Origin of the sequence: Kribbella sp. NPDC050241, from assembly GCF_044459685.1 — a bacterium.
Taxonomy (GTDB): domain Bacteria; phylum Actinomycetota; class Actinomycetes; order Propionibacteriales; family Kribbellaceae; genus Kribbella.
Window position 1 is genome coordinate 893,171 of record NZ_JBITJE010000003.1, and the last position, 111,233, is coordinate 1,004,403.

A 111,233-nucleotide genomic window follows, 5' to 3' on the forward strand; every position below is an offset into this window, starting at 1 on the left:
CGAAGGCGTACGCCGTCAGCACCGCGTTCGTCACCTTGAGCAGGGTGCCGAGCACCGTCGTGATCGTCGAGTTCAGGAAGAACCGGTCGAACGGCGCCGCTTCCCAGGCCAGCTTGAAGTTCTCCCAGGTGAAGTGGTCCGGCCACCACGACGGCGGCCACTGGTAGATCTCAGTCGGCTGCTTCACTGTCGTACTGATCAGCCAGTAGAGCGGGCCGAGGAACACGGCTGCCACCCCGATCAGTACGACGTACTGGATCGCACGTGCCTTCATCGGTAGTGCACCCGCCTCTCCATCACCCGGGCCTGCACGGTGGTCACGACCAGCAGGATGACGAACATGATGATCGACAGCGTCGCCGCGCGGCCCGCGTTGAACGCCCGGAAGCCTTCGTTGTAGATCGACCAGCTCAGCGTCGTGGTGGCATCACCAGGGCCACCGCCGGTCATCACCGCGATCACGTCGAACGCCTGGAAGGTGCCGATCACCGTGGTGATCAGCAGGAAGAAGGTGATCGGGGCAAGCAACGGCAGCTTGATCGCCCAGAACCTCGTCCAGGTACTCGCGCCGTCGATCGCCGCCGCCTCGTCCAGGTCCTTCGGCAGGCCCTGCAGGCCGGCCAGGTAGATCAGCGCGGCGAAGCCGACGTTCTTCCACAGGTAGACGATGACGAGTCCCGGAAGCGCCCAGTCGGAGCTGTTCATCCAGTCCGGCGGCTCGGCGCCGAGCGGTTCGATCAGTGCTCGCAGCAGGCCGTAGCCGGGGTCGAACATGAACGCCCAGATGGTGGCGACCGCAGCGCCGGACAGCACGTGCGGCGCGAACGCCATCGTCCGGACCGCGCCCCGGCCCTTCAGCGGCAGGTTGAACAGGAACGCCAGCGCGAGGCCGATCACCAGGCTGCCGACCACGATCAGTCCGGTGAACACGAGCGTGATCCACAGCGTCTTGTGGAACGCCGGATCGGACAGCGTACGGGCGTAGTTGGCCAGGCCAACGAACGTCGGCCGGGCCGCGATCATGTTCCAGTCGGTCAGGCTGAGGAACGCGTTGTAGATGATCGGCCAGTACGCGAAGACCGCGATCACGATCAGGTTCGGCGCCACCAGCAGCGCGAACAGGCCGTACTCGCGGCGGCGTCTGCGGCGCCGGTGGTTGTCGGCGTCGCCGGTCAGAACGCGTTCGTCCGGATGGGTCCGGACCGGCAGGTCCAGTGCGGTCACACCGGCCTCCTCGGGGTTGACGGGGCTAACAGTTCGACCAGCGCGGCCGCCAGGGAGGGCTCGGCCGCGAGGATGCCATGCGGTAGTGCGGTCCCGGGTCCGCCGATCGTCTGTGCACCCGCTTCGCGGGCGATCAGGGCGCCGGCGGCGATGTCCCAGGGCTGAATGAGGTGCTCGTAGTAGGCGTCCGCCGTACCGTCGGCGACCGAGCAGAGGTCGAGAGCGGCCGATCCGCCGCGGCGCACATCCCGTACGGCGGGCAGCACGCGCAGCAGGTGGTCGGCCTGTTCGGCGCGACGCTCGGGCAGATACGAGAAGCCGGTGCTCACCAGGGCCGACGCGAGTACAACGTCCCGCGGTGGGCCGAGCGGGACCACGTCGCGTGGTGCGCACACGCGGAAGTCGTCGCGCCATGCACCCTGGCCGCGGAGCGCGGACCAGGTGATGCCCGTGCGCGGCTGGTGAACCACGCCGACCAGTGCACCAGCCTCGTCCTCGACCGCGATGGAGACACACCAGTCGAGACGGCCGTAGAGGTAGTTCACCGTCCCGTCCAGCGGGTCGATCACCCAGGTCAGACCGGTCTCAGAGGCCCGCGCCGTACCCTCCTCGCCGAGCAGACCGTCACCGGGCCGCGCCGCGCTGAGGCCACCGGTGATCAGCTTCTCGGAGGCGCGGTCCGCGGCGCTGACCGGGTCGCTGGCCGAGGATTTGGTCTCGACACCGACGGCGTCAATGGATAGACCTGGTTGACGCGCCAGCAACTCCTCGCCGGCCGCAGCGGCCAGCCGCAAGGCCAGGGTCTGCAGCTCAGTGAGGGGCGGAGTGTTAAGCACGCCGCGAAATTATCATCGTTCTATGGTGACGTATAGAGAATCTATGTGATTTTCTCACTGACTTCACAACGATCAGGCAACTCAGTCGTCGACGTCTTCCCGCAGGCGGACGCCGGTGACGCCGTCGAGGTCGTCCAGGGCCAGCACCAGATTCTGCAACGGCGGTCGGCCGGTGAACCGCATCGACGCCCGGACCTGCGGCCGGCCGGCCTCCCTGTGCACGTCGGTTCCGAGCACCGACGCCTCGAAACCCATCGATGTCGCGGTCGCCAGGATCGCTCGCAGTACGCCGTAACCGTCCTCGTAGCGAACGGTCACGATGCGCCGGCGGTCCGGCGACGGCAGGAAGCGGCCGAGCCGGCCGAACGGGCCGACCGCGACAAGATGCAGCAGGGTCGCGGCCACGGCCAGCACCGGCATCCCCGCACCACAGGCCATTCCGATCGCAGCCGTCATCCAGATCGTCGCCGCGGTGGTCAGTCCGCGGACCACGTCGCGGCGCATGAAGATCACCCCGGCGCCGAGGAACCCGACGCCGGAGACGACCTGCGCCGCGATCCTCGACGGATCGAGGTTGACCTCGGTCCCCAGGACGGCGTCGAAGCCGAAGCCGGAGACCAGAGTGAACAGAGCAGCCCCGGTGCCGACCAGGGTATGCGTCCGCATCCCCGCACTCTTCTGCTGCAACTGCCGCTCGATGCCGATGACCATCGACAACACGAACGCGACCAGCAGCAACACGAGCTCGGTCCAGGTGGTGGATGTTACGAGTTCCATAGAGTTCCCAGTTCCCTATCAGTCACCGCCTCACGCTGAGACCAGTCCTACGGGGTCGTTCCCGGCGAGGTACGCCGCTACGGCTTCGGCGGCGATCGAGCCGGCGCGGAGGGCGGTCTGCTTGGTCGCACCGGCGAGGTGTGGCGTCATGACTACGTTCGGTGCTGTCAGCAGGCGTGCACCTGCCGGTACCGGCTCAACCGGGAAGACGTCGAAGGCGGCCGCACCGAGCTGCCCGGACTCCAGCGCGTCCACCGTCGCGTCGTAGTCGAGCAACCCACCACGCGCCGTGTTCACGAGTACGGCGCCTCGTGGCATCAGGGCAATCTGCTCGGCACCGATCATGCCGCGGGTCTGGTCGGTCAGCCGCGCATGCAGGCTGACCACGTCCGACCGCCGCAGCAGGTCGTCCAACTCGACCACCGCGACGCCGGCCGGCACCTCGGCCGGATCGATCGCCGGGTCGACCACGAGAACTTCGGCGCCGAAGGCAAGCATCACCCGGGCGACGCGCTGCCCGATCGCGCCGTACCCGACCAGGCCGACCGTGGCCCCGTCCAGCTCCAGGCCACACTCGTCGTACGCATAGAGGTCGCTGCGCCACTCGCCCTGCTCAAGCGTCCGTTGCAGCCGCGGAAGGTTGCGCAAGGCACCCATCATCATCGCGACCGCATGCTCGGCCGCGGCGACAGCGTTGCGGCCCGGGGTGGAGGCGACGATGATGCCGCGCTTGGTGGCCGCGGGCACATTCACGTTCACCGGGCCGCCGCGGCAGACGACCAGCAAGCGCAGGTCCGGTGCGGCGTCCAGTACCCGTTCGGTGAACGGGCCCATCTGGGTGACCGCGATCTCGACCCCGGGCAACGCCGCGATCAGTTGATCCTCGGCGTCGCTCGCCTCGTCCACCTCGGCCACCCGCCCGTACGGCGTCAGCGGCCAGGGCAGCGTGACCTCGCGGAAGTCGAACGTGACGTTCTGGACGGAGGACAATGCTGTGGCGAGCAGATCGTTGCGCACGAAGTGGTCGCCGGCAAGCAATGTCTTGATGGTTCTCATCGAACTCCTGAGGTGAAGGTTGGTGCTGGGTCAGACCAGCGCGGGCGGGCTGCCTCGATCCGGCGCAGGTAGTGGGCGTACCCCTCGGCGTAGAACGCGGCGCGGGCGGGATCGGGATCGACCTGACGGGTCTCGGCGATCCAGCCGTCGGCGCTGGCCGCGTCGACCGCGCGGCGGGCGCAGATCACGGCACCCCGGGCCGCGACCTGCTCGGCCTCGGCCGTGTGCAGCGGCGCGTTCAGCACGTCGGCCAGGATCTGTGTCCATTCGGTACTGCGGGCGCCACCACCGCACACCGTGACGCGGCCCCTCCATCCGGCTGCCTCGAGACAGTGCCGTGCGGCGTACGCGATGCCTTCGCAGGTTGCGCGCACGAGGTCCGCCGTTGTCGTGGACAGCGAGATCCCGTCGATCGTGCCTCGCGCGCGGGTGTCGACGAACGGCGCGCGCTCGCCGGCCTCGGACAGGTAAGGCAGCACGGTGACGCCTTGGGCGCCGACCGGGCTCTCGGCGAGCAGCTCGGGCAGTCGGTCTGTGCCCGCACCGACGAGTGCGAGGACTCGGTCGAGTGCGGCGGTGCCAACCATCGCGGGCATCGCGCGCAACCAGACGCCGGGGGTCCAGGTGCCGAGGAACAAACCCGCCGGTTCGCCGTCCACGGGAAGCTCTCGCGTCACGACCTGGCAGGCGAGCGTCGTACCGACAGTAAGTAGGGCATCGCCGGGGTCCTGGACGCCGGCGCCGGCTGCTGCAGCTGGGAGGTCGTAGGGGCCGGCGGAGACCCTCGTGCCGCGGGCCATGCCGGTGGAGTTGTCGCGTAGTTCGCCGACGGGTCCGGCGGGCTCGACCGGCGCGAGCAAGCGGCTCAGCTCCGAGAGGCCCGTCGCCTTCAGGGCTTCTTCGTCGTACTGGTTCGTGCGGGGGTCGAGGAAAGGTGCGGAGGCATCCGACACGTCGGTCGCACGGACGCCGGTGAGTTGCTGCATCACGACGTCCTTGCAGTACGCCGCTGTACCGGCGCGCTCGATGACGTCGGGCTCCTCGGCGCGGACCGCGGCCAGCAGCGGACCGGAAGCGCCCGGGAACATCCGGTTGCCGGAGCGGCGGAAGACGCGTTCGGCCACGCCGTCGTCGGTCCAGCGCGCGAGGATCGCGCTGCTGCGGGCATCCAGCCAGGAGATCGCCGGGCGGACCGCCGTACCGTCCGCGTCGACGAGCCAGAGGCCGTCACCTTGGGCGGTGATCGCCAGGACGCCGGGGCGATCGCCCACCGTGCCGGCCAACTCACCGACCACCTCGTTGACCGAGGCAACTATCTCGGCCGTCTCGTGCTCGAACCGCCCGATCGCCGGCCGGACCAGCCTGGTCGGCCGGAAGGCCTCGGCTACCGGCCGTCCGTCGTCGTCGAACGCGACAGCCTTGGTGACAGTGGTGCCAACGTCGACTCCGACGTCCATACGCTCCCCTCCTAGAGTTTGGCGACCTCCACGGTCGCGCCGTTGTCGCGCAGTGGCTGGATCAGGTCGTCCGGGGTCTTCTCGTCGACGACCACGACGTCGAAGTCGGTGAGTGGCGCGAGCCGGTGCAGGGCGGTGCGCTGGAGCTTGCCGTGGTCGACCAGCAGGACCTTGGTCCTGGCCGACCGCAGCATCGCTCGCTTCACCAGGACGATCTCCTCCTCCTGGTGGAACGCGTGCGTCGGCGACACCGCCGACACCGAGCAGAACAGCAGGTCTGTGTGCAGCGCCTCGACCGCCTCCGCGCACGGCATCCCGCCGAACGAGTCGTGGGTCGCGGAGTACAGGCCGCCGAGAGCGAGCAGGGTGACGTCGCGCAGCTCGGTCAGCCTGCTGATCGCGGGCAGGAAGTTCGTTGCCACGGTCAACGGAGTGATGTCCTCGAACAGCTCGACCAGGGCGAGCGCGCTGGTCGAGTCGTCGAGCATCACCGACATACCGGGCTCGATCATCGCGCGGGCGTGCCGGGCCAGCGCGGCCTTCTCGGCGGTCGCGGTGTTCAGCCGGTATGCGACGTTGCTCTCGAAGACGCTGGTCGGCTGCGCGCTGACGCCGCCGCGGTACTTGCGCACGACGCCCTGCCGCTCGAGCTCGTCCAGGTCGCGGTGCACCGTCATCACGCTCACCCCGAACGCCTCGACCAGGTCGTTGGCCGAGACCGAGCCGTGCTTCACGACGTACGCCGCGATCTCGGCCTGCCGGCGGGCGGGCCGGCTCAGTTCGGTGGTGTCACCGTCGACATCGGATGTCATGCCAGGGTCTCCATTCGGACAGCAGGAACGTTGTACGCCTCGAGACCCACTGTGCCGTCCTGCCAGCGGAAACGCACCAGCGCCGCGGGACCGAGCGCAGGTAGCAGTCTGCGGTACTCGCTCAACGGCAGTCCGAGCACCCGGCACACCAGCAACCGGATGAGCGTGTTGTGCGCCAGCACCAGCACCTTGCGGCCTTCGTGCTGCTTACCGATCTGATGGAAAACCTCGTGCACCCGGTCCGCCGCCTCGGCCGGATCCTCGCCGCCGGGGAAGTGATCCTTGACCGGGTCCAGCTCGAACGCCTTGGCGACGACCGGCGGAAGTTCGCTGAGCATCTTGCCCTCGGCCGACCCGAAGTCGACCTCGCGCAGCCGGGCGTCCACGGTCGGCTCGAGACCGAGAGCCTCGGCGATCGGCGCGATCGTCTGCCGGGCGCGCAGCATCGGGGACGACCACAGAGCGTCCGGCGCGTAGTCGGACGCCCACTCCTTGAGCAACCGCGCCTGCTGAACGCCGACCTCGTCGATCGGCAGGTCCGTCGACCCGGTATAGCGGTTGCCGTGGTGCCATTCGGTCCGGCCGTGCCGGGCCAGAACGATCGTGGTCCTCATCCGCGGTACCCCCGCCAGTCCAGCTCGGCGACGAACTCGCCGTACAACGTGTCGAGGGGTTGCGGTCGCGGCTCGAGGACGCGCTCGACCCGGACCATCCGGCCGGCCGTTTCGGTCAGCGAGCCGCCGGCCGAGGCCGCGAGGACCGCCATCCCGTACGCCGGGTCCGGGGCCGCCGGGAGTTCGACGGGTACGCCGAGGACGTCGGCACGAAGCTGGTTCCAGTAGCCGCTGCGGATGGCGCCGCCGGTGAGAGAGACGGAACGAACAGGCTCGGCGCCGAGGCCGACCAGGTGCTCGAAGGCGAGTCGTTCGATGAAGGCCACGCCCTGGAGGACGGCGGCGTACGTCCGCAGCTTGCCAGAGACGTCGCCGAGGGTGAACCGCTCGGCCTGCGGCGCTACGAACGGGAACCGCTCACCGGTCTTGGTCAGCGGGTAGATGACCGCATCGATCGGGCCCAGCTCACGCGCGGCCTGGTCGAAGGCGTCGAGATCCTCGCCGGGCAGCAGTTCGGTCAAGACGCCCGCGCCGGTGCTCGATGCGCCACCGGGGAGCCAGCCGCCGTCCGGGTGGCGGTGGCTGTAGACCGCGCCGGTCGGGTCGTCGAGGAGGTCCTTGCTGACGCCCTTGAGGACGAGCGTCGTACCGAGGACCGAGTTCCAGGCGCCGGGGGCGAGTGCGCCGGCGGCGATCTGGGCCGCGCAGCCGTCGGTCATGCCGGCGTAGACGGGGACGCCGGCCGAAGTGCGGCCGAGTTCGGCGCCCGGGAGCACGACCTCGGGGAAGGCGGACAGGGGCAGGCCGAGTTTGTCGAAGGCCGCGGCCGGCCAGGTGCCGGCGACCAGGTCATAACCGGTCTTGAGGGCATGGCTCGTGTCGGTGGCGACCGGGTGACCGACCAGGTGTGCTGCCACGAAGTCGGCGCTGTGGACGATGCGGTGGTCGGCGAGGTCGTAACCGTCAGCGACCAGCGAGAGGATCTTGGGGAGCGCCCAGGTGGGCTGCATCGAGGTAGCCCAGCGCTCCGGGTCCGCGTCCACGATCTGGACCCGACGGTCGGCCGCGCGGGCGTCGTCGTACATCAGAGCAGGCGTCACCGGGCGGCCGGAACGGTCGGTCAGGAGGACAGTGCCGGAGGTGGAACAGATCGCGATGCCGGCCAAATGGTCCGCGTGCGGAGCGACTTCGGCGATGCTGGAGTCGACGGCGTCGAGCCAGCTCTGCGGGTCCTGCTCGTGCCGGACACCGTCGCGATGGCTGGTCAGCGGCCGGGCCGCGCGGGCCAGGACAGTACCGTCGGAGTCGGCCAGTACTGCGCGCACGCTCTGCGTGCCGAGGTCGACGCCGATCCAGGCCGGTCCTGCCACGTGCCGCCTCCCGACTGAGTGTTATTTACGCTGATAACATAACATCAGAAGACGATAAGAGAACGCCAGCCCTCCGTCCGATCCCGGCCACACCTGCCCGGAACGCACCGCGGCTCCCGCATCTGGGAAGCATGCGGGAGCCGGTCCTCCAGTCGGCTGCGCCTGGCCAGGAGGAGGTAGCTGTCAGGAGTGCATCAGGACGAGGGCCGGGTCGACAGTGGCCAGCTCGAGGCGGCCGGCGTCGATGGCTCCGTAGGCGCCGATCGGACCGCGGGACGGACGGCCGCTGCGGTTGAGCCAGAAGCCCCAGCCGGCCGGCGCGTCCGGCCACTCCGGGTCGGGCTCCCAGCCCGGCGGCGGACGCCAGGTGTCACTCGGCGGCTCGGGCCACTCAGGTGGCGGATTGAATCGGTGCACGGGCGGTCCTTCCCAGTTCCCCAGCGCGATGGACCCCAGCGATCCCTTGCTCACAAACTGTCTGACTGATCAACGACCTGGCGCGCCGGTGGTTACGACTAAGTTTTTGTAAAGTTTCGGCGCACAGCCACCCATGAGATCACCGCTGCGGAGCAGCAGGCAACCGTCCGCTCACCAGCCGGACTGCACGTGCATCAGCACCGGCGATCGTTGCCTTGTCCACAGCACACCCCTGGTTATCCACAAGCAACGCGGCGTGATCACTCGCACGCGACGCCATCGTGATCCCGGTCGAGATGCGACGCATAGCCGGGATCCCCGGTGTACAAGGGCGCTTTGCCCGCGGCCCGGACCTCCGAGCAGTTCGCGTAGTACACGTCGGCGGGTGGTGCTGTCGTCCGCTTCGGCTTGGCGGTCTGGGTCGACCGCACCAACGGCGCCGGAGCACTGACCGTTGCCTGCGGCGCCTTCACCGTCACGGTCCTGGCCGGCAGCGGCGGCAGCGTGACCGTTGCCGTCGGCCCGGGAACGGTCTGCTGCACGGTGACAGTCGCCGTCGCGGTCGGCCCGGCCACGGTCGCCGTCACGGTCGTGCGGGGCGCCGGCGGAGCAGCCGGGCGGTGGTTGCCAGTCGGGTGCCGGTGGTGCCGGCCACCCCGGCGGTGAATTGAATGTTGACATGGTGAGTTCCCCCTCGGGGGTTACATCCAGTCACAGTGACGGAGTGTTACAGGTCGTCGAGGCGGTCGCGGACCCGGTGGTGGTCGGTCAGGGATTGGGTCAGGGCGTAGCCGAGCGCCCGGTAGGCCTCGAAGTCCCATTCGTCGTAGAACTGGTCGTTGGTGGTCCGCCGCGGGAAGTCGGCGTGCTCGACGGCGTACTGCTCGACGTCCCAGTCCAGCGCCCCGGCCAGGAGCGCCTTCACGAAGAAGATCTCGGTCTTGTACGGCGACTGCTCGCCGTCCTTCACCGGGTGCGTCGCGATGCCGTAGGCCCAGGCCCGGTCGGCCCGCGGCTTCGACCCGCGGATCATCGGCGACGGATCGATGTCGATCCGGATCCCGTGGTCCATCCGCGCGGTCGCGATCGCCTCGGCCAGCGCGGTGAACCGGTCCTCGGCGTCGTTCGACGCGTCGATCACGATCACCTGGGCCGGCTCGCGGCGCAGCGCCTCGACCAGGCCGAGGTTGTCGTAGTGGCCGCCGTCGGTGACGTAGATCCGCCGGTCGTACATCGACGGCGACCCGATCGCCTCCCGCAGCAGCCGGTACGGTCCGGGCTTGTCGATCACGCTGCCGACGTACCGCCGTACCTTCGGGACGATGCCGTGAACCTCGGGGAATGCGGGTTCCGACCCGTTGTTCCAGTACGGGTTCGGCAGCCATACGCCCAGACGCGCGTTGAGGACGGCGAGCAGCAGCCGGACCGGCCTGGTCCGCGCGTTCACGCGGCCGGTGAGCGGGCTCAGCGCGGCACCACTGATCGCCATCGCGGCCGGGACCGTCACCTCCCGCGTCAGTACGTCGGCCTCCCGCTCGTAGTCCGCGGTCTGCCGCCGGCCGCCGTCCGGCAGCGACCGGTCCCCGATGATCCCGATCTGCTCGGGATCGAACACGAACGGCACGCAGTCGCGCTGGGTCGGTACGAAGTCCGCATCGTCGACGTTCGCCACGCCCGCGATGACCAGCTGCGGCCCGCCGTTCGGCGGCGTCGCCCAGTCGGAGAACCGCAACCTCATGTGGTAGTCGAGCGCGACCGCGGCGCCGTTGTCCTGCCGCTTCACCAGGAACGCGCGCGACAACCGCTCCCGGTAGAAGGAGTGCAGCGAGGTCCGGTTCGCGTCGGTGAGCACCTTGATCGCGACCGCGATCGCGGCCAGGATCAGCGCGACGCTCCAGTCGGACTGGTAGGAGCTGTCGATCGCGTAACCACCGGTCCAGCGCAGCAGCACGATGATCGCGGACACCACGATGATGGCGCTGGCCAACCACGGCGCGAGCTTGGTCCGCGCGAACGCGAGCAGCCGTGCGCGCATCCCGGTCGCCGCCTTTGCATCGACCGCGAGCCCGTTCCACACCGACTTGCCGAGCCCGATCAGGACGAGGACCAACGCAGTGAACGACGCCACACCTTGTTTCGTGGGGTCGACCAACGACAGCAGGGCGGACGGCAGGCTCGAGTCGCCGGGGAGTTTCCCCAGCAGATAAAGGCCTCCCGGTACGCCGAGCAGTAGTACGGCGACCGGGACGCCGTACCAGAGGGTGACGTTGCCGATTGTGGTCAGCACCCGCCGGATCACGTCGGGCATCCTGGCCCAGCGGTCCCAGACCTTCTCCACCACGAACATCGCGGCGCTGATCGCCAGCAGGGCGACCGAGAGCCCGATGAAATGCCAGGAGCCGTGCGGGCGCAGGTCGACGTGGATCTCGGTATATCCGGCCACGACCACTTGCTGGTCGGCCAGGAACCAGCCGAGCACCCAGGCGATCGCGCGCAGCGTGATCCCGATCAGCAGCAGGTTGACGACGAGTCCGAACAGCACCGAAAGCGCGGCCCGGAACATCGCGCGACCGCCCTGCAGGAGATAGCGGGTCTGCCGGCGCAGCCGGGCGAGCTCGGGCGAGCTCGGCGAGAAGGGATCGGTGCAGAACTTGCGGAGGATGTGGAACGCGGCCGCCATGTAGCCGCCACCGCTGACCCCGATCACGGTCGACGCCTTGTCGTACAACCCCTTCTCCCGCAGGAGTTGCAGCGCGCCGAGGCAGAACGACGCCGACCGGATGCCGCCGCCCGAGCAGGTGATCACGAGCCGGCCCGCGTCCTTGCTTTCCTCCTTGATCGCCTTGAACGTCACCGGTGGTTCGAGCTGGACGCCGTACAGCTTCCGTTGCCCGAAGCGACTGGTCGCGAAGTAGCAGACGGCGAGGACGAGCGCCCCGGCCAGGCCGACCGCCCGCATCAGCCAGGTCAGCCAGCCCGTCGACAGATCCACGCAGGGGCTCGTCGGACCGAACTCGGTCCACAGCCGGATGTCCTCGACGACGTCCAGCGCCGCCGCACCGAAGACGAGCCACGAACCGATGGCCGCGATCTGCTTCCAGGACTGGCGATCGAGGAACTTGACGTACGTGTAGGCCTGGAACGCCGCGTAGGCGTAGGCCATGATGAACGTCGCATCGACCAGCAACGACAGCCGGGCCGGGATCTCACAGCCGAGCGGCGAGCCGGCCGCGTCGTGGACGGCGTCGCGCATCGGCCACTGGACCACGGCGAGCACGACCGCCAGTTGCAGGGTTCCGGTGAAGGTCCGGCGCCGGCCGATCTGCTCGATCGTGGCGTCGCCTTTGGTGCCTGCCGATTCCCCGAGCATCGCCCCATGATGCCGTGCCGTCACCCGCCCGGCCAGAGCTGCGGCCGAGTAGTCGCGAGCCTTTTGACCTCATGCCCTAGGCGGCTGCTGTTCGGGACCGGGTCTCGCTGATGCGGCGCGGGAGCGTGCCTGCGGCAACCGCTTGGTCGAGGACCGCGAGCTGGGCGCACGCGGCCGTGATCGCCTCCGCCTGAGTGCGGCAGCCGTCGGCGTACCAGAACGGGTCGTCCGGCTGCCGGTCGTCGGCGTCGTCGATGTCGGCGTACCAGCAGTCGCGGCCCTGACATCGGTAGTGCACGACCCGAACCTTCAGCTTCATGCCGGGTACGACGCCCGCCCCGTGCGGCCGGTTCCGGTGGGTGGTATTCGATGGTGGTGGGAAGGGTTTACAACGTTGGTAAAGACGGCATAGAACTACCGACAGGTCCACTTGGAAGAGGTGTGACATGAGGTTCCTCCGCCCCGTCCTCTGCACCATGCTCGCCGTCCTGCTGACCGGCGGCCTGGCCACCACCGCTCCAGCCGCCGAACGACAGGAGAGCGTGGTGGCGTCACAGAACTTCCGGAATCCGGTGAACCCGTCGGCGGATCCGTCGCTGATGTTCTACAACGGCAAGTACTACGTCGCGACCACGCGCGGCGACCGGATCGGGATCTGGTCGTCACCGAGCCTGGCGACGCTGCTGGTCCAGCCGGAGCAGGTGGTGTGGCGGGACACCGACACCAGCCGCAACACGCAGATGTGGGCGCCGGCGTTCCGGCATGTCGGCGGGCGCTGGTACATCTACTACACCGCGTCCGACGGGGTCGACACGAACCACCGGATGTACGTGCTCGAGTCCACCGGTGACGATCCGCTCGGGCCGTACAACTTCAAGGCGAAGATCGCGGACTTCGGCGAGTACGCGATCGACGGCGAGCCGATCACGGTGAACGGGCAGCAGTACTTCGTCTGGACCGGGCCCGGCCGCGGGCAGGGTGGGCCGGCGCAGCTCTACATCGTCCGGATGAGCAACCCGTGGACGTCTACCGGCGCGCGAGTGGCGATCCCGGCGGACGGCGGGTGCAGCGAGGTCCGAGAGGGGCCGACTCCGCTGTACGGCGCCGCGCGGACCTTCCTCACGTACTCGACCTGCGACACCGGCAAGCCGGACTACCAACTGTGGATGAAGAGCATCGCGAACGGCGCCGACCCGATGGTCGCGTCGAACTGGGTGCAGCACGCCGGGCCGATCTTCTCCCGCAACGACCAGACCGGGGTCTGGGGTCCGGGTCATCACTCGTTCTTCACGTCGCCCGACGGTACGCAGGACTGGATTGCGTACCACGGTAAGAACACCAGCACCTACACGTATTCCTTCCGGACCACGCGCGTACAGAAGATCAGCTGGAACACCGACGGCACGCCGAACCTCGGGCAGCCGCTGGCTGCTGGTGCGACTCAGACCTTGCCGTCGGGTGATCCGGGCTCGTCGAACTACTGGATCAACGACTTCGACACCGGGACCGGGCTCAACCAGGTCGAGTACGCCGGTAACTGGAACTCTGGCTCCGGGTGCGGCAACCAATGCTTCTGGGGCAACGACCATTGGAGCGGCGAACGAGACGCGTCCGCCACCATCCGCTTCACCGGCACCAAAGCCGCCCTCCTCAGCGTCGTCGACACCGGCAACGGGATCGCCGGCATCTCCGTCGACGGAGGTCCGGAACAACGGATCGACTACTACAGCTCGATCCGCGTCGGCGAACAACTCATCTACACCACGCCGACCCTCCCGGCCGGCCCGCACACCCTGAAGGTCCGGGTCACCGGCGACAAGAACCCAGCCTCCGGCAGCACCGTCATCAGCCTCGACCGCATCGAGGTGTACTAGTAGCCGGTGGTGCCGTCGATCAGTTCTCGGAGGGCGTCCAGATGGCCTAGGTGGCGGGCGGTTTCTTCGAGGAGATGGGTGATGATCCAGCGCAAAGAGACGAGATCCAGGCCTTCGGGCGCCCAGGCTTCCAGCTCGTCGAACTCGTGACCGGCGACGATCTCGCGGGACCGGGCGCACTGCTCGTCGTACTCGTCCAGCAGTTCATCGAGTGAGGCGTCGGGCGGTTGCGGGAGCTCGAGAGGGTCTTGGACAGCCAACTCACGCGCACCCAGGAAGCTGGTCTCGAACCAGGACAGCTCCACCCAGCGCAGGTGCGCGACCAGCGTCTTCACAGTCATCCGGGGCGACGACGGCAGTACGGCGAGTCGAGCCTGCTCGTCCGTCAGGCCGGCGCACTTCAGCCTGACCGTGGCACGCTGCACATCCAGCCAGCCGGTCAGCATCGTGCGTTCGTCAGCCGCGGCGGGCGGGAATCGGCGAGTCACCGGGTCAGCGTAGCCACGCTGTGATCTCTCCCAGGACTAGGTTGGTTGAGAGCCGCTACCAACCAGGAGGCGCATGATGCCGGAAGAGTTCGTCACCGAGAGGTTCGAGTACGACGGTGGTCGGCAGGCCACGGCGTACGTCCCGTCCGAAACGCCCCAGGCGGTCGTGTACGCCGGCGACGGTCAGCTGATCTCTCAGTGGGGCGCGTTCCTCAACGAGGCGGCCGACGTACCGCCGACGATGATCGTCGCCGCACACCGCCTGGACGACGAGATGGAGCGGCTCTACGAGTACTCACCGGGTTTTGACGCGCAACGGTTCGCGGCTCACGAGGCGTTCTTCGTCGAGGACCTCCGCGACTGGGCGAAGTCACGCTTCGGCGTCGCCCTGCCCGCCGAACGTACGGCGGTCTTCGGTGTCTCGGCCAGCGGCGAACTGGCACTCGCCATCGGACTTCGCCATCCCGACATCTACGGCGCGATCTTCAGCGCGTCGCCCGGCGGCGGCTACAAGCCGCCCGGCGACATGCAGACCTCACTGCCACGCACGTACCTCGTCGCCGGGACGGAAGAGCCGTTCTTCCAGGAGAACGCGGCCCGCTGGGCGGACGCGCTGCGCGATGCAAAGGCTGACGTCGTCATGACCGAGCGGGCCGGAGGGCACGGTGACCCGTTCTGGCGGGACGAGTTCCCGCTGATGGCGGCCTGGGCGTTCGGACAGTGAGGCCTTAACGCCCCAACCGGATCACTGCGTCCTGGAGGAATGCGTCGCGGCGGTGAGTCGGGGCTCCGTCCAGCTCGGTGGGGGTGTTGAGGGCGGCCACGGCGTCCCAGTAGGCGACGTCGCTCGCCTTGGTGCCGGTTGCGCGTTGCCAGCCGTCGAGGACGTGATCGGACGCAGCTGGTCCGAAGGTGATCGCGACCTGCTTGCGGAGCTCGCACAGGTCGACGCCCGGTGAGCCGACGCCTGCGGTCTTCCAATCGATGAGTGCCGCGACCTCATCACCGGACCAAATCAGGTTGCCGGGCCAGACGTCGCCGTGGAGAAACACGTTCTCCTCTGGCGGGCTGTCGATCGCCGTGACCAGTTCGTCGGCCGCCTTCAGGAGCGGTGTCGTCGGCATCCGGCCCCAGCGGCGGTCACTGGCGAAGTCGTCCACAGCAATCGGCCGCGGGCGGAACGGCAGGTCGTCGCTTGGAGGCATCTCGAAGGTATGCACGCGAGCGAGCGCGGCACCGGCGGCACGCAGCCGTTCAACGGACGGAGTCGGCCATGCCGTCGTACCTGGGACGAGGGTCTCGAGCGTCGTCGGTGCGTCGCCCTGGAGGTCGGCGCCAACCAGGCGCGGCGCAGGGAGCCCATGCCGTTCGGCCACCTCCAGCGCAGCGGCTGCGGTGGCAACCATCGCGGCGTCGATCCGCGGAGTCGGTGCCCGCAGTACGAAGTCCGCCGTACGACCGCGGTGGTCGATGCTCAGCCGCCACGGCCCCTGGCCATCGTGGAGAGCCCGTACGTCGACGATCCTGGCACCTGAGCCGACCGCTGCGGCCGCCCAGTCCAGCATGCGAGTGTCACTTTCCCTCATGCCGGAGTCTACCGTCGGCCGCGTGAGAGAGTGGAGCTCATGCGCGAGCCGTCAAGACTCACGGGCGAGCAGATGGTGGCCGACACGTTGATCGTTGCCTATGGCATGCAGCCGGCCCAGATCACCAGGATCGCTGCTGGGACGGCGACGTTGAACTTCCACATCACCGATCACGAGGGTGATCAGTGGTTCGCCAAGGTCTACCGCGACCGCGCGGCCCTGCAGAACGAACGGGCTGCGGTGGAACTGGCCGAGTTCGCCCGAGCCGGAGGCGTTCCGGTGCCGGGCGTACGTCGTACCCGTGCCGGCGAACTGATCGAAGACGCGGGTCCGTTGCCGATGTCCCTCTGGGAGTACGTCGCCGATGCCGAGACTGCCGAAGGCGGCCTCACCGGCGGGCGGTGGCAGGCGGTCGGCGCCGTACTCGGCCGGCTTCACCGCCGCCTCGCCGAGCACCCGGCGGCCGCGCCCACGGTGCGCCCTGCGGCCGGGCTGAAGGACGCGGATCGGTCCCGGGCGCGGTTCGACTGGCTGATCACGGAGTACAGCCGACGCGGAACACTCAGCCCCTTCGAGGAGTGGGCGTTGGATGCCGCGAAGCAGCGGCGGGGACTACTGCACAAGGTCGATGCGATCCTGGCGCGCCTGCCCAAGCTCACCGAGCAGGTCGTCCACGGCGACCTCGCCTCACCGAACCTGATGCTGCGCGGCGACGACGTAGCAGCCGTGATCGACTTCATGCCGCCGACTCCCCGCTACGTCTCCTGGGAGGTCGCCCGCATCGGCTGCGACCCCCGGACCATCCTCCTCGGCGACCAATGGATCACCGGCCTGCCCGACCTCCTCGCGGCCTACCGAGACGAACACCCTGCCGCCCGCGCAGAGGACCTGACCTCCACAGTCGCCGTCGGCTGCGCCTACACCCTCGCCTCGACCTACCCGCTGGCCGAACCCCTGGACGACCCAACCGCAGTCACCCCCTCCCTGAAGACCTACGCCCAAGCCCGCCACCAAGCAGCCCTAACCCTCCTGTCCCACCTCACCGACACCCAAGACCTCCTCCACGACCAGACCTAGCCGAAACCCGCTGGCAACCCAGCCGGTCCGCTGCCAGGCGCAGTAGGTCGTGTCGCATTTCTGGGCGTTCGTTCGTCAGGGGGGTGAGAGACGACTGTCTGGAGGTTGTGATGCAGTACGCCCTGATTGTTTACAACGAGGCTGAGTACGACGCGGCGCCGCCGGACGAGGTGCATGCGGAGTACTCCGAACTGGCCCATGACTCCCGTTTCGTCGACATGGCGCAGTTGGCGCCGGCAGCGACGGCGACGAGTGTGCGGGTGGCCGGTGGGCGGACGCTCACGACCGACGGCCCGTTCGCGGACACCAAGGAGGTGCTCGGCGGATTCTGCGTGATCGAGGCGGCCAACCTGGACGACGCGATCGAGCTCGCGGCCCGGATCCCCGCCGCCCGGCTCGGCGGTGGCGTGGAGATCAGGCCGGTGGTACGCCGTTGAGCACGCTCGAGGACGTGTTCCGCGAGCAGTGGAGCCGGGTGCTGGCCTCGCTGGTCGGGTTCCTCGGTGACTTCGACAAGGCCGAGGAGGCCGTCCAGGAGGCGTTCGTCATCGCGGCGCACCGCTGGCCGACGGAAGGTACGCCGTCCAGCCCGGCGGCGTGGCTGACGACCACGGCGCGCAACCGCGCGATCGACCGGATCCGCCGGGAACGCACCCTGGCCGAGAAGATCCACCGGCTACCAGTACCCGAGGCCGTCATGGACGAGTTCGACGACACCGTGATCAAGGACGAACGGCTCGAGCTGATCTTCACCTGCTGCCATCCGGCTCTTCCGCTCGAAGGCCAGGTGGCGCTCACGTTGCGTGCCCTCGGCGGCCTGCAGACCGCCGAGATCGCCCGGGCGTTCCTGGTCTCCGAGGAGACCATGAAGCGCCGCCTGACCCGAGCCAAGAACAAGATCAAGGCGGCCGGCATCCCGTTCGCGGTCCCCGCCGCACACCTGCTGCCGGACCGCCTCGATGCTGTGCTGGCCGTCATCTACCTGATCTACAACGAGGGCTACAGCGGCCGCGTCGACCTCGGCGCCGAGGCCATCAGCCTGGGGCAGGTGCTCACCGCGCTGATGCCGGATGAGCCGGAGGCACACGGGCTGCTCGCGCTGATGATGATCCACCACGCCCGGCGCCGAGCCCGCTTCTCCGGTGAGGATCTCGTACTGCTCGACGACCAGGACCGCTCACTCTGGGACAGGCCTCAACTCGCAGCGGGCCGCGCCCTGCTCGACCGGGCGATCGCGTTGGGCGGCCGCGGTCCGTACGTCGTACAGGCCGCGATCGCATCCCTCCAGACGCGGGAGCAGATCGACTGGCCCCAGGTCGCCAAGTTGTATCGGCGCCTGGTCGAACTCACCAGTTCCCTCGTGGTCGAGCTGAACTACGCCGTTGCGGTCGCGCAGGCCGGTGACCCGGCCAAGGCGCTGCGCACGGTCGACCGCCTCGAGTTGGACGGCTACCTCTACTTCCACTCGACCCGTGGCGAGTTGCTTCGGCGTCTCCACCGCGACGCCGAGGCCAGAGCGTCGTACCGGCGCGCGCTCGATCTGGCCACCACGACACCGGAACGACGGTTCCTGGCCCGGCAGCTCGAACGACTCTGATCCGAGCTGTCCCCAGGGCGATCGTTCGTTCGTCACCTGGGTATGAGCGACCAACTTTCCAACCTTGCCCACGAACTGATCCCGGGGTATCTGCCCGGCACCTGGACAGCCGACCCGGCACATTCCGAGATCGCCTTCTCCGCCCGCCACCTGATGGTCACCAAGGTCCGCGGCCGGTTCACGACGTACGACGTCACGATCGTCACCGGCGAGGATCCGCGGGACTCGTCGGTCACCGCGACGATCGACCTCGCGTCCCTGGAGACCGGCTACGAACCGCGGGACAACCACCTCCGGACCGCGGACTACCTCGAGGTCGAGAAGTACCCGACGATGACGTACCGCTCCACCGGCGTCCGTCCGTCCGACGACGGCTGGATCATCGACGGTGAGCTGACGGTGCACGACGTCACCCGTCCCGTACCGCTCGCCGTGGAGGTGAACGGGTTCACCGCGGACCCGTTCGGCGGACAGCGGGCCGGCTTCTCGGCGACCACGCAGATCAACCGGCGCGACTTCGGCATGACCAACACCATCCCGATGGACGGCGGCGGCGTCGTGGTCGGCGACAAGGTGTCGATCACCCTCGAGATCCAGGCAGTCCTGCAGAAATGACCATCCAGGAGAACCCCATGTCAGCAACCACGGAAACCACCAAGGCAGTCTTCGCCCGCCTGCACGAAGCGATGAACAGCGCCGATCCCGACTTCGTCGCGAAGACCATCGACGAACTCTTCGACCCGGACGTCGAGCTCGGCACTCCCCTGCCGATCGAAACCACCGGCGTCGAGGCCGTGAAGCACGTCTGGTCCCTGCTCCTGCACGCCTTCCCCGACCTCGACGTTCACGTCGAGGACGTGATCGCAGAAGGCGACAAGCTCGTCTGCCGCAATACCGTCACCGGCACTCACGAGGGCGAGTTCATGGGCATCGCCCCCACCGGAAAACGCATCACCTACAAGGAAATCATGATCATCCGCGTCACCGGCGGCCGAATCTCCAAAACCTGGGGCGTAGTAGACACGCTCTCCCAGCTACGCCAACTGGGCGCCATCCCCACCCCCTGACCAGGCGGCCCGCAAGCCGCGGCTCGCCGCCCGGCTTGCGGGCGCACGCCCGCGTCCTGCGCGATGGTGATCCACAACGGGAGCACCGCAGGCATCTACTGGGTGGCAACCACCCCCACCAACCGCAACCGGGGCCTCGGCACCCTCGTCACCACCGCAGTCGCCCGCCTGGCTTGGAGTACGGCGCCAAAGCCGTCGTACTCCAAGCCACCGACTCAGGCACCCCCGTCCACCGCCGAATGGGCTTCTCCCCCTTCACCACCTACCACCGCTTCCTCCTCCCAGCTCCGGTCTAGCTGGTGGTTAGGGTTATTGGGCCGTGGAGGCCGGAGGATTTTTGGGTGGGGAAGATGAAGTGGGTGGGGCTGGTGGCGTTCAGGTGGGGGGCGAGGGTGTTGAAGACTTCGATCGTGAGGGTGTGGGAGCCGGCGGTGGCGGGCAGGTTGTAGGTGTAGGGGGTGCAGAAGCGGGTGCCTACGGAGACGCCGTCGAGGAGGACCTCGGCGGTGCCGCGGACACGGCCTAGGTCGAGCTGGAGATCGCGGGTTTCGGGGATGTGCAGTTCGCGGGTGTAGCGGACGCCGCCGGAGTACTCCGACAGGCCCTGGTCTTCCCAGTTGCCGAGGGACATGCGGCCGGGTCCGACGTGGGCTCGGATGGGTCCGGCGAGGGCGGCGCCGGCTTCGAAGCCGGGTTGGGTGAGGACAGAGAGCCAGCCGACGCGCGATCCGGCAGGTACGGCGACGTCCAGGTGATCGGTGCCTGCAGGTGCGGCGACGTCCAGGTCGCCGGTGCCGGTGGGGTCGGTGGCGGACGGCTGGCCGGTGGGGTCGGTGGCGGACGGTTGGCCGGTGGTGGTGAGTTCGGTGCCGTCGACCATGAGGACTGCTTCGCCGACCACGTCGAGCTCGAGCCGGAGCGTGCCTGGTGGGAGATCGAAGCGCAGGTGTTCGATGCGCTCCGAAGCCGACCGCGGTACGGCGAACGTCACGGGCACGACCGCGCACGACTCGAGAGCAGCCGTCGGGGTGCCGTCGAGCCAGGAAGCGGCGGGCAACGGGTGCGGTCGGCGGGTCAGGTAGAGGTCGGCCAGAGCACGGTGTTGCGGCCGGCGCCGGACGGTTGGTACGACGGCATCCGCGACCTCAGCCTTCCAATCGTGGTCGCTGATGGCCAGGCCGTCGACGAGGATCGGGGTCGGCTGAGTGACCTCGACGGCGATCGTATTGGCCCCCGGGTGCAGCGCCGACGAAACGTCGTACCGGCGGACTCGCGGCGTTGTGCGTTCGTACGGCATGAACCCGCCCTGCCGCCCGACCTCCGCACCATTGACGAAGAGCTTCGCTGAACCCCATGCGGTCAGGGTCAGCTCGGAGCACTCTCCCGGTACGACGGTTGTGGTGTAGCGGATCGCGGTGCCGGGTTCCGACGGCTCGGCGACGGCGATCCAATCCGGGCGGCGGTACGACGTGATGTCGCGGACGAAGGCGACATTCGCGCGGAGGTGGAGATCCACCTCGGGAGTCAGCCGGAGCTCGAGGTGATGTGGACCGGCGGCGAGGCTGACGGCGCCCGACGCGAAGTGACCGCCGAAGTCGGTGATCGGTACGAGACTGCCGTCGATCAGGAGCTCCTTGGCCGCGGCGGCGCCGACGACGATCGTGGTCTCGAGGGCGTCCACCGCGAACGTGGCGGTGAAGGTCACGGTGTCGCACGCGGACACGGTGCCGAAGTCGAGGAAGTCCTCGGGGACGTGGCCTTTCGGACCGAGCGCGTGATGGTGGATCGGGTCCTTGTGGATGCCGAGCCTCTCGGAGTACTCGATCGGCCGGCCGTCGATCAGGCCGTGCGGCCCGAACGTCGCGTGGGCCGGGCGCCAGTCGTCGGAGCCCTCGACACGGTGCTCGAGTGCCCACCACTCGACCACGGAACCCGAGGACGGCGAGGCCGGCCAGGCGAAGTCGCCCCACCTGTTGTCGAGCGTCGGGATCAGCGCCACGTCCCAATCACCCTCCAAGGTCTCTACCTCCCGCACCACCGGGACCTCGAGAGACGGCGATGCGTTGCCTGCGGCAAACACCAGCAGGGCCGCGGGACCGGCGTCGAATGGTACGACGACCTCGGTCAGGTCGCCGACAGACTTGTAGGCAAGGGCTCGAGGCTCACCACCAAACGGATCCACAAGCAGCGGTGGTCCCGGTACGTCGCGAACCTGTACGACGACCTCGCTGCGATAGCGTTCAGGATCGAACGTGTAGCCGACACTGGCCCATTCATGACTGATCCCGCGCCCGACCGGCGGTCCCGCGATCTCCGTCGCACTCCATTCCGTCGGCGTGACGAACACGACCAACGAGCCGTCGACCTCGCGAGCCAGAACCGGTACGTCGGCCTCGACCCGTCGCTGCAACCTCCCAAGCTCCTCGGGGACCTCGGCGGCCGCGGAGACGAGCACGACGCCCTCCGGCAAGCCGGGCGGAACGGTGCCGACAGCAACCACCAACCCACCGGCAAGGACGAACTCGGAGAGTCGTCCCGCCACTTCGCCCTCGAGCACAGTTGCCGCAGGCAACACCACTGCAGCGTAGGACTCGTCGGCAACGCACAACCGCGGATGGGCAGCGCCGCGTACCTCTGCGCCTGCCAACGATTCGTCGTCGATCACGTCGGCGTCGATCCGCGCCCGGTCGAGCACGCCGGGCACCGGCGAGAACCAGGTGGCGTCACCGATCAGCTCGCGATAGGTCTCCTGCGCACGCAGAGCAGCTGGCCCAGGGCCGCTCAACGAGGTGTCGGATTGAGCGGTTGTTGTGGGGAAGAGCACAGCGACATCGCACACATGCCGCCCCAGCGACAGCGCGGCGCACAACCGCGTCACCGCGTCGGCGAAGGACTTGTGATGGCGCCAGTACGGCTGGCGCCAATCCGTTGCCGGCGGCGCCCATTCCCACCACCCGGCGCGCGTCGTGTAGTAGACGGCGTGCGGGTTGTAGAGCGTCGCCCCGGTCCGCAACCACGGCAGCAACCAGTCGAACGTCTCCTCCAGCGTTCCGCCCCACCCGGTGGAGTGGAACGCCTCGATCCACGTCCGCGGCCGGTCGTACAGATGCGCCAACGACGAGTGGATCCGCGCATCCCCGTGATGATCGGACCCCGGCGCGCTGAACCACCGGTGCGTCCGCGCATAGTCGGCGTACAACTCCACGCCCTCGACCGGACGCCCGGCCCGCGCCGGATCCTGCTGGTCGCACCCGACGATCAGCCCGTGCTTCTCGTGCCACTCGTGCAGCGGCCGGAAGAACGCCTCCTCCGCGAGCGAAGCCCGCAACGCGTGATAGTCCCGCCGTACGCGAGCACCATCCGGTACGTCGAGATCCCACACAGCGGCCAGATGGTCGCGAACGTCGTACCCGTAGCGCGCGACGAACCGTTCGGCGAAGTCGGCAGACCAGGTCGGCACGGATGGCAGTTCGTCCTGGAACGAGCCCACGACCACCTGGCCGAGGCGATCCCCCAACCGTCGTTCGAATTCCCCGTGCACCTGGTCGAGCAACGCGGCACACGCGGAAGGACTGAGGTAGTCGAATCCGTGATCCGTCTCGTAGAACAAGGACAGGCGTGACTCGGAAGAAGCCTCGCACTCGACACCGCCATCGACGACTGGCACAGACTCCGAGCCGAGCACAGCCGCCAGAACGCGACCCCCGGCGGGGCAACGGAGTACCAACCGACCAGTGCCAGTCACGGTCAGCCGGTGCAGACGGCGACCCGCGAAGGCAGGCTGCCGAGCTACCAGTCGCGCCTGGATGTCCGCGCCGGAGAAGCCCAGCTGGTCGTAGAACCACAACGACACCCCGAGCTCCGAAGCGTCGTCGCAGACGCCGAGGAAGATCTCCCACCACCGCTCGGAGAAGAACGGCGGGTCGTCGGCGTCGCACCCGTGGTCGGTCCCGGCCGGCGCCAGATTCATGACGACGAGCTGGTGCACGCCGCCTTCGACGAACCGCTCCAGCTGCCAGCGCAGCCGCGCCGGGTCGAGCGGTTCGCCGCTCCACCACCACAGCGGCGCAGGTGAGAAGGCCCTGGGCGGATCGGTGAGGATCGACGCCAGGCGCTCGGGGAGAGCCACAGTTATCCCTTCAGGCCACTGGAGAAGCCACGGATGACGTACCGCTGGAGGATCAGGAAGACGACCAGGATCGGCAGCGCCGCGAGAACGAGACCGGCCGCGACGAGCCCGTAGTCGGAGGTGTATTCGTTGACGAAGGCAAAGACCCGGACAGGGACGGTCTCCCGGCCCGAGCCGCCCAGATACAGCAGCGGGGTGAAGAAGTCGTTCCAGATGTGTACGGCGTTCAGGATCAGCACGGTCCCGGTGATCGGCCGAAGCAGCGGGAAGATCACATGCGCGAACGCCTGCAGATGCGAGGCCCCGTCGATCAACGCCGCGTTGGTGTAGTCGGCCGGCAGCGAGCGGATGAACCCGGTGTACAGGAACACCGTGAACGGCAACTGGATGCCCGTGTAGAACAGGATCATGCCCTGGTACGTTCCGAGCAGACCCATGTCGTTGACCAGCTGATACAGCGGGATCATCCCGAGCTGGAACGGCAGGATGATGCCGACCAGGAACAGGATGTAGAGGCTGTAGCTGAGCCGCGTGACGGTCCGGGCCAGGAAGTACGCCGCCAGCGACCCGAGAACGATCAGCACGATCACACTGGCAACAGTGATCAGCGTGCTGTGCAACAACGCCGATCCGAGCGACGCGGACTGCCATGCCTCACCGAAACTGCCGACCGACGGCGGCGAAGGCAGTGACAACGGCTTGTTCGCGATCTGCTGCGGATCCTTGAACGCCAGCGTCACCAGCGCGTAGACGGGGAACAGGAACGCGATCGCAACCGCGACCATGACGATCTCGAGCACGAACGTGCGGGGACGATAGCCGGTCCTCATGCCGCCGTCTCCCTCGATCGTAGGTACCCGATCTGGATGAACGACACCGCCGCGACGAAGATCGCCAGGACCAGCGCGACGGCCGTGCTGTAGCCGAACTTCCCGTACACGAAGGCCTGCTTGTACAGAACGGTCGACAACGTGTCCGTCGCGTACCCGGGCCCGCCGTTCGTCATCGCGATGATCTGGGTGAACAACGTCAGCCCACCCACCGTCGACAGCATCACGTTGATCGTCACCGCCGGCGCCAGCAGCGGCCAGGTGATGTGCCGGAACCGCGCGACCGTGCCGGCACCATCCACCATCGCGGACTCGTGCAACTCCTGCGGTACACCTTCCAGCCCGGCCAGGAAGATCACCATCGAGTACCCCGCGCATTGCCAGATCACCGTGAACGCGACCGACCAGATCGCGAGCGACGGGTTCCCGAGCCAGTCCTGCCGCAGGGCACCGAGCCCGATCGCGTTCAGGGCCGCATTGAGGCCCGCGTCCGGCGCCGGGTTGTAGACGTACTTCCACAGGAACGACACCATCACCGGGCTGACCACGACCGGCGCGAAGAAGATCACCCGCAACGCCATCCGGCTCTTGATGTTCGTGTGTACGCCGAGGGCGAGCAGCAGGCCGATCCCGTTCTGTACGACGACGATCGCGATGGTCAGCAACAACGTGTTCCGCAACGCCCCCAGCGCCTGGTCGTCGTGCACCAACTGCTTGAAGTTGTCCACGCCCACGAACGACCGTGCCTCGCCGACGCCGGACCAGTCGGTGAACGCCGATCCCGCGCCGACGATGCTCGGGTAGAGCATCACCAGCGCGTAGACGACCAGTGCCGGCGCTGCGAACAACCACGGCGGCGCGACCCCGCCGCCCCGCCGCCGCGGTGGTTTCGAGGCCTCCCGTCGTACCGGCGCGACCGGCGGAGCGGTGACGGTCATGCGGTCTTCCGGTAGGCCTCGTCCATCTTCTTCAGCGCGCCCTGGACCGTCGTCTTGCCGCCGAGGAGTTCCTGGACGACGGCGAAGTGGGTCGGCTGGACCTCGGCGTTCGGCCAGCGCTGGTCCATGAACGGCACGGCCTTGTTGTCCTTCAGGTACGGCAGGAACGACGTCAGCACCGGGTCGACCTTCGCGTCGCCGTCGGAGTACAGCGGAACGCAGGCGACCGCCTGGGACCAGGCGCTCACGACCTCCGGCTGCCCGCAGTACTCGATGAACTTCTTCGCCTGCTCGGCTTTCTTGCTCTTCGCGCTGACCGCGATGCCGACCACGATGCCGCCCGGGATCCAGTTGTCGGCCGCGACGTCGGTGGCCGGGAACGGGAACATGCCGAGGTCGTCCGGCGACGGCGACGCGTCCCGGAACGCCTGCAGCACCGCGGACACCTGCACGGCCATCGCGGCCTTGCCGGTGCCGACCATCGAGGTGGCCTGCTCGTACGTCGTCCCGTTCGGGTTGTCGTTGAAGAAGCCCTTCTTCTGCAACTCCAGGTACTTGTCCATCGCGTCGGCCCAGCCGGAGTCGCCGAACGACGCGTTGCCGGCGATCATCTTGTCGTCGAAGTCCGGGTTCTTCGCGTAGACCGTGCCGGGCACCAGCGCGTAGTCGATCAGCTGGGTGACCCACGGGGTCTGCGCGCCGAGTGCGATCGGGACGATGCCCTTCTTCTTCAGCTTGTCGCAGACGGTCAGCAGCTCCGACCAGGTCGTGGGTGGCTCGACGCCGGCGGCGGCGAACGCCTTCTTGTTGTAGATCGCGCCGAGCACGCTGGTGCCGGGCGAGAAGATGAAGGTCTTGCCGTCCTGCTGGAAGGCGCCTTTGAAGCCGTCCGGGATCTTCTGCGTCCAGGACTGGGCGCTGAGGTCGGTGAGCAGGTTCGCCTTGCTGAGCTGGACCATCGACATCGCGCTGCCGTTGCCCGGGTAGACCGCGTGCATGTCGGGCGCGTTGCCGGCCGCGAGCTGGGCCCGGAGCGCGGTCTGCAACTGGTCGGCGGGCGAGAACGAGAGGTTGAAGTCGAAGTCGGCGTTCGCCTTCTTGTAGTCGTCGAGCGCCTTGCGCAGGCCGGCCTCCTGGCTGCCGGCGCCGATCACCTTCAGCTGCCCGCCGGACGACGACGAGCCGCCGCCGTTGCCTCCGCAGGCCGCCAGTGTCCCGATTGCGGCGGCGCCTCCCATCAGGTGCAGGACACGCCGCCGGCTGACGGTCTGATCGAGTGCCATGAGTTCCTCCTGAGCGAGGCGAGAGCCGCCTCCGAAGTACCGCTGTGGGATGTGAAGTAATCGCGCATTCGTGTTACTTTTTTCACGCGGGACGCTACGGTCGCCCCGGAGGGGTGTCAAGGCCTCGTTGAAAGGATTCAGTCCGAGCCGGCGGGGAAACCGGATCACACGTTTTGGGTCCCTGCCCGGGTCGCCTGAGAAGATGAGGATGTGTCCGCGACCGCCTGCGCCCGACCGGTCAGCCCGCCGTACGCTCCGCGGCTGCCCGGACGCTGCAGCCTGCCCTCGAGCCGACTCTCCGGCAGCCTGCGGGTCCCGCCGTACGGCGCCCTCCTCGACGCCACCGAGCAGGCGCGGAACCGCGGATCGGTGGGCCGGTGAAACGTCCGATTCTGGTCATCGTTCTGCTGCTGATCACGGTCCTCGGGGCGGCCGGCGGCTACTTCGCCGGCGATCGCTGGGACATCCCGGCGGCGACGGCCTCCGGTGATGCGGCACCGCTCGGTCAGGTGACACCGGCCGGGCCGGCCCCGTCCCAGACACCGTCTGATCCCCCGTTGCCGGTCAAGACTCCGGTGCCGAACACGATCCCGCCGCTCGAGACCGATCTGAGCTTCCGGCGGCGTACGTTCACGGTCTCACCGAAGGACTACCAGTCGGTGCAGATGGCGATCGACGTACCGGACGGCTGGCACTTCAAGACGGACCCGAAGCGTCCGGCCGAGGTCAAGTACCTCGATCCGCGCAACGAGCGGGGTGTCCGAGTGGAGGCGAACCGCCCGCCGATCTCCACGAAGGACGCGCTGGACGGCCTCATCATCGACCTGAAGAAGAGCCTGCCGCCGCAGGACGACCTGCGGATCAAGTCCCAGACCACCGAGCAGATCGTGGGCGACGACGACCAGATGCGGACGGCCTCGACGCTGGTTTACACCTATATCCCGACCGACACCCTGCGCTACGTGATCGTCCGCTGGGTCTCGACCAACGGTGACGACCTGGCCAACGTGGAGATGAGCATCACCGGCCTGCCCGACGACTCGGCCGCGCTGGACGAGGTGCTGCTCCGGGCCACCCAGTCGGTTCGCGAGACCGGCTGAGCCGGTGCCATCGGAGGTCTGCTGCCCGGATGGGCAGCTTTTTCATGGAATCGTTACCGGGATGCCGCAACCTTGCGGCGGCCAGAAGTGTCATTGAAGTAGGGCTTCAAGTGGGAGGTGAGGCAGGCGTGGCTCGTCGGGGCACTGTTGGCGCCCTGCTGGGATCCGGGCTCGTGGTGATCACGGCGCTCGGAGGCGCGGGCGGATACGGGATCGGACTGCTGATCGGCGAGGCGCAGCCCGCGGTGGCGTCCGGCGCGGCGGCTCCGCTGGGGACTTCGGTGACACCCACGGCGCCGATGCGCACACCCAAGCCCGACAACAGGCCTGCGTTGCAGGCGGCCGACCTCAGCTACAGGACCCGGTCGTTCACCGCGGAGCTCGTGGTCAAGTCCCACGTCAGCGCCAAGGTGCCGTACAACTGGCGGATCACCCGGCCCGATCCACCCAACTACGCCCGGTTCACCGATCCGACCTCGAAGCGCTGGATCCGGATCGAGGCGGGCTTCACCATCAGCCGTCCCCCGGCGGCGTCGATGGCCGCGCGGATCAAGGACCTCAACGCGCTCGACAAGAACCAGTTGCTGAAGATCGTTTCCCAGCAGGTGGAGGACGACCAGGCAACGCTCGCCTACACGTACCTTCCGCCGGAGTCGCAGTCGTCCGAAGGGGTGATCCGGTACGTCATCGTCCGCTGGGTCGCCGACGACAGCGGCCTCTGTGCGATCGAGATGAGCTCGACCGGTCTCCCGCAGGACAAGGACGCGTTGCTGGACGTTCTCGACCACGCGTCGAAGAGCGTCGTACGCCGGGACACGCCCTAACCGAGTAGGTCGCGCAGAGCGTGCCGACCGGCATCCGTGAGGTCGACTGCTCGTTGGCGGGGCCTTCGGCGTACCCAGTCCTTTTCCAGCGTCGCGTTGGCGACCATCGCACCGAGGCGACCAGCCAGGTGATGTCGTTGCTCACTCCAGTCGACGCAGAACCTCAGCAACCGCCGGCCGGATGCCTTCTCCGACAGGTCGACACCCAGCTCGCCGAAGACCTCGGCAGCCGCAGGACCCAACGCGTACGGCCCATCCGGGAGCTGCTGCGCCAGCGGGTCCTCCGGCCGGCGGCCTGTGCCGGTTCCGCCATCGGTCCGCACCAGTGCCTCACGTCGTACCAAGCCTTCCAGCAGAGCAACGCCAAGCCGACCGGCCAGGTGGTCGTAGCAGGTGCGCGCCTCGCGGAGTGCCGCGGCGCGAGTGCTCTGCCGGAGCGAGTTGATCGGCTGCGGCTTGGCTATGCGTGCCACGGCTTCCACCGCCGCGGCCACCTCGGGACCGGCGAGCCGGTAGTACCTGTGCCGCCCGGAGCGCTCCATCTCCAGCAGACCGCCGTCCAGCAGCTTGTGGAGGTGTGAGCTGACCGTCTGCGGCGACACACCGGCCTCGGTCGCGAGCAGGGACGCGGGGAGCGCCCGGCCGTCCGCCAGCGCCATCAGCACCTTCGCCCGGGCCGGCTCAGCCAGCAGCGCGGCCGCGCGGGCCACATCAGCATCCCCGGTGAACTCCATGCCTCCATGCTCACACCGTCACACTTCGACGCAACCCGAAGTGATTCGGTGCGAGGTTGGAACACATGCTCCTCGCCCTCCTCTGCGTCGGGATCTTCCTGGTCCAGCTCGACGTGACCGTGGTCAACGTGGCGCTTCCGGACATCCGGATCGACCTCGGTACGACGCTCGCCGGGCAGCAGTGGGTCGTCGACGGCTACATGATCGCGCTCGCCGCGCTGCTCCTCGTCTGCGGTGCACTGGGCGACCGGATCGGCCACCGGCGCGTGGTGCTTGCAGGCCTCGCGGTGTTCGGTCTGGCCTCGCTGGGCTGCGGTGTGGCGCCGAACATCGAGCTACTCGTGGCAGCGCGCGCAGTACAAGGCATCGGCGCCGCGCTGCTCCTCCCCGGCACGCTGGCCGTCATCACCGACCTGTACGTCGACCGTGCGGCAAGGGCACGTGCGGTCGGCATCTGGGCCGGCGCCGGAGCGCTCTCGCTGCCGTCCGGTCCGTTGCTGGGTGGTGCACTGGTCAGTGGCCTCGGATGGCGGGCTGTGTTCCTGATCAACCTCCCGATCATCGCCGTCGGCCTGCCACTGGCCTTCCGCCTGATCCCTCACCATCGTTCGGCCAGGCAGGGAACGCGGAGTCCGCTCCGCATCGGCAAGGACTTCGTCGGCGCGAATGTCACCGCCGGCCTGATGAATCTGGTCGGTCTCGGCACGGTCCTCGTACTGACGCTGTATCTGCAGGAACACCTTGGCCACAACGCGTTCCGGGCCGGTCTCGAGCTCATCCCCTTGTTCCTGCCGCTCGCCGTACTCGCTCCGCTGTCCGGCCGCATTACCGCCCGCTACGGACCCCGCCTGCCCATGACCATCGGCCTGGTGCTCGGGGCAGCCGGATCGGCCTGTCTGCTCACGGTCCACGGCGGCTACCGCGGACTCGTACCCGTCGAGCTCGGCCTAGGCATCGGCATGGGTTTCCTCACCGCCGCCGTCGTCAGCGCCGCGGTCGCCTCACTGCCGGCCGATCGCGCCGGATTCGCCAGCGGCGTCAACAACACCTGCCGGCAGGCATTCGGTGCCGTCGGCATCATTCTGTACGGCGCAATCGTCGGCAGACCCGCCGGCATGATCACCGGCCTCCACACCCTCGCCTACCTCGGCACCACCCTCTGGCTGCTGGGCCTCGCCATCACGTGGCTGACCGTACATCCCCACGCAGAAACAGCATCAGCCGATCGACCGTCTCAGCCGGAGCTCGGGACACCGGTGCGTCGAACTTCGTGAAACCGTCGAACACGCTGTACGCCGTACCCGAAGTCCGGTCAGTCAATCGGCCAGATGGCTCGGAAGACGGTGGAACGGAGGCGGTGGAAACCGCGTCGGGTGGACTGGATCAGGGCAGGCGACGGCCGCAGCCGATCGAACGCAAAACGCAACACCAGGGACTTCCTCGGGACCGAGCAGAACAGAAGCGCTCGTCAGCCGGTGAACGACACCGAGTGGGCGATCTCGAGGGCCTGGTCGCGGCCATCGGCCGGTACCAGGACCTGAACGAGCATCGAGCCGGTGGTCCCCGTGTCCACGACTCGCTGCAGGAGCATACTGCTGCCCTCACCGCAGCCGGTGGAGAACCGCTCGGTCACCGCGGAACCGTTGACCGTCGAGGTCGTGATCTCCTCGTCGGCGACGCAGCCGAACGACTTGCCGCTGCCGACCGACAGGCGCGTGACCTGCGCGTCGGTCATGCCGATGAAGACCCCGGGCGACCTCGTCGACCAGCTCGGGTCCTGGCTGACCCGGAGCGCCGGATAGGAGTTGGTAGTGCCCGGCGGCTGCCAGTCCGCGTCGGCGACCGACTTGGCCCAGCCCTTCGGCATCTCCAGGTTGACCCAGCTGTAGGTCAGCGGCACGACCTCGCGCGCGGACAGGTAGCGCTGCGCTCCGAAGCCGACCCCACCGCCCACGATCAGTGCCAGAACGGCAGCGAGCACCCATCGACCTCGGTGGCGCTTTCGTTTCGGAGCAGCCGCAGGCTCTGTGGCGGGCTCGACCGATGCGACCGCGGGCGCCGTCTCCTCGGGCTCTTCGGGCGCCGGCTTGACGATCGTGGGCTGGTTGGCGTCGCTGAGGGCGGTCGTCTCGCTGTCGTCCGCCGGGCTGTCGACCACGGAGGTGTCGCGGATGCCGTACGACGCGGGGACGAACCCGTGGGTCGTCTCGTCCAGGCCCCCGACGAGCTCACGGGTGAAAGACTGTACATCCGGCCAGCGCTTCTCGGGGTCCGGGTCCAGGGCGCGCACGATCGCGGCGTCGACCTGCTCCGGCAGATCAAACCCGAGTGAGCTGGGCGGTGGCGGCGCCGCGACCCGGCCGGCCGCACCCAGGCCGTCGAGCTGGTGGGGTGATCGCCCGGTCAGAGCGGCGTACGCGACGGCGCCGAGGGAGTACTGGTCGGCGCGCTGGTCCAGCCGTTCACCCATCGCCTGCTCCGGGGCGACGTACGACGGGGTGCCGCCGGGCATTGTGATCCGTGACACCTCGTCCAGCGACTTGCCGAGGCCCAGGTCGGACAGGACAGCTCGCTCGCCTTCGTCCGTGCTGCGGAACAGCACGTTCGCGGGTTTCACGTCGCGGTGGAGCAGGCCGCGTCGGTGCAGCGCCTGCAGGCCGCGGCCGACCTGGACGACGACGTCGACCGCCTCGGCCAGCGGCAGCGGTGCCTTCTTCAGGCGGTCGGCCAGGGTGCCGCGATCGGCGTAGGTGAGGACGAGGAACGGGCGGCCGTCGTCGAGCTCGCCGACGTCGTGGACCTGGACCACGTGCTCGGACTCGACCCGGCGCAGGAACCGGCCCTCCTCGAGGAACCGGCGCCGGACCGAGTCGTCGTGGCCCCAGTTGTCCGCGAGCACCTTGATCGCGACCTCGGCATCCAGTTGCTCATCGTGAGCAAGCCATACCGTAGCGAAACCGCCCGAGCCGAGGCGTCGGCGCACGACGTAGCGGCCAAGTCTGGTCGGGACCCCCATACAAGGCATTATGGATCACTGGGAGTCCCCTGCCGGGGGCGGAACGACAGCAAAGGCGCAGATGAGCGACAGCACCAGCCCGACGGACGACCTCGGAGCGCTGGCCGAGCGGGCCCAGGCAGGGGACAGGAACGCGATGGACGACCTGCTCAGGCTGGTCCATCCGCGCGTCCTGCGGATCTGCCGCAGCGTGCTGCCGTACTCCGCGGACGCCGAGGACGCGGCCCAGGAGGCGCTGCTCAACATCGCGACCAAGATCAACTCCTACTCCGGCCGGAGCAGCTTCTCCACCTGGGTCCACTCGGTCGCGGCGAACTCGGCGCGGTCGACGTACCGCAAGCTGAAGCGCACCGCCCAGGCCGCGCACAACCCGGAGACGATGGAAAGGCCGGACCCCCGCACCACCAGCGTGATCGCCGGCACCCGCCTGGACCTGCTCGAGGCGCTCGAGACCCTGGAGCGCGACCGGCCCCAGATGGTCACCCCGCTGGTCCTCCGCGACGTCTACGGCCTCTCGTACGAGGAGATCGCCGCCGAGGTCGGCGCCCCGCTCGGCACGATCAAGTCCCGCATCCACGACGCCCGCGAGGTCGTCCGGCCCCTCCTGCGCCCGAAGGACTGACTGCGGCAACCTGCAAGCCGTCCATAGTTGACCCGGTATAGACCTAATCTCCCGGTTATGTCGGGTCGGGGGCTACTGCGCAACGGTGACTACCTCAAGCTGCTGAGCGGTCAGACGATCAGCTCCGTCGGCTCGGCGATGAGCACCTTCGTCTTCACGCTGCTCGCCATGGCCATCACCGGCTCGCCGGCGCAGGCCGGTCTGGTCGGTGCGGCGTACGCCCTGGGCGGCACCCTGTCCTCCTTGCCGGCCGGAGCAGTGGTCGACCGGACGAGCCGTCGCCTGATTCTGATCAGCTGCGGCGTGGCAGGCGCCGTACTGTACGGCTCGGTCGCCGTGGCCGGCTGGATGGACCGGCTGACCATCTGGCATCTGCTCGCGGTAGCCCTGGGTAGTGGCGTGAGCATCGCCTTCTTCATGCCGGCCCAGAACGCCGCCCTCCGGCAGATCGTTCCGGCTGAGGACATCGGCACCGCGGTCGCCGCCAACCAGGGCCGTGGGTACGTCGCATCGCTCGCCGGTGCCCCTCTGGGCGGACTGCTCTACGCCGTCGGCCGCGTGGTCCCGGTAGCGATCGACGCGCTGTCCTACCTCGTGATGTCCGTTCTGCTGGCGCTGATCCGCCACCCACTGGGTGCTCCCGAAACCCGCGATGCCAAGCCTGAGCCGATGCTGCACTCCATCCGCTCCGGTATCACCTGGCTGTTCCGGCAGCCCGCCCTGCGCACGATCGCACTGGTCGCCACCGCACTGAACTTCGCGGCCAACGGGACGATCCTGGTCCTCATCCTCGACCTGCAGCAGCGCGGCGTCCGGCCGTCGGTGATCGGGTTGCTGGAGACCGGTATGGGCGTCGGCGGACTGCTCGGCGCCATCATGACGCCGAAACTGCTGGCCATGTTCAGCACCGGTGCCATCGCGATCGTCGGGTCGTGGATCGTCGCGTGCACGTTCACCGCGACCGCGTTCACCACTGCACCTGCCGCACTGGTCGCGCTGCTCTCCCTGGCGATGCTCCTGCTCCCGGCGCTCAACTCAGGTCTGTTCGGCTACCAGATGCTGATCACACCTGACCATCTGCAAGGCCGGGCACAGAGTGCCGTCATGTTCCTCGCCACCAGCTCCCAGCCGCTGGCTCCTGCTCTGGGCGGCCTGATGCTGGCGAGCTTCGGGCACCGGGCCGCGGTGGGCGTTCTGGGCGCGATCCTCACCGTCGCGTCTCTTCTGCTCACGCTGAGCCGACCGATCCGGTCGATTCCGTTGCTGTCCGAGGTGAAGGCCGCGGCGACCGTCTGATCAGGGGACTCCCGTTCCGGGCGGGCGTGTGCTCAGATGGGTGACATGAAGAAGCTCATCAACGAACCTGGTGATGTTGTGAGTGAGGCGCTGCGGGGGATGGCGGCAGCGCATCCGGATCGGTTGCGGGTGGATCACGAGAACCGGATCGTGTACCGCAAGGACGCACCGAGGCCGGGGAAGGTGGGACTGATCTCCGGGGGTGGATCCGGGCACGAGCCGATGCACGGCGGCTTCGTCGGGCTCGGGATGCTGGACGCGGCCTGCGCGGGTGAGGTGTTCACCTCGCCGGTGCCGGACCAGATGATGGCGGCGACCAAGGAGGTCGACGCGGGCGCCGGCGTACTGCACATCGTGAAGAACTACACCGGCGATGTGATGAACTTCGAGATGGCCGCCGAACTGGCCGCGGCCGACGCGGGCACCGAAGTACTCTCGGTCGTCACCAACGACGACGTCGCAGTGCAGGACAGCCTCTACACCGCCGGCCGCCGTGGCGTCGGTGTGACGGTGCTGCTGGAGAAGATCGTCGGCGCGGCCGCCGAGGAGGGTCAGCCGCTGCAGCAGATCGCGGACCTGGCCAAGAAGGTCAACGACAACGGCCGCAGCATGGGCATGGCACTGACGTCGTGCACGGTCCCGGCAGCGGGCAAGCCGACGTTCGACCTGGCCGACAACGAGATGGAGGTCGGCATCGGCATCCACGGCGAGCCCGGCCGGCAACGGTTGCCGCTGGCGCCGGCGCGCGACATCGCCGCCATGCTCGTCGACCCGGTGGTGTCCGATCTTCCTTACCAGCAAGGCGATTCCGTGATCGCCTTCATGAACGGCATGGGTGGTACGCCGCTGATCGAGTTGTACCTGATGTACAACGAGGTGGCCCAACTGCTCGACCGGGCCGGGATCACCGTCGCCCGCTCGCTGGTCGGCAACTACATCACCTCACTGGAGATGGCCGGCTGCTCGGTCACCCTGCTGAAGGTGGACGACGAACTGGTACGTCTCTGGGACGCACCGGTGAACACCCCCGGCCTACGCTGGGGCTCGTGAGTATGGGAGTCGACAACTTCGTCAACTGGCTGCGTGACGCCGCGAGTTCCTTGCACGACAATGCGGCGTACCTGACCGAGCTGGACTCGGCGATCGGCGACGCGGACCACGGGGCCAACATGGACCGTGGTTTCCAGGCGATCGTCGCACTGCTGGACGAGACCAGCTTCGAGACGGTCGACGAGCTGATGAAGAAGGCCGGGATGACGCTGGTCAGCAAGGTCGGCGGGGCGAGCGGGCCGCTGTACGGCACGTTCTTCCTCCGCTTCGGGACCGCGCTGGCCGGCGCCGACCTGACCCCGGCGACGATCGGCGAGGCGTTCAAGGCGGGTGTCGGCGGCATCCTTCAGCGCGGCAAGGCCGAGCTCGGCGACAAGACCATGTACGACGCCTGGGCGCCTGCTCTGGACGCGTACGACGCCGCGGTCACGGGCGGGGCGGATCTCGCCGGTGCGCTCACCGCGGCGGCGGAGGCGGCCGCGAAGGGCCGGGACGCGACGGTCCCGCTGGTGGCTCGGAAAGGTCGCGCGAGCTACCTGGGCGAGCGCAGCGCCGGTCATCAGGACCCGGGGGCGACGAGCACCACACTGTTGCTGGAGTCGGCTGCCCGCACCCTCGCATGATCGGGATCGTGGTCGTGTCGCACAGCCACGCGCTGGCGACCGCTGCGGTCGGGCTCGCCTCGGAGATGGTTGCCGCGGACAACCGTCCGGTGATCGCGGTCGCGGCCGGGCTGGACGCGACGACGTTCGGTACCGACGCGATGGCGGTCTCCGAGGCGATCACGACGGCGGACAGCCCGGACGGCGTACTCGTGCTGCTCGACCTGGGCAGCGCGGTGCTGAGCGCGGAGCTGGCACTGGAGTTCGTTGATCCGGATCTTGCCGAGCGCGTGCGGTTGTCGAGTGCGCCGCTGGTCGAAGGGCTGGTGGCGGCTGTGGTGACGGCCTCCACCGGTGCCTCGCTGGGCGCGGTTGCGACAGAGGCTGAGCGTGGGTTGCTCGGGAAGCAGGATCATCTCGGTGAGGGTGGACCTGCTGAAACGGCTGCCGTGGTGGAGTCGGATCAGACGGTGGAAGTTGTTGTCGGCAACGAGCATGGGTTGCATGCTCGGCCGGCGGCGCGGTTGGTGGGGCTGGCGAACTCGTTCGATGCTGTGGTGACGCTGTCCGATCTGGACACCGGGCGAGGGCCGATCGACGCGGGCAGTCTGAGTATGGTCGCAACCCTGAACGCCCAGCAGGGTCACCGGTTGCGAGTCGGGGCGAGCGGGCCGCAGGCCGCCGAGGCGCTCGCGGCGATCGGCAAGCTGGCGGCCGAGAACTTCGGCGACGAGCCGGCAACGCCCGCGGCTCCCGACAGCATCGGAATGGCAGCGACCTCCGCCGGTGGGTCCGGGCTTGATGTGGCTCTGGGGCCGGCGGTTGTTGCCGGGGCGCAGGTGGACGTGAGCGGCTACGTCGCCAGTGGTGACGAGTGGGCACGGCTCGAGGACGCGATGGCGACGGTTGCCGAGGAGCTGGGGCAACTTCGGGAGCGCAGTGGCGAGCTCGGCGGAATCTTCGAGGCACATCTCGCGCTTCTCAAGGATCGCAAGCCGCTCGACGAGATCCGGGCCGCGATCGCCGCAGGTACGCCGGCACCGGTCGCCTGGAGGCAGACCTACGACAACCTGGCGAAGACGTTCGAAGGGCTGGATGACGCCTATCAACGGGAGCGCGCGCAGGACGTCAGAGCAGTGCGGGATCGGGTACTGCGGGCTCTGACGGGAGCGACCGTCGACGAAGCGGCCGACGGCGGGATCCTCGTCGTACCCGAGCTGGACGCCGCGACCGCGGTCACTCTCGACGCCGCCAAGGTTGCCGGGATCGCGGTGCGGGCGGCCGGGACGACCGGGCACGGGGTGATCGTGGCTCGATCGCGTGGGATACCTCTCATCACCGGCATCGGAGATGTCGACGTGCCGGTCGGAGCGACCGTCGCTTTCGACGCCCGGGCGGGTTCGTTCGAGGTCGCGCCGGACGAGGACGCGGTCCGGCGGACCATCACCGAGCGGCAGACCGAGCGGGATCGCGCGATCGCCGAGGCCGATCAGGCGGCGACGACCGTGGACGGCAGGACGATCGCCGTACTGGTGAACGTCGGCTCGGTGCAGGACGCTGTGGATGCGCGCGGTGCGGATGGGTCCGGGCTGGTGCGGACCGAGGTCCTGTTCGGCCACCGGCGTACGGCGCCGAGCATCGACGAGCAGGCCGAGCAGTTCCGTGCGATCGCCCAAGCCCTGCAAGGAAAGCCGATCACCATCCGGACCTGGGACATCGGCGGCGACAAGCCGCTGCCGTTCCTCCCGCAGGATCAGGAGCCGAACCCGTTCCTGGGTGAGCGCGGCCTCCGGGTCTTCCGTCGCCGTCCTGAGCTGCTGCGGGACCAGCTCGAAGCCGTACGCCGGGTCGCGGCCGAGACACCGGTGCACGTGATGTTCCCGATGGTGACGACCGCCGACGAGGTCGCCTGGGCGCTCGACCAGCTCGACCAACAAGGTCCGCGGCCTGACGGCCTGGAGGTCGGCATCATGGTCGAGATCCCGGCCGCCGCGCTCCGGATCGACACTCTCGCGGCCGGCCTGGACTTCGTCAGCATCGGCACCAACGACCTCACGCAGTACACAACCGCCGCCGACCGCACCAACACCGCGGTCGCGCCACTGGCCGATGGCCTGGACCCCGCCGTACTGCAGCTGATCGACCACGTGGTCAGGCGGGCCGGCGTCCGGGTAGCCGTCTGCGGTGATCTGGCCAGCGATCCGCAGGCCGCCGTACTCCTCGCTGCTCTTGGCGTGGACGAGCTCAGTGCGGTCGGTCCGCAGGTTCCGCTGGTCAAGGAACGTCTACGGCGCGCAGATCTCCACCAGATCGACACTGCCGCGGTGCTGGCCGCCCGGGACCCCGCTCAGGTGCGTGGCTTGCTGTAGTAGCGCAGCTCGACCAGGTTGAAGCCGGACGTCCGCGTCGGTTTGGTGGGCAGTGTGTAGGACTCGCCGGGCTCGAGGTACGTGACGTCCGGGTGCTCCAGATCGAGGTCGACCACGAGAGCCGGGTACGCGCCGGTGTGCCAGGTGTAGGACTCCCCCGCGTCAGGCGTGATGTGCTGCACGCGGACGTCGTCCTCGTCCACGACCACCTTCGCCGGGACTTCGCCCACCTGCTCGAACCCCGCCTCCGCGGGCACGCCGGCGACCAGGAAGTACGGATCGCCCGAGGCCTCCTCACCCAGGTCGAGCACCTCGATCAGCCGGTTCAGGTACGGCGTTTCACCGTCGTTCGTGAGCATGTGGACCGGCGACACCGGACGGTAGACCGAACCACCGACGGTCTCGCTGAGCTGCCGGGCCGGGCTGCCGTCGAGCCAGTCCATGTGACACGGCGACGTCGACAGGCACAGCACGACGTACGGGTTGTGGTGCAGGTGCCAGCCCTGCGCCTCGCCCGGCGCGAGCGAGACCTCCCAGACGCGGACCCGGGAGTTCTTCAGCAGGACGCGCGTACCGATCTCACCGAGGACGACCTCGGTGCCGTCGGGTGCGGCGACGGTCGTGCCTGAGCTCATACGGACTTCTCCTTCACGGGCAGGTCGATTGGGCGTTCCATCGCGACGGCGCCGAGGACGACGCCGTCGGGCATGGGAAGTTCGGCGGATTCCACCTCGGTGAATCCGAAAGCCATGTAGAGCGGTACGCCGGGCAGCGTCGCCATCAGGGCCAGTTGCGTGAAGCCCTCGGCCCGGGCCGCATCGGTGCAGGCGTCCAGGATCGCCCGGCCCAGGCCCCGACGGGTCCAGTCGCTGCGGACGAACATGGCACGGATCCGGGCCGGCTCGGTCGCCGGATCGAGCAGTCGCGCGTCGGCTCCCGCCGTACTGGCGTTGAACAGCTTGTTCCGCCGGCTCCAGCCACCGCACGCGACGATCTCCCCGCCGGCCTCGTGCACGTAGTAGGTCCCGTCGTCGATCAGCGCGGTGTCCAGCGTGGTGATGTGTTCCGCGGCGCTGGCCGTCTGGGCGGGGTCGTAGTACGCCGGGAACAGCTCCCGCACCGAGGCGCGCGCCAACTCGGCCACCGCAGGCCCGTCCGCCCGCACCGCGACCCGCAACACAGCCTCCACGCCTCACAGGCTAGTTCCGCAACACCCGTGCGGTGAAATGGGTCGGGCCGTTGCCGGACATCTACCGGGTATGACGCAGACACCGATCAAGGCCTGGGCAGGGCCGGTGAGTGAGGGAGCCGTGCACCCACCACCGGATCCACGCAGGGACCGGTTCGAAGAGCTGTTCGGCGCGCACCGGGAGGCCATCCTCGGCTACCTGCACCGCCGGACCGACAGCGGCCATGACGCCGCCGACCTGCTCGCGGACACGTTCCTGATCGCGTGGCGACGGCTCGACGACATCCCTTCAGGCGTCCAGACAAGGCCATGGCTGTACGGCGTGGCGCGGCGGGTGCTGGCCAACCACCGCAGAGGCGAGGGACGCCGGCACGCACTCGCGACCAAGCTGCGCCAGGAACTCACCGAACCGGACGGCACGGATCGGTCGTTGCCCGACGACACCCCCGCGGCGAAGGCGTTCAGCGCACTGCCCGAGCAGGATCGGGAGCTGCTGTCCCTGGTCGCCTGGGAGGACCTCGACACCGCCCAGATCGCGACCGTACTCGGGATCACCCGCAACGCCGTACGGATCAGGCTGCATCGCGCCCGGAAACGGTTCGCCAAGCTGCTCACCGCCCCGCTGGCGAACCGGAAGCTGGTCGCCCTCAAGGAAGAGACCTCACATGAAGACGCCTGACATCGACGCCGCCGTCCGCGGCCTGGCCCGCGCCGACCGTGAGATCACCGACGCGGCCTGGTCCGAACTGTCCGCCAACATCACCAGCGAACCCCACCAGCGTGTCGTCAACCTGGCCGGCCGCCGCCGTTCGGTGCGACCCCGGCTCATCGTGGCGGTCGCGTGCGCCCTCGTGGTCGCCGGTACGGTCACCGCCAGGCTGGTCGACCAGCCCGCTCAGGACCAGCCGCAGGCACTCTCGTTCACCGAGCGCGGCGACAAGCTGATCGTCCGCGTGGTCGATCCGAACGCGGACCCGAAGCGGTACAACGCCGAGTTCAAGAAGATGGGCCTCGACATCACGGTCGAGTCCGTCCCGGTCAGCCCGCCGTTCGTCGGCACGATGGTCAGCTTCAGCAGCGGGAGTCAGCGGGAGATGGACCAGCTCCATCGGCTCCTACCGGGCGAGAAATGCAACGGCACGCTGAACGCCTCCGATCCGGGGTGCCAGGATGGTCTGGAGATCCCGAAGAACTACGACGGCAGCACCGAGATACAGTTCGGCCGGAAGGCCAAGCCGGGCGAGATGTACAGGCACTCGTCGTCGTCGGCGACCGACAAGGGCGAGGTGCTGGCCGGTCTGGTCATCGACAACAAGACGGTCGCGCAGGTCCTGCCGCTGATCGAGGCTCGCGGCGTACAGGTCGAGGACTACCTGGTCGGTTCGGGCCCGAACTACGATTCCAAGGACTCCGTTCCCGACGACTGGTACGTGTACGGGTCCGGGACAAGGCATCCGGGCAAGGTCAGCCTGTGGGTCGATCCGAATCCAGCCAAGTAGATCCGCTGGAGCGCTCCCGCCGGGCCTCAGGTCCGGCGGGAGTGTTTGGTTTTGCCGGCCGCCCAGCGGTAGGCGACGAGGGTCCACAGGATCGCGGGCAGGCCGAAGATCGCGGCGGCGACCTCGCGACCGAAGACCAGGAAGACCAGTCCGAGCAGGAAGAACGGCAGGGCCAGCCAGACCGCACCGACGAACGCCGCCCAGCGCCACCGGCCCGTCTTGCGCGGCTCGAGCTGGTACAGCGACGGCGCCGGCAGCCCGGCGAAGATCGGCTGCAGTTCGCCGTGCGTGACGGCCTCGTTCAGCCGATCCACCCGCCGGTGCAACTCGTCCTCGTCCAGCCGCCCGACAGCGAACGCCTCCGCCAGGTCGTCGGTACAGATCCGGCGCTCCTCGTCGGTCAGCCGGATGTTCGCCAGCCTCCGCCGGGCCGCCGCCACCCGGGCCTCCTGCCCGGCCGCGGACGCCAACCCGATCAGGTCGCCCACAGACGGCTTAGCCGGCCGCTGCTCCACCATCCGCCTCACCTCACTCGTCCTTTCGAGTGTGCCAGACGACCGGGCAGAGGCCGGGTCCTCGAGGGGCTGGTCAGCTGAGGGCGGCCGGAAGCGTCTGGGTCCAGGCGGTGCGGAGCTCGGTGAGCGGGAGCTCGAACTGGTCCTGGACGTCCAGGGAGTCGCCGGTGATGACGCCGATCTTCGCGTGCGGGAAGCGGCGTGCGGTGCACATGTCGGTGAACCGGACCTCTTCGGTGCGCGGTACGGCGACGACCGCACGGCCGGCCGACTCCGCGAACAGGAACAGGAACGGGTCGAGCCCGTCCGGCGCCCAGACCCGGGCACCCACGCCACCGCGGAGCGCCGACTCGACCAGCGTCTGCGCGACACCGCCGTCGCTGACGTCGTGCGCCGCGTCGATCAGGCCGTCGCGGGACGCGTTGATCAGGATGTCGGCCAACTGCTGCTCTGCGGCCAGGTCGACCGCCGGTGGCCGCCCACCTAGGTGGCCGTGGACGACGTGCGCCCACTCCGACCCGGACAGCTCCTCCTCGGTCTCACCGAGCAGGTACAGCTGGTGGCCTTCCATCTCGGCCGTGAAGCCGATCGGCGTACGACGGGTGACGTCGTCGATGACACCGAGCACGCCGACCACCGGCGTCGGCAGGATCGGGGTCTCGCCGGTCTGGTTGTAGAACGACACGTTGCCGCCGGTGACCGGGATGCCCAGCTCGATGCAGCCGTCGACCAGGCCGCGGATCGCCTCCGCGAACTGCCACATCACCGCCGGGTCCTCAGGCGAGCCGAAGTTCAGGCAGTCGGTCACCGCGATCGGTCGGGCGCCAGTGGTGGCCACGTTGCGGAACGACTCGGCCAGTGCGAGCTTCGCACCGGTGTACGGGTCGAGCTTGGCGAACCGCCCGTTGCAGTCGGTCGACACCGCGACCCCGAGGCCGCTGGTCTCGTCGACCCGGATCATCCCGCTGTCCTCGGGCTGCGCAAGCACGGAGTTGCCGAGCACGTAACGGTCGTACTGGTCCGTGACCCAGGACTTGTCGCACAGGTTCGGCGACGCGACCAGCTTCAGCAGCGTGTCCCGCAGGTCCTCCGGAGTGGTTGCGCGCGGCAACTTCTCGGCGCCGTCGGCCTGCAGGTCGTCCTGCCACGCCGGCCTGGCGTAAGGACGCTCGTACACAGGCCCCTCGTGTGCGACGGTCCGCGGCGGTACGTCGACCACCCGCTCGCCGTGCCAGTCGATCTCGAGCCGGCCGGTGCCGGTGACCTCGCCGATGACGTCGGCCTGGACGTCCCACTTCGCGCAGATCTTCAGGAACGCCTCGACGTTGTCCGGCGTGACGACGGCCATCATCCGTTCCTGCGACTCGCTCATCAGGATCTCTTCCGGCGCCAGCGACGCGTCCCGCAGCGGCACCTTGTCGAGCGAGACGTACATGCCGCCGTCACCCGCGCTGGCCAGCTCGGAGGTCGCGCAGGACAGCCCGGCGCCGCCGAGGTCCTGGATGCCCTCGACCACCCGCGCGGCGAACAGCTCAAGCGTGCACTCGATCAGCAGCTTCTCCATGAACGGGTCGCCGACCTGGACAGCCGGCCGCTTGGTCGGACCGCCCTCGGCGAACGTCTCGCTGGCCAGCACCGACACTCCGCCGATCCCGTCGCCACCGGTCTTGGCGCCGTACAGGATGATCTGGTTGCCGAGACCAGTCGCGTTCGCCAGGTGCAGATCCTCGTGCCGCATCACGCCGACGCAGAGCGCGTTGACCAGCGGGTTGCCGAGGTACGTCGGGTCGAAGACGACCTCACCGCCGACGTTGGGCAGGCCGAGGCTGTTGCCGTAGCCACCGACGCCCGACACGATGCCGGGCAGCACACGCTTGGTGTCCGGCGCGTCCAGCGGGCCGAACCGCAGGGGGTCCATCACCGCGACCGGCCGAGCGCCCATCGCCAGGATGTCGCGGACGATGCCGCCGACCCCGGTCGCCGCGCCCTGGTACGGCTCGACGTACGACGGGTGGTTGTGCGACTCGACCTTGAACGTGACGGCGTACCCCTCGCCGATGTCGATCACGCCGGCGTTCTCGCCGATCCCGGCCAGCATCTTCCCGGCCGGCGTCTCCTGCGGGATGTCGCCGAACTTGCGCAGGTGCACCTTGGACGACTTGTACGAGCAGTGCTCGCTCCACATCACCGAGTACATGGCCAGCTCGCAACTGGTCGGCCGCCGGTCCAGGATGTCGCGGATCCGCTGGTACTCGTCCGGCTTCAGACCGAGCTCGGCCCAGGGCTGCTCGACGTCCGGGGTACTGGTGGCGTTGCTAACGGTGTCGGTAGACACTTCAGGACTCCTGCACTAGGTGGGACTCAGGTGAAACGGTAGCGGGCTGCTCGGAAGCCAACAGGTGGGCCACCAGCAGTGGAAGGCTGAACCCGGTCATGATCGCGGGCAGTGCGACCCCGGCGTCGTTCAGCAGCATGCCGACCAGACCGCAGGCCGACAGGGCGAGCAGAGTCGGCCGGATCATCGGCAGACTCGAGTAGAAGGTCCGGTACGCCGGGAACGGCACCCGGTCCGGCAACACGGTGGCGAGCATGGCCAGCACCACACCGACGAGCATGGCCCAGCCGGCCGGCCCGGTGAAGAACTGCACCGCCATGTCCAGCTTGCGGATCAGTACGTCGCTCACGTCGCCGTCCAGCAGCCGGGCCACGAACGTACCGAAGTGACTCCGCTGGTCCGGGGGCCGCAGGTAGTCGAGGAACGCGACAGCCGACACCGCCAGGACGCCGGCAACCCCCACACCGATCAGTGCTCGCAGCGAGATGCTGCCGCGCCACGTCAGCCAGGCCATCAGCAGTACAGCCGGTGTCAGAGCGATGATGCCGCCGAAGTCAGTCCCCCAGCCCGGTCTGCCGTCCACCACGATCGCGGCGCCACCGATGACGAGGACAGCGAGTGCGGCCTGCACTCTGCTCTTGTCGATCAGCTTCTGCGCGGCCCAGCCGGCGGTGACGAGTGCAGCAACCGCCAGCGTCGCGAACGTCGAGTTGCCGAAGCCGTAGAACCGTCCACCGATGACCGGACCGTCGGTGAACATGCTGCCGAACTGCAGCGGCGTCCCCAGTACGCCGTCCACCAGCAAGATCAGGTACGCCGCCAGCGTGATCCCCAGGAACGCGTAGCGTTTCAGGACCAGCTGGGACACCGCAGCGAGGATCGCGCTGATCCCCAGAACCACGCAGTACAAGGAGAATCCGGGCGCCGGCCAGCGCCACCACACCGTCGCGGTGGACAGGAAGACCGCGATGAAGAACCCGCCCTGGGTGAGCAGCGTGAACACGAAGGTACGCCGGGACCGCGGGCTGCGGGTGAACCAGAACCAGGCGAGCGCGAGGAGCTCCGCGGCCAGGATCGTCATCGAGACCGCGACGAGCATCGGTCGCGGCTGCTCGAACCGCTGGTTGGTGTCCAGCCGGTTCTCGATCACCGCGTCCGCGTCGGTGTGCACGTCACCGGTGGAATGGATCTCGTTGCCGTCCAGCGGACCAGCCTTCGCCGCCCCGGCGGGATCCACCTCGGCGGCGCTTCGCCCCTTGAGGATCGTCGCGGTGATGTCAGTCAGCTGGATCAGACCGGGCCGACGGGTGCTGTCACTGGTCAGCCACCGCGGTCCGGTGTCCGGCGGGAGCTGCATGGCGACCAGAGGCTCCTGGTGCGAGTTGGCCAACTCCTGGCTGACACCGACGAGCAGAACCCACCCTCCGGCCGCTCGGGCGTCGGCGACGAGGTCCGCAACGTTCTTGCGGGCCTCGGCCCGCCCCTCGCGTAGCGGCAGCGCCCCGGCGTCGATGATCGCGTCACCGCACGCTGGGCTCGCCAACCGGGCCTGGTCGAGCTCTGGCTGCCAGTTCGTCACCGAGCCATCAGTCCGCGCCAACGCGATCGCGGCGCCCGGACCGAACCCGCAGATCGGGTAGCCGGTCTGACCGAGCCGGCCGATGGGCGCACCGGTGTGGTGCTCGGCCTGGCGGTCGATGTACGTCTGCCAGCCTGCGACCTTGCCGTCCGTGACCGCCGGCAGCTCACCGCAGGGCTCGTCCGGGACGCTCCCCCAGGCCCGTGTGCCGGCGCTGATCGTCAGCCAGCCGTCCACCGGGCAGGTGTGCGGACCGGCGGTCTTCACCGTGATCGAGCCGACGTTGGACTGGTTCACCAGCGCGGTCAGCTCCGGCGAGGCCTTCACGTCGTTCCAGGTCAGCCCTGGTACGCCGATCACCACGACTTTGGCCATCAGGCTCGCCGGCTGCGCGTTCGCCGTACCGGCGGCGACGATCAGGATCGCCGTGGTGAGGAAGAGAGTGCGGGCCAGCAGGCGCCACACTCCTGACGACTTCATCAGCTGGAGACGACGGCCTTCAGCACCGAGGTGAAGAAGCCCAGGCCGTCCGTGGTCGGGCCGGTCAGTGTCTCGACGCAGTGCTCCGGGTGCGGCATCAGGCCGACCACGTTGCCGCGCTCGTTGGTGATCCCGGCGATGTCGCGGTACGAGCCGTTCGGGTTCTCGGCCAGGTAGCGGGCGACGACCAGGCCCTCACCCTCCAGCCGGTCCAGCGTGGCCTCGTCCGCGACGTACGAACCGTCCTGGTTCTTCAGCACGATGGTGATCTCGTGGTTGGCGTCGTAGTCGCTGGTCCAGGCGGTGCGGTTGTTCTCGATCCGCAGCGGCTGGTCCTTGCAGATGAACTTGCGGTGGTGGTTCTTGATCAGCGCGCCGGGCAGCAGATGCGACTCACACAGCACCTGGAAGCCGTTGCAGATCCCCAGCACCGGCAGACCCTCGCCGGCCTTCTTGATGATGGTCTCCATCACCGGCGCGAATCGGGAGATGGCGCCGGCGCGGAGGTAGTCGCCGTACGAGAAGCCGCCCGGCAGGACGACTGCGTCCACGCCGCGCAGGTCGGCGTCGCCGTGCCAGAGGGCGACCGGCTCGGCGCCGGCCACCGCGGCCGCGCGGCGGGCGTCCGCGTCGTCCAGCGAACCCGGGAAGGTGACGACCCCGATCTTCACTGCGCGTCGCCCTCGACGTGCAGGGTGTAGTCCTCGATCACCGGGTTGGCCAGCAGCGTGTCGGCGGCCTTGCGGATCTCGGCGACCCGTTCCTCGGTCGCCTCGCCGTCCAGGGTGATCTCGAACCGCTTGCCCTGCCGGACATCGGCCACGCCGTCGAAGCCGAGCCGGCCGAACGCGCCGTGCACCGCCTTGCCCTGCGGGTCGAGGATCTCGGGCTTGAGCATGACGTCGACGACAACGCGAGCCACTGACTACTCCAGGTTTCGTTCCGGCGTGACGCCCTGAATCCTACCGACCGGGCGCCAGAACGCCGCATCGCGGACTATTCACTCAGTACATACACTCGGTGTATAGTCTTGGGTCATGGCAACAGCCGAGCTCGTTCTGGGACTACTCTCCGCCGGTCCGGCGCACGGGTACGACGTGAAACGCGGCCACGACTCCTGGTTCCCGGACAGCCGTCCGCTGGCGTTCGGGCAGGTGTACACGACGCTCGGGCGACTCGAGCGCGACGAGTTGGTCGAGGTGGTCGACCGGGCGTCCGAAGGCGGTCCGGAGCGGACCGTCTACGCGCTGACCGCGAAGGGCCGCGAGCACCTGGCCCGCTGGCTCGCCGAGCCGATCGAGCCCTCCCCCGGGGGCGTCGACGAGATGGTCCGCAAAGTGGTGGCGACCATCCGGACCGGCGAGGACGCGTCCGCCTACCTGGCCCGGCAGCGGGCGATCTACCTCCACCGGATCCGCGAGCTCAAGTCCGCCGAGGCCGGGGGCGACTCGTCGTCCTGGCTGGTGCGGGACTACCTGGCGCTGCACCTGGACGCGGACCTGCGCTGGCTGGACCGGGCGCTGGACCGGATCACCGAGCAGAAGGAGATCAGTCAATGACCGACGCCGCCCTGGACCTCCAGCGGGTGGAGTACGCCTACCGTCGTGATGTCGCCCTACGCGGCGTCTCGCTCCGAGTCGACCCCGGCGAGATCGTGGCGGTCACCGGGCCCAGCGGCTGTGGCAAGTCCACTCTGTTGCACTGTGCTGCCGGCATCCTCCGTCCGCACGCGGGCACGGTGGAGTTGGCCGGCCGCAACCTCGCCGAGCTCTCCGAGGCCGAGCGGACGCGGGTACGCCGTACTCAGGTCGGCATCGTGCTCCAGTTCGGCCAGCTCGTGCCCGACCTCTCGTTGAAGGACAACGTCGCCCTGCCGCTGCTGCTGGAAGGGCACGATGCCGCCGCCGCGCGCCAGGCAGCGCTCGACTGGCTGGAGCGGGTCGGTGTGGCAGCGGACAGCGAGGCCCTGCCGAGCGAACTGTCCGGCGGTCAGAACCAGCGTGCGGCAGTAGCGCGGGCGCTGGTGACCGGGCCGGCGGTCGTGTTCGCCGACGAACCGACCGGCAGTCTCGACAGCCGCGCCGGCGAGCAGATGATGGAACTACTCGTCGCCTCTGCCCGCGACGGCGGCGCTGCGCTGGTGATCGTCACGCATGACAACCTGGTCGCCGCCTATGCCGATCGAGAGGTCCGGTTGCGGGACGGCGTCGTCCAGCACGAGGTGAGGCTGTCATGACCCTCACGACTCTGATCACCTTGGCTCGGCCGAAGTCGTCCAGCGACCAGCGCCGATCGACATTGCTGGTCGCGGCCGTCGCCGTGGCCGGCGTGTTCCTCCTCGCCGGCCAACGCATCGTGCGACTCGACGGTCTCGACAGCGCGACGTACAGCAGCTATCTCACCGAGGACGGCCTACGCCCCGGCGTCGTGACAGCCGCCGTACTCCTGGCGGCTGCCGCCTGCGCTCTGGCGTTCCAAGCCCTCCGACTCGGTACGGCGGCACGCGACCGGCGACTGGCAGCGCTGCGACTGGCTGGCGCGACGCCCAGCCAAGTGCGGCTGATCGGCGCGGCCGACGCCGGCCTCAGCGGTCTGCTCGGTGGTGTGCTTGCCGGGCCGGTGTACTTGGCGTTGGCGGCTGTCCTGCAGTCTCTGCCGCGGGTGGGTCGGGTGCTTCCGGCGCCCGCTCCGGGTGACCTGGTGGCCTGGCCTGTCCTCGCTGTCGTCCTCGCCGTGGTTGCCGGCGGCGCCGGCGGTCTCCTCCGCCGGCAGCTCTCGACCGAACCGAAGAACGAACCGGATCGGGCAGGCTGGCAAGGCAGGTACCTGACCGTCGGCGCCGTCGGAACAGTTCTGGTCGTGCTGAGCCTGATGCCGATCAGCCCGATGCTGATCTTCGTCCAGGCCGCTGGGGTCCTCTTGGCGGCGTCCGGATTCGCGCCCGTCGCCGTTGCCGCGTACGGCCGGCGGCTGGAGCGGTCGGGCGACCCGGTGAGAATGCTGGCCGGCGGCCGGCTGCTCCACACCGCCCGATCGGCCGGCCGCATGCTCGCCCTGCTGGTCGTCTGCGGTGGCGTCGTCGGGGCGGTGCTGGCGATCGGCCGGGACCACCAGCTCAGTGAGCGTGAGTTGACCGCGAGCGGCGACTTCATCTACACCGGCCTCGGTTTCGTCGCGCTGCTCAGCCTGTTCGCGGCCTTGGCGGCCGGAGTGGCGATGCTGGCGGGAGCGGCGGACGACCTGCTCGACCAGCGAAGCCAGTTGGCCGCGCTCAACGTCTTCGGGATGGGCGCATCGCAGGTTCTGCGGTCGGTGCGGATCCAGTTGACCGGCCCGGCCGCGGTAGCCGTCGGTGCAGGTGTGCTGATCAGCGGTGGGCTGGTCTGCCGCCTCCAGGCCCGGGTGGACCCCACCGCGGACACGTCGTCCGTGGTCGTGTTCGTCCTGATCGCGGCCGCCGTCGTCGGCGTACTGGCCGGAGTGCTGGCGGCGTTGGCGAGCGGCGTACTGAGTGGTCAGGTGCGGGACGCGGTCGACCCCGCCAACCTGCGCACCACCTAGGGAGAGCCGGGATCCGGGGTTGAGGGGCCCCGGGTTCCTCCCCGAAGTGGTGCAGGCACCACTGCCCGGACTGTGGTCCGCCGCCTACGCTTCCAGCATGTGGGTGTGGCAGCTGGCGCTGGCGGTCGGATTCGGGATCGGGTCCGCCGTCATACCGGTGATGAACGCGGAGGCATATGTCCTCGGCGTCGGAGTCTCCGGTGCGCTGGACCCTGTGGTCGCCGCGATCGGGGTCTCGGTCGGCCAGACTCTCGGCAAGGTCGCGATGTTCCTCGCCGTCCGCTACCGCCCGGGGTACGCCGCCCGGATGTCCAAGGAACCCAAGCCGGTGAACCTCGACACCCGCTGGGGACGGTTCGTGCAGTGGAACCGCGACGTCAGCAAGCGGCTCCTCGACGCGATGAGCGACCGCCGCTGGGGCGTCCCGGTCACCCTGCTGAGCGCCTCGGTCGGCATCCCCCCGCTGTACGGCGTCGCGATCATCGGCGGCGCCTCCCGGATGGGCGTCGTCACCTTCGCGCTCTCCACCCTGGCCGGCCGCGCCGCCCGCTTCATCACCCTGGCCCTAGGAGTCGGCCTGTTCTGAGTGGCGGTGCGGGTCAGGCGGTGAACTTCCGGCCGGTCAGTTGCTCGTACGCCCCGATGTACGCCGAACGGGTGCGCTCGATCACCTCGTCGGACAGCGGCGGCGGGGCGTCGCCGGACGTGCGGTCCCAGCCGGACTCGAACTGCAGCCAGTCGCGGACGATCTGCTTGTCGTACGACGGTTGCTGCCGACCCGGCGACCATTGGTCGGCCGGCCAGAAGCGGCTCGAGTCCGGGGTCAGCACCTCGTCGGCCAGCACGATCGTGCCGTCCGCCCGGGCACCGAACTCGAACTTCGTGTCGGCCAGGATGATCCCGCGCTCCTCCGCCGTCCCATGCGCCCGCATGTAGATGTCCATCGTCAGGTCCCGCAGCGCCGCCGCCACGTCCGGGCCGACGGTCGCGACCACAGCGTCGTACGAAACGTTCTCGTCATGCTCGCCGAGCTCGGCCTTGGCCGCCGGGGTGAAGATCGGCTCGACCAGCCGCGAGCCCTCGACCAGCCCGGCCGGGAGCGGGATACCGCAGACCGCGCCGGTGGCGTTGTAGTCGAGCAGCCCGGTGCCGCTGAGGTAGCCGCGGGCGACGCACTCGACCGGGAACATGTCCAACTTCTCGCACACCACCGCACGGCCCGCGACCTCGGCCGGCACATCGGTGGACAGGATGTGGTTCGGTACGTCGAGCTGCTCGAACCACCACAGGCTCATCGCGGTGAGCACTTTGCCCTTGTCCGGGATCGGCGTCTCCAGGATCCAGTCGAACGCACTCATCCGGTCGCTCGCCACCATCAGCAGCTCGCCGGAATCCAGCTCGTACAGATCGCGGACCTTCCCGGAGTGGATGTGCTTCGCACCGGCGATCTCGGCTGCCTGAGGAGATGTGGTCACCCCAGGATTCTTCCACCCGGACCTGCGCCACTCACCAACCCCCCAAGTTCGGTCAGCGCTCCGCCTGGCCGGACCCCGGCCGCTCGGATCGGGCGAGGTTGGTGAGTGGTGGGGATCCGCTCACCGCCGACGGAGCCCGGCCAGCTTGCCGCCGATCGTGAAGAGGCCGTCGCGGAGGGTGCGGACCAGCGGGTTCTCCAGTTGGCCGACTCGGCCGATGGCCCGCGATCGCTTGACCAGCTTGGTCGTCGCGGGGCGCCGCTCGGCGTCGTACTGGTTCAGGGCGGTAGCGAGCTCGGAGGTCTCGCGGAGGTGGCGGGCGAGGGCGCCGGCATCCTCGATGGCTGAGCACGCACCGCGGCCGAGGTCCGGCGTCATCGCGTGAGCGGCGTCGCCGAGCAGGACCACGCGACCCCGGACGAACGGGACCAGCGGCAGCTGCAGGTCGTAGATGTCGCTGTGCAGCACGTTCCCGGTGCCGGCGAGGAGCTTCGGGATCGGGTCATGCCAATCGCCGAACGCCTCGCTCACCGCCGCGTGGTCGCCGCCGTGGCCGGCCGGCTGGTTCGCGGTCGCGTACCAGTAGATCCGCCCGTCGATCAGCCGCGCGAAGCCGAACCGCCTCCCGCGTCCCCACGTCTCACCGCCGCCGTCGTCGACCTCGAGGTCGGCGATCCCCCGGTACGCCGTGTACCCGGAGTACCGCGGTCCCTCGTACTCCGGGTAGAGCGCGCCCCGGATGACACTGCGGATCCCGTCGGCCGCGACGACCAGGTCGGCCCGTAGCTCGTCGTTGATCGTCACGCCGGTCTCGTCCTGGCCGATCTTCGTGACCGTGTACCCGGTCCGGACCGTGACGGCCGGGCCGAACTCGGCCGTGATCAGCTCGTGCAACTGGGCGCGGTGGATCATCACCGGGATCTCGACGCCGAGGTCCGCCGCCGCCAGCACCCAGCGGCCGCTCGGCTTCCGCATCCCGGCCGGCTTGGCGATCACGGCCGCCTTCTCGACGCCCTTGACTCCGAGCTCCTCCAGAACGGCGACCGCCGACGGCCAGACGGAGATCCCGGCGCCCACCTCGCCCAGATCAGGTGCCCGCTCCAGCACCGAGACCTGCCATCCGCACCGTTGCAGTGCGACGGCCGCCGTGACCCCGCCGATTCCCGCTCCCACCACGATCGCCGTACTCATGAGCGATACTCTACACCTGTAGAGTGTGAGACGGAATGGGAGACTGCCAGCGTGACGAAGCAGGTTCCGCTGGGTGCGGATCGCCGGGACGCCATCGCCGACTCCGCGATCCATCTCGTCGCGACCCGTGGCCTGCGCGGGCTGACCCACCGCGCGGTCGACGCGGAGGCGGGGCTGCCGCCGGGATCCACGTCGTACTACCTGCGCACGCGGAGCGCGCTGCTGACAGCCTGCGTGAACCGCATGGTCAGCCGGGATCTGGCGACACTGCCACCGGATGCCGAGCGCGGGCCGCTCGACATTCTGATCGGATTGACGATCGGGCTGGCGCGAGACCGGCCGGACGACCTGGTCGCGCGCTACGAACTGTCACTGGAGGCGAGTCGTCAGCCCGAACTGCGGGCGGCGATCGACGAGGGTGGACGGCAATTGCGGGTGGGCCTGGCGCAGCTGCTTGACATGCTGGGCATTCCGCGGCCGGACGAAGCCGCCTGGCCGGCGGCCGCGATGATGGACGGCCTTTTGTACGACCGGGTCGCCGGAGCCGGCGCCACGCTGTCACAGGAGGACTTCGAGGCCGGCGTACGGCGGTCGATTGCCGCGCTGCTGGACGGGCTCAGAGGCGATCCGTCAGCGTGATGAAGGTGAAGTAGCCGACGCCGATGACCGTCCCGACGTGGCCGAGCAGGGACAGGCCGGCGCCGGAGCCCCAGGCGTCTGTTGCCGCGTCCTCCGAATGTTTGCCGCCGCTCGGCAGCCAACGGGCCAGCAGCAACAATCCGACGATTGCCAGCAGCCACCATCCGACCAGGGCCAGGTAGGCGATCTCCTGCCGGCCGGTGACCAGGGCAACGATCCACACGAGCAACGTCAGCACGCCGACGGTGGTGTGAAGTCGCAGCAGGACAGCGGAATACCCGTGGCGGCCGGCGCCATGGCCCGTGCCGTCCACCACCGTTCCACCGAGCCGGACGCGCGTCAGTAGTACGACGACCGCCCCGAGGGCGGTCAGGAACCAGGTGACGTTCGACCATTCCACGCCCCCATCCCTACCCCACCCACGCCCAACCCGAACCGTCTGCGCGTGTCGTCACCTTCCTTCGCCGACAGTCCGACCCATTTGGTTGCCTCTCTCACTGGGCGAAATCAAGGTGGTGCCCGACGGGCCGAGTGTCCGCTCGAGGCCCGCCGGGCTGCTCCGTCAACCATCAACTCGTCTGCGTCTGACCACCCGAGCTACCGCTCCCCGTCCCAGGCTGCGTACCGGTCCCCGGCTGAGTGCCCGTCCCCGGCTGAGTGCCCGTCCCCGGCTGAGTGCCGGTGCCGGGCTGAGTGCCGGTCCCGGGCTGAGTGCCTTGGCCCTGCTGTCCCGGGAACTGGCGGCCACCACCGGGCCCGAACTGGTTCTGCTGCGTGGGCGTGCCGTCCCACGAGTGCCCAACCGCCATCCCACCAAGGAACGCGAGCACCGCAAGCAAAGACCCAGCCCCCGCCAACATCAGGTTGCCCGGCCGCCCCCCGCTCTTCCCCTCCCCCACACCCGCCGCCTGCGGCGCGGTCAGCGGGGTCAGTGGCGAAGAGGGCTGCGCCCCCAGAGCGCCCGCCGACGGCGCGGAGGGGTGTGCTGATGGCGGGAAGGGTGGGTTGCTGGCGGCTCGGGCTGCTTGCCACTGGTTCTCGGGGTCGGCGCCCGCCGGGTAGGTGGGGTGCTGTGTCATCGTCGTGCTCCTGTTCAGGTTGTGAGGTCGTAGATGGTGGTGTTGCCGACGGTTTGGGCCTCGTAGTTCTCGGCTACCCAGGTGGCGATCTCGTTGGAGGTACCGCCGCGGCCGCCACCGAAGCCGCCACCACCGCTGCCGACGAAGTAGTGGATCTTGCCTTGGGCAACCAGATCCTGGAATTCCGCGAGGGACGGCGCCGGGTCGGTTCCGTTGAACCCACCGATCGCCATGATCGGCTCGCCCGACGCGATCTGCAGTGGTGCGGCTCCGTTGGCCGTCACCGCGGCAGCCGCCCACGTGTAGCCCTTGGCCCCTTGCTGCAACAGCGTCACCAGCTCACTCGACACTCCACTGGTCCCACCGCCACCGAGGAATCCACCGGCACCACCGTTCCCGCCCCCCATGGCCCCGGCAGGCCCGTTGCCCGTCGTACCGTTGCCGGCCTGTCCGGGCGGCGTACCCATCTGGCGTCCACCGCCGAAGCCACCACCAGGCCCACCACCCATCCCACCGGAGCCTGATGGCCCGGCGGACGGGAGGGCACCGGCGTGCGCCGTGCTGATCGTCTCGACCGAGTACGCCGTTGGCCCGGCCAGCGCGCTCACCGCCAGCAGCACGGCCGCGAACATCCCGGCCCGCCGAGCCGCCGTTTTGTGCAACCCCAACTCCGGCAGCAACAACACGGCACCAGCTCCGAGTACGCCGGTCAGCAGCACCACCCACCGCAGCCACGGATGCCAGGACGAGTTCTGGTTCAGCAGTGCAAAGCTCCACCCAGCGGTCAGCACGATCCCACCGACCAATGTTGCCCGCGGCAACCACTCCGACCGTCGCCGCCAGAGCACGACCATCGCCGCGCCGATCAGCGCACCGATCGCCGGCGCCAGCGCGATCATGTAGTAGCTGTGGATGATCCCCTGCATGTAGCTGAACGTCAGCCCAGTGACCACCAGCCATCCACCCCAGATCAGAGCGAACGCCCGCGTCCGATCCGTCCGCGGAGCCTTGCCCGCAGCAACCACCAGCACGATGGTCGCGAGGAGAGCGGCCGGCAGCAACCAAGCGATCTGCGAACCGAACTCACCACCGAACAACCGCTGCAGTCCGGTAGCACCACCCCAGCCCGGGTTGCCGACGCCTCCGCCGACAGAGCCCGTCTCGTTCCCGCTCAACCGCCCGAGCCCGTTGTAGCCGAGCGTCAACTCGAGAATGCTGTTCGTCGAGGAGCCACCGATGTACGGCCGAGCCGATGCCGGCAGTAACTCCACGATCGCGATCCACCATCCGGCACTCACGATCAGCGAGACCAGCGCGAGCACGCTGTGGACGACCCGCTTCCCGAGCGCGGGCTTGCCGGCGACCAGATACGCCAATCCGAACGCCGGCAGGACCAGGAACGCCTGCAGCATCTTGGTCAGGAACCCGAAGCCGACCAACGCCCCTGCCAGCATCATCCACCGCGCCGCGTGCTTCTCGGAGTCGATCGCCCGCGTCACCGCCCACGCACCCGCGCACAGCAGCAGGATCAGCAGCGCATCCGGGTTGTTGAAGCGGAACATCAGTACGGCGACCGGCGTCATCGCGAGGATCGCACCGGCCAGCAGCCCGGCGTTCGCGGAGAACCACCGCCGCACCGACACGTACACGAACCCGACGCTCGCGACGCCCATCAGCGCCTGCGGGACCAGCATGCTCCAGGTGTTGAAGCCGAAGATCCGCCCGGACAACCCCATCACCCACAGGGCCGCCGGGGTCTTGTCGACGGTGATGAAGCTCGACGCGTCGAGCGCCCCGAAGAACCAGGCCTTCCAGCTGGTCGACCCGGCCTGGACCGCGGCCGCGTAGTACTCGTTGGCGTAGCCGTTCTGGGACAGTCCCCACAGGTACGCGATCGCGGTCAGCGCCAGCAGGCCGCCGTACAGGATCTTGTCCCGGCCGATCGTGTACTGGGTGGCGACCGATCGTCGTCCGGTGCGGCGTGGGGACGCCTCGACGGGATCAGTAATGGTGGCCATGTCAGTTGCTCCGGGTCTGGTCGAGAACCGCGGGGGGTTCGAAGGTGGGCAGGGTGGGTGCGTCGTCGTTGAAGACCCAGGCCTGGAAGAGGCTGAACCGGACCACGGTCGCGGCCAGGTTCGCGATGGTCAGGACGGCGACCTCCACCGCCTGATGCGGCGAAGCCACCGCGGTGTGCAGCAGCCAGAGGGACGACGAGGTCAGGCTCCAGCCGATCCCGAACGTGACGAGTCCGCGCAACTGATGTCGCCAACGGTTCTCCACACCGGTGACCCGGAAGGTGATCCGCCGGTTCAGCGCGGTGTTGCCGACGGCCGTGATCAGCAGCGCCAGCAGGTTCGCCACCTGGGCCGGCATGCCTTGCCGCAGTACGAGATAGAGCAGCGCGTACGCCGCTGTGCTCAGCACACCGATCGCGCAGAAACGCAGTACCCGAGCGGCCAGCGCCGTCCGGGGATCGAGGATCCGCGGGCGGCCGCACGCCCAGCGGACCGGATTGAGATCGGTCCGCCCGCGACCGAGGTCACGTGTCAGCCGGGCGATCCCGCGCAGGTCCTCGCCGACGGTCTTGACGATTGCGACCCGCGAGTCGAGGTCATCGATCCAGTCGACGGGTACTTCGTGGATCCGCAGGCCGGCCTTCTCGGCCAGGACGAGCAGCTCGGTGTCGAAGAACCAGCTGGTGTCCTGGATCAGCGGCAGCAGCTCGCGCGCGACGTCGGCGCGGATTGCCTTGAACCCGCACTGGGCGTCGGAGAAGTGCGCACTCAAGGTTGCCCGCAGCAACAGGTTGTACGAGCGCGAGATGAACTCCCGTGTCGGCCGCCGTACCACCCGGGAGCCGTTCGACAACCGGGTGCCGATGGCAACGTCACTGTGCCCGGCGAACAGTGGTGCGACCAACGGCAGCAGAGCGTTCAGGTTCGTCGACAGGTCGACGTCCATGTAGGCGAGCACCTCGGCGGTGCTCTCGGACCAGACCTGCTTCAGCGCCCGGCCGCGACCGGACTGCTCGAGCCGGACGATCCGGACTCCGGGCAGCTCGGCGGCCAGCAGCGCACCGATCTCATAGGTGGCGTCGGTGCTTCCGCTGTCCGCGATGCAGACCTCGGCCGGGAACGGGAAGGCGGTGTCGAGGAACTCACGCAGTCGCCTGATGTTCGGGCCGAGGTCGTTTTCCTCATTCTTGGCGGGTACGACGATCTCGACCCGAGGATGACCGGATATCTGCATGTCATCGATGCTGTCCGGTCAACCTTGGCCAACCCCTGCGCGCGGCTGGCAGTTCGCTGGGAGATCGTCAGCGAGTACGCCGTAACCAGAGCAGACCGAGGACCGGCAGCACCACCGGGACGAACCCGTAGCCCTGACCGAAGTGCGACCACACGGTCGAGTCCGGGAAGTCGTCGGGGGCGGCGTAGCTGAAGGCGCCGATGGCGAGAACGCCGATCAGCTCGATCGCGATCGCAGCGGTCGCGACCCGGCGCGAGACCTTCGTTGCCTTGGCCAGCGCGACGGTCGCGGCGCAGTAGATGATCGCGGCAACGGCCGACAAGAGGTAGGCGATCGGCGCCTCGGAGAACTGGGTCGCGATCTGGACGCCGGCCCGGGCGGTGGCCGACAGCGCGAAGACGCCGTACACCAGAATGAGGATCCGGCCAGGCCCGTGCCTGGTCGCCTCGGGATCATGCTGGGTCTCGACAGGGTCGGTCATGTCAGGCGGTCCAGATCTCGTACAGGCGCAACTCGACCACCGGGATCACCAGGCAGGCGACGGCCAGTGCGCCGGCACCCCAGCGACTGCTCTCCGCCAGCGCCCACAGCGCACCGATCGGCAGGATGATCAGCGAGCCGATCAGATAGCCGATGAAGAACGGGCTGGAGACATCACGGGACGTCCCGGCCAGCTGAACGATGCCGATGACCAGCTGGACCAGCAGACCGACCTCGATCACACCGAGGGCAGCCAGCAATGTCCAGTTGATCCGCTTGTTCAGCGCGGCCAGCACGATGGCGTAGACCATCGCGGCCAGCGAAAGGCCTACCAGCACCCAGGTCAGCGGTTCGAACACGAGCTAGAGGATGTCACCTGGCGTGTAGGTGGCGGCGTCCGGGTAGCGCTTGGCGAGGTCGTCGATCTGTGCGACCACGGCGTTGACCTGCGCGACCGCCGCGCCGGTGAAGGACAGCGGCTCGCCGACGATGCCGACGATCTGGTCCTCGGTCAGGCCGAGGCGGCCGTCCTGGCCGAGCCGGCGGAACAGGTCGTTATCCGCCAGGCCCTTGCGCAGGTCGAGCGCGGTGGCGACCGCGTGCTCCTTGATCACCTCGTGCGCGGTCTCCCGGCCGACGCCGTTCTTCACCGCGGCCATCAGCACCTTGGTCGTGGTCAGGAACGGCAGGTACCGCTCCAGCTCCCGGCTGACCACGGCCGGGTACACCCCGAACTCGTCCAGCACGGTCAGGAACGTCTCGAACAACCCGTCCAGCGCGAAGAACGCGTCCGGCAGGGCGACCCGGCGTACCACCGAGCAGAAGACGTCGCCCTCGTTCCACTGGTTGCCGGCCAGCTCGCCGGCCATCGCGGCGTACCCGCGCAGGATCACCGCCAGACCGTTCACGCGCTCACAGGACCGGGTGTTCATCTTGTGCGGCATCGCCGACGAACCGACCTGGCCCTCCTTGAAGCCCTCGGTGACCAGCTCGTTCCCAGCCATCAGCCGGATCGTGGTCGCCAGGCTCGACGGTGCGGCGGCGAGCTGCACCAGCGCCGAGACGACCTCGTAGTCGAGGGACCGCGGGTAGATCTGGCCGACGCTGGTCAGCGTCCGGCTGAACCCGAGGTGCTGGGCGATGTCGCTCTCCAGCTTGTCCAGCTTCGCCGGGTCGCCGCCGAACAGGTCCAGCATGTCCTGCGACGTACCGACCGGGCCCTTGATGCCGCGTAGCGGGTACCGCTCGATCAGCTCCTCGATCCGGGCGATCGCGACCAGCAGCTCGTCCGCGGCCGATGCGAACCGCTTGCCCAGCGTGGTCGCCTGAGCAGCCACATTGTGCGAGCGACCGGTCATCACCAGCGCCGCGTGGTCGGCCGCCTTCTGACCCAGCCGTACGGCGGTCGCCACCGCGCGGTCCCGGACGAGTTCGAGACCGGCCCGGATCTGCAGCTGCTCGACGTTCTCGGTCAGGTCCCGGCTCGTCATGCCCTTGTGGATGTGCTCGTGCCCGGCGAGGGCACCGAACTCCTCGATCCGCGCCTTGACGTCGTGCCGGGTGACCCGCTCGCGGGCCGCGATCGACTCCAGGTCGACCTGCTCCAGCACCCGCTCATAGTCCTCGATCACGCCGTCCGGCACCGCGACCCCGAGCTCCTTCTGAGCCTTCAGCACCGCCAGCCACAGCCGCCGCTCGAGCACGATCTTGTACTCCGGCGACCACAGCTGGGCCATCGACACACTGGCGTAGCGCGACGCGAGAACATTGGGAATCCGGGGCTTGCTGGGCTTCGACACCCGTCTATTGTCCGCTACTCGCCCACCGGTCCGGTACGCAGCCGATCCCGTACCCACCGCGGCCCGGGATTTACCCGGCTGACGCCGTCCACCACCACGGTCGGTACGGTCTCGTTACCGTTCGCCACCGCCCGCACCGCGGCAGCGGCCTCGGGATCCGCCCAGATGTTGACCCACGACGCTCGACCGGCCACACCGATCAGCGCCAGCCGCAGCCGCAGGCAGTACTGGCACCCGGGTCGCCAGTAGACGACGAGTTTGCCTCGAGCGGCCGCCTCGGCGGTGCTCACGGATCGCGGGAACACCAGCGGCGAGAACAGGAACGCGAGAACGACGAAGGTCGCCAGCTGTACGACGGCGGATCCACCGGACCCACGGGACGCAGACCACGCTGCGAGCGCGACTCCGATCAGCAGGGTGAACAGGGCGACCTTCCAGCTGCGCAGCACCCCGCCATCCTCGCAGGCGTCAGGGAAGCCAGTTCCAGGTGCTGGCGCGGAGACAGGTCTTGGGGTCCGGCATGCCGGCCGCGGGATGCTCGGTGGAGAGATTCAGCTCGCGGTCGGTGATCTTGAAGCCTGGCGGGTACGGCTTCAGGAACTTCTCGCCGGTGGCGTCCACAACGCAGCGAGCGTCCCTGGCCTGGCGCTCACCCCTGGTCTTCGGACCGCTATAGATGACCGCGCCGCTCGCGTCGTACGCGCGGAACGTCGGATCAGACGGTGATCTCGCCTCGAGCGGCTTTGAGAGCGATGTCAGTGCGGTGCTGGGAGCCCTTGATCCGGATCTGGCCGACGGCGGCGTACGCACGCCGGCGGGCCTCGTCCAGGTCCTCGCCGACCGCACTGACCGCGAGCACGCGGCCACCCGAGGTGACCAGGTCGTCACCGTCGAGCGCCGTACCCGCGTGGAAGACGTGGACGCCGTCGGCCTCGGCCTGGTCGACGCCGCTGATCACGTCGCCGCTGCGCGGGCCGGCCGGGTACTTCTTTGCGGCGACCACGACTGCCACGGCGGAACCGTTCTGCCAGGCCAGGGGCTCCTGGTCGGCCAGCTTCCCGGTCGCGGCGGCGTACAGGACTCCACCCAGCGGGGTCTTCAGCAACGGCAGCAGCGCCTGCGTCTCCGGGTCGCCGAAGCGGCAGTTGAACTCGATCACCCGGACACCGCGCGACGTCAGCGCCAGACCGGCGTACAGCAGTCCGGTGAACGGCGTACCGCGATGGCGCAGTTCGTCGATCGTTGGCTGGAGCACCTTCTCGGTGATCTCCTCGACCAGCCGTTCCGGTGCCCAGGGCAACGGTGTGTAGGCGCCCATGCCGCCGGTGTTCGGGCCCTCGTCGTTGTCGCCGAGCCGCTTGAAGTCCTGCGCCGGCTGCAGCGGCAGCACCGTCGTACCGTCGGTGATCGCGAACAGCGACACCTCCGGGCCGTCGAGGTACTCCTCGATCAGCACCTGTTCGCAACCCGCCGCGTGCGCGAGCGCCTCGTCGCGGTCGGACGTCACCACGACACCCTTGCCCGCGGCCAGCCCGTCATCCTTGACGACGTACGGCGGCCCGAACGCGTCGATCGCGGTCGCGGCCTCCTCGGGCGTCGTACAGACGTAGGCCCGGCCGGTCGGCACGCTCGCCGTGGCCATCACATCCTTGGCGAACGCCTTCGACCCCTCGATCCGGGCGGCGTCCTTGGACGGCCCGAAGACCGCGATGCCCGCGTCGCGGAGCGGATCGGCGAGCCCGGCGACCAGCGGCGCCTCCGGTCCGACCACGACCAGATCGGCGCCCATGTCCTTCGCGAGCGCGACGAGCGCATCGTGGTCGGAGATGTCCACCGAACGGCAAACAATCGTTTGCCCGTCGTACGCCGGACGCAACACGGCGATGCCAGGGTTGCCCGGGGCCGCAACGACCTCGTCGACCTCAGGGTCCCGGGCCAGCGCCCAGACCAGTGCATGTTCGCGGCCACCCGAGCCGACCACCAAGACCTTCACGGGCCCTCAGCCTAGGGCATGCCGGTCCGGACTGCCCCCGGGCGGTGGTAAGACTGCGCCTGACTGGAGGTAAGCGATTGACTACACGTACGGTATCGGCCGCAAGAAGCCGCCCGACCACCACGGTGTCGGCCACGGCACGCCACCGCCCCACACCTGCGTCCCTGCTGTCCTGGCTGATGCTCGTGCCCTGCCTGGTGGTGTTCGCACTCTTCATCGTCTGGCCGCTCGGCAAGTCGGTCTCGCTGTCGCTGCACGGCTCGGACCTGTTCGGCCGGCCGGATGCGTTCGTCGGACTGCAGCACTACCGCGACATGCTCGGCTCCGCTGAGTTCCGGCACATCCTCTGGGTGACCTTCGCGTTCGTGCTGCTGACGGTGATTCCCGGCGTACTCGGCGGCCTGCTGGTCGTGCTGCTGCTCGAGCAGCACATCAAGGGGATCCGGATCTTCCGGACCGCGTTCGCGCTGCCGTTCGCGTTCTCGGTCGCGAGCGCGTCCGTCATCTTCGCCACCATCTACAACCCGGCGATCGGACTCGCGAACGGCCTGCTCGGCCGGTTCGGTGTGGACCGGATCGGCTGGCTCACCGATCCGTCCTGGGCGCTGATCAGCGTCGCGATCACCACGGTCTGGATGAGCATCGGTTACAACGTGCTAGTCCTGTCCGCGGGCATCGGCGCGATCCCGACCGAGATCAACGAGGCCGCGACGCTGGACGGCGCCGGCGGCTGGCGGGCGTCGTGGCACATCACCATCCCGCTGCTCGGTCCGCAACTGTTCTTCCTGGTCGTGATCTCGACGATCCAGTCGCTGCAGGGCTTCGGCCAGATCAAGATCCTGACGCCGGAAGGCGGCCCGGAGCAGTCGACCAAGACGCTCGTCTACTCGATCTACCACACCGCCTTCGCGAACAACGCGAGCGACTTCGGCGCCGCGTCCGCGCAGGCGGTCGTGCTGCTGGTGATCCTGCTCGTCTGCACGGCGGTCCAGTTCGGCGTACTGGAGAGGCGGGTGCACTACAAGTGAGGCGACTCACCGCCGGACGGCTGATCACGTACGCCGTCCTGATCCTTGCGGCCCTCGCGGTCATCTTCCCGGTGTACTACGTGATCGCGGGCTCGATCATGTCGCCCGGGCAGATCTCGTCGTACCCGCCGGATCTGTTCCCGCACGGGATCTTCACCGGCAACTACAAGGGCGCCTCGTCGTCCGGGACCCCGATCGGGCAGCAGTACCTGAACTCGATCCTGCAGACCTCGATCATCACCGTGTCGCAGCTGGTCACCAGTGTGCTGGCGGCGTACGCGTTCGCCTTCATGAAGATGTGGGGACGCTCACTGCTGTTCGGGTTGTTCCTGGCCACGCTGATGGTGCCGTGGGAATCGATCGTGCTGCCGAACTACCTGACCATCACGGGCTGGGAGTTCGGTGGTCAACGGCTCACTGCGACGTACGCGGGGACCATGATCGCGCTGGTGCTGCCGTTCCTGGCGAACGCGTTCGGGGTGTTCCTGCTGCGGCAGTCGTTCCTGCAGTTCCCCACCGAACTGCGGGACGCGGCCACCATCGACGGCTGCGGGCATTGGCGGTTCCTGCGCCGGATCCTGCTGCCGCTGAACAAGCCGGCCCTGACCGCGGTCGGGCTGTACGTGTTCCTGTCCGCGTGGAACCAGTTCTTCTGGCCGTTGCTGATCGGCGACTCGGCAACCCGCCGTACCTTGCAGATCGGCATCAGCCAGCTCAACGACGTCGAGGCGGCCGACCCCGGCCTGATCCTGGCCGGCGTCACCCTGTCCATCGTGCCCACCCTGGCCATCGTGATCTTCGGCCAGCGATTCATCGTCCGCGGACTGACCGCGGGCGCCATCCGATGATCCTTCGAGAGAGGTGACTGTGATGCGATCAGTCCGACAACGACGTACGGCGATCGGCGCTTCACTGCTGGCCGTGCTCGCCCTGGTGGCGGCCGGCTGCGGCAGCAGCAACAACGACTCCGGCGGCTCCGGCAGTGGGGGCCAGGACGTGCCCGGCGCGGACGCGCTGGACAAGGCGTCCGGCGTCACCAAGATCACCTTCTGGCACGGCATGAAGGGCGCCAACGGCGAGGCCGTCGACAAGTTGGTGAAGGCGTTCAACGCCGCCCACACCGGCAAGATCGAGGTCACCGCGGTCTACCAGGGTGACTACGACGAGACGATCACGAAGTACAAGACGTCGGTGCAGCAGGGCAACACGCCTTCCGTCGTACAGATCTACGACATCGGCTCGCGGTTCATGATCGACTCCAAGCAGACCGTGCCGGTGCAGAGCTTCGCCGACAAGGACGACTACGCGCTGGACTCGATCGAGCCGAACATCGCCAACTACTACTCGATCGACGGCAAGCTGAACTCGATGCCGTTCAACACGTCGATGCCGCTGCTGTACATCAACAAAGAGGCCTTCGTGAAGGCCGGCCTCGACCCGAACAAGCCGCCGACGAACCTCGACGAGATCATGGCGGACGCGAAGAAGCTGACGATCAAGCAGGGCGGGAAGACGGTCCAGTACGGCTTCAACGCCGCGATCTACGGCTGGTTCATCGAGCAGCTGATCGCCCAGTCCGGGTCGACGTACTGCGACAACGACAACGGCCGCAAGGACCTGGCCACCCAGGTGAACTTCGCCGACGAGCAGGGCGTCAAGGTCGCCACCTGGTACCAGCAGATGGTCAAGCAGGGCCTGATGCCGAACACCGGCAAGAAGACCGACGACGCGCAGGCCGTGTTCAAGTCCGGTACGTCGGCGATGCACCTGGAGTCGACCGGATCGCTGCGCGGCTACCTGGACGCGGCGAAGGGCAAGTTCACCGTGCTCACCGCGCCGTTCCCGCACCTGACAGCCTCCGACAGCGGCGGCCCGATCATCGGCGGCGCGTCGCTGTGGATCGACGGCCCGGGTCACTCGGACGCCGAGAAGCGCGCCTCCTGGGAGTTCGTGAAGTTCGCTTCCTCGCCGGAGCAGCAGGCCGCGTGGCACACCGGCACCGGCTACTTCCCGATCAACTCCAAGGCCCTGGACCTCCCGGAGGACAAGGCGTGGGTGGCGCAGTACCCGCAGTTCACCACCGCTATCACCCAACTCCACAACACCAAGCCGACCAACGCGTCGTCCGGCTGCATCCTCGGCGTCATGCCCCAAGCCCGCAAGGCCTCCGAAGACGGCCTTGAGAAGGCAGTCCTGGGCACCGACCCGGCCCAGGCCATGAAGGCCGCCGCCGACTCCATCAAGCCCCAGATCGAGCAATACAACAAGACAGTCAAGAAGTAAGTCGGTACGCGGTGTCGATCACCACTCCTTCCGTTCGTATAGGGGTAAACGGAAGGAGTGGTGATGTCCGAGGTACTGATGAGTGGGCTGGTGATCGGAGAGTCGGCGCGGTGGCATGACGGGCGGTTCTGGTGCTCCAACTGGGGTGCTCAGGAGGTGCTGGCGGTCGACGCGTCAGGTAAGAGCGAGGTGATGGCCCGCGTCCCGACCACGCTGCCGTTCTCGATCGACTGGCTGCCGGACGGGCGGCTGCTGGTGACCTCAGGCCCGGAAGGACTGCTGTTGCGGCAGGAATCGTCCGGTGACCTGGTCGTCCATGCCGACCTCTCGTCGTACGGCGGATTGAACGAGATCGTCGTCGACGGTCGCGGCAACATCTATGTGAACGGTGGTTGCGACTTCCACCCGGGTGAAGGCAAGCGTCCCGGCTTCATCCTGCTGGTCACCCCCGAGGGCGCCGTACGACGCGTGGCCGACGAGCTCGCCTTCCCCAACGGCATGGTGATCACGCCGGACAACTCGACCCTCGTCATCGCCGAGTCCTTCGCCGAGACGCTGACGGCGTACGACGTCTCACCCGATGGCTCGCTATCGAACCGGCGAGTGTGGGCACCTCACACCGGCGACGGCATGGTCATGGACGCCGACGGCGCCATCTGGACCCCCGGCTGGGCGGACAACGGCCCCGCCTGCCTCCGCATCGCCGAGGGCGGCGAGATCCTCGAGACCGTCCCACTCGAGCACGCCGGCTTCGCCTGCACTCTCGGTGGCTCCGACGGCCGTACCCTCTACATGCTGTCCGCGGACTGGCACATGCAGGAGTCCTTCGAGGCCAACCTCGACCGCCTGCTCTCCAACCGCACCGGCCGCATTCTCACCCACCTTGCACCCCGCCCACCCGCCGGCTGGCCGTGACTCGGGTCAGTAGTGCCAGTAAGAGCGGGCGTCGGCGTTCCAGGGGACGGGGACGGTGGTGCGGTTGGTGAAGGCCATGCCTTTGCCTCGGGCGATCTCCAGGGTGCGGGAGAGCTGGAGGGAGTAGGTGTGGTTGTTGTCGTCCCACCACTGCTCGAACTGGGTGATGCAGGTCTGGCCGGTGAAGTACGCGTTGGAGCAGGGGTGCGGCGGGAGCCACTTCTGCAGGTGGCGGAAGTTGACCGTGGTGGAGCCGTTCGGCGGCTTGATCGTGCCGGACGCGTCCAGGCAGTAGCCGGTCGTGGGGATAGTCCACTTCACGTAGTGCTGCCGGCCGCCGGCCGACGGGATCGGCTGCAGGTTGTTGCAGTCCGCGTCGCCGATCTTCTCGGAGGTGACGCGTTGGATCTGGGTGAGCGGGCGGCCGGCGCCGTCGTTGTAGCCGTCGAGGAGGACCCATTCGCCGTCGTGGACGAAGTGCTCGGCGGACTTCGGCGGCCAGGTCTTCGGGTCTCCCCAGGAGATGTCCGACTCGGTGGCGCTCAGCGGCGTCCACGCCCACTGGCCCGCCGCGGCCTGACCGGCCCAGTACTGTCCGGCCGACTTCTCGAACATCAGCGAGTACTGCCCGTAGTTCTCAGCCGTCGTGCTCGCGTCGGAACTCCGCGGGTGTACGACAGCGGCCACAAGGACAGCAGCGGCGGTCACGACAACGAGTCTCTTCAGCACAGAGTGCGAGTCTAGCCCTGAATCCGTGGGCACCAGTTGGTTGCTGCGGGCATCGGTAGCGCGATCCTTGCCCGCCGGCAGACTACGTTGGCCGGTGTGACGCCAGGCCCGGGCGTGCACCGGGTTCGTGGAGATTTCCTACCCCGATCCGGACTGTTCGGCTCCCCGCATCGCGATGTTGATCTCCCCGAACCGGTTTGGGGAGGCCTGCGTCTGCTGATCCGGGAAGCCCCGCGTCCGATGATCCGCTGGCGTCACTGGTGGTTGCTAGTGCCGGATGGGTGCACTCTGCGTACCTGTTCCGGTCACCTGACCCGGTCTAGGCTCACCTCACGAGCCCAACCGGTGGGGATGGGCCGGACCAGAGGAGCTGTCATGCCGGACCCTGTCACCCGGACGCTCGACGTCCCCGGAGCCACCCTGACGTACGACGTCCGCGGTGATCTCGCCGATCGCGACCAGCCGGTGCTGCTGGTGATCGGTTCGCCGATGGGTGCGAGCGGTTTCCCGACCCTGGCGTCACACTTCACCGACCGGACGGTCGTCACCTACGACCCACGCGGGGTGGAGCGGAGCGTCCGTAGCGACGGTGCCGGCGAACTGACGCCCGACGACCACGCCGCCGACCTCATCGCGCTGATCGAGTCGCTCGACGTCGGCCCGGTCGACATGTTCGTCAGCAGCGGCGGCGCGGTGAACTCGCTGGCCCTGGCCGCCAAGCGACCCGACCTCCTCCACACCCTCGTCGCGCACGAGCCGCCGCTGGCCGGGCTCGTGCCGGACGGCGAGGCAGCGCTGGCGGCGTGCGAGGACATCTACCAGACCTATCAGCGCGACGGCATGGGCGCCGGGATGGCGAAGTTCATCGCGATCGTCAGCTACGACGGCGAGATCCCGGCCGACTACACCCAGCAGCCGGCGCCCGATCCGGCCATGTTCGGCCTCCCCACCGAGGACGACGGCACCCGCGATGACGCTCTCCTCGGTCAGAACATCCGCGGCTGTACGTCGTACCAACCCGACTTCGACGCCCTGGACAAGGCCAAGGACCGCCTCGTCATCGGCGTCGGCGAAGAGTCCGCCAACCAACTCGCCGGCCGTGGCGGCAAGGCAGCCGCAGAGCGTCTCGGCCTCGAGCCCGTCGTCTTCCCGAGCGGCCACGGCGGCTTCCTCGGCAACGAGTACGGCCAGCCCGGCAAACCCGAGGAGTTCGCCACCAAACTTCGTGAGGTGCTGGCTCGCTAGTCGCGCCTTCGCGCGCCGCGAGGCATGAAAGCTCCTGGCGCAGGGGACCCTGGGCGCGCGGATCCGGGCGGAGGTCTGGTTAGCTGGTGGGTATGACTGAGAAGCCAGAGATCGACTTTCCGGACGGTCCGCCGCCGGCGGATCTCGAGATCACCGACATCACCGTGGGCGACGGCGACGAGGCCAAGGCCGGGTCGCGGGTGAACGTTCACTACGTGGGCGTGGCCCACTCGACCGGCGAGGAGTTCGACGCGTCGTACAACCGGGGCGCGCCGCTGGCCTTCCAGCTCGGCGTCGGCCAGGTCATCCAGGGCTGGGACACCGGCGTGCAGGGCATGAAGGTCGGCGGCCGGCGCAAGCTGGTCATCCCGCCGCAGCTCGGGTACGGCGACCGCGGCGCCGGCGCCTCGATCAAGCCCGGCGAGACCCTGATCTTCGTCGTGGACCTCATCAGCGTGAGCTGAGCCCGGCCCGTCTCCTCAGCTCAGCCGGCTGGGACCACAGGTCCGGCCGGCGAGGCCGACTGCTGTTCGGGACCCCCGCGATCCGTCACAATGGCGGTCATCGCGGGGGTCCTTCGCGTAGTTGTACTCATCCGCCTCGCCCAGCGGTCGGTTTGACTGAGAGGCATGACGACGATGACTGCGACAACGGTCGCCGCAACGCGAGTGAGCTGGGCGCGGTACGCCGCCCTGGCCGCGAAGGTGCTGCTGTTCGGTTTGTTGCTGTCGGCACTGATCTGGCCAGACCTGAGCGGGATCAAGGGGAAGGCGTCCACCGCGCGGCTGGTCGTGTACCCGATCGGCGCGATGATCCTGCCGCTGTGGTGGTGGGCGTACGGGCGGACGAAGAGCAAGCTGCACCACCGTTTCCCCTGGACGGCAGACCTCTTGATGACGTTGCCGTGGCTGATCGACCTGATCGGCAACCGGCTCAACCTGTTCGACACGGTCGACTGGTGGGACGACGCCATGCACTTCGTCCTCTGGGGCTTCCTCACCGCCGGCGTCCTGCTCGCGTTCGCGCCGCGCGATCTCTCCCGCGGCCTGACCGCCTTCGTGGCCCTGGGCTTCGGCGCGACCGCGGCAGTCGTCTGGGAGGTCGGCGAGTACTTCACCTTCATCCGTAGCTCTCCCGAACTCCAGTCCGCCTACACCGACACCCTCGGCGACCTGGCCCTCGGAACCCTCGGCGCTCTCCTGGCCGGTCTGGTCCTGTACCAGATACGCGCCCGCGACTGAGCTCAGCCGTCGACCGGGCGGTGCAGCGCATCCAGGAGGTGAGTGATCACGGTCTCCGGTGAGCGAGTCCAGTCGGTGGAGAGCACGTGATGCACGCGCCAGCCGGTCGTCATGAGGGCTCTCGGGTGCGTGGTGAGCCGCTCCAGAAGTGTGTCCGCGGCGACTCGCTCCGGGGTGTCCACCAGCACCGCCAAACGGTGACCGTCGTCCCTCGGCAACTTCAACGCCAGGTCGCAGCGGAACACGGACTCTCCGACGGCCGTATCCACCTCGACGCCGCGTGCCTCCAGCGCCGTACGGAGTTGATCGACGACGGATGTGCTGGTCGGTCTGGTGCGCTGACCGAGCGGGTACGGCGTCAGCGCGGACTTGGCGGCGGTGGCGTCGCCGCGGGAGATGGCTGTTGCGTAGGTGAGGAAGCGGCGGAGGGTGTTGGCGCCGTCGTTGTAGGTGTTGGTGATGGCTTCGGGTTCGATGCTGCTGACGACGACCATGTGGTGACGGGCGCGGCTGAAGATGACATTCAGGCGTTTCTCTCCGCCCGAAGTGTTGATCGGGCCGAAGTTCATCAGCATCCGGCCGTCGGGTCCGGCGGCGTAACACACGCTCATCAGGATGATGTCGCGCTCGTCGCCCTGGACGTTCTCCAGGTTCTTCACGAACAGGCCGACGTCCTGCTCGCCACGCGTCCGCACCTGCTCGGCCTCGTACTGCGCGCCGAAGATCGAGTCCGCCTCGGCCAGGTCGTCGAGGACTCGCTCGATCTCCGCCTGCTGCGCCTCGGAGAACGCGACGATTCCCAGGCTCTTCCCGGTGTCGCGGCTCAGCACCTCGCGCACCAGTTCGGCGATCCAGCGTGCCTCGGCCGGGTTCGTACGCCGTACGTAGACGCCGTCGACGAGGCGGACGGACGTGATGCTGCCGGACAGGATGCTGTCGCAGACATCAGCCACCGCAGGCGCATCGGACCGCAACGTCCACGGCGGTGCCGCGTGTGCCGGCAGGCGGTCCGGGACTGTTGCGAGCTTGCCTTGGTAGAACGCGGCGTTGCTGAAGGAGATCAGCGCCTCCGAACGGCTGCGGTAGTGCCAGGTCAGCATGGTCGACGCCAGCCGGAGCGCACTGATCGAGAGGAAACTGTCCTCGGTCAGCGCGATCCCCACCTGCTCCGCCCCGTCGTCGTCGAGGTCATCCAGCCCGGCCGGAGCGGAATCGAGGTGCTCGGGTTGGCCCTCGGCGGAGGCGCGATCAGCGGGCCCGGAGTCGGTCCGCGTCTGTGGGCCGGCGGGCCCGGCACTCCATTCGGTGGCGACAGGGTCTGTGCGGACTCGGAAGTACTGGGTTGGTGGTAGCTGCATCTGATCGCCGACAACGATCGCCTGCGGCGCGCGGTGCAGCGCCGGGATCGCTTCCTCCACAGGGATCTGGCTCGCCTCGTCGTACACCACGACGTCGAACGCGCTGGTCAGCGGCAATGTGTCCGACACCGACGACGGGCTCATCAACCAGACCGGCCGCAGCAGCGACACCACCGCACCGGACGCACCGGACGCGAGGTCCCGGATCGACTTGTACCGCATCACCTTGCCGAACTCATGCTCCAGCTCACGCCGCCCGGTCGAGAAGGTCTTCTTCCGCTCCCGGTCCTCCGGCGACATCCCGGTGACACTCTGCTCGGAATGCGTGACCTCGGCCAGGAACCGCCGCCGTACCTGCGCGACGATCAGCTCGGCGTTGAGCTCGGTCAGCTCGTCGTAGACCAGACTCAGCTCGCCGACGATCGAATCCACCCGCGCAGACGACAGCTGCAGTGGCGCGGCTGTCCGGGACCGCTCCCACTCCGCCGCACACACGGCGTACTCAAGCTGGTCCGGCGACGCGTCCAACCGCCGTACGGCGGTCCGCACCGACGCCGGCGCATCCTCCAGCTCACGTAACGCGGGACCAACAGCCCGTACGACGTGGTCCGCCGCGACCAGCTGGTCCGCCAGCGCAATCACGCCGTCCACCGTCAACGTGGCGTACTGCGCTGCCAACAACTCCTGCGTCGGTCCCTCGGCGTGATCGACTGCGTCAGCGAGCCGGGCCAGCGTCGCCGGCGCGTCAGCTCGTAGAACGAACCGCCAATCCGTCAGCAGGCCCCTCCGCGCAGACGCCAACCGCTCGCTCAGTGCGAGCGGATCATCCACACCCCAGTCACGCCCTGCTTGCTCGGTGTGTTCCGCGACGGCGGTCGTCGCCGACTGAGCAGCCACCAGGTCGGTCAGCACCTCGACCACAGACGGCCGTACGGCGCGCGTCGTACTATCGAAGCGGCTCCGAACCAGGTCCCTCACCCGGCGCCAATCCCCGCTGAGGAAGGAGAACAACCCGCCTTCCTTGCTCTCGGCAACCTTCAGGGCCGACTTCGCGTCGGCCTGCGCCAACGGCTCACTCCATCCCGATGCCGCCTCCCACGCAGACCGCTCGGCCGCAATCAGTCTCGTCCGCTCGGCACCGACAGCCGTCAACTGCCGGGCCTCCTCCGACCGTGGATCGATGGCGTCCACGCGATCCCGCGAATCCAGCGGTGCGAGGGTCCGCCCGAGTTCGGCAAGCACTCGCACCTGTTGCACGGTCCAACCTTCGGCCGGCGCAGCAGCGTCGACATCGGCCAGTGTGGAGGCCACCGAGGCCCACGCAGTCCGCACATCCCGAGCGCCCGCGGACACATCGGCATCACCCCAGCGCTCCGCCGCAACGAACGCCAACGGGCTACGAGCGAGCACCCCACCACTCGCCGGGTCAGCCGCAGCCAGCTCCCGCGCCACCGCCCGTACGGCGGAGCGCGCGGACCACCACTCACCTGTCGCCGGCACCAAACGCCGTACGGCCGGCTCCAGCTCGTCACCCCAGCGATCGTCCCGGAGCGCGGCCAGCCGGTTCACGACGTCCCGCAGCCTCGGATCGCCGGTGGTCAACCGCTGCTCGAACTCGTCGATCGTGCGGAGCAGCCGGTCCACCCGGGCGACCAGCGCGTCCCGGCGTACGGTCAGGTCGTCGAGATCGTCCTCGGCCGTCATCCAGCTCTCGTACGTCTCCCGCAGCCCGTGGACGAACGCCTTCTTGTCGGCCTGCGAGTCGTGGATCAGCGTGCACAGTCCGTCCAGCCGACGGCTCGCCAGTCGCGCGTGGACGACGTCCAGCGCAGCCCGCTTCTGGCACACGAACAGGACGCGCCGCCCACGGGCCACGAAATCCGCGATCATGTTGGTGATCGTCTGCGACTTGCCGGTCCCCGGCGGTCCCTGGATGACGAAGCTCTCACCCCGCTGCGCCCGGGCGATCGCCGCGACCTGTGAACCGTCCGCGGACACCACCAGATGCCGATCGGCGGTCGGCAACTCGAGCGGCGTACTGCTGATCGGTCGCGGGCGATCGGAGAACAGCTGGTCGAACGAAGCGCACGACCCACCGGTCCCGAGCAGTTCGTCGTAGTCCCGGACCAGTCCGAGCGTGCGGTAGTTGAAGTTCGCGAGGGAGACCGCGCAGAGGTCGACGTCCCACGAGTACGGGCCGCCCTCGGTGTCGATCGAATAGGTGTCGGTCTCGATCGCGCCGGGCCGCCGCGGCTCCGAGCCGAGAGTGATCCCGAGGGGCCGCGGCTGCCGCGCGAGCTGCGTCCGGAAGATCTGTACGCCGAGCGGCTGGTAGTCGGTGCCGCGGTACGAATACGCGTAGTGCCTGCCGCCGAACGCTGTCGCGGTGTTGCCGTGCTTGCGCCGTTGATAGTTGCGCAGCCGGACCATCGCGCGCTGCCGGACCAGGTCGATCCGGGGCTTCTCCCGCAGGTGCAGCCGCAGCCCTGGCTCGGTCGCCTGGATCTCCTTCGCCAGCCGCTCGTGCAACGCCGGGATCGCTCCGGGCTCGGACAGGTCCACAGTCTCCGGCAGCGTGATCCCGTACAGCTGACGCAGGTGGTGACGCAGCGTCGGATTGACCTCGGCGACCGGCTCGGTCACCCGGAGCGTGTACGAGTCCCGCACTCCGCGCTTCTTGGTCAGCTCGACCTTCGCCAACACGAGCGGCGAGGTGAGCCGGGTGTCCCGATCGTTCTTCAGGTCATGCCAGCGCAGGAACGCCGGAACCAGCCGCAGCTGGTCCTGTCCGTACTCCGCCCGGTCCCGCCTGGCTGTCGCGATCAGCTTGTCCAGCGTGTTCGCGGCGTACGGCGCTTCGTCGTACCGGATCCATTTGCCCAGCGGCTGGGGCTTGCCGAGGAGCTGGGCACCGAGGTCGTCGCGCCAGGTGAACAGCTGCTCGGGGCGGATCGTCCGGACGTCGAGCATCAGCGGCACCGAGACCTCGGTGAGGTTCAGCATCTGAGCGGTCGGCCGGAAGTTGATCAGCCGGTTCCGCCGGGACAGGTCGAACAGCCGGTCCCGCAGCGCTCCGAGCACCGCGGTACGCCTGTCGGCCGCGCCGCGGGTGATCGCGTCGACGTCGAAGTCGAGCGGCTGGTCGCGATAGTTCTCGAGCTGCTCGATCAGTGAGTGCAGGTCCTGGGCCCGCTGGTGCCGGTCCGGTTCGGCCATCTGCGCGGCGACCGAGACGATCACCGGGTGCAGGTCCGGGTCGAGCGCGTAAAGGTTGCCTCGGGCATCGATCAGTTCGGCGACGTCGCCGGTCCGGGACAGGTCGAGTCCGCAGCCGAGCGCGAGCAGCAACTGGCCGAGGCTGAAGATGTCGGTGAGCGGGTCGTGGTGGCCGACCACGTGCTCCCAGCTCTGCCAGCCGGGCACATGGACGGGAGCGCTGATCGCGTCCGGGACCGGCTCGGTGACGACTGTCGTCGCACGGCCGCCGCTCTCACCGAGGTCGAGGTCGGTCCGCCGATGCGCAACCACCTCGACCGCAGTCGGACGCGGGCCCTGCCGGGCGTCGATCTCGCGCTGCGCGAGGGTGGGGCGGCCGGCATCCTCAGGAGCGAAGCCGAGGCGGTTCTGCTCGTCCACGGTGATCCGGCCGAGACCGCGCAACGGCGCGACCAGGCCGCGCTCGTGCACCGCCGCTGTCGCGTGGAACAACGGGAGCACTGCCGCCAGCAACGCATCGTTGCCGAGTCCGTCCTCGGAGACAGCCAGTGCGACCAGGTCTTCGACGCTCACGCGACCACCTCGTCGGCTGCGCGGGCGAGCCGTGCTCGTTGCCTGTCGCTCCACCCCAGTTCGTCGTCCGCGACGTCGTCGTACCCCTTCAGGCCGGACCGTCGCGCGATCGCGAGCGAAGCGACCAGACCGTCATCGCCGGTCTCCGGGTCGGCGGTGGCGAGGTCGAGCAGCAGGTAACACAGGTAGCGTCTGGTTGCCTCGGTCAGCGGCCGAGGCCGCGGCATCGGCGCACCGTCCACCGGCCGGACCGTCAGCGGCTCGTCGAATCGGGACATGGCGCCACCCGGTACCCCGAGCGGCCCGGGAGGATCCGCGAAACCCGCAGCGGCCGTGGCCACCGCGTCCGTACGCAGTCCCTCGGTGTGCGCGATCGCGGCAGCGAAATCGCGGCTCAGCTCGCGGAGCAGGACCGCGTCGAGCAGGTCGGGCGCGTCGACGTCGAGTGGCCCGGTCACCAGCGCCTCGACGTCGTCGCCGACTTGCCAGTTCTTCAACGCCCAGGCGCGGCCGACACCCTCCGGATGCGTGGTCCCCCGGCTGCCGGTGCTGAGATCCAGCCCGTCCGCCTGCCGCAGGTACGCCGCGGGGTCGGCGTTACTGAGCCCGGTCTGAAGCTTGAGCAGCGCGCGGACCGTCGTACTGAGGTCGCCGCAGGCTGTCAGGGCACCCCGGTCGGCGAACAGTTCGGTCGCGAGGGACCAGCGGCGATGCGTCTCAAGGTACTGCTGCGGGGTCCGCGCGTCGGCGGCCGCAGCATCCAGCAACCGATCGACAGCTAGGTACCCGCCTTCCTCGGCCTCCCACAGCAGCCGATGGGCGAGCTCATGCCCGATGACGGCCGTCAACTCGTCCTCGCCCAGGCGGTCGAGCAGTGGTCCTTGGAAGACGATGACCGCCGGGCCGTCCTGGTGCAGGTAGACGGCATTCGGCTCCCCGTTGACCTGGAAGCACTCGATCGCGGAGTCCATCCCCAACGCCTCGGCCGCGCGCCGTGCAGCCCGGTGTACGACGGGATGCGCCTCGGCCTCGAGCCGATACGCGTTCCGCAGCAGTAAGTCGCCGACGCCGTCGACCGGTCCGCCTCGCAGCGCCGCCCACGCGCGCTCATCCAGGCTGCGCACAACGGCGAGCACAGCCCGGTGATACCCCAAGACGGACACCATGGCCGCCACCCTAACCACCCCGACCGACGAAACTCCGGGCTCGTCCGATGGTGCAGCTCGACAGGAGGTGTCCGGCGATGACGTCAGCTGTCCGGTGGGCTCAGGCGGGGAGCGGCCGGCAGTGGGCGTATACGTCCTGTCGATCTGCACCCAGGCGGGCTGCGGTTGTGGTCAGCGGTCGGTGGGGCGGCAGACGCCGTTGGCGGCTGCGGAGGCTGCGAGGGCGGCGGCGGCTGGGGAAGCGCCGGGCTGGGAGTTGGGGACATTGTCGGACCGGGTCGTGTGGCGACCGATCGGGACGACCATCGGGGTGCCGGCCACAGGGTCGGGGATCACCTTGACGGCCAGGCCGAAGACGTCGTGGACGACCTGTTCGGTGATCATTTCCCGCGGGTTGCCCTCGGTCACGATCGCGCCGTCCTTCATCGCGATCAGGTGGTCGCCGAACCGGCAGGCCTGGTTCAGGTCGTGCAGCACCAGGACGATGGTGCGCGCCTCCTCCTTGTTCAGGTCGACCAGCAGATCGAGCACCTCGAACTGGTGGGTCAGATCGAGGAACGTCGTCGGCTCGTCCAGCAGCAGGATGTCGGTCTCCTGCGCGAGCGCCATCGCAATCCAGACCCGCTGCCGCTGACCACCGGACAGTTCGTCGATCGGCCGGTCGGCGATCTCGAGTACGTCGGTCGATGTCATCGCGGCTGCGACCGCTTCGTCGTCGGACTTGCTCCACTGCCGGATCCACCGGGTCCGTGGGTACCGCCCACGCCCGACCAGGTCGGCCACCGTGATCCCCTCTGGTGCGGTCGGTGACTGCGGCAACAGTCCCAGCTTGGTCGCGACCTCGCGGGTCGGGATCGACTGGATGCTCTTACCGTCCAGCAGCACGGTGCCCCGCGACGGCTTCAGCAACCGAGCCAGAGTCTTCAGCAGCGTCGACTTGCCGCACGCGTTGGCGCCGACGATGACGGTGATCTTCCCGGTCGGGATCCGCACCGACAGGTCGTGGATGATCTCCCGCTGGTCGTATCCGACCGCCAGACCGTCGGCGGCGAGGCTGTGTTCCACAGGGTTCTCCATCTCTCAGCCACCACTCCCCACCCGGTTGGACCGGGCCAGCAGGAACATCAGGTACGGAGCGCCCACCACGCCGGTCACCACACCGACCGGCAACTGGGTGTCCCCGAAGGCGTGCTGCGCGATCAGATCGGACAAGGCCACCACCAGCGCGCCGAGCAACGCGGACGCGATCATCGCCGGCCCCGGCGACCGGGTCAGCCGCCGCGCGATCGGTGGCGCGACGAACGCGACGAACCCGATCGGACCGGCCGCGGCAGTCGCGACTGCCGCGAGCAGTACCGCGATCACGATCAGCCCGAGCCGCGAACTCTCCACCCGAAGACCCAGCCCGTACGCCGTCTCGTCGCCGAGCTGCAAGATCCGCAGCCGGTGGACCATGAACACCGTCAACGGAACCAGCACCGCCAGGGTGATCCCCATCGACCGTACGTTCGACCAGTCCCGGCCGTTCAAGCTGCCGGTCAGCCAGATCAACGCCTGCTGGGCGATCTCGACCCTTGCCTTGGTCAACAGGTACGACGTCAGACTCGTGGCGATCGCACCGATCCCGATGCCGATCAGGATCAGCCGGTAGCTCGACACCCCGTGCCGCCAGGCCAGCACGTACATGATGAACGCGGTCAGCAGGGCACCGACGATCGCGAACGCCGAGACCGCGACGCCGGTGACTCCCAGCGTGACGATCGCGAAGACGGCGAAGGCGCTGGCGCCGTACGTGACGCCGATGATGTCGGGGCTGGCGAGCGGGTTGCGGGCGATGCTCTGGAAGATCGCGCCGGACATGCCGAGCGCGGCGCCGACCATCAGGCCGGTGAGTGCCCTGGGCAACCGCAGCGAGTTGACGATGAACTCGGTCGCCTTGTCACCGCCACCGAACAGGGTCTTCACCACGTCGATGACCGGGATCTTGAAGTCACCCAGCGAGAGCGAGACGCAGAAGGTCACGAACACGATGGCCGCGAGAACCACGATCACCAGCAGCGATTGTGCCTGCCGGGCCGCCCGCGCCCGGCTGATGACCTGAACTGCTTCGGCTGTGGTCATCAGAGATCCGCCAGCTTCCGTCGACGGACCAGGATGATGAAGAACGGCGCGCCGATCACCGCGGTCACGATGCCGACCTGCAGCTCACCGGGCCGCGCGACGATCCGGCCGACGATGTCGGCTGCGAGCAGCAGGATCGGCGCCAGCAGCATCGAGTAGGCAAGGATCCACCGGTAGTCCGGGCCGGTCACCAACCGCGCCACGTGCGGGATGGTCAGCCCGATGAAACCGATCGGTCCCGCGGCGGCGGTCGCGGCCCCACAGAGCAGTACGACGATCACCGCGACGAACAACCGGGCGAGCCCGACCCGCTGGCCGAGCGACTTCGCCACGTCGTCGCCCAGAGACAATGCGTTCAGCACGCGGCCCGACACCAGCGCCAGCACGATGCCGATCAGGATGAACGGCGCGACCTGTCCGGCGATGTCCGAGCCACGGCCGGCCAGCGATCCGACCGACCAGAACCTGAACTGGTCGAAGGTGTCGACATCGCCGATCAGCAACGCGGTCGTCAGCGACCCGAGCATCGCCGTCAGCGCGGCACCGGCGAGCGCCAGCTTGACCGGCGTCACCCCCTCACGACCGAGCGACCCGAGCAGATAGACCACCACCGACGCCGCTGCCGCCCCCACGAACGCGAGCCAGACGTATGCCGTCAGACTCGACAGCCCGAACCAATAGATGCCGCCGACAACGAACAGCGCTGCACCACCGTTGACGCCGAGGATGCCGGGATCGGCCAGCGGGTTCCGGGTGACTCCCTGCATCAGAGCCCCGGACAGCCCGAGCGCGGCACCGACCAGCAGACCGAGCACGGTCCGCGGCACGCGAAGTGAGCGGACGATCACCTGATCGGTGTTCGCCTCGTTGTAGTGGCGCAGGGCATCGATCACCGTCGGGAACGGGATCTGCTTCGAGCCCACCGCGATGCTGAGCAACGACACCACGACGAGCAGGGCGACACACACGATCAGCCCGGCGACCAGGGTGGCCCGCCGGGTCCGCCGGGGGCGTGACGGAACAACAGCGGAGGTGTCGCGGCCGGCGGATTGGGCGACAGCGCTGGGGGGAGGCATTGGACTTTGAGACCCTCTTAGGTAAGGCTAACCTCTAGACGCCTCAGAATAACCCGGTCGCCCACGGGTCCGCATCTGAGCCTCCCCTGCGCTCCCCTTGGAGAAACCGGACATGACCACAGTGCTCGAGCGGCCGATCGAGTTCGACTCGCTGCTGGCGACCGTCGCGGCGGTCGAGGACCTGAGCCCGCACCTGCGCCGCGTGACCTTCGTCGCACCGCGCATCGCCGACGTGGTGACCGCCGGTCCGGACCAGCGGATCAAGGTGCTGCTGACGCCGCCCGACGGTGGCGAGATCAAGCTGCCGTCCGGGCCCGAGTGGTACCCGGAGTGGTGCGCCCAGCCGGTCGACGAGCGTTTCATCATGCGGACGTACACCATCCGGGCGCTCCGGCCCGAGGTCGCCGAGCTCGACATCGAGTTCGTCCTGCACGGCATCGACGGACCCGCCTCGGCGTGGGTCAGCCAGGCGCAGCCAGGTGACCAGATCGGCCTGATCCTCCCGTTCGCGGTCGACACCACCAGCATCAAGGGACTGCTGCACTCCGGCGTCGACTACGTCCCGCCGGCCACCAGCGTCCGCCGGATCCTGGTCGCCGACGAGACCGCCCTGCCCGCGCTGGCCGGCATCCTCGAACAGCTGCCCGCCACCGCCCACGCGACCGTCTTTGTCGAGGTGCCGGACTCCGGCGACATCCGGCCGCTGCCGACACCCGGCAGCGCGGACATCACCTGGATCACGCCACCGAACTCGTTGCTCGAGGCCCTGAAAGGCGCCGAGCTCCCGTACGACGCCGACTACGCCTGGGTCGCCGGGGAGTCGTCGATGATCAAGTCGGTACGCCGCCACCTGGTCAACGCCGCCGGGATGGCGAAACCGGCGATCTCGTTCCAGGGCTACTGGAAGCGCGGCGAGGCCCAGGTCTGACAACGACAACGGCCGGCCACGTCAAGGTGAGGTGGCCGGCCGGTGGTGATCCGGGAGAGCTGAAGGGCAGATGGGTTCAGCACTCCCGGAAGCTTGTCAGGCTGGGTTCTCCGCGTGCGTGAGGGTCTCCCATGCGACGAAGAGGTTGTTCGACCCGGCCGGACGGCGGGACTCCGTGATGACCTGGGTGTTGGTCATCGCGATCCCGAGCCGGGTGTGCAGTGCGTTGAACCCGACCTCGGTGATCGGGCCGAGACCGCGCTTCAGCGTGCCCGTGCACAGCCAGGACGGGACCGGCTCGAGGTTGCGCTCCCACTTGGACTGGAAACCGAGCGCCTGCCGCAGCCGCTCACCGAACTCCGGGTACATGTCGATGCCCTGGATCCGCGCCGTCTCCAGTACGTGCGAGATCGACGAGATGCCGTAACCGGTGTGGACGAAGTCGCGACAGGTCTCCTGAGTCAGACCGGTCACGAACGTGCTCTGCTTCTGCCAGTAGTTGATGATCTTGTCGCGGGTGTCGAGGTTCTGGCTCGGCACCGTCTTCGGCAAAGCACCGTCGGACTCGAGGTACACGTACGCCGGCACGCGGAGCCGGAACAGCGCGATCCCCTTGTCGTACACGGCCTGGTCGTCGAGGAACACGCCGATGCCCTGGATCGCCTCGGTCATGCTCAACTCCCAGTTCCCGTTGGAGTTCGAGCCGTTGATGATCTCGGGCAGGTAGACGTTGCGCAGCATGGTGGCGAAGCGGCCGGCGTTCGGCCAGTTGCCGTACACGTGCTTGATGATCTCCGCGGCCTTCGGCCACGACGACGCCGACCACGCGGTCTGCAGTGGAGCGTTGCTGTTGGTGTGGTCGCGGATCGTCGCCGACCACGCGTCCATCAACTGGATCGCCTTCTGTGCATAGCGATCGTCGCGGGTGAGGTACCACAGCAGTGCGTCCGTGTACGCCGCGATCGCGTCCTCACGCTCGTCGGTACACCCGTAGTTCGGGTCCGAGTACGACCCACACTCGACCACCGCGCGCGGCTTCGGCGTACGGGACAGCGACGCGTAGGAACTGTTCTTGGCCTGGTTGAACGCGTTCGTCCACGGCTGCGCGCCGGCCTGCACCTTGGCCCGGACGAAGTCCAGCTGGGCCCGGCTCGATCCGACACCTGGGTGGGTGAACGTCGCGGGCGCTTGCACGGCACTGGGCTCGGCGTTCGAAGCGGCAACTGCTGGGCTGCTGAGTGTCCCGGCGACCAGCGCTGCACAGGCAGCGGCCAGGACCAGGGGTTTGTTTCGCATGGGCGGATGTCCTGTTCTTCGGGGCGGTAGACACCTGCGCTTCCCCCACTAGCGCAGGGTCTTTTCGAAAGTTTGACGACGGACGGTGAGCACGTCAATATCCCAGCAGGTACGAAATCACCGTGGAACAGCCGAACGACTCTTCCCAGCTCAGTGGAACAAAGTGAGGATCTGTCCCATGAAACGACGCCAGTTCCTGACCGTCGGAACCGCAGTCATGGCCGCCCCGGCACTACCCTCCGTAACCCCCACCGCCTCCGCCGCGACCGACACCCTGCGGCGGATGGTGAACAGCACCAAGGTGGACGACCGGTGGTAGTGGCTCAGCCCGCCTGGGTCGCCAGCTCGCTCGAACGCACACCGGCCGCGTCCAGCAGCGCGGCAGCGGTGAGTACGCCGATGCCGCCCAGGTCCTGGGCGCGGACGACCGCCCTGGCGCTGGCGCCATCGAAGATCATCGTCAGCTGGATCGCCAGCGTGCCCGGATCCTCGGCACCGGCCTTCACCAGTTCATGGTGGAAGAAGTCGGTCAGGTGCTGCTTGAAGTGCCGGGCGACCACCGAGCCCGGGTGCTCCGGGTTCTTCAACTCGACCGCCGTACTGACGTAGGGACAGCCCAGGAAGTCGCCCTGGGCAACCAATTCGTCCTGCCGCTCGAACACCGTCAGGATCCGGTCCCGGGCCGGCCGCTCGTCCTCCGGGCCCGGATGCAGCAAAGCCTGGTACGACGGGCCGCGGCTGGCCAGACTCTCCGCGATCAGCTCGTCCTTGGAACGGAACAGCTGGTACATCGACTTCTTCGACACCCCGGCCGCCTTGCACAACGCGTCCACTCCGATGTTGACGCCGTCGCGGTAGAAGAGTTCGCCCGCGGCCTCGAGGAGGCGTTCGCGGGGTGTCGCCGAGGTGGTCATGGAACGAGGGTACCGGCTGGATTTGATTTCGGAAACCGATCGGTTTACAGTCGTGCAAACAGATCGGTTTCCAGCTTAGGAGTTCGGATATGACCTCACTCGAAGGCACAGTCGTCCTGGTCACCGGCGGCCAGCGCGGTATCGGCAAGGCGATCGTCGACGACCTGCTCGACCGCGGCGTGGCGAAGGTCTACGCGACCGCGCGCACCCCCAAGCCGAGCACCGACCCACGCGTGGTCCCGCTGCCGCTGGAGATCACCGACCAGGCATCGATCGACGCACTGGCCGCGGCCGCACCCGATGTCACGGTGCTGATCAACAACGCCGGCGCCAGCTCCCCGGACACCTACCTGGATGCGCCGATCGACGACATCCGGGCGGTCTTCGAGGCGAACTTCTTCGGCCCGCTCGAGCTGACCAAGGCGTTCGTCCCGATCATCGAGCGCAACGGCGGCGGCCACATCCTGAACGCGCACTCGGCGCTGTCCTGGGTCGCGCGGCACGGCGCCTACTCCGCCACCAAGGCGGCGTTCTGGCTGCAGACCAACGCGATCCGCCTCGAACTGCTCGGCCGCGGCATCGACGTCACCGGCCTGCACATGGGGTACGTCGACACCGACATGACCGCTGCCGTCACGGCACCGAAGTCCCGGCCGGAGGACATCGCCAAGCAGGCACTCGACGGTATCGAGTCCGGCGCCCACGAGGTGCTCGCCGACGACACCGCGCGCGGCGCGAAGGCGGCGATCTCCGGAGACCTGACCGCTCTCTACCCGGAGCTCGTCCAGGCCTAGTTGCCTGAGGCAACGTAGACGTCCCGGTCGCGGGTGTACTCCAGTGCGCCCGCGATCCCGTCGGCGACATCCGCTCCGCACACCCGCTCGACGACGTACAGGGCAAGGTCGATGCCGGAGGTGACGCCGCCCGCGGTGATCAGGTCGCCGTCGTCGACGACGCGGTTCGTCTTGAGGTCCGCGCCGAACGCGTCCAGTTCGGCCCAGGCGCCGCGGTTCGTGGTGGCCGGGCGGCCCTTCAGCAGCCCGGCCTCGGCGAGCAGCATCGCACCGGTGCAGACCGAGGTGATCAGGCTGAGCGACGGCGCGAGTTCGGCGATCCTCGCCGTCATCACGCCGCGCCGCGCCTCGGCCCACGAGCCCGTCTCGGCCCGGTTCATCCATCCGCCGCCGGGGACGAAGAGTGCGTCCGGAGCGCCGAGACCCTCCGGTGCCTTGAACTGCAGGCCGTGCAGCCCGGTCACCTCGACCGGACCGTCCAGGCCGACCAGCGCCATGTCGAACTCCGGCCGCCGCCTGGCATGACTCCAGACCTCGAACGGACCCATCACGTCCATCTCGTCCACACCGTCGAACACCAGCATCTCGATTCGCATGGCTCTACCCAACCGCCCGGCAGCGACGCCAGCCAGTGGCCGAGACGACGGTGTTCGCAAGGATCTGGCCATAAAGATCAGACCAGCACATCGGTGGCCTTGTGGTCGCGACCGCACCCTTTGACGAAGATGACGGTGCTGTCGGAGTTGTCGGTGCGCAGGTGCAGGATCTCCCGGTACGCCGCCGAGTCGTACCAGCCGCGCAGCTGGTCGTAGTCGGGGAACTCGATCACGATCGGAGCGCCGCTCCACTCGCCCTCGATCGGCTCCGCGTCGTCGCCGTGGACGATGAAGTGCCCGTCGTACGGCGCCAGCGTCGCGTCGACGCGCTGCAGGTACTCGATGATTTCCGCACCGAACTTGATGTTGCGCAGGTAGGCGATGGCGTACGCCGTCATGGTGACTGTCTCCTCATTCTTTCGGACGATTCCGATGCGACAAGCCTCCGGCAGAAGCCGAATCGAGACGATTACCTCAGACGTCATCCCGCCTTCTTGGTCTGCTGCCGACGTACCGTAGATGGCATGTCAGCCACAGGGGGACCGCCTTCCGCGCCTGTCGAGGAGGTGGGGGAAGAGCGGGTCGGGCCGTACCGGTTGATCCGGCGGCTCGGACAGGGCGGCATGGGTGTCGTCTACCTGGCCGAAGGACCCGAGCGCCAGGAGGTCGCGCTCAAGGTACTGCGCCCGCACGTCGCGCACGACCCGATCGCACGGGCCCGGTTGCAGCGTGAAGCGACCACACTGCAGAAGGTGAGTCACCCCGGTGTGGCGGGCATCCTCGACCACGACCTGGAGGGCGACCAGGCCTATCTGGTGACCCGGTTCGTGCCGGGGCGCCCGCTGGACGAGCAGGTCGACGAACGCGGGCCCCTGACCCCGCGCAAGTGGCTGCCGCTGGCCGGATGCCTGGCGGAGTCGCTGCAGGCGATCCACCAGGTCGGCGTGATCCACCGCGACCTCAAGCCCGGCAACGTGATGATGTTCAACGGCAAGCCGGTGATGATCGACTTCGGTATCGCGCAGGCCGCGGACGACCTGCGGCTCACCCAGACCGGCCTGGTGATCGGTACGCCGGGCTACCTCGCACCGGAGCTCATCGCGGGCGAGATGGTGTCGGAGTCGGCGGACTGGTGGGGCTGGGCGGCCACTGTGGCGTTCGCGGCCACCGGACGCCGGCCGTTCGGCAAGGGACCGTTCGAGGCCGTCCTCCATCGGGTGCACAGCGGGCAGGCCGATCTCGACGGACTCGACCCGCGACTGAAGCCACTGCTCGCCGCGGCGCTCGCACCCGACAAGAACGACCGGCCGACGCAGGTCGAGATCATGGAGGGGCTGAACCGGTACGCCGAGGGCCGCGACGCGTTGCCGGCGCGAGAAGCGCCCGCGCCCGAGACTGTGCAGCTGAACCCGCCGACCGCGCTGATGACTCGTGAGATGCCGTCGGACGAGCACTCACCCACTGACGTGGCGGAGCTCGTGCCGTCGGTGATTCCGCCGCTGTCGGCGTTCGCTCCGATCCGCGACAAGCTGCGTGAGGCTGCTGCGGCCAAGAAGGCGGCTCAGCCGTTGCCGACGGCTTCCCCGCCGGTTCACCCGGTGAACTACAGCCCGACGCCCACTGCGGCGCCACCTGCAGCGATGCCGTTGCCGTATCAGAGCGGTCCGCAGGACATCGCGCCGTACTACGGGGCGCCCTCGCCGTACCAGCAGCAGAGTCCCGTGCCGGCGCCGTACCAGCAGGGCGGACCGCCGTACCAGCAGCCTGGGCCGCAGGAGCGTTCGCCGCAGCCGCAGGCGCCTCGGCCGGAGAGGACTCCGCCGACTGGGAAGCGTACTGCGGTCATCGTCGGGTTGATGGTGGCGCTGACCGGGCTGGTTGCGCTCTACCCGGGCCTGGGTTCGCTCATCACCATCGTGCTGTTCGTGATCGCGCGGACCGTCGACCGATCGAGTACTGCGCTGATGCGACGCCGCCAGATGCGCGGTCGGTCCGGCCGCTCCGACAGCGTGGTCGCCGCAGCGTCCACACCGTTGCAGCTGGTCATGGCGGGTCTTGTCACACTGCCGTGCCTGATCCTGCCCGTCGTCATGGGCGGTGTTGTCGGGATTGTCGTGACCGGAGTGCTCGCCACAGCCAACGATCTGGATTGGCAGCCGCTGTCAGCCTTCGGCTTCGGTTCCGCCGCACTCACCGCACTGGTCACTGCCTGGTGGGGCCCCGGCGGCACCTCACTCCGCCGCGGAGCCCACATCGCCGCCCGCAACACCTTCCGCCGGCACTGGCTCTCCGCCACCATCGCCGCCGTACTCCTGGCGATCGGCGTCCTCACCTTCTACCAAGCCACCCAGGGCGAAGGCTCCACCTGGGCCCGCACCCCCATCGAAACCCCCACCATCGACCGCCCCACCCTCAACGACCTCCGAGACGCCCCCTTCATCCGAGACCTCCCCTTCATCGGCCGCTGAAACAGCATCGGCCGCTGAGAACCGCACCGGCCACCCCGGCGAGCGGGGTGGCCGGCACAGGCTGGGTCAGGGCTGGATGATCTGGGATCGTTCGGGGCCCACTCCGATGGCGGAGATGCGGGCGCCGCTGAGGGACTCGACGGCGCGGACGTAGGTCTGGGCCTGCTTCGGCAGGTCTTCGAAGGTGCGGCAGCCGGTGATGTCGTCGGACCAGCCGTCGAACTCCTCGTAGACCGGGACCGCGTGGTGAAAGTCCGTCTGCGTCATCGGCATCTCCTCGTGCCGTACGCCGTTCACGTCGTACGCGACACAGACCGGGATCTTCTCGCGGCCGGTCAGGGTGTCCAGCTTGGTGAGGACGAAATCGGAGACGCCGTTCACGCGGGCGGCGTACCGGGCGATGACCGCGTCGTACCAGCCACAGCGGCGCGGCCGGCCGGTCGTCGTACCGAACTCCGCGCCCTGCTGCCGCAGCCACTCACCGTCCGCGTCCAGCAACTCCGTCGGGAACGGACCCTCGCCGACGCGAGTCGTGTAGGCCTTCACCACCGCCATCACGCGATCGATCCGGGTCGGCGGGATGCCCGCACCCGTGCACGCACCGGCAGAGATCGCGTTGGACGAGGTGACGAACGGATACGTCCCGTGGTCGACGTCCAGCAGGGTCGCCTGACCGGCCTCCATCAGCACCGTCTTGCCGTCGTCCAGCGCCTTGTTCAGCAGCAGGCTGGTGTCGGCCACCATCGGCCGGAGGCGTTCGGCGTACCCGAGCAGTTCGTCCAGCACCTCGGAGATCTCGACCGCACGCCGGTTGTAGACCTTCACGAGCAGCTGGTTCTTCTGCTCCAGCGCGCCGGTGACCTTCTGCTCGAGGATCTTCTCGTCGTACAGGTCCTGGACCCGGATGCCGATCCGGTTCATCTTGTCCGCGTACGTCGGCCCGATGCCGCGGCCGGTGGTGCCGATCCGGCGGCTGCCGAGGAAACGCTCGGTCACCTTGTCGAGGGTCCGGTTGTACGGCGGGATCAGGTGCGCACCGGCGCTGACCACGAGCCGCGAGGTGTCGAGGCCGCGGGCCTGCAGCGCGTCGAGCTCCTCGAACAGCACGTTGAGGTCGATCACCACCCCGTTGCCGATCACCGGGGTGACACCGGGAGTCAGGATCCCGCTCGGCAGCAGGTGCAGCGCGTACTTCTCGGAGCCGATCACGACCGTGTGGCCGGCGTTGTTCCCGCCGTTGAACTTGACCACGTAGTCGATCACGGCGCCGGTGTTGCCGAGCAGATCGGTCGCCTTGCCTTTGCCCTCATCGCCCCACTGGGCGCCGACGAGCACGATTGCGGGCATCTCAGCCCTCCTCTTCACGCGCCGGCTGACGGCCTCACGACTGCGCGACTGCCGGACGCTGGAAACGGTGAAGCCCGGAGACGTTCACCGGACATTCATCCGGCAACGCATCCAGGCTCTTGCGACCAAAGCCTACCGGACCCCGGTCCACTGGCCGGCCTGCTGCTCACCGTCTTGAAACGCTCACTTCAAGTAGCTGTTTCATCAATCGACGGCTTGCCATTCAGCGTGATCGCGTGCACACTCTTAGTCAGCGGCCCGCCGAAACTGCCGCAGGGGACGGTTCCGGCGGGCCGCTGTCTCGTGCTCTGACGAGAACAGTCGTCGTGCCGTCAGGCGCTGTCTCGTCCGACGCGTACGACCAGGCAGGCCGACTGCACCGCGAAGCGCAGCCAGCCTGCCTCGGTAAGCACGTCACCGTCGACCTCACACAGCTGTGGCGGATCGACTCGCACCGTGAGGTCACGACCCCGATCACGCTGGAGCGACGGTCCGTCGCCCCGCTCGGCCAGCACCCGCGAGGCCACCCCGATCCACTCGGTCAGGCTCTCGGGGCTGACCGTCGCCACGTCCAGCCGGCCATCATCGACCTCGGCATCGGGCAGCAGCACCATGCCGCCGGTGAGCTCGCCGCAGTTGCCGACCACGACCGTGCGGGCCTGGCCGGCGGCCGCGGTGCGCCCATCCACCACCAGGTCGACCGCGAACGGGTCGTCGTTCAGATGCGTACCACCGCTGGCGACGTACGCCGCCCAGCCGGCCTTGTCCTTCACGCCCTCGGGCGCGTCATTCATGATCTGAGCGTCGAAACCGAGCCCGGCCATGACAGTGAAGCAGTGGACGTTGTCCGCGCCGGTGCGCAGGTCACCAGCGCGCTGGCTCTCATCGGGGTCGACGACCAACCATCCGACATCGATCGTGCGGTCCTGGCCGGAGAAGGCAGCGGCGGCCGCCTCGGCCAGGGAGTCGACCGGGAGGCCGAGGTTGCGGGCCAGCAGGTTCCCGGTACCGCCTGGAAGGAGACCGAGCGCGACGCCGGTGCCGACGAGCTCCTGCGCCACCGCCCGCACGGTCCCGTCGCCCCCGAGGGCGCACACCAGACCGGCGCCGTCGCGAACGGCCTCGCGCGTCTGGCCGAAGCCGGGATCGTCCTCGGTCGTCTCGACCAGCGTCGGCGCCTCGACGCCCGCCGCCCTGGCCGCATCCTGGAGAACCTCGCGCACGTCGGCGAGGTCGACCTTCGTCGGGTTGACGACGACGACGACCTCAGGACCCTTAGCGTTCATCCGCGTACTGTTGCACGGCGCCCGCGAGGCTTACCAGCGGCGGTGGCTGGGTACCCGTAGGCGAGGGGAGAACATCATGAACAGCAGCGGCGATCGGCCCGGCGACGTGAGCGGCGAGGCGAAGAGGGCCGCAGCCAAGGCCGGTGACCATCCCGTGGTCGAGTGGGGGGCTCGCCTCGGCTACGGTGCCAGCGGCGTCCTGCACCTGTTGCTCGCCTACCTGACCGCACGGATCGCTCTCGGCCTCGGCGGACAGGAGGCGAGCCAGTCGGGGGCGCTGGCGACACTCGCCGAGGAGCCGGTGGGACAGGGCCTGCTCTGGGTGATCGCGGCTGGGTTCACCCTGCTCGCCCTCTGGCAGCTCACCGAGCTCGTCGCCCGGCACGAGGCGTCGGACAAGGCGAAGGCCGGCGGCAAGCTCGTGCTGTACGGCGCGCTCGCCTGGACGTCCTTCACGTTCGCCTCGGGCGGTCGTACGTCGACCAACCAGCAGACCAAGGAATTCACGGTAACCCTGATGGAGGCACCGGGTGGCCGGGTGCTCGTCGGTCTGGTCGGCGTCGCCGTCATCGGCATCGCCGCCTACCACGTGGACAAGGGTTGGCGGAAACGGTTCCTCGGGGACCTGCAGGAGCACCCGGGCCGGTCGGTGGTCCTCGCCGCCAGGGTCGGCTACATCGGCAAGGGCATCGCACTGGCGGCCGTGGGCGTCCTCTTCATCACGGCCGCGATCCAGCAGCGGGCGGGCAAGGCGACCGGCCTGGACGGGGGCCTCCGATCGATGCGGGACCTGCCCGCCGGCACGGTCATTCTGTTCGCCATCGCGCTCGGCCTCGCGGCATACGGCGTGTACTCCTTCGCGCGTGCCCGCTACGCGCGCGTCTGATTCTCCACATCGCCGCGACGCAGCCAGCACCAGGCGAGCAGGGCCGCCACCGAGCCGTTGACGATGGCCACCACCACGTCGCTGACGAAGTGCATGCCCCGGTAGAGCCGTGCCGTCGCAACGAGAAACGGGATCGCCAGGCACACGGTGACCACCACGCTGCGGAGCACCGGGTTCGTGATCCGCAGGGCCATCAGCCCCAGAGTGAAGTACAGCGCGGTCGCGGCACCGGTGTGCCCGCTCGGGAAGCTGGAGGTCGGCGCCGAGTTGTCCAGCTTCTCGACGTCGGGGCGCTGGCGGACGATGAGGAGCTGGGTGAAGAAGAAGACCAGCCCCTGCAGGCTGATCGCGATGAGCGGCACGACCGCGAACCACCACTGCTTGGCCCGCCGCCAGACCAGCACGACCACGACCAGGCACACGCCGATGATGCTGACCGTCGCGCCCGTCCACGAGAAGAACAGGGTGACCGCGTCACCGAACGCCTCGCGTGACGACTCCAAGCTCTTGCTGACGCTGTCCTCGGAGACGCCCAGCTCCTTGAGCGGGCCGTCGGTGAGGAGCCACCCCATCCCGACCACGACCAACCACCACACCACGAGAGGGGCCAGTGCGCGGACCACCAGGTCACGGCCCGCCTCCTTGGCGGTGGGTCGGGACGTGTCTTCCTGCCAGCGGGTGAGGAACGCCATCAGTCTGAACCTTCCGTCGTGCTGTCGGTGGGGGTTGGCGGCCTCCAGCCCAGGTAGCCCGCGTACGACGCGGCCGTCAGCCCGCACCCGAGCAACACACCGGCAGTGACGTCGGACAGGAAGTGGGCGCCCGCAAAGAGCCTGTCGGCACACGTCACGATCACCCAGACCGCACCGAGGCCGACCAGCAGCCTCCGGATACCGGTACCCACCAGAGGCCATATCAACAGCACGACCACGGTGACGACGATGGCGTTGTTGGTGGCGTGACCGGAGGGGAAGGAGAATCCGGCGTGCTGGGCGAACGGGTCCTCGATCTCGGGGCGGGCACGGCGTACGAGAAGCTTCAGCACGGCCGCGATCGCCCAGCCGGCGGCCATCGTCGCCAGCGCCCACCAGGCCCGCGTCCGCAGGTGCTTGCCGAACCAGACGTAGAGGGTCACCGGCAGGCCCAGGACCAGGAACATCACCCAGGGCTGGCTGATCAGTTCCCACGTGTCGACGAACGACCGGAACCGTGGGTGACCGCGTGTGTAGTCGGTTGCGGCGACGATGAGGTTCTCGTCGAGGGTCACCAGCGGGTCGTACTTGGTGCGGACGAGGAACGCCAGCATCGCCAGCGGGACGGCGACGACAACCGCGTAGACGACCGCCCGTGTCAGTCGGCGCCAGGGGGAGACGGCGGCGGGGTCCATGACGGCATCCTTGCACCGTCGGCGGCTTGAGCTCGCAGGTCAGCGCGCCCCCGGACCGCCTACTGCAGCTCCTCCGGGTTGGAGGCCAGCCATTCCTTCACCCGGCGGTCGGCCTCCTCCGGGGACACGTCCTCGACCTTTGTCAGGATCGCCCAGCGGTGGCCGAACGGGTCGATCACGGTGCCGAAGCGGTCTCCGGTCATGAACGTCTGCACCTCCTCCACCGGCTTCGCCCCGGCCGCGACCGCCTTCGCGTACGTCGCGTCCACGTCGGGCACGTAGTGGACCAGCGAGGAGTGCACCCACTCGCCGTTCGGTGCCTGCAGCCCGATCTGCGGCATCTGGTCGCTCAGCTGCAGCATCGAGTTCCCGAACTTCAGCTCCGCCTGTCCGAGCCGCCCGTCCGGCATGTCTTGCCGGCTGATCACCTCGGCCCCGAACACCGACTGGTAGAACTCGATCGCCTTCGGCCCGTCCGCTACGGCGAGGTACGGGGTCAGCGAGTGATAACCGTCGGGGATGGGGTTTACCGTGTTCTCCGTCATGTCGGTAGTCAATCCGTTGACCGCCGTACCGGTCTTGTAAGAAAGCGACAGCCACTGGTGACGACTCCGCCGGAGAGCGAGAAGGGCATCCTGCATCCGCGTGAGCAGGCTCGGCACCGCTCACTCCACCGCCTCGCCGCAGGGCCCGAGGTCGGCCGCTTCGTGGAGTGGTACTGGATCGTCGAGTGGGACCTGGACGAGCCGTACACGGCCGAGGTGCTGCCGTTCCCGAGTGTCAACGTGACCTTCGAGCAGCCCGGTGGCGCGTTCGTCAACGGTGTCTGCACGCGCAAGTTCGAACGTGAACTGGTCGGCCGCGGGCGAGCGTTCGGGGTGAAGTTCTGGGCCGGTGGGTTCGGTGCGGTGACCGGACTGGACGTGGCGTCGTTCCGCGACCAGGTGCTGCCGCTGACCGCCGTGTTCCCGGACGGCGACCGGCTCGCGGACCTGATGTTCGCCGAGGAGTCCGACGTACGACGGCGTGCGGTGTTCGAGGCGTTCCTGCGCGATCACCTGGCTCCCCCGGACCCGTCGTACGAGCTGGTCCGCGAGATCGTGACCGCGATGTCGGCCGACCGCTCAGTGGCCCGGGTGGACCAGATCACCGAGCAGTTCGACATCCCGATCCGCACCCTGCAGCGACTCTTCCGCCGGTACGTCGGCGTCGGCCCGAAGTGGGTGCTCCGCCGCTACCGCCTGCACGACGGCGCCGAGCTCCTGGCACAGGGCGAAGTAGCCGAGCTCGCGGAACTGTCCGCCTCCCTCGGCTACTTCGACCAGGCCCACTTCTCCAAGGAGTTCAAGCAGCAAATCGGCCTGACCCCAGCCGAATACGCCGCCCGAGCCGCAGCCGAACGCCAAATCACCTACCAACCCTGAGTGCGAGGGCGACTGCGGCTGCGGTTGTTGCTGAGAGCAACGCCAGGAGGAAGCCGTAGTGCGGGTCGTGGGCATCGACGATGTGGCCTGCGAAGGCTGCGCCTAATGCGATGCCCGCGGCGCAGCCGGAGTTGAGCCAGGTGAAGGCCTGCGTGAGTACGGCGGGGTGCACTTCGGCCTGCGTCAGGACTGCGGACAGGATCTGGAACGGCGCGATCGCCAAGCCTGGAAGGGCTAACGCGAGACCTACCTGGAGCGGGGAGTCGACGACGAGCAGTGGCAGACAGCTCAACGCCAGACCCGCCAGGGCGATGGCTAGCTGGGTAAGCGGTGGAGTACGCCAACGCCGCGCGCCGTAGGCCAGTCCGGCGAACAGACTGACCAGACTGGTCACGCTGTAGAGCGGTCCGGCGAGTCCTGGGCTGCCTGTGCTCAGTGCGTACGCCGTCACCGAGACCTGCATGCTGCCAAAGAACAGACCGATACCGATGTTGGTCCCGATCAAGCCCAGGAAGGTCGGGCGCATCAGCCGCGCCTTGCCGGTTCCACGCTCGTGCACTGCCGGTGGAGGCGCCGTACTGCGTTGCACAGACAGCGACAGACCGCCCGCCAAGAGCAGAGTCGTCGCGAGGATCGATCCGGCGACCGGACTGGCAAGGCTGCTGACCGTACCTATCAGGGCTGGGCCGACCATGAAGGCGACGCCTGTGCCGAGTGACTCCAGCGCGTACGCCGAGGACAGCCCAGGCCTACCCCGGAGAGCATGCGACCACCTGGCTGAGGTCTGCGCGCCTACTTGCGGCAGCGATCCGCCGGCTAGGACGCCGGCAGCGACCAGCACCGGCAGCGGAGCTGACTGCAGTGTGAGGCCGATCAGCAGAGCCACCGCCAGGCCGTGCTCCACCAGAGTGATCGGCAGCATGCGTGTCTGCCCGTACTTGTCGATGAGGCGCGCGACCTGTGGGCCCGCCAGTGCCTCAGCGACTGCGAAGCCACCGGTCACGCTGCCTGCGGCGGCGTACGAGCCGGTAGAACTGTGGACCAGCCAGACGATGCCCAAGCTGGTCATGGCGATACCGATGCGAGCCGGTGCCGCTGCTAGGTAGAACTTCCACGCCCCGGGAGTACGCAGTACCTCTGCGTAGGTCGCTGCGGGCGTGCGGATCCGTCCGGTGAGTGCCGGCACGGTAGTACCTTCCGCTGCCCGGAGGGGCGGGGACCGACCGTGGGCGTCCTGCTGCACCGGTCTGTCCGAGTCCGCCTACAACCGTCCATATCTCGGGCAGGAAGCGGGGACGCGCGCCGCCTACCGGCTCTATCAACGGGCAGTAACGTCGTAGCTCAGGTTGACGCGCTCATCTTACCGTCCCTCAGAACGGGAACGCATTGGCTGGTGTCGACCTCCGCCGCGATCGCGACGTCGTCCGGGTAGCCGTACTGCGTGAGTTCGCGACCGCCGGCGCAGTCGTACAGCAGTGCAGGCAGCTCGTCTGCGACAGCGTCGTACGCCGCCACCGCCGCTCGGGCTTCCGGCGACAACTCGCCCACCCGCAGGGCGCTCAGAAACCCGCCGGCACCCCAGAGGTCCTCCACAGCCGGCCGGAGCGATCCGTCCGTCCACCGCTCCCCTGCCGCGATCGCCACCACCTTGAGGTCCGGCTTCTCGGCGCACCGCACATTCACCCAGGCGGCTGCGGCAGCCCGGTTGCGCAGTGACACCGCGATCACCGTGGCGCCGCTGTCGCTGAGCTGCTGCGAGATGGTCGAGCCGTTGGGCGACGGGAGCACCAACCGCTCGACTCCGTGCGCTTGACGGATGGTGACCGGCGACAGGCTGATGTCCCCCGGACCCGCCTCGGACCTGCCGACCGCGAGCTGAGCGTCGTACTGCTTGGCATAGGCAACGGCCGTCTCGTCGCGCCAGCGGTACGGGTACACGTCGATGCCCTGATCGACGGCGACGGTCACGGCGGTGGTGAACGACAGCACGTCCACGACAGCCACGAGGTTGCCGGCGACCACCTTCGCACCGACCGGTCCCCAGTCGAAGCCGACTCTGTATCCGTCCTGCGCATACGGGCTGGTCACCCGACGGATCATGCCGCCGAGTCACCAGCCCGACAACCAGGTTTCAGCTCAGCGCATCGGCTGCGGTGGGCGACGAGTCGCGCAGGAACGTGGCGCAGCGCTCGGCTTCGTCCTTCTCGTCGATCAGCGCGGCCGCCTTGCCCAGTGCGGCGAGGCAGCGCAGGAAGCCGCGGTTCGGCTCGTGCTCCCACGGGACCGGGCCGTGGCCCTTCCAGCCGTTCCGCCGGAGCAGGTCCAGGCCGCGGTGGTAGCCGGTCCGGGCGTACGCGTAGGCCTCGATCGTGCGGCCGCCCGCCAGGGCTGCCTCGGCCAGCACGCCCCAGGCCAGCGAGGACGTGGGGAACTTGGCCGCGACGTCCGCCGCAGCTGCCCCGGCGGCGAGTTCCGCCGCGGCCGGGTCTACTGGGAGTAGTGTCTCGGGTGGACCTGAGAGCAGATTGTTCAATTCCATAAGCACATCTTCGCCGATCACGCAGCCGAACCGGCACGTGACCGTCTGACGAAATCCGTTGACCGTTCACCGACCGGCCACGGATGCTTGAGACCCTGCGTCAATGCCGCCGTGGTTCCCAGCTACGGCCGGAAGGAGGCACCGGATGAGCGTCATAGTCCTGAACGCGTCATACGAGCCGCTGCACACCGTCTCGATCCAGCACGCCATCCGGATGCTGGTCCGAGAGGTCGCAGTGGTGGAAGAGGCGCACGGAGAGCGGACCATCGGCCCTTTTCCGGTTCCGCGCGTACTGCGCCTGGTCCGGTACGTCGTCACCCATTGGCGCTACGCGGCCGGACGGATGAAGTACAGCAAGCACGGTGTGCTCCGGCGTGACAAGTTCCGGTGCGCGTACTGCGGCCTCGACAACGCCGACACCATGGATCATGTTCAACCCAGATCCAGGGGCGGCCGCACCGAGTGGCTGAACGCCGTGGCCGCCCATGCCACCTGCAACGAGCGGAAGGGCAACCGCACACCCGCCGAGGCCGGCATGCCGCTCCTCTGGCAACCCTGGGTTCCAACCCGCGCAGAGCTCGTCATACAGACATGACGGGCTTTTTTCATGCCCGTTGCCAGGCGCATTGAACTACCGTCCGGGCGGCTCCTGGAGATCACCACAGTCGCCGAGCGGCCGGAGCTGGCCGGTGCAGAGGTCGGCGTCGCGGGCTGGCCGGAGTTCATGCGCCACAACCGAGTGTCCGAGGCCTACTTCTGGCAGACGCTCGAGACGTTCCCAACGACCTGCCTGGTCGCGACGACTGATGGTGTAGTCGTGGGCGACGCCCACGCCGTACAGCTGACGAGTCGCGCGGAGCTCCCGGCCGGAGGGTGGGAACAGGCGGTTGTCTGGGCGTTCGCGGACGCCCGGCGTGGACTCGAACCGGACGTCGCCTGCGCGCTCAATATCAGCGTTGCCCAAGACCTCCAAGGACAGGGTGTAGCCGGCCACCTCCTGGCCGCCCTCCGGGACGCTGCCACCGACCTTGGACTCGGGCAGCTCCATGCGCCCGTCCGACCGAGCCACAAACACCTCGAATCGGGTACGTCGATGCAGGAGTACGCCGCCCGGACTCGCGCGGACGGCCTGCCGTTCGACCCGTGGCTTCGGACGCATGTCCGGGCCGGTGGGGAGATCGTCGGCCTGGCTCCGACGTCCTGGGTAGTCGCCGGATCGCTGGAGGAATGGCGTCGATGGACGAGCCTTCCGTTCGACCAGGACGGCCCGGTCGAGGTTCCAGGTGCTCTCGTCTCCGTGCGGTGCGACGTCCAGGCCGGGTGTGCTGTGTATGTGGAGCCGAACGTGTGGGTTAGGCATCGGCTGTGATCCCCAGGTTCTCCACAGGTTCGAAGTCGTGGTCCGCGGAGGGGGCTGATCGCGGCAGGTTCTAGGGCATGAACCCTCAACTTGCTGTGATGGCCTCGATTCGGGGTGGCGTGTTCACTCGGGCTGATGCTCGGGCCTGTGGTTACCCCGATCCGGATATCGACTCCTTGCTGGACACCGGCGGCTGGCGCCGGATCCGGCCGGGCACGTATGCCGAGCGCCGGTCGCTCATCCTGATCACTGACGAAGTCCTGCATCTGCGGAAGGTGTCGCGCGTTCTCCGCTCCGGCGGGCCCAACGTCTACGCCAGCCATCAATCCGCCGCGGCCCTGCATGCCCTACCGGTCTGGGGGCTCGACCTGTCCCGAGTGCACGTGACCGCGCCCGCCGGTCGCCCGGGCTGCGTCGGCGGCGTGCACCGTCACATCCGCGACCCAGTCGGCCCAGGCATCCAGTTGTGGAACAAGCTCCGGATGGTCTCCCCCGCCCGCGCGGTTGCCGAGGTGGCGGCGACCGCGCCCAAGACGCCGGCCGTGGTCCTGGCCGACGCCGCGCTGTACGCCGGTCTCGTCACCAGACGCTCGCTGAAACGCGCAGCCCACGACCACGGCAATGAACGCTCGGTCGAGATCACGTCCCTCGCCTGCACGAACTCGGCATCGGTGGCCGAATCACGTCTGCGCTTCATCCTCGCCGGAGCCGGCTTCCCGACCCCATCACCGCTTCCTGCCCCGGACGCGGACACACCCGACCCAGGTCAGCCCGAGACCACGTCCCTCTGGTTCCCGGAAGAACGCACAGTGCTCGAGTTCGAGCCGCGCTTCCCCTTCTGGTACGAGGAATTCGTGCCGGACGAGGACGAGTCAGCCGCACCAACCCCACTCCCCGACCCGTCCGCCCCGTTGCCGATCGAGCACTGCTGGATCCCCTGGGCCGATCTCAACGATCCACCGGCCGTCATCGACCGCGTCCGTTCCACCTTCGCCCGAGCATCCCGCCGTACCGGCGTCCGCCGATTCGACCTCGTCCGTGCCCGGATGTGAGTGGCCCACCGCACTCGGCGGTGAGCCCCTCGAAACCCCAGATCTGTCAGGAGCAACAGATGTCAGGTGTTCAATACCGAGCGTCAGGCGTTGATCGCCGTACCCGCCGAGCGGAGGCTCTCGCAGGCCTCGACGACGCGCTTGGCCATGCCCTCCTCGGCCGCCTTGCCCCACGCGCGCGGGTCGTAGGCCTTCTTGTTGCCGACGTCGCCGTCGACCTTCAGCACACCGTCGTAGTTCGTGAACATGTGCGCGGCGGCCGGCCGGGTGAACGCGTACTGCGTGTCGGTGTCGACGTTCATCTTGATCACACCGTGGTCGACAGCGGCCCGGATCTCCTCCAGGGTCGAGCCGGAGCCGCCGTGGAAGACCAGGTCGAACGGGCGCTCCTTGCCGACCTTCGCGCCGACCTGGTCCTGGATCTCCTTCAGGATCTCCGGCCGCAGCTTGACCGCGCCCGGCTTGTAGACGCCGTGCACGTTGCCGAAGGTCAGCGCGGTGATGTAGCGGCCGTTCTCGCCGGTGCCGAGCGCCTCGACCGTGGCGAGACCGTCCTCGACCGTGGTGTAGAGCTTCTCGTTGATCTCGTTGGCGACACCGTCCTCCTCGCCGCCGACGACACCGACCTCGATCTCCAGCACGATCTTCGCCGCGGCCGTCTTGGCCAGCAGATCCTTGGCGATCTCGAGGTTCTCGGTCAGGGGCACGGCCGAGCCGTCCCACATGTGCGACTGGAACAGCGGGTTCTGGCCCCGGGTGACGCGCTCGGCCGAGATCTCCAGCAGCGGCCGGACGAAGCCGTCCAGCTTGTCCTTCGGGCAGTGGTCGGTGTGCAGCGCGATGTTCACGCCGAAGTTCTTGGCGACCTCGTGCGCGTACGCCGCCAGGGCGACCGAGCCGGTCACCATGTTCTTCACGGTCGAGCCGGACAGGTACTCCGCACCGCCGGTGGAGACCTGGACGATGCCGTCCGAGCCCGCCTCGGCGAAACCGCGGATCGCGGCGATCAGCGTCTGCGAGGAGCTGACGTTGATGGCCGGGTAGGCGAAGCGGTTCTGCTTGGCCTTGTCCAGCATCTCGGCGTAGACCTCAGGGGTGGCAATAGGCATGTCTCGCGGTACTCCTCACAACACAGTTCTTGTGGGTCGAGCTCCAGTATTGCCGCCCGGTACCTCGTCGTATCCGGCGGCCCGCCTGCCGGACCGGCCGGGCGGCCGGGGAGCGATCGGCAGAGATGTAGACCAGTTGATGAACAGGACGGATCCAGTTCGTTGCGGCCGGATGTCCGTCCGGATCCCGGCCGCGGCCACTCAGGCCGACCCGGATCGCGGGCCCCGCGGGGTCAGAGCCATGTGCAGCCGGTAGCGATCGGCCCGGTAGGCCGACCAGGACAGCTCGACGACCTTGCGGCCGGCGAAGGTGGTTCGCTCGAGGACCAGCAGGGGTGCCCGCCTGGCCACACCGAGGACCCGGGCGACGTGACCGTCGGCGTTGTCCGCCCGGACGGTCTGCTCTCCGGAGGTGACGACGACGTCGTACTCGCTGGCGAAGACGTCGTACAGGGTGCCGAGCTCACGGCCGAGCAGGCCCGGGAAGAGCGCGGACGGGTAGTAGCCGACCTCGTAGGCCATCGGCGAAGCGTCGGCGGTGCGCAGCCGTTCAACCCGGATCACCTTGGTGCCCTTGGCGACCCGGAGACCCTTCGCAGTCTCGTCCGATGCCTCGATCTCGGTGGCCGACAGCACCACCGTGCCGGGCTCCAGGCCACGGGCCCGCATCTCCCGGGAGAACGAGGTGAGGTGCAGTTGGGAGTCGACCTGCGGGCCGGTGACGAAGGTGCCCTTGCCGTGCACGCGTTCCAGCGCGCCGGACTCGACCAGGTCGCTGATCGCCTGCCGGACGGTCACCCGGGAGACGTTCAGTTTGTCCACCAGGGCGCGTTCGGAGGGGATCGGATCTCCTGGATGCAACTCGACGTCGATCAGCCGCTCCAGTACCGATCGGACCTGGGCCCGCTTGGTCGCCACCATCGCTTCTCGATCCTCCAGACCTGGGCGAGCCTCGGGGGTGCCCCGGGGCGCCGCTCACTGCTATCGTGCGCAGCATACCTGTTAAGACCAGATAGGACCAGTGATCGCAGTGGTGTCTGTCCCCGCTCAGGAAACCCAGATGGCGCGCGAGATCGCCGAGCAGCCGGCCGCCCTGGCCGCGACGTTCGAGCATGTGCTGCCGCTGCGGCACGACATCACCCGGCTGGCCGCGGGGCGCCGGCACGTGATCTTCGTGGCTCGCGGATCGTCGGACAACGCGGGCGTGTACGGCCGCTACCTGACCGAGATCCACGCCGGCCGGCAGGCATCACTCGCCGCCCCGTCGGTGGCGACGCTGTACGGCGCCAACCTCGACCTGTCGAACTCGCTGGTGGTCGCGGTGAGCCAGTCCGGTGCGACCCAGGAGATCGTCGACACAGCCGAGTGGGCCAAGCGAAACGGCGCGGCGATCGTCGGCATCACGAACGACGGCGACAGCCCGCTGGCCTCGACCGCCGACGTCGCCCTGATCACCCAGGCCGGCAAAGAGCTCGCGGTGCCGGCCACGAAGACCTACACCACGCAACTCGCGGCGATCACGGTCGCCGTCGATGCGCTCGCTCAGAGGCCGGGGACGCTGGACGCGGATATCGCCCGGGTCCCGGACGCCGCGACGAAGATGCTGGAGAACTCTGTCGAGGCCGCAGCGGATCTGCTCGCCGGCGCGCACGACGTACTTGCCAGCGGGCGTGGGCTCACGTTCGGCACGACGCTCGAGGTCGCCCTCAAGCTGGAGGAGACTTGCCTCCAGCCGGTCCGCGGTCTCTCGTACGCCGACCTGAAACACGGCCCGATCGCGGTCGTCGACGCCGACCTGGTCACCATCCTGGTCGCGGCCGCCGAGGGCCCCGCGCTTCCGGGCATGATCGAGCTGGCCGGCATCGTTCGCGAGAAGGGCAGCAAGATCCTCGGCATCGGCGGCGATCCCACCTTCGCCGCCCGCTGCGACGTCAACCTGCCAGGCCCCGACCTCCCCGAAACCCTGACTCCTCTTGCCCTGGTCATCCCAGCCCAGCGAGCCATCGAGTCCCTGGCCCGCAAGCTGGGCCTGAACCCCGACGCCCCGCGAGGCCTCCGCAAAGTCACCCAAACCGACTGAGCCACGTCGGCCCGCAGCTCCTCGGCAACCTCCTTCGAAGATCTCCTGGGAAAGTGCTCATTTGGTGAGCAGTTTGGCTGGGAGGGTTGTGGTCAAGCAACCGAGGAAGGGGCAGGACGATGATGCGAGGGTTTGCGACCGTGAGTTTCTACGCCGACGACGTGAAGGCGGCGCGGGAGTGGTACTCGAAGCTGCTCGGGATCGAGGCGTACTACGCGGTGCCGTCGGCGGAGGAGCCGGCCTACGTCGAGTTCCGGTTCGGGGACTTCCAGTGCGAGCTGGGGATCATCGACGCGAAGTACGCACGGCATGACGTCAGCCACGGCCCCGCCGGTGCGATCGTCCACTGGCACGTCGACGACCTCGAGGGCGAGCTCGAACACCTGCTGGCGCACGGGGCGACGCTGCTCGAAGGAATCGTTGAGCGAGGCAACAACACCGGCTTCCGTACGGCGTCCGTGGTCGACCCGTTCGGCAACATCATCGGCATCATGAACAACCCGCACTACCTCCAGATCCTCGCCGACCTCAAGGGCTGAGCACCCGCCGCGGACCGGGGGCGTGGCCGCGGACCGGGGGCGTGGCCGCGGACCGGGGGCGGTGGCCGCGAACAGGGGCGGTGGCCGCGGACCGCGGGCGTGGCCGCGAACAGGGGCGGTGGCCGCGGACCGGGGGCGTGGCCGCGGGCCGGGGCGGTGGCCGCAGACCCGGGGGCGGTGGCCGCGAACAGGAACCGGCGACCGCGGACATGTCGTGACTTGTCCGAGGCCCCCACTTCCTGTCCGAGCCCCCTGGTCGTCCCGCCGGGTGGTTGTGCTCTGGGACCCCCTCCCGACCCACTTCCCCCCGCGCTTCCCAGCCCCCGTTCGCCGGCGGGCCAGGCCAGGACCGCGTTCGTGTCGACCCACTTCCCCGCGCTTCCCAGCCCCCCGTTCGCTCGGGGCCGGGTCGGAACCGCGTTCGTGTCGACCCACTTCCCCCGCGCTTCCCAGCCCCCGTTCGCTGGCGGGCCGGGCCGGGCCGGGACCGCGTTCGTGTCGACCTTGTGCACCAGATCCCCATCTGAGCGGCCATCCGGTACGCACACGGCGCACAAAGTCGAGGATTCCGCCGGCGCCCGGGCGCGGCGGGCTCGGGGCGGACGGGGCTCGGGGCGGGCGGGTTGCGGCGGGCGACCACGGCGCCGGGTCGGCGAGGCGCGGCGGGGCGGGGCGGGGCGGCGCGACGCGGGGCGGGGCGGGGCGGGGCGACGCGACGCGGGGCGGGGCGACGCGGGGCGGGGCGACGCGGGGCGGGGCAGGGCGGCGGGGCGGAGCGGCGGCTGCGGGGCGGAGCGGCGGGGCGGTGGGGTGGGTTAGAGGTGGCCGCGGTGGGTTAGGGCTGTGGTGATTTGGGCGGCGGCTGCCTGGAGGTGGGGAAGGACGTCGGTGCGGAGGGTGGCTGGGGTGGAGCGGGAGGCGTGGGCAGAGACGTTGAGGGCGGCGATGGTTCGGCCGCGGGCGTTGCGGATGGGGGCGGCGATCGAGCGCAGGCCGAGCTCGAGCTCCTGATCGACGAGGGCGTACTCGTCGAGGCGGGCGCGGTTGATGCTGTCGCGGAGCTTGTCCGCCGACGTCACCGTCCGGGGGGTGAGCGACTCGGCGTCCAGCGTCGACAGGTAGGTCGTCAGCTCCTCCTCCGGCAGGCCGGCCAGCAGGACACGACCCATCGAGGTCGGGTACGCCGGTAGCCGCGCGCCGACTCCGAGTGCGACGGTCATGATCCGGCTGGTCGGGACGCGGGCGACGTACACGATGTCCGGCAGGTCGAGCGTCGCGATCGAGCAGGACTCGCGGGTCTTCGCGCTGAGCTCCTCCATGAACGGTCCCGCAAGCTCGCCGAGATCGAGCGACGACAAGTACGCCCAACCAAGTGCGAGCACCCGCGGGGTGAGCGAGAAGCGCCGGCCGTCGCTGCGGACGTACCCGAGTTCGCCGAGCGTGAGCAGGATCCGCCGCGCCGTCGCCGGCGTAATGCCGACGTCGCGCGCCACCTCGCTGAGCGTCAGCGACGGCGCGTCCGCCGAGAACGCACGGATCACCGCAAGCCCACGCTCGAGCCCCTGCAGGAAGGTCCCGGTAGACGTCTCAGCAGCCATCGGCTAGCCTACTTTTCGTTGAAAGAAGAACTTTTCGCTCAGCGAAATCGTAGCGGAGCCCGCATGCCAAGTCCAGTTCCTCTCAGCGAAGCGATCGCGGCGCACGTCCACGACGGCGACACCGTGGCGCTCGAAGGCTTCACCCACCTCATCCCTTTCGCGGCCGCGCACGAGATCGCCCGGCAGGGCCGGCGCCACCTGACCCTGGTCCGGATGACGCCCGACCTCGTGTACGACCAGCTGATCGGGCTGGGCGTCGCGGACGAGCTCGTCTTCTCGTACGGCGGAAACCCGGGTGTCGGTTCACTGCACCGGCTCCGCGACGCGGTCGAGAAGCACTGGCCGCACCGGCTCGTCGTCCACGAACACAGCCACGCCGGCCTGGCCAATGCGTACGTCGCCGGTGCCACGAGGCTGCCGTTCGCCGTACTGCGGGGATACCGCGGCACGGATCTCGAGGAGCAGCGGGACATCATCAGCCGGGTCACCTGTCCGTTCACCGGGGAGGAACTCGCCGCGGTGAAGGCGGTCAACCCCGATGTCACGGTGATCCACGCGCAACTGGCGGACCGGGACGGGAACGTCATGCTCTGGGGCATCACCGGGGTGCAGCGCGAGGCGGTGCTCGCGGCGAAGCGGGCGATCGTGACGGTCGAAGAAGTTGTCGACGAGTTCCCCGAGCACACCGGCGCGGTGATCCTGCCGAACTGGGTGCTGTCCGCGGTGAGCGTCGTACCGGGTGGGGCCTGGCCGTCGTACGCCGCCGGGTACTCCGGGCGCGACAACGACTTTTACCAGCGGTGGGATGCGGTGTCGCGGGATCGTGCAGCCTTCCTGCAGTGGGCTGCGGAGAACGGCTTGCCGGCGGCCCAGGAAGAGGTGACCGCGCATGCGTGAGCAGGACGCCGTGGCGCAGACGGCTGAGTGGAACTCCGCGGACATGATGAATGTGGCGGCGGCCCGGGAACTGCGGGACGGGGATGTGTGCCTGGTCGGCGTCGGGCCGCCGAATCTGGCCGCGAACCTGGCGCGGCGGACGCATGCGCCGAACTGCCGGCTCGTCTACGAATCCGGGGCGATCGACGCGAAACCGCGCCGGCTGCCGTTGTCGATCGGGGACGACGATCTGGCCGCGACGGCGACGGCAGTGGTGTCGGTGCCGGAGATATTCAACTACTGGGTCGGGGCCGGACGGATCGACGTCGGGTTCCTCGGCGCGGCGCAGATCGACCGGTTCGGGAACATCAACACGACCGTCATCGGCGAGCACAGCGACCCCAGGACCCGGCTGCCGGGTGCGGGCGGTGCGCCGGAGATCGCGGCGGCGGCCGGGCGGGTGATCGTGATCGTCAGGCAGTCGCCGCGGACGTTCGTCGAGCAGGTCGACTTCGTGACCTCGGTCGGGTACGGCCCGACCGGCCGCGAACGCCAGGCTCCCGGCGCCGGTCCGACCCTGGTCATCACCGACCACGGCGTACTCGAGCCAGACCCGGACACCAACGAGCTGACGCTGACCCGTCTGCACCCAGGGGTGACCGTCGAGCAGGCGCGTGAAGCAACCGGCTGGCCGCTGAAGGTTGCCGACAGCATCAAGTCTGTCGAGCCGCCGTCCGAGGTGGAGCTGACAGCACTGCGCCGTCTCCGCGATCGGGAGGCCGCCGATGCCTGAGGCGGTGTATGTCGCAAGGCCGAACGGTGACTGTGGCGGACGAGGTGGTCGTGGATGACGAGCGACTTCGTGCACACGTTCTTTCCCGGGCGGGTGGTGTTCGGGGCGGGATCGCTCGATCAGGTGGCGGCCGAGGTCGGGTTGCTCGGGGTACGACGAGCACTGGTGGTGGCGACGAATTCGGCGCGGGACGCGGCTGACGTGGTCGAGGTCGACCTGAAGGATCGGTTCGCGGGCCGGATCGACGGGGTGACGCAGCACGTGCCGACCGAGGTTGCGGAGAACGCGCGAGCGAAGGCGCGGGAGATCGACGCCGACGGGCTGGTCGCGATCGGCGGTGGCTCGGCGATCGGCCTGGCGAAGGCGGTTGCGCTGACCGGAGAGCTCCCCATCGTGGCCGTTCCTACGACGTACGCCGGATCCGAGATGACCCCGGTCTGGGGCGAGACATCCGGCGGCAGCAAGACCACCGGCACCGACCTGAAGGTGTTGCCGAAGGTTGTGGTTTACGACGCGGTGCTCAGTCAGCATCTGCCGTTGAAGGTGACGGCTGCCAGCGTGGCCAACGCCATCGCACATTGCGTCGAGGCGGTGTGGACACCCAAGGCCGACCCGATCACCGAGACAACAGCCGTCGAAGGAGCACGAGCCCTCGCAGCAGGACTCAGAGCGATCGGCCAGGATCCCACCGACATCGATGCCCGGAGCAACCTTCTGTACGGCGCCTGCCTCGGAGGCTCCGCACTGGCGACAGCCGGCACCGGGCTGCACCACAAGCTCTGCCATCTCCTCGGCGGCACCTACAACCTCCCGCACGCCGAGACCCATGCCGCGGTTCTGCCGCAGGTGACCCGCGTCAAGGCGACAGAAGTACCGCAGGCCAAGGCACGGCTCGAGGCGGCGCTCGGGACCGACGACCTGGCGACCGGGCTGTACGACCTGTTCACCGACGCCGGCATCTCCACCAACCTGAAGGACCTCGGCCTGACCGAGGACCAGGCGGAGGAAGCCGCGCGCACGTTCCAGGGAGCTCCGCCCGAGCTCCTGCACGACATCCTCACCCGCGCATGGGCCGGTACCCGGCCCGAAGGAGCGACCCGATGAGATCCGCCTTCCTGCTGGACGCGGTCCGCACCCCCGTCGGCAAACTCGGTGGCGCGCTCGCGGCAGCCCGTCCCGACGACCTCGCCGCGGCGACCCTCCAAGAACTCGCCGGCCGCACCGGCATCGACCCGGCCGAGCTGGACGACGTCTTCCTCGGCAACGCCAACGGCGCCGGTGAGGAGAACCGCGACGTCGCCCGAATGGCCGCACTCCTGGCCGGCTTCCCTACCAGCGTCCCCGGTACGACGGTCAACCGCCTCTGCGGATCCGGACTCGAAGCCGCGATCCAGGCAGCCCGAGCGGTCGAGACGAACGACGCCAGCCTGGTCATCGCCGGTGGCGTGGAGTCGATGAGCCGCGCGCCCTGGGTACTCCCGAAGCCCGAACGCGCCTACCCGCACGGCAGCATGACCGCCGAGTCGACCTCCCTCGGCTGGCGGCTGGTCAACCCGAAGATGCCGAAGGACTGGACGATCTCGCTCGGCGAAGCGACGGAGCGACTGGCCGAGAAGTACGGCGTCACCCGCGAAGCGCAGGACCTGTTCGCGCTGGAGAGCCACGAGAAGGCCGCCAAGGCGTGGGGCGCCGGCGCCTTCGACGCGGAGATCGTGCCGTGGGAGCACCTCGCCATCAAGGGGCAGCCGCTCACCCGCGACGAGTCGATCCGCGACGGCGGCACCCCCGAGGTGATGGCCAAACTCAAGCCGGCCTTCCGCACCGACGGCACGGGGACGGTGACCGCCGGCAACGCATCCACGTTGAACGACGGCGCATCCGCCGTACTGATCGCCGACGAGGAAACCGCCGGCCGGCTGGGCCTGGCCCCGATGGCGCGGATCGTCAGCAGGGCAGTGCACGCGGTGGATCCGCAGTACTTCGGAATCGGACCGGTCGAGGCATCCAACAAGGCACTGAAGAAGGCGGGCATCGGCTGGGATGATCTCACCCTGGTCGAGCTCAACGAGGCGTACGCGGCCCAGAGTCTTGCTTGCCTGCAGCAATGGCCCGGCCTGGACCGGAACAAGGTGAATGTGAACGGCGGAGCGATCGCGCTCGGGCATCCCCTGGGCAGTTCGGGAACCCGCATTCTGACCACTCTCGCGCACGAACTGAAGCGGCGCGGCGGTGGCTTCGGCCTGGCGACGTTGTGCATCGGCGTCGGCCAAGGGCTCGCGATGGTGATCGAGGCATGAGGAGCAACCGGATGGATCTGCAAGGCGACGACCTGACCGATGCGGTGGTGGCCAGCTTCGACGGCAGCCCGGACCCGCGAACGAAGCAAGTGATGAGCGCGCTGGTGCGGCACCTGCACGAGTTCGCACGGGAGGTGAAGCTGACCGAGGCGGAGTACTTCAGCGCGATCGACTTCCTGACCCGGACCGGGCAGATCTCGACGGGCACCAGACAGGAGTTCGTCCTGCTGGCCGACGTACTCGGGCTCTCGATGCTCACTGTCGGCCTCGGCAATCCGAAGTCCACGGGTGCCACCGAGTCCACTGTTTTCGGGCCGTTCTTCGTCGAGGGCTCGCCCGCGGTCGAACTCGGCGGGGACATCTCGAACGGCGCTCCCGGACACCCGTGCCTGGTGAGCGGCCGGGTCCTGAGCACCGAGGGCGAGCCGATCGCGGGGGCGCTGGTGGAGACCTGGCAGGCCGACGAGGACGGCTTCTACGACGTTCAGAAGGACACCGACGGTCCGCAGAACCGCGGCCACCAGACGACCGATGCCCAGGGCAACTATTCGTTCTGGGCGGTGCGACCGGTTGCCTATCCGATCCCGGACGACGGACCGGTCGGCGGGCTGCTGAGGGCAGGCGGCCGCGGCGCGATGCGACCGGCGCACGTCCACTTCATGGTGACCGCGCCCGGGTACGCCCGGCTGATCACCCACGTATTCGCGAGAGGCGACGAGTACCTCGCGAAGGATGCGGTCTTCGGCGTCAAGGACTCGCTGATCGCCGACTTCGTCGAGCATCCGGCCGGTACGGCGCCGGATGGCCGGACCTTCGACGAACCCTTCTACACGGTCGACTACGACCTGATTCTCGCGACCACCGAGGAGGCCGAGCTGTGATCACGACGGATGTTCTCATCGTGGGCACCGGCCCTGCCGGTGGCGCCGCCTCGCTGTTCCTGTCCACGTATGGCATCGACAACATCGTCCTGACCCGCTACGGCTGGACGGCCAACACTCCGCGCGCCCACATCACCAACCAGCGCACGGTCGAGTTGATGCGCGACATGGGCATCGAGGACCAGATCATCGACAAGGGCACTGCGCACCATCTGATGGGCCAGACCGCGTTCTGCACCAGCCTGGCCGGTGAGGAGATCGGCCGGATCCGCACCTGGGGCACGCACCCGCGCCGGCTGGCCGACTACACCGAGGCGAGCCCGACCCTCCCCTGCGACCTGCCGCAGACGCTGTTCGAGCCGATCCTGGTGAGTACGGCGGCCGGCCGTGGTGCGCGAGTCCGGTTCGACACGGAGTACGTGTCGCTGGAGCAGGACGATGACGGAGTCACGGCGACGGTCCGCGACCGGCTGAGCGGAGAGACGTACCAGATCCGCGCCAAGTACCTGATCGGCGCGGACGGCGGGCGCAGCAAGGTCGCCCAGGACATCGGGCTGCCGATGGCGGGCGCGATGGACATCGAGGGTTCGATGAACATCGTCTTCGAGGCCGACCTGTCCAAGTACGTCGCCCATCGCCCGAGCGTCCTGTACTGGGTGCTCCAGCCGGGTGCACAGATCGGCGGCATCGGCGCCGGCCTGGTGCGGATGGTCCGGCCGTGGAACGAGTGGCTGATCGTCTGGGGCTACGACATCTCCCAGCCCGCGCCGGTGGTCGACGAAGCGATGGCGACCGAGATCGTGCACAACCTGGTGGGTGACGACACGATCGACGTGAAGCTGAAAAGTACGTCGGTCTGGAGCGTCAACCATATGTACGCCGAGAAGGCCTCGAACGGCCGGGTGTTCTGCATGGGTGACGCGATCCACCGGCACCCGCCGAGCAACGGGCTCGGCTCGAACACGTCCATCCAGGACGCGTACAACCTGGCCTGGAAGCTGGCGCTGGTCCTGCGCGGCCAGGCGGACCCGAGCCTGCTGGAGACGTACGACGCGGAGCGGACACCGATCGCGCAGCAGATCGTCGAGCGGGCCAACAAGAGCCGCACCCAGTTCGGCCAGATCTTCCGCGCGCTCGGCATGACGCCGGACGCGCCGGCCGGGCGGACGATCGAGTCACGCAAGGACGACACCCCGGAGGGCGCCGCCCAGCGCGACGAGCTGCGAACCGCGATCGAGCTCAAGGACTACGAGTTCAACGCGCACGGCGTCGAGCTCGGCCAGCGGTACCACTCGGCCGCCGTGATTCCGGACGGTACGCCGGAGCCGGCGTACGAGCGGGATGCTGAGCTGTACTACCACCCGACGACCTGGCCGGGCGCCCGGATCCCGCACTGCTGGCTGACCCGCGGCTCGGAGACCGTCAGCACGCTCGACGTGGTCGGCAAGGGCCGGTTCACGCTGCTCACCGGGATCGGTGGCGAGGCCTGGGTGAAGGCCGCACAGTCCGTGTCCGAGCATCTCGGCGTACCGATCGAGCCGTACGTGATCGGGCCGGGCCGCGAGCTGGAGGACCTGTACGGCGACTGGTCGCGGGCGCGGGAGATCCCGGACCACGGCTGTCTCCTGGTCCGTCCGGACGCGCACATCGCCCTCCGCGCGTCCGAGCTTCCCGACGACGCCACCGACGCCCTCCTGCAAGCCTTCACGCAGTTGCTAGGCCGCTGAGGTCGGCTGGGCCTCCCGCAGGATCTGGTCGAGAATCGCCGAGATTTCGGCGGCCTCGGCGTCGAGGAGGGTGATCAGCGCCACCCGCGACGTTTCCGTGCGCGCCTCGAGTGCAGCAGCGCTCAGGGCGCGCACGGTCCCGAGCTCATGAATCAGTTCGTCCCACAGAGAACTCATCAACTACCCCCTGTTCCCGTCACAAACCCAGTACGACACCTACGATGCGTGCCGCCCCGCCCGAGTTGGGGCTGACTTTGGTCGAGAAGCCTCACTTCTGTCACTGGGACAACGCGGCACCCTCGCCGGGGGTTACGCGTTCCGTCAACAATCTCCAGCTGTGCGCCGCCACGGTCAGCGGATCACCGGCCTCCACGGGAAAGTCGTAGGCCTCGTCCGAGGCGTTCAGCAGAAGCAGCACCGAGTCGTCGCCACTGCCGGACCGCAGAGCAATCGCCGTGTTGGCCAGATGCTCGACCTTCGTTCGGCTCCGCGTCAGCCACGCGTGCTGCCGCCGTGCGCCGATCAGCCATTGATGCAGCTCGTACGTCGGCCAGCCGGACGGATCCAACCCTGCGGGCGTCGCCGGGAACTCCGGGCGGATCGCGTCGTCGCCTCCCTCGCGATCCTCCTTGAGCCCGCGGAAGGCCTGCTCGTCGCCGTAGTACACGCTCGGCACGCCGGCGACGGTGAACAGGATCGCCAGCGCGTGACCGAGGTGCCGCTCGTCGTCCAGCCGGGTCGCGAGCCGCGTCACGTCATGATTGCCGACGAACGTCTGCGGCACGAACGTGTCCAGCAGCGCATCATGCCGCTCGAGGGCGTAGGCGAGCTCGAAGAAGTTGCCGTCGTTCAGCGAGCTCCAGATCGCCTTCCACAGTTCGTACTGCGTCACCGAGTCGAGCCCGCTCTTCGTGACGTACCCGGCGTAGTCGCCGTGGATCACCTCACCGAAGAACCACGCCTCCGGGAATCGGTCCCGCGGCAGCGCCGCCTGCCAGAACTCGGGCGGTACGGCGTACGCCGCATCCAGCCGCCAACCGTCGACACCTCGCGCGAGCCAGTGACCGAGCACCTCGGAGACGTACTGCGCCACCTCGGGCCGGCTGTGATCCAGCGCGACAAGGTGGTCGTGGCCCTCGAAACTGTCGAACGATCCGTCCGGGCGACGCCGGAACCACTCGTCCGGCCCGTTGAAAGACCGCGCGACGTGGTTGAACACCCCGTCCAGCGCGATCCGCAGACCACGGTCGTGCGCGGCCGCGACCAAGCTGTCGAAGTCCGCGTCGTCACCCAGCCGGGGATCGATCCGGAAGTGGTCGATGGTGTCGTAGCCGTGCGTCTCCGCGGCGAACACCGGCCCTAGTAGGAGCCCTGAGCAACCAAGTTCGACCGCGTAGTCGAGCCAGTTCTCCAACTGGGGCAGGCGATGCACGACCGACGTACCCGCGGTCTTCTCCGCGCCGGCGAAGCCGAGGGGGTAGACCTGCCACCAGATCACGTGGTCAGCCCACATCAGGTCTCCTGACCGAAGGTGTGGCGACGGACCCACGCGTGCATGGCGATCGCCGCGGCTGCGCTCGCGTTGATCGACCGGGTGGATCCGAACTGCGCGATCGACAGCACGTCGGCGCAGATCGCGTGCGCTTCGGCGGTCAGCCCCGGTCCCTCCTGACCGAACAGCAGCACGCATCCGGCGGGCAGGTCATACGTCTCCAGCGGGACCGAGCCGGGCAGGTTGTCGATCCCGATCACCGGGAGATCGCGCTCGGCGGCGTACGACGCCAGGTCCTCGAGGCGTGGGTGGTGGCGGACATGCTGGTAGCGGTCGGTGACCATCGCGCCACGGCGGTTCCACTTCCGGTTGCCGACGATGTGTACCTCGGCCGCCAGGAAAGCGTTCGCCGTCCGGACCACGGAGCCGATGTTCAGGTCGTGCTGCCAGTTCTCGATCGCGACGTGGAACGGGTGCCGCTGCTGGTCCAGATCTTCGACGATCGCGTCGAGTGTCCAATAGCGGTACTTGTCGACCACATTGCGCCGGTCACCGGACGCGAGCAGCTCCGGGTCCAGCCGCGGATCGTCGGGCCACTCCCCCTGCCACGGGCCGACCCCGACCTCGTTCGGCCCGACCAGGTCGGCTCCGATCAGGTCTCTCTTCTCCTCGCCAATCAGCTCCCGCACAGCTGGGGACGCTACCCTGTCCGCGTGCTTTCTCTCGTCGCGATGCTGATGCCGAACTGGATGGACCCGGAATACCTGCTGAACTGGCTGGGTGACTGGGCCCTCTGGGGCACGGCCGCGGTGGTGTTCATCGAGTGCGGATTGCTGTTCCCGATCCTGCCCGGTGACTCACTGTTGTTCGCCGTCGGCCTGTTCATCGCGCACGGCACGATCGACGTACCGCTGTGGCTGGCCTGTGTGATCCTGACCGTCGCGGCGTTCGCCGGGAACGTGTCGGGCTACTACATCGGCCGCGTCCTCGGTACGACGTTGTTCAAGAACCCGAATGCGCGGTTCCTGAAACCGAAGTACATCGAGCAGACGCACGAGTTCTTCGCGCGGTACGGGCCGCGCGCGCTGGTGCTGGCGCGCTTCGTGCCGATCGTGCGGACCTTCATCACGAT

111 protein-coding genes and 1 pseudogene (2 of these 112 running past the window's edge) are annotated in these 111,233 nt (G+C 68.6%); 49 read left to right on the forward strand and 63 right to left on the reverse strand.

All coding sequences use genetic code 11. The features are described from left to right. The 13 genes from ACIBG5_RS19115 to ACIBG5_RS19175 all read right to left on the reverse strand — a co-directional run. On the reverse strand, positions 1–274 hold the start of the coding sequence (locus ACIBG5_RS19115; protein WP_396392808.1) for a carbohydrate ABC transporter permease. 542 nt of this gene lie to the left of the window's left edge; only the first 274 of its 816 coding nucleotides appear in the window; its start codon is at positions 272–274; its stop codon lies off the left edge, out of view. Beyond that, entirely contained in the window at positions 271–1,224 is a 954-nt protein-coding gene (locus ACIBG5_RS19120; RefSeq protein ID WP_360445592.1) for a sugar ABC transporter permease, read from the reverse strand. Before ACIBG5_RS19120 ends, ACIBG5_RS19115 begins: the two co-directional genes overlap by 4 nt. Next, entirely contained in the window at positions 1,221–2,060 is an 840-nt protein-coding gene (locus tag ACIBG5_RS19125) for an inositol monophosphatase family protein (protein ID WP_396392809.1), read from the reverse strand. The genes ACIBG5_RS19120 and ACIBG5_RS19125 overlap by 4 nt, the downstream gene beginning before the upstream one ends. An 81-nt stretch (positions 2,061–2,141) precedes the next feature. Continuing rightward, a complete protein-coding gene (locus ACIBG5_RS19130; RefSeq protein ID WP_360445588.1) occupies positions 2,142–2,837 on the reverse strand; it encodes an MgtC/SapB family protein in 696 nt (231 codons plus the stop codon). 30 nt (positions 2,838–2,867) lie between these two features. After that, positions 2,868–3,893 carry a 2-hydroxyacid dehydrogenase gene (locus ACIBG5_RS19135; protein ID WP_396392810.1) on the reverse strand — a complete coding sequence of 342 codons (1,026 nt, stop codon included), beginning with the start codon at positions 3,891–3,893 and terminating at the stop codon, positions 2,868–2,870. Continuing rightward, the gene (locus ACIBG5_RS19140; protein WP_396392811.1) at positions 3,890–5,350 is read right to left on the reverse strand and encodes an FGGY family carbohydrate kinase; all 1,461 of its coding nucleotides are present in this window, start codon (positions 5,348–5,350) and stop codon (positions 3,890–3,892) included. The genes ACIBG5_RS19135 and ACIBG5_RS19140 overlap by 4 nt, the downstream gene beginning before the upstream one ends. A gap of 11 nt (positions 5,351–5,361) precedes the next feature. Continuing rightward, complete coding sequence (locus ACIBG5_RS19145; protein ID WP_396392812.1) at positions 5,362–6,162, reverse strand: DeoR/GlpR family DNA-binding transcription regulator; 801 nt, start codon at positions 6,160–6,162, stop codon at positions 5,362–5,364. Continuing rightward, positions 6,159–6,776 (reverse strand): histidine phosphatase family protein, encoded by a 618-nt coding sequence (locus ACIBG5_RS19150; protein WP_396392813.1) that lies wholly within the window; start codon positions 6,774–6,776, stop codon positions 6,159–6,161. Before ACIBG5_RS19150 ends, ACIBG5_RS19145 begins: the two co-directional genes overlap by 4 nt. Next, on the reverse strand, positions 6,773–8,146 hold the full coding sequence (locus tag ACIBG5_RS19155) for an FGGY-family carbohydrate kinase (RefSeq protein ID WP_396392814.1): 1,374 nt from the start codon (positions 8,144–8,146) through the stop codon (positions 6,773–6,775). The genes ACIBG5_RS19150 and ACIBG5_RS19155 overlap by 4 nt, the downstream gene beginning before the upstream one ends. Before the next feature lie 183 nt (positions 8,147–8,329). Beyond that, complete coding sequence (locus ACIBG5_RS19160; RefSeq protein ID WP_360445576.1) at positions 8,330–8,563, reverse strand: hypothetical protein; 234 nt, start codon at positions 8,561–8,563, stop codon at positions 8,330–8,332. Positions 8,564–8,823: 260 nt separating this feature from the next. After that, on the reverse strand, positions 8,824–9,150 hold the full coding sequence (locus ACIBG5_RS19165) for an excalibur calcium-binding domain-containing protein (protein WP_396392815.1): 327 nt from the start codon (positions 9,148–9,150) through the stop codon (positions 8,824–8,826). A gap of 140 nt (positions 9,151–9,290) precedes the next feature. Beyond that, positions 9,291–11,933, reverse strand: a complete 2,643-nt coding sequence (locus ACIBG5_RS19170; protein WP_396392816.1) for a hypothetical protein — start codon at positions 11,931–11,933, stop codon at positions 9,291–9,293. 76 nt (positions 11,934–12,009) lie between these two features. Next, on the reverse strand, positions 12,010–12,252 hold the full coding sequence (locus ACIBG5_RS19175) for a hypothetical protein (protein ID WP_396392817.1): 243 nt from the start codon (positions 12,250–12,252) through the stop codon (positions 12,010–12,012). A 127-nt stretch (positions 12,253–12,379) separates the two neighbouring features. Here ACIBG5_RS19175 and ACIBG5_RS19180 point away from each other — a divergent pair, with 127 nt between their 5' ends. After that, positions 12,380–13,807 carry a family 43 glycosylhydrolase gene (locus tag ACIBG5_RS19180; RefSeq protein WP_396392818.1) on the forward strand — a complete coding sequence of 476 codons (1,428 nt, stop codon included), beginning with the start codon at positions 12,380–12,382 and terminating at the stop codon, positions 13,805–13,807. Here the strand turns inward: ACIBG5_RS19180 and ACIBG5_RS19185 are convergent. Then, positions 13,804–14,295 (reverse strand): DinB family protein, encoded by a 492-nt coding sequence (locus ACIBG5_RS19185; protein WP_396392819.1) that lies wholly within the window; start codon positions 14,293–14,295, stop codon positions 13,804–13,806. The genes ACIBG5_RS19180 and ACIBG5_RS19185 overlap by 4 nt on opposite strands. Before the next feature lie 73 nt (positions 14,296–14,368). On the opposite strand from ACIBG5_RS19185, the gene ACIBG5_RS19190 reads away from it, so the two are divergent. Next, entirely contained in the window at positions 14,369–15,019 is a 651-nt protein-coding gene (locus ACIBG5_RS19190; protein WP_396392820.1) for an alpha/beta hydrolase, read from the forward strand. Between the two features lie 4 nt (positions 15,020–15,023). Here ACIBG5_RS19190 and ACIBG5_RS19195 read toward each other — a convergent pair whose 3' ends face one another. Further along, a complete protein-coding gene (locus ACIBG5_RS19195) occupies positions 15,024–15,860 on the reverse strand; it encodes a phosphotransferase (protein ID WP_396392821.1) in 837 nt (278 codons plus the stop codon). A 60-nt stretch (positions 15,861–15,920) separates the two neighbouring features. Here ACIBG5_RS19195 and ACIBG5_RS19200 point away from each other — a divergent pair, with 60 nt between their 5' ends. From ACIBG5_RS19200 to ACIBG5_RS19220, 5 genes are all read left to right on the forward strand, one after another. Beyond that, positions 15,921–16,958, forward strand: a complete 1,038-nt coding sequence (locus ACIBG5_RS19200; RefSeq protein WP_396392822.1) for a phosphotransferase enzyme family protein — start codon at positions 15,921–15,923, stop codon at positions 16,956–16,958. A gap of 110 nt (positions 16,959–17,068) precedes the next feature. Beyond that, entirely contained in the window at positions 17,069–17,395 is a 327-nt protein-coding gene (locus ACIBG5_RS19205) for a YciI family protein (RefSeq protein ID WP_360445558.1), read from the forward strand. Then, the gene (locus ACIBG5_RS19210) at positions 17,392–18,555 is read left to right on the forward strand and encodes an RNA polymerase sigma factor (RefSeq protein WP_396392823.1); all 1,164 of its coding nucleotides are present in this window, start codon (positions 17,392–17,394) and stop codon (positions 18,553–18,555) included. The genes ACIBG5_RS19205 and ACIBG5_RS19210 overlap by 4 nt, the downstream gene beginning before the upstream one ends. A 42-nt stretch (positions 18,556–18,597) precedes the next feature. Beyond that, entirely contained in the window at positions 18,598–19,170 is a 573-nt protein-coding gene (locus ACIBG5_RS19215) for a YceI family protein (protein WP_396392824.1), read from the forward strand. Continuing rightward, positions 19,167–19,622 (forward strand): ester cyclase, encoded by a 456-nt coding sequence (locus ACIBG5_RS19220; protein WP_396392825.1) that lies wholly within the window; start codon positions 19,167–19,169, stop codon positions 19,620–19,622. Before ACIBG5_RS19215 ends, ACIBG5_RS19220 begins: the two co-directional genes overlap by 4 nt. Positions 19,623–19,914: 292 nt before the next feature. Here ACIBG5_RS19220 and ACIBG5_RS19225 read toward each other — a convergent pair whose 3' ends face one another. From ACIBG5_RS19225 to ACIBG5_RS19240, 4 genes are read right to left on the reverse strand one after another with little or no spacing between them, the layout of a single operon-like run. Beyond that, positions 19,915–23,751 (reverse strand): hypothetical protein, encoded by a 3,837-nt coding sequence (locus tag ACIBG5_RS19225; RefSeq protein WP_396392826.1) that lies wholly within the window; start codon positions 23,749–23,751, stop codon positions 19,915–19,917. A gap of 2 nt (positions 23,752–23,753) precedes the next feature. After that, entirely contained in the window at positions 23,754–24,581 is an 828-nt protein-coding gene (locus tag ACIBG5_RS19230; protein WP_360456407.1) for a carbohydrate ABC transporter permease, read from the reverse strand. Next, a complete protein-coding gene (locus ACIBG5_RS19235; RefSeq protein ID WP_360456404.1) occupies positions 24,578–25,519 on the reverse strand; it encodes a sugar ABC transporter permease in 942 nt (313 codons plus the stop codon). Before ACIBG5_RS19235 ends, ACIBG5_RS19230 begins: the two co-directional genes overlap by 4 nt. After that, complete coding sequence (locus ACIBG5_RS19240; RefSeq protein ID WP_396392827.1) at positions 25,516–26,802, reverse strand: ABC transporter substrate-binding protein; 1,287 nt, start codon at positions 26,800–26,802, stop codon at positions 25,516–25,518. Before ACIBG5_RS19240 ends, ACIBG5_RS19235 begins: the two co-directional genes overlap by 4 nt. A 210-nt stretch (positions 26,803–27,012) precedes the next feature. Here ACIBG5_RS19240 and ACIBG5_RS19245 point away from each other — a divergent pair, with 210 nt between their 5' ends. The 3 genes from ACIBG5_RS19245 (at position 27,013) to ACIBG5_RS19255 (ending at position 28,726) form a co-directional block, all read left to right on the forward strand. Next, positions 27,013–27,183, forward strand: a complete 171-nt coding sequence (locus ACIBG5_RS19245; RefSeq protein WP_396392828.1) for a hypothetical protein — start codon at positions 27,013–27,015, stop codon at positions 27,181–27,183. Continuing rightward, complete coding sequence (locus ACIBG5_RS19250) at positions 27,180–27,902, forward strand: hypothetical protein (protein ID WP_396392829.1); 723 nt, start codon at positions 27,180–27,182, stop codon at positions 27,900–27,902. Before ACIBG5_RS19245 ends, ACIBG5_RS19250 begins: the two co-directional genes overlap by 4 nt. 128 nt (positions 27,903–28,030) lie before the next feature. Next, positions 28,031–28,726 carry a hypothetical protein gene (locus ACIBG5_RS19255; protein WP_396392830.1) on the forward strand — a complete coding sequence of 232 codons (696 nt, stop codon included), beginning with the start codon at positions 28,031–28,033 and terminating at the stop codon, positions 28,724–28,726. Here ACIBG5_RS19255 and ACIBG5_RS19260 read toward each other — a convergent pair. Then, positions 28,723–29,460, reverse strand: a complete 738-nt coding sequence (locus ACIBG5_RS19260) for an ArsR/SmtB family transcription factor (RefSeq protein ID WP_396392831.1) — start codon at positions 29,458–29,460, stop codon at positions 28,723–28,725. The genes ACIBG5_RS19255 and ACIBG5_RS19260 overlap by 4 nt on opposite strands. A gap of 65 nt (positions 29,461–29,525) precedes the next feature. Here ACIBG5_RS19260 and ACIBG5_RS19265 point away from each other — a divergent pair, with 65 nt between their 5' ends. Next, complete coding sequence (locus ACIBG5_RS19265; protein ID WP_396392832.1) at positions 29,526–30,734, forward strand: MFS transporter; 1,209 nt, start codon at positions 29,526–29,528, stop codon at positions 30,732–30,734. A gap of 194 nt (positions 30,735–30,928) precedes the next feature. Here ACIBG5_RS19265 and ACIBG5_RS19270 read toward each other — a convergent pair whose 3' ends face one another. Beyond that, positions 30,929–32,476 carry a protein kinase gene (locus ACIBG5_RS19270; RefSeq protein WP_396392833.1) on the reverse strand — a complete coding sequence of 516 codons (1,548 nt, stop codon included), beginning with the start codon at positions 32,474–32,476 and terminating at the stop codon, positions 30,929–30,931. 61 nt (positions 32,477–32,537) lie between these two features. Here ACIBG5_RS19270 and ACIBG5_RS19275 point away from each other — a divergent pair, with 61 nt between their 5' ends. The 6 genes and pseudogenes from ACIBG5_RS19275 (at position 32,538) to ptsP (ending at position 38,415) form a co-directional block, all read left to right on the forward strand. Beyond that, positions 32,538–33,098, forward strand: coding sequence for an RNA polymerase sigma factor (locus ACIBG5_RS19275; protein WP_396392834.1), 561 nt, complete (start codon positions 32,538–32,540; stop codon positions 33,096–33,098). Positions 33,099–33,155: 57 nt separating this feature from the next. Continuing rightward, positions 33,156–34,394 carry an MFS transporter gene (locus ACIBG5_RS19280; RefSeq protein ID WP_396392835.1) on the forward strand — a complete coding sequence of 413 codons (1,239 nt, stop codon included), beginning with the start codon at positions 33,156–33,158 and terminating at the stop codon, positions 34,392–34,394. 45 nt (positions 34,395–34,439) lie between these two features. After that, positions 34,440–35,444 carry a dihydroxyacetone kinase subunit DhaK gene (dhaK, locus tag ACIBG5_RS19285; RefSeq protein WP_396392836.1) on the forward strand — a complete coding sequence of 335 codons (1,005 nt, stop codon included), beginning with the start codon at positions 34,440–34,442 and terminating at the stop codon, positions 35,442–35,444. A gap of 2 nt (positions 35,445–35,446) precedes the next feature. Continuing rightward, entirely contained in the window at positions 35,447–36,067 is a 621-nt protein-coding gene (dhaL, locus tag ACIBG5_RS19290; RefSeq protein WP_396393009.1) for a dihydroxyacetone kinase subunit DhaL, read from the forward strand. Continuing rightward, positions 36,064–36,474 (forward strand): annotated as a pseudogene (dhaM, locus tag ACIBG5_RS19295) (dihydroxyacetone kinase phosphoryl donor subunit DhaM); the annotation flags it as partial. The gene dhaL and the pseudogene dhaM, both read left to right, overlap by 4 nt. Before the next feature lie 42 nt (positions 36,475–36,516). Continuing rightward, positions 36,517–38,415 carry a phosphoenolpyruvate--protein phosphotransferase gene (gene ptsP, locus ACIBG5_RS19300; RefSeq protein ID WP_396393010.1) on the forward strand — a complete coding sequence of 633 codons (1,899 nt, stop codon included), beginning with the start codon at positions 36,517–36,519 and terminating at the stop codon, positions 38,413–38,415. On the opposite strand, the gene ACIBG5_RS19305 is transcribed toward ptsP, so the two are convergent. Beyond that, positions 38,394–39,050: a hypothetical protein gene (locus tag ACIBG5_RS19305; protein ID WP_396392837.1), complete on the reverse strand. Its 657-nt coding sequence runs from the start codon at positions 39,048–39,050 to the stop codon at positions 38,394–38,396. The two genes, ptsP and ACIBG5_RS19305, sit on opposite strands and share 22 nt — an antisense overlap. Beyond that, on the reverse strand, positions 39,047–39,604 hold the full coding sequence (locus tag ACIBG5_RS19310) for a GNAT family N-acetyltransferase (protein ID WP_396392838.1): 558 nt from the start codon (positions 39,602–39,604) through the stop codon (positions 39,047–39,049). Before ACIBG5_RS19310 ends, ACIBG5_RS19305 begins: the two co-directional genes overlap by 4 nt. 70 nt (positions 39,605–39,674) lie before the next feature. On the opposite strand from ACIBG5_RS19310, the gene ACIBG5_RS19315 reads away from it, so the two are divergent. Together ACIBG5_RS19315 and ACIBG5_RS19320 are read left to right on the forward strand one after the other, a co-directional pair. Continuing rightward, the gene (locus tag ACIBG5_RS19315) at positions 39,675–40,283 is read left to right on the forward strand and encodes an RNA polymerase sigma factor (RefSeq protein WP_396392839.1); all 609 of its coding nucleotides are present in this window, start codon (positions 39,675–39,677) and stop codon (positions 40,281–40,283) included. Then, the gene (locus tag ACIBG5_RS19320) at positions 40,270–41,103 is read left to right on the forward strand and encodes a hypothetical protein (protein ID WP_396392840.1); all 834 of its coding nucleotides are present in this window, start codon (positions 40,270–40,272) and stop codon (positions 41,101–41,103) included. The genes ACIBG5_RS19315 and ACIBG5_RS19320 overlap by 14 nt, the downstream gene beginning before the upstream one ends. A gap of 26 nt (positions 41,104–41,129) precedes the next feature. On the opposite strand, the gene ACIBG5_RS19325 is transcribed toward ACIBG5_RS19320, so the two are convergent. The 5 genes from ACIBG5_RS19325 to purS form a co-directional block, all read right to left on the reverse strand. Next, positions 41,130–41,621, reverse strand: a complete 492-nt coding sequence (locus tag ACIBG5_RS19325) for a DUF1707 domain-containing protein (protein WP_396392841.1) — start codon at positions 41,619–41,621, stop codon at positions 41,130–41,132. 70 nt (positions 41,622–41,691) lie between these two features. After that, positions 41,692–43,953, reverse strand: a complete 2,262-nt coding sequence (purL, locus tag ACIBG5_RS19330) for a phosphoribosylformylglycinamidine synthase subunit PurL (protein ID WP_396392842.1) — start codon at positions 43,951–43,953, stop codon at positions 41,692–41,694. Position 43,954: 1 nt separating this feature from the next. Then, a complete protein-coding gene (locus ACIBG5_RS19335) occupies positions 43,955–46,012 on the reverse strand; it encodes a hypothetical protein (protein WP_396392843.1) in 2,058 nt (685 codons plus the stop codon). Continuing rightward, positions 46,012–46,683 carry a phosphoribosylformylglycinamidine synthase subunit PurQ gene (gene purQ / locus ACIBG5_RS19340; RefSeq protein ID WP_360456350.1) on the reverse strand — a complete coding sequence of 224 codons (672 nt, stop codon included), beginning with the start codon at positions 46,681–46,683 and terminating at the stop codon, positions 46,012–46,014. The genes ACIBG5_RS19335 and purQ overlap by 1 nt, the downstream gene beginning before the upstream one ends. Next, on the reverse strand, positions 46,680–46,934 hold the full coding sequence (purS, locus tag ACIBG5_RS19345; RefSeq protein WP_131359615.1) for a phosphoribosylformylglycinamidine synthase subunit PurS: 255 nt from the start codon (positions 46,932–46,934) through the stop codon (positions 46,680–46,682). The genes purQ and purS overlap by 4 nt, the downstream gene beginning before the upstream one ends. A 115-nt stretch (positions 46,935–47,049) precedes the next feature. Here purS and ACIBG5_RS19350 point away from each other — a divergent pair, with 115 nt between their 5' ends. The 4 genes from ACIBG5_RS19350 (at position 47,050) to ACIBG5_RS19365 (ending at position 50,159) form a co-directional block, all read left to right on the forward strand. Then, complete coding sequence (locus ACIBG5_RS19350) at positions 47,050–47,571, forward strand: PadR family transcriptional regulator (protein ID WP_360456347.1); 522 nt, start codon at positions 47,050–47,052, stop codon at positions 47,569–47,571. Further along, complete coding sequence (locus tag ACIBG5_RS19355) at positions 47,568–48,248, forward strand: ABC transporter ATP-binding protein (RefSeq protein ID WP_396392844.1); 681 nt, start codon at positions 47,568–47,570, stop codon at positions 48,246–48,248. Before ACIBG5_RS19350 ends, ACIBG5_RS19355 begins: the two co-directional genes overlap by 4 nt. Beyond that, positions 48,245–49,573 (forward strand): FtsX-like permease family protein, encoded by a 1,329-nt coding sequence (locus ACIBG5_RS19360; protein ID WP_396392845.1) that lies wholly within the window; start codon positions 48,245–48,247, stop codon positions 49,571–49,573. Before ACIBG5_RS19355 ends, ACIBG5_RS19360 begins: the two co-directional genes overlap by 4 nt. Positions 49,574–49,670: 97 nt before the next feature. Next, the gene (locus ACIBG5_RS19365) at positions 49,671–50,159 is read left to right on the forward strand and encodes a hypothetical protein (protein WP_396392846.1); all 489 of its coding nucleotides are present in this window, start codon (positions 49,671–49,673) and stop codon (positions 50,157–50,159) included. Positions 50,160–50,172: 13 nt separating this feature from the next. Here ACIBG5_RS19365 and ACIBG5_RS19370 read toward each other — a convergent pair whose 3' ends face one another. Together ACIBG5_RS19370 and ACIBG5_RS19375 are read right to left on the reverse strand one after the other, a co-directional pair. Beyond that, entirely contained in the window at positions 50,173–51,048 is an 876-nt protein-coding gene (locus ACIBG5_RS19370) for a phosphoribosylaminoimidazolesuccinocarboxamide synthase (protein WP_396392847.1), read from the reverse strand. A gap of 120 nt (positions 51,049–51,168) precedes the next feature. Then, positions 51,169–52,239 (reverse strand): FAD-dependent monooxygenase, encoded by a 1,071-nt coding sequence (locus tag ACIBG5_RS19375; RefSeq protein ID WP_396392848.1) that lies wholly within the window; start codon positions 52,237–52,239, stop codon positions 51,169–51,171. A gap of 51 nt (positions 52,240–52,290) precedes the next feature. On the opposite strand from ACIBG5_RS19375, the gene ACIBG5_RS19380 reads away from it, so the two are divergent. Next, positions 52,291–52,878 (forward strand): TetR/AcrR family transcriptional regulator, encoded by a 588-nt coding sequence (locus ACIBG5_RS19380; RefSeq protein WP_396392849.1) that lies wholly within the window; start codon positions 52,291–52,293, stop codon positions 52,876–52,878. On the opposite strand, the gene ACIBG5_RS19385 is transcribed toward ACIBG5_RS19380, so the two are convergent. From ACIBG5_RS19385 to purD, 9 genes are all read right to left on the reverse strand, one after another. Then, a complete protein-coding gene (locus ACIBG5_RS19385) occupies positions 52,856–53,278 on the reverse strand; it encodes a hypothetical protein (RefSeq protein ID WP_396392850.1) in 423 nt (140 codons plus the stop codon). The two genes, ACIBG5_RS19380 and ACIBG5_RS19385, sit on opposite strands and share 23 nt — an antisense overlap. 693 nt (positions 53,279–53,971) lie before the next feature. Further along, a complete protein-coding gene (locus ACIBG5_RS19390) occupies positions 53,972–55,975 on the reverse strand; it encodes an ArnT family glycosyltransferase (protein ID WP_396392851.1) in 2,004 nt (667 codons plus the stop codon). Between the two features lies 1 nt (position 55,976). Then, complete coding sequence (locus tag ACIBG5_RS19395; protein ID WP_396392852.1) at positions 55,977–57,209, reverse strand: glycosyltransferase; 1,233 nt, start codon at positions 57,207–57,209, stop codon at positions 55,977–55,979. Positions 57,210–57,276: 67 nt separating this feature from the next. Next, positions 57,277–57,690: a hypothetical protein gene (locus ACIBG5_RS19400; protein ID WP_396392853.1), complete on the reverse strand. Its 414-nt coding sequence runs from the start codon at positions 57,688–57,690 to the stop codon at positions 57,277–57,279. A 1-nt stretch (position 57,691) separates the two neighbouring features. Continuing rightward, positions 57,692–58,048 carry a hypothetical protein gene (locus tag ACIBG5_RS19405; protein ID WP_396392854.1) on the reverse strand — a complete coding sequence of 119 codons (357 nt, stop codon included), beginning with the start codon at positions 58,046–58,048 and terminating at the stop codon, positions 57,692–57,694. Positions 58,049–58,051: 3 nt separating this feature from the next. Continuing rightward, on the reverse strand, positions 58,052–59,488 hold the full coding sequence (gene purB, locus ACIBG5_RS19410; RefSeq protein ID WP_396392855.1) for an adenylosuccinate lyase: 1,437 nt from the start codon (positions 59,486–59,488) through the stop codon (positions 58,052–58,054). Between the two features lie 14 nt (positions 59,489–59,502). Beyond that, positions 59,503–59,937, reverse strand: coding sequence for a glutaredoxin domain-containing protein (locus ACIBG5_RS19415; protein WP_396392856.1), 435 nt, complete (start codon positions 59,935–59,937; stop codon positions 59,503–59,505). A 19-nt stretch (positions 59,938–59,956) separates the two neighbouring features. Then, positions 59,957–60,109, reverse strand: coding sequence for a hypothetical protein (locus tag ACIBG5_RS19420; RefSeq protein WP_360456306.1), 153 nt, complete (start codon positions 60,107–60,109; stop codon positions 59,957–59,959). A 94-nt stretch (positions 60,110–60,203) separates the two neighbouring features. After that, positions 60,204–61,481 carry a phosphoribosylamine--glycine ligase gene (gene purD / locus ACIBG5_RS19425; RefSeq protein WP_396392857.1) on the reverse strand — a complete coding sequence of 426 codons (1,278 nt, stop codon included), beginning with the start codon at positions 61,479–61,481 and terminating at the stop codon, positions 60,204–60,206. 77 nt (positions 61,482–61,558) lie between these two features. Here purD and ACIBG5_RS19430 point away from each other — a divergent pair, with 77 nt between their 5' ends. The 4 genes from ACIBG5_RS19430 (at position 61,559) to ACIBG5_RS19445 (ending at position 65,707) form a co-directional block, all read left to right on the forward strand. After that, entirely contained in the window at positions 61,559–62,509 is a 951-nt protein-coding gene (locus ACIBG5_RS19430; RefSeq protein ID WP_396392858.1) for a carbohydrate ABC transporter permease, read from the forward strand. Then, entirely contained in the window at positions 62,506–63,357 is an 852-nt protein-coding gene (locus ACIBG5_RS19435) for a carbohydrate ABC transporter permease (protein ID WP_396392859.1), read from the forward strand. Before ACIBG5_RS19430 ends, ACIBG5_RS19435 begins: the two co-directional genes overlap by 4 nt. 22 nt (positions 63,358–63,379) lie before the next feature. After that, positions 63,380–64,792 (forward strand): ABC transporter substrate-binding protein, encoded by a 1,413-nt coding sequence (locus ACIBG5_RS19440; RefSeq protein WP_396392860.1) that lies wholly within the window; start codon positions 63,380–63,382, stop codon positions 64,790–64,792. 63 nt (positions 64,793–64,855) lie between these two features. Next, complete coding sequence (locus ACIBG5_RS19445; protein WP_396392861.1) at positions 64,856–65,707, forward strand: SMP-30/gluconolactonase/LRE family protein; 852 nt, start codon at positions 64,856–64,858, stop codon at positions 65,705–65,707. A 6-nt stretch (positions 65,708–65,713) separates the two neighbouring features. Here the strand turns inward: ACIBG5_RS19445 and ACIBG5_RS19450 are convergent, their stop codons facing one another. After that, on the reverse strand, positions 65,714–66,436 hold the full coding sequence (locus tag ACIBG5_RS19450; RefSeq protein WP_396392862.1) for a hypothetical protein: 723 nt from the start codon (positions 66,434–66,436) through the stop codon (positions 65,714–65,716). A 375-nt stretch (positions 66,437–66,811) separates the two neighbouring features. On the opposite strand from ACIBG5_RS19450, the gene ACIBG5_RS19455 reads away from it, so the two are divergent. From ACIBG5_RS19455 to ACIBG5_RS19465, 3 genes are all read left to right on the forward strand, one after another. Further along, positions 66,812–67,681 (forward strand): alpha/beta fold hydrolase, encoded by an 870-nt coding sequence (locus ACIBG5_RS19455; protein ID WP_396392863.1) that lies wholly within the window; start codon positions 66,812–66,814, stop codon positions 67,679–67,681. A 92-nt stretch (positions 67,682–67,773) separates the two neighbouring features. Next, positions 67,774–68,145 (forward strand): FKBP-type peptidyl-prolyl cis-trans isomerase, encoded by a 372-nt coding sequence (locus ACIBG5_RS19460; RefSeq protein WP_360456282.1) that lies wholly within the window; start codon positions 67,774–67,776, stop codon positions 68,143–68,145. 165 nt (positions 68,146–68,310) lie between these two features. Further along, positions 68,311–68,922 carry a hypothetical protein gene (locus ACIBG5_RS19465; RefSeq protein WP_396392864.1) on the forward strand — a complete coding sequence of 204 codons (612 nt, stop codon included), beginning with the start codon at positions 68,311–68,313 and terminating at the stop codon, positions 68,920–68,922. A gap of 2 nt (positions 68,923–68,924) precedes the next feature. On the opposite strand, the gene ACIBG5_RS19470 is transcribed toward ACIBG5_RS19465, so the two are convergent. The 5 genes from ACIBG5_RS19470 to ACIBG5_RS19490 form a co-directional block, all read right to left on the reverse strand. Continuing rightward, entirely contained in the window at positions 68,925–74,069 is a 5,145-nt protein-coding gene (locus ACIBG5_RS19470; RefSeq protein WP_396392865.1) for an AAA domain-containing protein, read from the reverse strand. Then, positions 74,066–75,235, reverse strand: coding sequence for a M48 family metalloprotease (locus tag ACIBG5_RS19475; RefSeq protein WP_396392866.1), 1,170 nt, complete (start codon positions 75,233–75,235; stop codon positions 74,066–74,068). The genes ACIBG5_RS19470 and ACIBG5_RS19475 overlap by 4 nt, the downstream gene beginning before the upstream one ends. A 171-nt stretch (positions 75,236–75,406) precedes the next feature. Then, on the reverse strand, positions 75,407–76,312 hold the full coding sequence (locus ACIBG5_RS19480; RefSeq protein ID WP_396392867.1) for an ABC transporter ATP-binding protein: 906 nt from the start codon (positions 76,310–76,312) through the stop codon (positions 75,407–75,409). A gap of 3 nt (positions 76,313–76,315) precedes the next feature. Beyond that, entirely contained in the window at positions 76,316–77,356 is a 1,041-nt protein-coding gene (locus tag ACIBG5_RS19485) for a FecCD family ABC transporter permease (protein WP_396392868.1), read from the reverse strand. Next, positions 77,356–78,432 (reverse strand): FecCD family ABC transporter permease, encoded by a 1,077-nt coding sequence (locus ACIBG5_RS19490; RefSeq protein WP_396392869.1) that lies wholly within the window; start codon positions 78,430–78,432, stop codon positions 77,356–77,358. Before ACIBG5_RS19490 ends, ACIBG5_RS19485 begins: the two co-directional genes overlap by 1 nt. A 112-nt stretch (positions 78,433–78,544) precedes the next feature. Here ACIBG5_RS19490 and ACIBG5_RS19495 point away from each other — a divergent pair, with 112 nt between their 5' ends. Next, positions 78,545–79,360, forward strand: a complete 816-nt coding sequence (locus tag ACIBG5_RS19495) for a siderophore-interacting protein (RefSeq protein ID WP_396392870.1) — start codon at positions 78,545–78,547, stop codon at positions 79,358–79,360. A gap of 96 nt (positions 79,361–79,456) precedes the next feature. Here ACIBG5_RS19495 and ACIBG5_RS19500 read toward each other — a convergent pair whose 3' ends face one another. Beyond that, positions 79,457–80,656 carry an alginate lyase family protein gene (locus ACIBG5_RS19500; protein ID WP_396392871.1) on the reverse strand — a complete coding sequence of 400 codons (1,200 nt, stop codon included), beginning with the start codon at positions 80,654–80,656 and terminating at the stop codon, positions 79,457–79,459. Between the two features lie 178 nt (positions 80,657–80,834). Between ACIBG5_RS19500 and ACIBG5_RS19505 the strand changes: the two genes are divergently transcribed. Beyond that, a complete protein-coding gene (locus tag ACIBG5_RS19505; RefSeq protein WP_396392872.1) occupies positions 80,835–80,975 on the forward strand; it encodes a hypothetical protein in 141 nt (46 codons plus the stop codon). Positions 80,976–80,979: 4 nt separating this feature from the next. Here the strand turns inward: ACIBG5_RS19505 and ACIBG5_RS19510 are convergent, their stop codons facing one another. Then, the gene (locus tag ACIBG5_RS19510) at positions 80,980–81,570 is read right to left on the reverse strand and encodes a TetR/AcrR family transcriptional regulator (RefSeq protein ID WP_396392873.1); all 591 of its coding nucleotides are present in this window, start codon (positions 81,568–81,570) and stop codon (positions 80,980–80,982) included. A gap of 89 nt (positions 81,571–81,659) precedes the next feature. On the opposite strand from ACIBG5_RS19510, the gene ACIBG5_RS19515 reads away from it, so the two are divergent. Continuing rightward, on the forward strand, positions 81,660–82,364 hold the full coding sequence (locus ACIBG5_RS19515; RefSeq protein ID WP_396392874.1) for an SDR family oxidoreductase: 705 nt from the start codon (positions 81,660–81,662) through the stop codon (positions 82,362–82,364). On the opposite strand, the gene ACIBG5_RS19520 is transcribed toward ACIBG5_RS19515, so the two are convergent. Further along, positions 82,361–82,960: a DJ-1/PfpI family protein gene (locus tag ACIBG5_RS19520; protein WP_396392875.1), complete on the reverse strand. Its 600-nt coding sequence runs from the start codon at positions 82,958–82,960 to the stop codon at positions 82,361–82,363. The two genes, ACIBG5_RS19515 and ACIBG5_RS19520, sit on opposite strands and share 4 nt — an antisense overlap. A 77-nt stretch (positions 82,961–83,037) precedes the next feature. Next, positions 83,038–83,358, reverse strand: a complete 321-nt coding sequence (locus ACIBG5_RS19525; RefSeq protein ID WP_396392876.1) for a DUF1330 domain-containing protein — start codon at positions 83,356–83,358, stop codon at positions 83,038–83,040. A 126-nt stretch (positions 83,359–83,484) separates the two neighbouring features. On the opposite strand from ACIBG5_RS19525, the gene ACIBG5_RS19530 reads away from it, so the two are divergent. Then, positions 83,485–85,428 carry a protein kinase gene (locus ACIBG5_RS19530; protein WP_396392877.1) on the forward strand — a complete coding sequence of 648 codons (1,944 nt, stop codon included), beginning with the start codon at positions 83,485–83,487 and terminating at the stop codon, positions 85,426–85,428. A gap of 66 nt (positions 85,429–85,494) precedes the next feature. Here the strand turns inward: ACIBG5_RS19530 and ACIBG5_RS19535 are convergent, their stop codons facing one another. Both ACIBG5_RS19535 and ACIBG5_RS19540 read right to left on the reverse strand, forming a co-directional pair. Continuing rightward, positions 85,495–86,775, reverse strand: coding sequence for an adenylosuccinate synthase (locus tag ACIBG5_RS19535; protein WP_396392878.1), 1,281 nt, complete (start codon positions 86,773–86,775; stop codon positions 85,495–85,497). 332 nt (positions 86,776–87,107) lie between these two features. Next, positions 87,108–88,061, reverse strand: a complete 954-nt coding sequence (locus ACIBG5_RS19540; protein WP_396392879.1) for a diacylglycerol/lipid kinase family protein — start codon at positions 88,059–88,061, stop codon at positions 87,108–87,110. Between the two features lie 76 nt (positions 88,062–88,137). Between ACIBG5_RS19540 and ACIBG5_RS19545 the strand changes: the two genes are divergently transcribed. Then, entirely contained in the window at positions 88,138–88,947 is an 810-nt protein-coding gene (locus tag ACIBG5_RS19545; protein WP_396392880.1) for a DUF1206 domain-containing protein, read from the forward strand. Here ACIBG5_RS19545 and ACIBG5_RS19550 read toward each other — a convergent pair. From ACIBG5_RS19550 to ACIBG5_RS19560, 3 genes are read right to left on the reverse strand one after another with little or no spacing between them, the layout of a single operon-like run. After that, positions 88,932–89,639 carry a phosphatase PAP2 family protein gene (locus tag ACIBG5_RS19550; RefSeq protein ID WP_396392881.1) on the reverse strand — a complete coding sequence of 236 codons (708 nt, stop codon included), beginning with the start codon at positions 89,637–89,639 and terminating at the stop codon, positions 88,932–88,934. The genes ACIBG5_RS19545 and ACIBG5_RS19550 overlap by 16 nt on opposite strands. Further along, a complete protein-coding gene (locus ACIBG5_RS19555) occupies positions 89,639–90,334 on the reverse strand; it encodes a phosphatase PAP2 family protein (RefSeq protein WP_396392882.1) in 696 nt (231 codons plus the stop codon). Before ACIBG5_RS19555 ends, ACIBG5_RS19550 begins: the two co-directional genes overlap by 1 nt. Positions 90,335–90,393: 59 nt before the next feature. Then, the gene (locus ACIBG5_RS19560; protein ID WP_396392883.1) at positions 90,394–90,879 is read right to left on the reverse strand and encodes a VOC family protein; all 486 of its coding nucleotides are present in this window, start codon (positions 90,877–90,879) and stop codon (positions 90,394–90,396) included. Positions 90,880–90,936: 57 nt separating this feature from the next. Between ACIBG5_RS19560 and ACIBG5_RS19565 the strand changes: the two genes are divergently transcribed. After that, the gene (locus tag ACIBG5_RS19565) at positions 90,937–91,758 is read left to right on the forward strand and encodes a DUF6597 domain-containing transcriptional factor (protein ID WP_396392884.1); all 822 of its coding nucleotides are present in this window, start codon (positions 90,937–90,939) and stop codon (positions 91,756–91,758) included. Here ACIBG5_RS19565 and ACIBG5_RS19570 read toward each other — a convergent pair. The 3 genes from ACIBG5_RS19570 to ACIBG5_RS19580 all read right to left on the reverse strand — a co-directional run bounded on the left by ACIBG5_RS19570 (position 91,742) and on the right by ACIBG5_RS19580 (position 94,297). Further along, positions 91,742–92,944, reverse strand: coding sequence for an MFS transporter (locus tag ACIBG5_RS19570; RefSeq protein WP_396392885.1), 1,203 nt, complete (start codon positions 92,942–92,944; stop codon positions 91,742–91,744). The two genes, ACIBG5_RS19565 and ACIBG5_RS19570, sit on opposite strands and share 17 nt — an antisense overlap. 155 nt (positions 92,945–93,099) lie before the next feature. After that, positions 93,100–93,846: a 2-phosphosulfolactate phosphatase gene (locus ACIBG5_RS19575; protein ID WP_396392886.1), complete on the reverse strand. Its 747-nt coding sequence runs from the start codon at positions 93,844–93,846 to the stop codon at positions 93,100–93,102. Positions 93,847–93,889: 43 nt separating this feature from the next. Next, positions 93,890–94,297 carry a DUF3151 domain-containing protein gene (locus ACIBG5_RS19580; RefSeq protein ID WP_360450165.1) on the reverse strand — a complete coding sequence of 136 codons (408 nt, stop codon included), beginning with the start codon at positions 94,295–94,297 and terminating at the stop codon, positions 93,890–93,892. Positions 94,298–94,442: 145 nt separating this feature from the next. On the opposite strand from ACIBG5_RS19580, the gene ACIBG5_RS19585 reads away from it, so the two are divergent. The 3 genes from ACIBG5_RS19585 to ACIBG5_RS19595 all read left to right on the forward strand — a co-directional run bounded on the left by ACIBG5_RS19585 (position 94,443) and on the right by ACIBG5_RS19595 (position 96,709). Next, on the forward strand, positions 94,443–94,892 hold the full coding sequence (locus tag ACIBG5_RS19585; RefSeq protein WP_131512166.1) for an HNH endonuclease: 450 nt from the start codon (positions 94,443–94,445) through the stop codon (positions 94,890–94,892). 12 nt (positions 94,893–94,904) lie between these two features. After that, the gene (locus ACIBG5_RS19590) at positions 94,905–95,666 is read left to right on the forward strand and encodes a GNAT family N-acetyltransferase (protein ID WP_396392887.1); all 762 of its coding nucleotides are present in this window, start codon (positions 94,905–94,907) and stop codon (positions 95,664–95,666) included. An 89-nt stretch (positions 95,667–95,755) separates the two neighbouring features. Beyond that, entirely contained in the window at positions 95,756–96,709 is a 954-nt protein-coding gene (locus ACIBG5_RS19595) for a type IV toxin-antitoxin system AbiEi family antitoxin domain-containing protein (protein ID WP_396392888.1), read from the forward strand. An 83-nt stretch (positions 96,710–96,792) separates the two neighbouring features. Here ACIBG5_RS19595 and fbaA read toward each other — a convergent pair whose 3' ends face one another. Beyond that, positions 96,793–97,818, reverse strand: a complete 1,026-nt coding sequence (gene fbaA / locus ACIBG5_RS19600; protein ID WP_396392889.1) for a class II fructose-bisphosphate aldolase — start codon at positions 97,816–97,818, stop codon at positions 96,793–96,795. 201 nt (positions 97,819–98,019) lie between these two features. Further along, positions 98,020–98,739 carry a GntR family transcriptional regulator gene (locus ACIBG5_RS19605; protein ID WP_132156117.1) on the reverse strand — a complete coding sequence of 240 codons (720 nt, stop codon included), beginning with the start codon at positions 98,737–98,739 and terminating at the stop codon, positions 98,020–98,022. A gap of 139 nt (positions 98,740–98,878) precedes the next feature. Here ACIBG5_RS19605 and ACIBG5_RS19610 point away from each other — a divergent pair, with 139 nt between their 5' ends. Both ACIBG5_RS19610 and ACIBG5_RS19615 read left to right on the forward strand, forming a co-directional pair. Beyond that, on the forward strand, positions 98,879–99,898 hold the full coding sequence (locus ACIBG5_RS19610; protein ID WP_396392890.1) for an SIS domain-containing protein: 1,020 nt from the start codon (positions 98,879–98,881) through the stop codon (positions 99,896–99,898). 140 nt (positions 99,899–100,038) lie between these two features. Then, positions 100,039–100,437 (forward strand): VOC family protein, encoded by a 399-nt coding sequence (locus ACIBG5_RS19615; RefSeq protein ID WP_396392891.1) that lies wholly within the window; start codon positions 100,039–100,041, stop codon positions 100,435–100,437. Between the two features lie 815 nt (positions 100,438–101,252). Here ACIBG5_RS19615 and ACIBG5_RS19620 read toward each other — a convergent pair. Next, a complete protein-coding gene (locus ACIBG5_RS19620) occupies positions 101,253–102,035 on the reverse strand; it encodes an IclR family transcriptional regulator C-terminal domain-containing protein (protein ID WP_396392892.1) in 783 nt (260 codons plus the stop codon). A 63-nt stretch (positions 102,036–102,098) separates the two neighbouring features. On the opposite strand from ACIBG5_RS19620, the gene ACIBG5_RS19625 reads away from it, so the two are divergent. Genes ACIBG5_RS19625 through ACIBG5_RS19650 form a run of 6 tightly spaced genes read left to right on the forward strand, consistent with a single transcriptional unit; the run spans position 102,099 to position 108,609 of the window. Beyond that, positions 102,099–102,932, forward strand: a complete 834-nt coding sequence (locus tag ACIBG5_RS19625; protein WP_396392893.1) for a CoA transferase subunit A — start codon at positions 102,099–102,101, stop codon at positions 102,930–102,932. After that, positions 102,925–103,704, forward strand: coding sequence for a CoA-transferase subunit beta (locus ACIBG5_RS19630; RefSeq protein WP_396392894.1), 780 nt, complete (start codon positions 102,925–102,927; stop codon positions 103,702–103,704). Before ACIBG5_RS19625 ends, ACIBG5_RS19630 begins: the two co-directional genes overlap by 8 nt. Before the next feature lie 54 nt (positions 103,705–103,758). Further along, positions 103,759–104,808 carry a maleylacetate reductase gene (locus ACIBG5_RS19635; RefSeq protein ID WP_396392895.1) on the forward strand — a complete coding sequence of 350 codons (1,050 nt, stop codon included), beginning with the start codon at positions 103,759–103,761 and terminating at the stop codon, positions 104,806–104,808. After that, positions 104,805–106,001 (forward strand): thiolase family protein, encoded by a 1,197-nt coding sequence (locus ACIBG5_RS19640; protein WP_396392896.1) that lies wholly within the window; start codon positions 104,805–104,807, stop codon positions 105,999–106,001. The genes ACIBG5_RS19635 and ACIBG5_RS19640 overlap by 4 nt, the downstream gene beginning before the upstream one ends. Before the next feature lie 11 nt (positions 106,002–106,012). After that, a complete protein-coding gene (locus ACIBG5_RS19645; RefSeq protein ID WP_396392897.1) occupies positions 106,013–106,882 on the forward strand; it encodes a dioxygenase in 870 nt (289 codons plus the stop codon). Further along, complete coding sequence (locus ACIBG5_RS19650) at positions 106,879–108,609, forward strand: FAD-dependent oxidoreductase (RefSeq protein WP_396392898.1); 1,731 nt, start codon at positions 106,879–106,881, stop codon at positions 108,607–108,609. The genes ACIBG5_RS19645 and ACIBG5_RS19650 overlap by 4 nt, the downstream gene beginning before the upstream one ends. On the opposite strand, the gene ACIBG5_RS19655 is transcribed toward ACIBG5_RS19650, so the two are convergent. From ACIBG5_RS19655 to ACIBG5_RS19665, 3 genes are all read right to left on the reverse strand, one after another. Next, positions 108,598–108,786, reverse strand: a complete 189-nt coding sequence (locus tag ACIBG5_RS19655; RefSeq protein ID WP_360450128.1) for a hypothetical protein — start codon at positions 108,784–108,786, stop codon at positions 108,598–108,600. The genes ACIBG5_RS19650 and ACIBG5_RS19655 overlap by 12 nt on opposite strands. Before the next feature lie 100 nt (positions 108,787–108,886). Then, a complete protein-coding gene (locus tag ACIBG5_RS19660; protein WP_396392899.1) occupies positions 108,887–110,122 on the reverse strand; it encodes an alpha-amylase family protein in 1,236 nt (411 codons plus the stop codon). Continuing rightward, positions 110,122–110,781, reverse strand: a complete 660-nt coding sequence (locus ACIBG5_RS19665; protein ID WP_396393011.1) for a TrmH family RNA methyltransferase — start codon at positions 110,779–110,781, stop codon at positions 110,122–110,124. Before ACIBG5_RS19665 ends, ACIBG5_RS19660 begins: the two co-directional genes overlap by 1 nt. A gap of 33 nt (positions 110,782–110,814) precedes the next feature. Here ACIBG5_RS19665 and ACIBG5_RS19670 point away from each other — a divergent pair, with 33 nt between their 5' ends. After that, positions 110,815–111,233, forward strand: partial view of a DedA family protein gene (locus tag ACIBG5_RS19670; protein WP_396392900.1) — the 5' portion only. The gene runs 286 nt beyond the window's last position; only the first 419 of its 705 coding nucleotides appear in the window; the start codon lies at positions 110,815–110,817; the stop codon falls past the right edge of the window.

Bases quoted from the DNA above. Each gene is read 5' to 3' on its own strand.
- ACIBG5_RS19580 (WP_360450165.1), bottom strand. From the start codon at position 94,297: ATGGAATTGAACAATCTGCTCTCAGGTCCACCCGAGACACTACTCCCA.
- ACIBG5_RS19645 (WP_396392897.1), top strand. From the start codon at position 106,013: ATGGATCTGCAAGGCGACGACCTGACCGATGCGGTGGTGGCCAGCTTC.
- ACIBG5_RS19270 (WP_396392833.1), bottom strand. From the start codon at position 32,476: ATGGGGGTCCCGACCAGACTTGGCCGCTACGTCGTGCGCCGACGCCTC.
- dhaL (WP_396393009.1), top strand. From the start codon at position 35,447: ATGGGAGTCGACAACTTCGTCAACTGGCTGCGTGACGCCGCGAGTTCC.
- ACIBG5_RS19530 (WP_396392877.1), top strand. From the start codon at position 83,485: ATGTCAGCCACAGGGGGACCGCCTTCCGCGCCTGTCGAGGAGGTGGGG.
- ACIBG5_RS19200 (WP_396392822.1), top strand. From the start codon at position 15,921: ATGCGCGAGCCGTCAAGACTCACGGGCGAGCAGATGGTGGCCGACACG.
- ACIBG5_RS19180 (WP_396392818.1), top strand. From the start codon at position 12,380: ATGAGGTTCCTCCGCCCCGTCCTCTGCACCATGCTCGCCGTCCTGCTG.
- ACIBG5_RS19475 (WP_396392866.1), bottom strand. From the start codon at position 75,235: ATGGTGTCCGTCTTGGGGTATCACCGGGCTGTGCTCGCCGTTGTGCGC.
- ACIBG5_RS19525 (WP_396392876.1), bottom strand. From the start codon at position 83,358: ATGACGGCGTACGCCATCGCCTACCTGCGCAACATCAAGTTCGGTGCG.
- ACIBG5_RS19265 (WP_396392832.1), top strand. From the start codon at position 29,526: ATGCTCCTCGCCCTCCTCTGCGTCGGGATCTTCCTGGTCCAGCTCGAC.
- ACIBG5_RS19205 (WP_360445558.1), top strand. From the start codon at position 17,069: ATGCAGTACGCCCTGATTGTTTACAACGAGGCTGAGTACGACGCGGCG.
- ACIBG5_RS19260 (WP_396392831.1), bottom strand. From the start codon at position 29,460: ATGGAGTTCACCGGGGATGCTGATGTGGCCCGCGCGGCCGCGCTGCTG.
- ACIBG5_RS19325 (WP_396392841.1), bottom strand. From the start codon at position 41,621: ATGGTGGAGCAGCGGCCGGCTAAGCCGTCTGTGGGCGACCTGATCGGG.
- ACIBG5_RS19480 (WP_396392867.1), bottom strand. From the start codon at position 76,312: ATGGAGAACCCTGTGGAACACAGCCTCGCCGCCGACGGTCTGGCGGTC.
- ACIBG5_RS19540 (WP_396392879.1), bottom strand. From the start codon at position 88,061: ATGAACGCTAAGGGTCCTGAGGTCGTCGTCGTCGTCAACCCGACGAAG.
- ACIBG5_RS19630 (WP_396392894.1), top strand. From the start codon at position 102,925: ATGCGTGAGCAGGACGCCGTGGCGCAGACGGCTGAGTGGAACTCCGCG.
- ACIBG5_RS19660 (WP_396392899.1), bottom strand. From the start codon at position 110,122: ATGTGGGCTGACCACGTGATCTGGTGGCAGGTCTACCCCCTCGGCTTC.
- ACIBG5_RS19545 (WP_396392880.1), top strand. From the start codon at position 88,138: ATGAACAGCAGCGGCGATCGGCCCGGCGACGTGAGCGGCGAGGCGAAG.
- ACIBG5_RS19390 (WP_396392851.1), bottom strand. From the start codon at position 55,975: ATGGCCACCATTACTGATCCCGTCGAGGCGTCCCCACGCCGCACCGGA.
- ACIBG5_RS19560 (WP_396392883.1), bottom strand. From the start codon at position 90,879: ATGACGGAGAACACGGTAAACCCCATCCCCGACGGTTATCACTCGCTG.
- ACIBG5_RS19305 (WP_396392837.1), bottom strand. From the start codon at position 39,050: ATGAGCTCAGGCACGACCGTCGCCGCACCCGACGGCACCGAGGTCGTC.
- ACIBG5_RS19375 (WP_396392848.1), bottom strand. From the start codon at position 52,239: ATGAGTACGGCGATCGTGGTGGGAGCGGGAATCGGCGGGGTCACGGCG.
- ACIBG5_RS19585 (WP_131512166.1), top strand. From the start codon at position 94,443: ATGAGCGTCATAGTCCTGAACGCGTCATACGAGCCGCTGCACACCGTC.
- fbaA (WP_396392889.1), bottom strand. From the start codon at position 97,818: ATGCCTATTGCCACCCCTGAGGTCTACGCCGAGATGCTGGACAAGGCC.
- ACIBG5_RS19230 (WP_360456407.1), bottom strand. From the start codon at position 24,581: ATGAGGACCGGCTATCGTCCCCGCACGTTCGTGCTCGAGATCGTCATG.
- ACIBG5_RS19510 (WP_396392873.1), bottom strand. From the start codon at position 81,570: ATGACCACCTCGGCGACACCCCGCGAACGCCTCCTCGAGGCCGCGGGC.
- ACIBG5_RS19350 (WP_360456347.1), top strand. From the start codon at position 47,050: ATGGCAACAGCCGAGCTCGTTCTGGGACTACTCTCCGCCGGTCCGGCG.
- ACIBG5_RS19190 (WP_396392820.1), top strand. From the start codon at position 14,369: ATGATGCCGGAAGAGTTCGTCACCGAGAGGTTCGAGTACGACGGTGGT.
- ACIBG5_RS19500 (WP_396392871.1), bottom strand. From the start codon at position 80,656: ATGCGAAACAAACCCCTGGTCCTGGCCGCTGCCTGTGCAGCGCTGGTC.
- ACIBG5_RS19360 (WP_396392845.1), top strand. From the start codon at position 48,245: ATGACCCTCACGACTCTGATCACCTTGGCTCGGCCGAAGTCGTCCAGC.
- ACIBG5_RS19535 (WP_396392878.1), bottom strand. From the start codon at position 86,775: ATGCCCGCAATCGTGCTCGTCGGCGCCCAGTGGGGCGATGAGGGCAAA.
- ACIBG5_RS19175 (WP_396392817.1), bottom strand. From the start codon at position 12,252: ATGAAGCTGAAGGTTCGGGTCGTGCACTACCGATGTCAGGGCCGCGAC.
- ACIBG5_RS19465 (WP_396392864.1), top strand. From the start codon at position 68,311: ATGACGACGATGACTGCGACAACGGTCGCCGCAACGCGAGTGAGCTGG.
- ACIBG5_RS19315 (WP_396392839.1), top strand. From the start codon at position 39,675: ATGACGCAGACACCGATCAAGGCCTGGGCAGGGCCGGTGAGTGAGGGA.
- ACIBG5_RS19400 (WP_396392853.1), bottom strand. From the start codon at position 57,690: ATGACCGACCCTGTCGAGACCCAGCATGATCCCGAGGCGACCAGGCAC.
- ACIBG5_RS19280 (WP_396392835.1), top strand. From the start codon at position 33,156: ATGTCGGGTCGGGGGCTACTGCGCAACGGTGACTACCTCAAGCTGCTG.
- ACIBG5_RS19655 (WP_360450128.1), bottom strand. From the start codon at position 108,786: ATGAGTTCTCTGTGGGACGAACTGATTCATGAGCTCGGGACCGTGCGC.
- ACIBG5_RS19485 (WP_396392868.1), bottom strand. From the start codon at position 77,356: ATGACCACAGCCGAAGCAGTTCAGGTCATCAGCCGGGCGCGGGCGGCC.
- ACIBG5_RS19555 (WP_396392882.1), bottom strand. From the start codon at position 90,334: ATGGACCCCGCCGCCGTCTCCCCCTGGCGCCGACTGACACGGGCGGTC.
- ACIBG5_RS19335 (WP_396392843.1), bottom strand. From the start codon at position 46,012: ATGAAGTCGTCAGGAGTGTGGCGCCTGCTGGCCCGCACTCTCTTCCTC.
- ACIBG5_RS19610 (WP_396392890.1), top strand. From the start codon at position 98,879: ATGGCGCGCGAGATCGCCGAGCAGCCGGCCGCCCTGGCCGCGACGTTC.
- ACIBG5_RS19460 (WP_360456282.1), top strand. From the start codon at position 67,774: ATGACTGAGAAGCCAGAGATCGACTTTCCGGACGGTCCGCCGCCGGCG.
- ACIBG5_RS19215 (WP_396392824.1), top strand. From the start codon at position 18,598: ATGAGCGACCAACTTTCCAACCTTGCCCACGAACTGATCCCGGGGTAT.
- ACIBG5_RS19145 (WP_396392812.1), bottom strand. From the start codon at position 6,162: ATGACATCCGATGTCGACGGTGACACCACCGAACTGAGCCGGCCCGCC.
- ACIBG5_RS19440 (WP_396392860.1), top strand. From the start codon at position 63,380: ATGCGATCAGTCCGACAACGACGTACGGCGATCGGCGCTTCACTGCTG.
- ACIBG5_RS19235 (WP_360456404.1), bottom strand. From the start codon at position 25,519: ATGACCGTCACCGCTCCGCCGGTCGCGCCGGTACGACGGGAGGCCTCG.
- ACIBG5_RS19365 (WP_396392846.1), top strand. From the start codon at position 49,671: ATGTGGGTGTGGCAGCTGGCGCTGGCGGTCGGATTCGGGATCGGGTCC.
- ACIBG5_RS19355 (WP_396392844.1), top strand. From the start codon at position 47,568: ATGACCGACGCCGCCCTGGACCTCCAGCGGGTGGAGTACGCCTACCGT.
- ACIBG5_RS19495 (WP_396392870.1), top strand. From the start codon at position 78,545: ATGACCACAGTGCTCGAGCGGCCGATCGAGTTCGACTCGCTGCTGGCG.
- ACIBG5_RS19625 (WP_396392893.1), top strand. From the start codon at position 102,099: ATGCCAAGTCCAGTTCCTCTCAGCGAAGCGATCGCGGCGCACGTCCAC.
- ACIBG5_RS19240 (WP_396392827.1), bottom strand. From the start codon at position 26,802: ATGGCACTCGATCAGACCGTCAGCCGGCGGCGTGTCCTGCACCTGATG.
- ACIBG5_RS19135 (WP_396392810.1), bottom strand. From the start codon at position 3,893: ATGAGAACCATCAAGACATTGCTTGCCGGCGACCACTTCGTGCGCAAC.
- ACIBG5_RS19595 (WP_396392888.1), top strand. From the start codon at position 95,756: ATGGCCTCGATTCGGGGTGGCGTGTTCACTCGGGCTGATGCTCGGGCC.
- ACIBG5_RS19220 (WP_396392825.1), top strand. From the start codon at position 19,167: ATGACCATCCAGGAGAACCCCATGTCAGCAACCACGGAAACCACCAAG.
- ACIBG5_RS19640 (WP_396392896.1), top strand. From the start codon at position 104,805: ATGAGATCCGCCTTCCTGCTGGACGCGGTCCGCACCCCCGTCGGCAAA.
- ACIBG5_RS19550 (WP_396392881.1), bottom strand. From the start codon at position 89,639: ATGGCGTTCCTCACCCGCTGGCAGGAAGACACGTCCCGACCCACCGCC.
- ACIBG5_RS19490 (WP_396392869.1), bottom strand. From the start codon at position 78,432: ATGCCTCCCCCCAGCGCTGTCGCCCAATCCGCCGGCCGCGACACCTCC.
- dhaK (WP_396392836.1), top strand. From the start codon at position 34,440: ATGAAGAAGCTCATCAACGAACCTGGTGATGTTGTGAGTGAGGCGCTG.
- ACIBG5_RS19150 (WP_396392813.1), bottom strand. From the start codon at position 6,776: ATGAGGACCACGATCGTTCTGGCCCGGCACGGCCGGACCGAATGGCAC.
- ACIBG5_RS19445 (WP_396392861.1), top strand. From the start codon at position 64,856: ATGTCCGAGGTACTGATGAGTGGGCTGGTGATCGGAGAGTCGGCGCGG.
- ACIBG5_RS19515 (WP_396392874.1), top strand. From the start codon at position 81,660: ATGACCTCACTCGAAGGCACAGTCGTCCTGGTCACCGGCGGCCAGCGC.
- ACIBG5_RS19195 (WP_396392821.1), bottom strand. From the start codon at position 15,860: ATGCTGGACTGGGCGGCCGCAGCGGTCGGCTCAGGTGCCAGGATCGTC.
- ACIBG5_RS19455 (WP_396392863.1), top strand. From the start codon at position 66,812: ATGCCGGACCCTGTCACCCGGACGCTCGACGTCCCCGGAGCCACCCTG.
- ACIBG5_RS19395 (WP_396392852.1), bottom strand. From the start codon at position 57,209: ATGCAGATATCCGGTCATCCTCGGGTCGAGATCGTCGTACCCGCCAAG.
- ACIBG5_RS19320 (WP_396392840.1), top strand. From the start codon at position 40,270: ATGAAGACGCCTGACATCGACGCCGCCGTCCGCGGCCTGGCCCGCGCC.
- ACIBG5_RS19130 (WP_360445588.1), bottom strand. From the start codon at position 2,837: ATGGAACTCGTAACATCCACCACCTGGACCGAGCTCGTGTTGCTGCTG.
- ACIBG5_RS19275 (WP_396392834.1), top strand. From the start codon at position 32,538: ATGAGCGACAGCACCAGCCCGACGGACGACCTCGGAGCGCTGGCCGAG.
- ACIBG5_RS19140 (WP_396392811.1), bottom strand. From the start codon at position 5,350: ATGGACGTCGGAGTCGACGTTGGCACCACTGTCACCAAGGCTGTCGCG.
- ACIBG5_RS19620 (WP_396392892.1), bottom strand. From the start codon at position 102,035: ATGGCTGCTGAGACGTCTACCGGGACCTTCCTGCAGGGGCTCGAGCGT.
- ACIBG5_RS19170 (WP_396392816.1), bottom strand. From the start codon at position 11,933: ATGCTCGGGGAATCGGCAGGCACCAAAGGCGACGCCACGATCGAGCAG.
- ACIBG5_RS19505 (WP_396392872.1), top strand. From the start codon at position 80,835: ATGAAACGACGCCAGTTCCTGACCGTCGGAACCGCAGTCATGGCCGCC.
- ACIBG5_RS19590 (WP_396392887.1), top strand. From the start codon at position 94,905: ATGCCCGTTGCCAGGCGCATTGAACTACCGTCCGGGCGGCTCCTGGAG.
- ACIBG5_RS19635 (WP_396392895.1), top strand. From the start codon at position 103,759: ATGACGAGCGACTTCGTGCACACGTTCTTTCCCGGGCGGGTGGTGTTC.
- ACIBG5_RS19605 (WP_132156117.1), bottom strand. From the start codon at position 98,739: ATGGTGGCGACCAAGCGGGCCCAGGTCCGATCGGTACTGGAGCGGCTG.
- ACIBG5_RS19520 (WP_396392875.1), bottom strand. From the start codon at position 82,960: ATGCGAATCGAGATGCTGGTGTTCGACGGTGTGGACGAGATGGACGTG.